The sequence below is a fragment of the Psychroflexus tropicus DSM 15496 genome (assembly GCF_000378765.1).
GTDB classification, from domain to species: domain Bacteria; phylum Bacteroidota; class Bacteroidia; order Flavobacteriales; family Flavobacteriaceae; genus Psychroflexus; species Psychroflexus tropicus.
Genome location: NZ_KB905342.1, coordinates 749313 through 864655, shown reverse-complemented (window position 1 = coordinate 864655; position 115343 = coordinate 749313). Strand labels below are relative to the sequence as shown.

General features: G+C 35.8%; 108 protein-coding genes and 4 pseudogenes (2 of these 112 cut by a window edge). 47 read left to right on the top strand and 65 right to left on the bottom strand.

Annotation, left to right across the window (positions count from 1 at the left end; all coding sequences use genetic code 11):
- Nucleotides 1-705 carry the 5' portion of a hypothetical protein gene (locus F598_RS0103960; RefSeq protein WP_019037729.1) on the bottom strand. Its footprint begins 90 nt before the window's first position, so 705 of the gene's 795 nt are visible here — the first part of the coding sequence; its start codon is at nt 703-705; its stop codon lies beyond the left edge, outside the window.
- Nucleotides 706-872: 167 nt separating this feature from the next.
- Between F598_RS0103960 and F598_RS0103955 the strand changes: the two genes are divergently transcribed.
- Nucleotides 873-1409 carry a hypothetical protein gene (locus F598_RS0103955; RefSeq protein WP_157594940.1) on the top strand — a complete coding sequence of 179 codons (537 nt, stop codon included), beginning with the start codon at nt 873-875 and terminating at the stop codon, nt 1407-1409.
- A 60-nt stretch (nt 1410-1469) separates the two neighbouring features.
- Here F598_RS0103955 and F598_RS0103950 read toward each other — a convergent pair whose 3' ends face one another.
- The 3 genes from F598_RS0103950 to F598_RS0103940 all read right to left on the bottom strand — a co-directional run bounded on the left by F598_RS0103950 (nt 1470) and on the right by F598_RS0103940 (nt 5651).
- Complete coding sequence (locus tag F598_RS0103950; protein WP_019037727.1) at nt 1470-3899, bottom strand: hypothetical protein; 2430 nt, start codon at nt 3897-3899, stop codon at nt 1470-1472.
- A complete protein-coding gene (locus tag F598_RS0103945; RefSeq protein ID WP_033408260.1) occupies nt 3896-4420 on the bottom strand; it encodes a hypothetical protein in 525 nt (174 codons plus the stop codon). The genes F598_RS0103950 and F598_RS0103945 overlap by 4 nt, the downstream gene beginning before the upstream one ends.
- A gap of 67 nt (nt 4421-4487) precedes the next feature.
- On the bottom strand, nt 4488-5651 hold the full coding sequence (locus F598_RS0103940) for a hypothetical protein (RefSeq protein WP_019037725.1): 1164 nt from the start codon (nt 5649-5651) through the stop codon (nt 4488-4490).
- A gap of 143 nt (nt 5652-5794) precedes the next feature.
- Between F598_RS0103940 and F598_RS0103935 the strand changes: the two genes are divergently transcribed.
- The 10 genes from F598_RS0103935 to F598_RS0103875 all read left to right on the top strand — a co-directional run bounded on the left by F598_RS0103935 (nt 5795) and on the right by F598_RS0103875 (nt 14270).
- Nucleotides 5795-6637: a DUF7663 domain-containing protein gene (locus F598_RS0103935; protein WP_019037724.1), complete on the top strand. Its 843-nt coding sequence runs from the start codon at nt 5795-5797 to the stop codon at nt 6635-6637.
- A gap of 3 nt (nt 6638-6640) precedes the next feature.
- Nucleotides 6641-7480, top strand: a complete 840-nt coding sequence (locus F598_RS0103930) for a hypothetical protein (RefSeq protein ID WP_019037723.1) — start codon at nt 6641-6643, stop codon at nt 7478-7480.
- A 37-nt stretch (nt 7481-7517) separates the two neighbouring features.
- Entirely contained in the window at nt 7518-7757 is a 240-nt protein-coding gene (locus F598_RS0103925; RefSeq protein ID WP_019037722.1) for a hypothetical protein, read from the top strand.
- 255 nt (nt 7758-8012) lie between these two features.
- A complete protein-coding gene (locus F598_RS0103915) occupies nt 8013-8378 on the top strand; it encodes a hypothetical protein (protein ID WP_019037720.1) in 366 nt (121 codons plus the stop codon).
- A gap of 103 nt (nt 8379-8481) precedes the next feature.
- Complete coding sequence (locus F598_RS0103910) at nt 8482-10143, top strand: ATP-binding protein (RefSeq protein WP_019037719.1); 1662 nt, start codon at nt 8482-8484, stop codon at nt 10141-10143.
- A gap of 11 nt (nt 10144-10154) precedes the next feature.
- Complete coding sequence (locus F598_RS0103905) at nt 10155-11099, top strand: helix-turn-helix transcriptional regulator (RefSeq protein WP_019037718.1); 945 nt, start codon at nt 10155-10157, stop codon at nt 11097-11099.
- A 12-nt stretch (nt 11100-11111) separates the two neighbouring features.
- Nucleotides 11112-11243 (top strand): hypothetical protein, encoded by a 132-nt coding sequence (locus F598_RS15710; RefSeq protein WP_019037717.1) that lies wholly within the window; start codon nt 11112-11114, stop codon nt 11241-11243.
- Between the two features lie 864 nt (nt 11244-12107).
- Entirely contained in the window at nt 12108-13040 is a 933-nt protein-coding gene (locus tag F598_RS14750; protein ID WP_211209318.1) for a hypothetical protein, read from the top strand.
- A gap of 187 nt (nt 13041-13227) precedes the next feature.
- Nucleotides 13228-13656 (top strand): hypothetical protein, encoded by a 429-nt coding sequence (locus F598_RS0103885; RefSeq protein WP_019037715.1) that lies wholly within the window; start codon nt 13228-13230, stop codon nt 13654-13656.
- Nucleotides 13657-13889: 233 nt separating this feature from the next.
- Nucleotides 13890-14270, top strand: a complete 381-nt coding sequence (locus tag F598_RS0103875; protein ID WP_157594939.1) for a hypothetical protein — start codon at nt 13890-13892, stop codon at nt 14268-14270.
- A 161-nt stretch (nt 14271-14431) separates the two neighbouring features.
- Here F598_RS0103875 and F598_RS0103870 read toward each other — a convergent pair whose 3' ends face one another.
- The 3 genes from F598_RS0103870 to F598_RS0103860 are packed head-to-tail and all read right to left on the bottom strand — an operon-like array spanning nt 14432 to nt 17512.
- Nucleotides 14432-16837 carry a hypothetical protein gene (locus F598_RS0103870; protein ID WP_019037712.1) on the bottom strand — a complete coding sequence of 802 codons (2406 nt, stop codon included), beginning with the start codon at nt 16835-16837 and terminating at the stop codon, nt 14432-14434.
- Nucleotides 16824-17036: a hypothetical protein gene (locus tag F598_RS0103865; protein ID WP_019037711.1), complete on the bottom strand. Its 213-nt coding sequence runs from the start codon at nt 17034-17036 to the stop codon at nt 16824-16826. Before F598_RS0103865 ends, F598_RS0103870 begins: the two co-directional genes overlap by 14 nt.
- Nucleotides 17037-17047: 11 nt before the next feature.
- The gene (locus F598_RS0103860) at nt 17048-17512 is read right to left on the bottom strand and encodes a hypothetical protein (protein ID WP_026302504.1); all 465 of its coding nucleotides are present in this window, start codon (nt 17510-17512) and stop codon (nt 17048-17050) included.
- A gap of 493 nt (nt 17513-18005) precedes the next feature.
- Between F598_RS0103860 and F598_RS0103855 the strand changes: the two genes are divergently transcribed.
- Nucleotides 18006-18974, top strand: a complete 969-nt coding sequence (locus F598_RS0103855; protein ID WP_026302503.1) for an IS110 family RNA-guided transposase — start codon at nt 18006-18008, stop codon at nt 18972-18974.
- A 131-nt stretch (nt 18975-19105) separates the two neighbouring features.
- Here the strand turns inward: F598_RS0103855 and F598_RS0103850 are convergent, their stop codons facing one another.
- From F598_RS0103850 to F598_RS0103810, 8 genes are all read right to left on the bottom strand, one after another.
- The gene (locus F598_RS0103850) at nt 19106-20002 is read right to left on the bottom strand and encodes a PDDEXK family nuclease (RefSeq protein ID WP_019037708.1); all 897 of its coding nucleotides are present in this window, start codon (nt 20000-20002) and stop codon (nt 19106-19108) included.
- 153 nt (nt 20003-20155) lie between these two features.
- The gene (locus tag F598_RS0103845; protein ID WP_019037707.1) at nt 20156-20815 is read right to left on the bottom strand and encodes a hypothetical protein; all 660 of its coding nucleotides are present in this window, start codon (nt 20813-20815) and stop codon (nt 20156-20158) included.
- A gap of 21 nt (nt 20816-20836) precedes the next feature.
- Nucleotides 20837-21181 carry a hypothetical protein gene (locus F598_RS0103840; RefSeq protein ID WP_019037706.1) on the bottom strand — a complete coding sequence of 115 codons (345 nt, stop codon included), beginning with the start codon at nt 21179-21181 and terminating at the stop codon, nt 20837-20839.
- Nucleotide 21182: 1 nt separating this feature from the next.
- Complete coding sequence (locus F598_RS0103835) at nt 21183-21932, bottom strand: hypothetical protein (protein ID WP_019037705.1); 750 nt, start codon at nt 21930-21932, stop codon at nt 21183-21185.
- Between the two features lie 177 nt (nt 21933-22109).
- The gene (locus tag F598_RS14880; RefSeq protein ID WP_019037704.1) at nt 22110-23561 is read right to left on the bottom strand and encodes an AbiJ-related protein; all 1452 of its coding nucleotides are present in this window, start codon (nt 23559-23561) and stop codon (nt 22110-22112) included.
- Between the two features lie 157 nt (nt 23562-23718).
- Complete coding sequence (locus F598_RS14745) at nt 23719-24354, bottom strand: hypothetical protein (RefSeq protein ID WP_019037703.1); 636 nt, start codon at nt 24352-24354, stop codon at nt 23719-23721.
- Nucleotides 24355-24658: 304 nt separating this feature from the next.
- Nucleotides 24659-24802: a hypothetical protein gene (locus F598_RS15265; protein WP_019037702.1), complete on the bottom strand. Its 144-nt coding sequence runs from the start codon at nt 24800-24802 to the stop codon at nt 24659-24661.
- 182 nt (nt 24803-24984) lie between these two features.
- Entirely contained in the window at nt 24985-25482 is a 498-nt protein-coding gene (locus F598_RS0103810) for a hypothetical protein (RefSeq protein ID WP_019037701.1), read from the bottom strand.
- A 236-nt stretch (nt 25483-25718) separates the two neighbouring features.
- Here F598_RS0103810 and F598_RS14875 point away from each other — a divergent pair, with 236 nt between their 5' ends.
- From F598_RS14875 to F598_RS15705, 9 genes and pseudogenes are all read left to right on the top strand, one after another.
- On the top strand, nt 25719-27314 hold the full coding sequence (locus F598_RS14875; RefSeq protein WP_019037700.1) for an RHS repeat domain-containing protein: 1596 nt from the start codon (nt 25719-25721) through the stop codon (nt 27312-27314).
- A gap of 4 nt (nt 27315-27318) precedes the next feature.
- A complete protein-coding gene (locus F598_RS0103795; RefSeq protein ID WP_019037699.1) occupies nt 27319-27672 on the top strand; it encodes a hypothetical protein in 354 nt (117 codons plus the stop codon).
- A gap of 95 nt (nt 27673-27767) precedes the next feature.
- Complete coding sequence (locus F598_RS0103790) at nt 27768-28115, top strand: hypothetical protein (RefSeq protein WP_033408257.1); 348 nt, start codon at nt 27768-27770, stop codon at nt 28113-28115.
- A 55-nt stretch (nt 28116-28170) separates the two neighbouring features.
- Nucleotides 28171-28470, top strand: coding sequence for a hypothetical protein (locus tag F598_RS0103785; RefSeq protein ID WP_019037697.1), 300 nt, complete (start codon nt 28171-28173; stop codon nt 28468-28470).
- Between the two features lie 128 nt (nt 28471-28598).
- Nucleotides 28599-29312 carry a hypothetical protein gene (locus F598_RS0103780; protein WP_019037696.1) on the top strand — a complete coding sequence of 238 codons (714 nt, stop codon included), beginning with the start codon at nt 28599-28601 and terminating at the stop codon, nt 29310-29312.
- A gap of 4 nt (nt 29313-29316) precedes the next feature.
- Nucleotides 29317-29973 carry a hypothetical protein gene (locus tag F598_RS0103775; RefSeq protein ID WP_019037695.1) on the top strand — a complete coding sequence of 219 codons (657 nt, stop codon included), beginning with the start codon at nt 29317-29319 and terminating at the stop codon, nt 29971-29973.
- Between the two features lie 672 nt (nt 29974-30645).
- A pseudogene (locus tag F598_RS0103765) lies at nt 30646-31768 on the top strand (IS3 family transposase).
- Nucleotides 31769-32295: 527 nt separating this feature from the next.
- Entirely contained in the window at nt 32296-32979 is a 684-nt protein-coding gene (locus F598_RS0103755; protein ID WP_157594938.1) for a hypothetical protein, read from the top strand.
- Between the two features lie 722 nt (nt 32980-33701).
- Nucleotides 33702-33836, top strand: coding sequence for a hypothetical protein (locus F598_RS15705; RefSeq protein WP_281163562.1), 135 nt, complete (start codon nt 33702-33704; stop codon nt 33834-33836).
- A 73-nt stretch (nt 33837-33909) separates the two neighbouring features.
- Here the strand turns inward: F598_RS15705 and F598_RS0103750 are convergent, their stop codons facing one another.
- The 4 genes from F598_RS0103750 to F598_RS0103735 all read right to left on the bottom strand — a co-directional run bounded on the left by F598_RS0103750 (nt 33910) and on the right by F598_RS0103735 (nt 39973).
- Entirely contained in the window at nt 33910-34860 is a 951-nt protein-coding gene (locus tag F598_RS0103750) for a bile acid:sodium symporter family protein (protein ID WP_019037690.1), read from the bottom strand.
- Between the two features lie 50 nt (nt 34861-34910).
- Nucleotides 34911-35765, bottom strand: a complete 855-nt coding sequence (locus tag F598_RS0103745; RefSeq protein WP_019037689.1) for a fructosamine kinase family protein — start codon at nt 35763-35765, stop codon at nt 34911-34913.
- Between the two features lie 83 nt (nt 35766-35848).
- Nucleotides 35849-36961: an NAD(P)/FAD-dependent oxidoreductase gene (locus F598_RS0103740; RefSeq protein ID WP_019037688.1), complete on the bottom strand. Its 1113-nt coding sequence runs from the start codon at nt 36959-36961 to the stop codon at nt 35849-35851.
- A 48-nt stretch (nt 36962-37009) separates the two neighbouring features.
- A complete protein-coding gene (locus tag F598_RS0103735; protein WP_019037687.1) occupies nt 37010-39973 on the bottom strand; it encodes a zinc-dependent metalloprotease in 2964 nt (987 codons plus the stop codon).
- Nucleotides 39974-40043: 70 nt separating this feature from the next.
- Here F598_RS0103735 and F598_RS0103730 point away from each other — a divergent pair, with 70 nt between their 5' ends.
- The 4 genes from F598_RS0103730 to F598_RS0103710 all read left to right on the top strand — a co-directional run bounded on the left by F598_RS0103730 (nt 40044) and on the right by F598_RS0103710 (nt 42034).
- Nucleotides 40044-40568 carry a hypothetical protein gene (locus tag F598_RS0103730; RefSeq protein ID WP_019037686.1) on the top strand — a complete coding sequence of 175 codons (525 nt, stop codon included), beginning with the start codon at nt 40044-40046 and terminating at the stop codon, nt 40566-40568.
- Nucleotides 40569-40681: 113 nt separating this feature from the next.
- On the top strand, nt 40682-40828 hold the full coding sequence (locus F598_RS15260; protein WP_019037685.1) for a hypothetical protein: 147 nt from the start codon (nt 40682-40684) through the stop codon (nt 40826-40828).
- A gap of 100 nt (nt 40829-40928) precedes the next feature.
- The gene (locus F598_RS0103720) at nt 40929-41285 is read left to right on the top strand and encodes an outer membrane beta-barrel protein (protein ID WP_019037684.1); all 357 of its coding nucleotides are present in this window, start codon (nt 40929-40931) and stop codon (nt 41283-41285) included.
- A gap of 146 nt (nt 41286-41431) precedes the next feature.
- Nucleotides 41432-42034, top strand: coding sequence for a lipoprotein signal peptidase (locus F598_RS0103710; RefSeq protein ID WP_019037682.1), 603 nt, complete (start codon nt 41432-41434; stop codon nt 42032-42034).
- On the opposite strand, the gene F598_RS0103705 is transcribed toward F598_RS0103710, so the two are convergent.
- From F598_RS0103705 to F598_RS0103695, 3 genes are read right to left on the bottom strand one after another with little or no spacing between them, the layout of a single operon-like run.
- Nucleotides 42031-42465 carry a hypothetical protein gene (locus tag F598_RS0103705; RefSeq protein WP_019037681.1) on the bottom strand — a complete coding sequence of 145 codons (435 nt, stop codon included), beginning with the start codon at nt 42463-42465 and terminating at the stop codon, nt 42031-42033. The genes F598_RS0103710 and F598_RS0103705 overlap by 4 nt on opposite strands.
- A 49-nt stretch (nt 42466-42514) precedes the next feature.
- Complete coding sequence (locus tag F598_RS0103700) at nt 42515-43336, bottom strand: ZIP family metal transporter (RefSeq protein ID WP_019037680.1); 822 nt, start codon at nt 43334-43336, stop codon at nt 42515-42517.
- 1 nt (nt 43337) lies between these two features.
- Nucleotides 43338-43991 (bottom strand): metal-dependent transcriptional regulator, encoded by a 654-nt coding sequence (locus tag F598_RS0103695; RefSeq protein WP_019037679.1) that lies wholly within the window; start codon nt 43989-43991, stop codon nt 43338-43340.
- Nucleotides 43992-44098: 107 nt separating this feature from the next.
- Between F598_RS0103695 and F598_RS0103690 the strand changes: the two genes are divergently transcribed.
- The 3 genes and pseudogenes from F598_RS0103690 (at nt 44099) to F598_RS14740 (ending at nt 47507) form a co-directional block, all read left to right on the top strand.
- Entirely contained in the window at nt 44099-46459 is a 2361-nt protein-coding gene (locus F598_RS0103690; RefSeq protein ID WP_019037678.1) for a TonB-dependent receptor, read from the top strand.
- 86 nt (nt 46460-46545) lie between these two features.
- The gene (locus F598_RS0103685) at nt 46546-47022 is read left to right on the top strand and encodes a thioredoxin family protein (RefSeq protein ID WP_019037677.1); all 477 of its coding nucleotides are present in this window, start codon (nt 46546-46548) and stop codon (nt 47020-47022) included.
- Nucleotides 47023-47114: 92 nt separating this feature from the next.
- Nucleotides 47115-47507: pseudogene (locus F598_RS14740) on the top strand (DUF2721 domain-containing protein).
- Here the strand turns inward: F598_RS14740 and F598_RS0103675 are convergent.
- Nucleotides 47504-48547, bottom strand: a complete 1044-nt coding sequence (locus tag F598_RS0103675; RefSeq protein WP_019037674.1) for a ferredoxin--NADP reductase — start codon at nt 48545-48547, stop codon at nt 47504-47506. The pseudogene F598_RS14740 and the gene F598_RS0103675 overlap by 4 nt on opposite strands.
- Before the next feature lie 138 nt (nt 48548-48685).
- On the opposite strand from F598_RS0103675, the gene F598_RS0103670 reads away from it, so the two are divergent.
- Nucleotides 48686-50221: a lytic transglycosylase domain-containing protein gene (locus tag F598_RS0103670; protein WP_019037673.1), complete on the top strand. Its 1536-nt coding sequence runs from the start codon at nt 48686-48688 to the stop codon at nt 50219-50221.
- Here F598_RS0103670 and F598_RS0103665 read toward each other — a convergent pair.
- The 4 genes from F598_RS0103665 to trmB form a co-directional block, all read right to left on the bottom strand.
- On the bottom strand, nt 50218-53622 hold the full coding sequence (locus F598_RS0103665; protein WP_019037672.1) for a hypothetical protein: 3405 nt from the start codon (nt 53620-53622) through the stop codon (nt 50218-50220). The two genes, F598_RS0103670 and F598_RS0103665, sit on opposite strands and share 4 nt — an antisense overlap.
- Before the next feature lie 225 nt (nt 53623-53847).
- Entirely contained in the window at nt 53848-54189 is a 342-nt protein-coding gene (locus F598_RS0103660; RefSeq protein ID WP_019037671.1) for an MGMT family protein, read from the bottom strand.
- A gap of 3 nt (nt 54190-54192) precedes the next feature.
- Nucleotides 54193-54816 carry a LysE family translocator gene (locus F598_RS0103655; RefSeq protein ID WP_019037670.1) on the bottom strand — a complete coding sequence of 208 codons (624 nt, stop codon included), beginning with the start codon at nt 54814-54816 and terminating at the stop codon, nt 54193-54195.
- A 3-nt stretch (nt 54817-54819) separates the two neighbouring features.
- On the bottom strand, nt 54820-55497 hold the full coding sequence (gene trmB / locus F598_RS0103650; protein ID WP_019037669.1) for a tRNA (guanosine(46)-N7)-methyltransferase TrmB: 678 nt from the start codon (nt 55495-55497) through the stop codon (nt 54820-54822).
- Between the two features lie 59 nt (nt 55498-55556).
- On the opposite strand from trmB, the gene F598_RS0103645 reads away from it, so the two are divergent.
- Nucleotides 55557-56618: a glycosyltransferase gene (locus F598_RS0103645; protein WP_026302501.1), complete on the top strand. Its 1062-nt coding sequence runs from the start codon at nt 55557-55559 to the stop codon at nt 56616-56618.
- On the opposite strand, the gene F598_RS0103640 is transcribed toward F598_RS0103645, so the two are convergent.
- From F598_RS0103640 to F598_RS14335, 4 genes are all read right to left on the bottom strand, one after another.
- Nucleotides 56575-57636 (bottom strand): sensor histidine kinase, encoded by a 1062-nt coding sequence (locus F598_RS0103640; protein ID WP_019037667.1) that lies wholly within the window; start codon nt 57634-57636, stop codon nt 56575-56577. The genes F598_RS0103645 and F598_RS0103640 overlap by 44 nt on opposite strands.
- Complete coding sequence (locus F598_RS0103635) at nt 57633-58319, bottom strand: response regulator transcription factor (protein WP_019037666.1); 687 nt, start codon at nt 58317-58319, stop codon at nt 57633-57635. The genes F598_RS0103640 and F598_RS0103635 overlap by 4 nt, the downstream gene beginning before the upstream one ends.
- A 117-nt stretch (nt 58320-58436) precedes the next feature.
- Nucleotides 58437-61274 (bottom strand): TonB-dependent receptor, encoded by a 2838-nt coding sequence (locus F598_RS0103630; protein ID WP_019037665.1) that lies wholly within the window; start codon nt 61272-61274, stop codon nt 58437-58439.
- 88 nt (nt 61275-61362) lie between these two features.
- Nucleotides 61363-62646, bottom strand: coding sequence for a hypothetical protein (locus F598_RS14335; RefSeq protein WP_019037664.1), 1284 nt, complete (start codon nt 62644-62646; stop codon nt 61363-61365).
- Nucleotides 62647-62929: 283 nt separating this feature from the next.
- Here F598_RS14335 and F598_RS0103620 point away from each other — a divergent pair, with 283 nt between their 5' ends.
- From F598_RS0103620 to F598_RS0103595, 6 genes are all read left to right on the top strand, one after another.
- Nucleotides 62930-64975: a T9SS type A sorting domain-containing protein gene (locus tag F598_RS0103620; protein WP_019037663.1), complete on the top strand. Its 2046-nt coding sequence runs from the start codon at nt 62930-62932 to the stop codon at nt 64973-64975.
- Between the two features lie 79 nt (nt 64976-65054).
- Complete coding sequence (locus F598_RS0103615; RefSeq protein ID WP_019037662.1) at nt 65055-66032, top strand: LuxE/PaaK family acyltransferase; 978 nt, start codon at nt 65055-65057, stop codon at nt 66030-66032.
- Nucleotides 66033-66168: 136 nt separating this feature from the next.
- Nucleotides 66169-67311, top strand: coding sequence for an Mrp/NBP35 family ATP-binding protein (locus F598_RS0103610; protein ID WP_019037661.1), 1143 nt, complete (start codon nt 66169-66171; stop codon nt 67309-67311).
- Nucleotides 67312-67316: 5 nt separating this feature from the next.
- Nucleotides 67317-67571 carry a NifU family protein gene (locus F598_RS0103605; protein WP_033408343.1) on the top strand — a complete coding sequence of 85 codons (255 nt, stop codon included), beginning with the start codon at nt 67317-67319 and terminating at the stop codon, nt 67569-67571.
- Nucleotides 67572-67599: 28 nt separating this feature from the next.
- A complete protein-coding gene (locus F598_RS0103600; RefSeq protein WP_019037659.1) occupies nt 67600-68661 on the top strand; it encodes an NAD(P)/FAD-dependent oxidoreductase in 1062 nt (353 codons plus the stop codon).
- A 294-nt stretch (nt 68662-68955) separates the two neighbouring features.
- Entirely contained in the window at nt 68956-69285 is a 330-nt protein-coding gene (locus tag F598_RS0103595; RefSeq protein ID WP_019037658.1) for a 2Fe-2S iron-sulfur cluster-binding protein, read from the top strand.
- A gap of 260 nt (nt 69286-69545) precedes the next feature.
- Here the strand turns inward: F598_RS0103595 and F598_RS0103590 are convergent, their stop codons facing one another.
- Together F598_RS0103590 and F598_RS15800 are read right to left on the bottom strand one after the other, a co-directional pair.
- The gene (locus F598_RS0103590; RefSeq protein ID WP_157594937.1) at nt 69546-70160 is read right to left on the bottom strand and encodes a hypothetical protein; all 615 of its coding nucleotides are present in this window, start codon (nt 70158-70160) and stop codon (nt 69546-69548) included.
- Nucleotides 70161-70185: 25 nt separating this feature from the next.
- Nucleotides 70186-70752 carry a 2Fe-2S iron-sulfur cluster-binding protein gene (locus tag F598_RS15800; protein ID WP_019037656.1) on the bottom strand — a complete coding sequence of 189 codons (567 nt, stop codon included), beginning with the start codon at nt 70750-70752 and terminating at the stop codon, nt 70186-70188.
- 551 nt (nt 70753-71303) lie between these two features.
- Here F598_RS15800 and F598_RS14735 point away from each other — a divergent pair.
- A pseudogene (locus tag F598_RS14735) lies at nt 71304-71633 on the top strand (2Fe-2S iron-sulfur cluster-binding protein).
- Nucleotides 71634-71659: 26 nt separating this feature from the next.
- Here F598_RS14735 and F598_RS0103575 read toward each other — a convergent pair.
- The 14 genes from F598_RS0103575 to rplM form a co-directional block, all read right to left on the bottom strand.
- A complete protein-coding gene (locus F598_RS0103575) occupies nt 71660-74242 on the bottom strand; it encodes a TonB-dependent receptor (protein WP_245539745.1) in 2583 nt (860 codons plus the stop codon).
- 103 nt (nt 74243-74345) lie between these two features.
- The gene (locus F598_RS14870) at nt 74346-75122 is read right to left on the bottom strand and encodes a GLPGLI family protein (RefSeq protein WP_019037653.1); all 777 of its coding nucleotides are present in this window, start codon (nt 75120-75122) and stop codon (nt 74346-74348) included.
- A 95-nt stretch (nt 75123-75217) separates the two neighbouring features.
- Nucleotides 75218-75523, bottom strand: coding sequence for a hypothetical protein (locus tag F598_RS14320; protein ID WP_157594936.1), 306 nt, complete (start codon nt 75521-75523; stop codon nt 75218-75220).
- Between the two features lie 539 nt (nt 75524-76062).
- On the bottom strand, nt 76063-76845 hold the full coding sequence (locus F598_RS0103560) for a DUF3050 domain-containing protein (RefSeq protein ID WP_019037651.1): 783 nt from the start codon (nt 76843-76845) through the stop codon (nt 76063-76065).
- An 89-nt stretch (nt 76846-76934) separates the two neighbouring features.
- The gene (locus F598_RS0103555; protein ID WP_019037650.1) at nt 76935-78113 is read right to left on the bottom strand and encodes an acyl-CoA dehydrogenase family protein; all 1179 of its coding nucleotides are present in this window, start codon (nt 78111-78113) and stop codon (nt 76935-76937) included.
- Nucleotides 78114-78199: 86 nt separating this feature from the next.
- Nucleotides 78200-78937 carry a tRNA1(Val) (adenine(37)-N6)-methyltransferase gene (locus tag F598_RS0103550; protein WP_026302498.1) on the bottom strand — a complete coding sequence of 246 codons (738 nt, stop codon included), beginning with the start codon at nt 78935-78937 and terminating at the stop codon, nt 78200-78202.
- An 81-nt stretch (nt 78938-79018) separates the two neighbouring features.
- Nucleotides 79019-81415, bottom strand: coding sequence for an efflux RND transporter permease subunit (locus tag F598_RS0103545; protein ID WP_019037648.1), 2397 nt, complete (start codon nt 81413-81415; stop codon nt 79019-79021).
- Between the two features lie 55 nt (nt 81416-81470).
- Entirely contained in the window at nt 81471-83771 is a 2301-nt protein-coding gene (locus F598_RS0103540) for a hypothetical protein (RefSeq protein ID WP_019037647.1), read from the bottom strand.
- Between the two features lie 31 nt (nt 83772-83802).
- Nucleotides 83803-84357 carry a ribosome recycling factor gene (gene frr, locus F598_RS0103535; RefSeq protein WP_019037646.1) on the bottom strand — a complete coding sequence of 185 codons (555 nt, stop codon included), beginning with the start codon at nt 84355-84357 and terminating at the stop codon, nt 83803-83805.
- Nucleotides 84358-84366: 9 nt separating this feature from the next.
- Complete coding sequence (pyrH, locus tag F598_RS0103530; RefSeq protein ID WP_019037645.1) at nt 84367-85074, bottom strand: UMP kinase; 708 nt, start codon at nt 85072-85074, stop codon at nt 84367-84369.
- Nucleotides 85075-85208: 134 nt separating this feature from the next.
- Complete coding sequence (gene tsf, locus F598_RS0103525) at nt 85209-86030, bottom strand: translation elongation factor Ts (RefSeq protein WP_019037644.1); 822 nt, start codon at nt 86028-86030, stop codon at nt 85209-85211.
- Between the two features lie 73 nt (nt 86031-86103).
- Nucleotides 86104-86949 (bottom strand): 30S ribosomal protein S2, encoded by an 846-nt coding sequence (rpsB, locus tag F598_RS0103520; RefSeq protein ID WP_019037643.1) that lies wholly within the window; start codon nt 86947-86949, stop codon nt 86104-86106.
- Between the two features lie 158 nt (nt 86950-87107).
- Nucleotides 87108-87494 (bottom strand): 30S ribosomal protein S9, encoded by a 387-nt coding sequence (gene rpsI / locus F598_RS0103515; RefSeq protein WP_019037642.1) that lies wholly within the window; start codon nt 87492-87494, stop codon nt 87108-87110.
- Nucleotides 87495-87950 (bottom strand): 50S ribosomal protein L13, encoded by a 456-nt coding sequence (gene rplM / locus F598_RS0103510; RefSeq protein WP_026302497.1) that lies wholly within the window; start codon nt 87948-87950, stop codon nt 87495-87497. It abuts the gene before it with no gap.
- Nucleotides 87951-88117: 167 nt separating this feature from the next.
- Between rplM and F598_RS0103505 the strand changes: the two genes are divergently transcribed.
- Together F598_RS0103505 and F598_RS0103500 are read left to right on the top strand one after the other, a co-directional pair.
- Entirely contained in the window at nt 88118-88639 is a 522-nt protein-coding gene (locus F598_RS0103505; RefSeq protein WP_019037640.1) for a DUF5004 domain-containing protein, read from the top strand.
- Nucleotides 88640-88697: 58 nt separating this feature from the next.
- A complete protein-coding gene (locus F598_RS0103500; protein WP_019037639.1) occupies nt 88698-89390 on the top strand; it encodes a zinc metallopeptidase in 693 nt (230 codons plus the stop codon).
- A 46-nt stretch (nt 89391-89436) separates the two neighbouring features.
- On the opposite strand, the gene F598_RS0103495 is transcribed toward F598_RS0103500, so the two are convergent.
- The 11 genes and pseudogenes from F598_RS0103495 to F598_RS15255 form a co-directional block, all read right to left on the bottom strand.
- Nucleotides 89437-90360, bottom strand: a complete 924-nt coding sequence (locus F598_RS0103495; RefSeq protein ID WP_019037638.1) for a M43 family zinc metalloprotease — start codon at nt 90358-90360, stop codon at nt 89437-89439.
- A 110-nt stretch (nt 90361-90470) separates the two neighbouring features.
- A complete protein-coding gene (locus F598_RS0103490) occupies nt 90471-92006 on the bottom strand; it encodes a carbon-nitrogen hydrolase family protein (protein ID WP_019037637.1) in 1536 nt (511 codons plus the stop codon).
- A gap of 222 nt (nt 92007-92228) precedes the next feature.
- Nucleotides 92229-93197, bottom strand: coding sequence for a deoxyhypusine synthase family protein (locus F598_RS0103485; RefSeq protein WP_019037636.1), 969 nt, complete (start codon nt 93195-93197; stop codon nt 92229-92231).
- A 122-nt stretch (nt 93198-93319) separates the two neighbouring features.
- Nucleotides 93320-94195 (bottom strand): agmatinase, encoded by an 876-nt coding sequence (speB, locus tag F598_RS0103480; protein WP_019037635.1) that lies wholly within the window; start codon nt 94193-94195, stop codon nt 93320-93322.
- Entirely contained in the window at nt 94185-95585 is a 1401-nt protein-coding gene (locus F598_RS0103475) for an arginine decarboxylase (RefSeq protein ID WP_019037634.1), read from the bottom strand. The genes speB and F598_RS0103475 overlap by 11 nt, the downstream gene beginning before the upstream one ends.
- Nucleotides 95586-95820: 235 nt before the next feature.
- Nucleotides 95821-96714 (bottom strand): MORN repeat-containing protein, encoded by an 894-nt coding sequence (locus tag F598_RS14865; protein WP_019037633.1) that lies wholly within the window; start codon nt 96712-96714, stop codon nt 95821-95823.
- Between the two features lie 12 nt (nt 96715-96726).
- Entirely contained in the window at nt 96727-97551 is an 825-nt protein-coding gene (locus F598_RS14310; RefSeq protein WP_169334099.1) for a DUF2490 domain-containing protein, read from the bottom strand.
- A 5-nt stretch (nt 97552-97556) separates the two neighbouring features.
- Nucleotides 97557-99539: a hypothetical protein gene (locus F598_RS0103460; RefSeq protein ID WP_019037631.1), complete on the bottom strand. Its 1983-nt coding sequence runs from the start codon at nt 99537-99539 to the stop codon at nt 97557-97559.
- Nucleotides 99540-99551: 12 nt separating this feature from the next.
- Nucleotides 99552-100370, bottom strand: coding sequence for a pseudouridine synthase (locus F598_RS0103455; protein WP_019037630.1), 819 nt, complete (start codon nt 100368-100370; stop codon nt 99552-99554).
- A 61-nt stretch (nt 100371-100431) separates the two neighbouring features.
- Nucleotides 100432-100893, bottom strand: a pseudogene (locus tag F598_RS0103450) (porin family protein); the annotation flags it as partial.
- Between the two features lie 15 nt (nt 100894-100908).
- Nucleotides 100909-101046: a hypothetical protein gene (locus F598_RS15255; RefSeq protein WP_019037628.1), complete on the bottom strand. Its 138-nt coding sequence runs from the start codon at nt 101044-101046 to the stop codon at nt 100909-100911.
- Between the two features lie 207 nt (nt 101047-101253).
- Between F598_RS15255 and F598_RS0103440 the strand changes: the two genes are divergently transcribed.
- Nucleotides 101254-101775 carry a DUF4304 domain-containing protein gene (locus tag F598_RS0103440; RefSeq protein WP_019037627.1) on the top strand — a complete coding sequence of 174 codons (522 nt, stop codon included), beginning with the start codon at nt 101254-101256 and terminating at the stop codon, nt 101773-101775.
- Between the two features lie 71 nt (nt 101776-101846).
- Nucleotides 101847-102842, top strand: coding sequence for a DUF4837 family protein (locus tag F598_RS0103435; protein WP_019037626.1), 996 nt, complete (start codon nt 101847-101849; stop codon nt 102840-102842).
- 81 nt (nt 102843-102923) lie between these two features.
- Here the strand turns inward: F598_RS0103435 and F598_RS0103430 are convergent, their stop codons facing one another.
- From F598_RS0103430 to F598_RS0103400, 7 genes are all read right to left on the bottom strand, one after another.
- Entirely contained in the window at nt 102924-105299 is a 2376-nt protein-coding gene (locus F598_RS0103430) for a TonB-dependent receptor (protein WP_026302496.1), read from the bottom strand.
- A 310-nt stretch (nt 105300-105609) separates the two neighbouring features.
- Complete coding sequence (gene arfB, locus F598_RS0103425; protein ID WP_019037624.1) at nt 105610-106014, bottom strand: alternative ribosome rescue aminoacyl-tRNA hydrolase ArfB; 405 nt, start codon at nt 106012-106014, stop codon at nt 105610-105612.
- Between the two features lie 2 nt (nt 106015-106016).
- A complete protein-coding gene (locus tag F598_RS0103420) occupies nt 106017-107552 on the bottom strand; it encodes a DUF4301 family protein (protein WP_019037623.1) in 1536 nt (511 codons plus the stop codon).
- Nucleotides 107553-107558: 6 nt separating this feature from the next.
- Nucleotides 107559-108113: an AAA family ATPase gene (locus tag F598_RS0103415; protein WP_019037622.1), complete on the bottom strand. Its 555-nt coding sequence runs from the start codon at nt 108111-108113 to the stop codon at nt 107559-107561.
- On the bottom strand, nt 108068-108706 hold the full coding sequence (gene pnuC / locus F598_RS0103410) for a nicotinamide riboside transporter PnuC (protein ID WP_019037621.1): 639 nt from the start codon (nt 108704-108706) through the stop codon (nt 108068-108070). The genes F598_RS0103415 and pnuC overlap by 46 nt, the downstream gene beginning before the upstream one ends.
- Nucleotides 108690-108950 carry a thiamine-binding protein gene (locus F598_RS0103405; RefSeq protein WP_019037620.1) on the bottom strand — a complete coding sequence of 87 codons (261 nt, stop codon included), beginning with the start codon at nt 108948-108950 and terminating at the stop codon, nt 108690-108692. Before F598_RS0103405 ends, pnuC begins: the two co-directional genes overlap by 17 nt.
- Before the next feature lie 90 nt (nt 108951-109040).
- Nucleotides 109041-110183 carry an acyl-CoA dehydrogenase family protein gene (locus tag F598_RS0103400; protein WP_019037619.1) on the bottom strand — a complete coding sequence of 381 codons (1143 nt, stop codon included), beginning with the start codon at nt 110181-110183 and terminating at the stop codon, nt 109041-109043.
- 181 nt (nt 110184-110364) lie between these two features.
- Between F598_RS0103400 and F598_RS0103395 the strand changes: the two genes are divergently transcribed.
- From F598_RS0103395 to F598_RS0103370, 6 genes are all read left to right on the top strand, one after another.
- Entirely contained in the window at nt 110365-111417 is a 1053-nt protein-coding gene (locus tag F598_RS0103395) for an anhydro-N-acetylmuramic acid kinase (protein ID WP_019037618.1), read from the top strand.
- 88 nt (nt 111418-111505) lie between these two features.
- Nucleotides 111506-112732: a Glu/Leu/Phe/Val dehydrogenase dimerization domain-containing protein gene (locus F598_RS0103390; RefSeq protein WP_019037617.1), complete on the top strand. Its 1227-nt coding sequence runs from the start codon at nt 111506-111508 to the stop codon at nt 112730-112732.
- A 74-nt stretch (nt 112733-112806) separates the two neighbouring features.
- Nucleotides 112807-113496, top strand: coding sequence for a MotA/TolQ/ExbB proton channel family protein (locus F598_RS0103385; protein ID WP_019037616.1), 690 nt, complete (start codon nt 112807-112809; stop codon nt 113494-113496).
- A 2-nt stretch (nt 113497-113498) separates the two neighbouring features.
- Nucleotides 113499-113891, top strand: coding sequence for an ExbD/TolR family protein (locus F598_RS0103380; RefSeq protein ID WP_019037615.1), 393 nt, complete (start codon nt 113499-113501; stop codon nt 113889-113891).
- 3 nt (nt 113892-113894) lie between these two features.
- The gene (locus F598_RS0103375; protein WP_026302495.1) at nt 113895-114782 is read left to right on the top strand and encodes a hypothetical protein; all 888 of its coding nucleotides are present in this window, start codon (nt 113895-113897) and stop codon (nt 114780-114782) included.
- A gap of 3 nt (nt 114783-114785) precedes the next feature.
- Nucleotides 114786-115343, top strand: partial view of a bifunctional folylpolyglutamate synthase/dihydrofolate synthase gene (locus tag F598_RS0103370; RefSeq protein WP_019037613.1) — the beginning only. Its footprint extends 663 nt past the window's final position; only the first 558 of its 1221 coding nucleotides appear in the window; its start codon is at nt 114786-114788; its stop codon lies off the right edge, out of view.

Below are 115343 nucleotides of genomic sequence, written 5' to 3'. Positions count from 1 at the left end.
ATTGAAAAGCTGCCTTTCCAAATTATGGACAGTAATTTCAGAATCAATCTTATTTATAACTTTGTACATATCGGATAAATAGTTTAAATAATCAGAGTATGTAGGTTGTTTCTCTATGCCATAAACTAATTCGTTAATTAACCTGTCTAGAATTGGTAATTGTCTTGCAGAATCATTGTCTTTTCCTTGTAGATCATGTGACCAGAAAGAAAAATGCTTTGATGCAAAAGCAATGTTTATTTGTTTCATTTTTTTCAAAGCATTAATTGCTTTTTCAGGGTTCCCATTTCTTACCATTTGTACACTCTCTTTGTATGCTTGTAGATCAAAATTAGAATTAAATGATCCCATAGTATAAATATTTCTTCCTGTGTTTCCTCCCCATAATTGAATAGAATGAAAAATCTCCATCAATAGTTTATCATCTCTTTCTTGTAGATATAAGTTTACATTTTCAACAATAGAATTAAATAGAAAATTAATTATTTCGTTTTGCTCTATATCTAGATATCCATTTGGTAATATATTATTAATTGTATTTTCAAAACCCTTCTTTTTTAGGTTTGTTATCATTGCTTTTGTTGTATACTTTCTTCTATCAAGATTTGGTTTTAATGATGCATAATTTAATTTTGGTATGGCAAATTTTTTTTGTTTTAGCATAACAATTGATTTATATTTTTGGTAGACTTTTAATTTAGCCATTTTTTATTTATACCAAAACTAAAAAATAAGTACGTCAAAACATGTCAGTTGATTTTTTTATTAAAGACGTCTTTTGTCGTTACTTAGTCTTAAATTTGTGGTCTTCAAAATAGCATAATTCATAATTCTAACCGCAGCAAAGTCTGCTGCACTAAAATTATGTTCTTATGTTTCTTAAAAGGGTAAAAACTCAACGCTACGTTTATCACCTCACAAGAAGTTGTTTCCGACACAGTATTATGAAAAATGGACTTATAGGAAGTCCTTCCAGTCGTTATAAATATTTGAAAAATCCTGTTTTTGCTCATAATAGACCTATACCTAGAAAAGAGTGGTATCCTTTTGTAATTGATTCCTGGGATTGGACTTTTGAAGATAAATTTACACTTATAGAAATGAATAGCTATGATTATTTAAAATTTCAAAGTCTTAGTAAAGGTTATGAAGTGTGGGAAATTGATACTTTCAAGTTAAAAAATAGATCTTGGTATATAGACCAGGTGGCAAGTGATGATTTTTTGGATGGCATCAATTATCCGTATTATGTGATGAGTGAAGGTCATATTCCTGTTCATGCTTTAAAATTATATCAATTCCATGAGGAACATTATTTTAAAAAAGGGATTGGTGTAGCTCACGTTGGTTCAGATTTTAGAATTGTAAATCCCTTAGAGTTAAAAAATAATGATCAGGTAGCTTGTTAAAGATGCGTAGATGGATTTAGAATTTTAAATTTCTGGATCCATCTACTCTTACTCGCTAAATTACAATATTTCTGAAGTGGTTTTTTCGGGGAAATAAGATGATATTTCAGGACCAATCTGTTCTGCTAATTCCTTTAAATACTTTATATCTAGATGAAAAGAAGTTAGATAGGCTCCAACTTTTGCATTAGCCTTCATCAGATCGCCAACAAACTGCATATCTACCTTATACGAATCTGGTAGATTAATAAAATTTGAGGGGTCATCTTCAATGGCCTCAACTAATAAATTTCTGTAATTTGGATAGGACTCTTCTAGGCATAAGGCTACACTTACATCTCTAGATAAAGCAAAATCAATGATCTCATTATTTTGTTTAATATTCTCAGGTAAATTCTTAAACAAATGGGTTGAAATGCAAAGGAGTTGTTTAACAAAATTCAAGTCTTTTCGCAGTCTCTTGGAGGAGTTTGAATAGACACTAACGACATCGGCAGATAAAGCTGCGCTCAGAGCAAATTCAAAATTATCTTTAAGTTCGTAGGGCAATATCTCGTAAAAATCAGGATTCAGTTTCAAGAGTTTTAAGGCGTATTTAGGATTCGACAATTTAGCCATGTCTATATCCTTCAGGTCATCAATCAGTTGTTTTGAAGGATCGATTGTAGCCAGCTCTTTGCTTGTTTCTTTGGTCTCAATCAACTCAGGGATTTGATGCTTAAGATCATAAATTCGTGTTTCCAGAAAATCGATAACCTTCAATTTCTCATTCTCAAGCAATTCCAGAAAATCATCAGGTTGAGCTTCAAATACAATTTCACCGTTTTGATCAATAAGCAACCAGTTTCCAATCCCTTCAATCTCTGGCGTGGAATACCCATAAAAATTATACTCTTCCATATAATCAATATCGTGAGACACCTCATCAAGGAGTTTTATAGGTAAACTATGCTGAGCGGCTGAATATGGATATAAACATTCAAACTGATAAGGATTTATTTTTCTTTTTTTATCGGATTTTCGAATTGGTATCGAAGCATCTAACTCTACCCATGTTCCCTTTCGTTCTCTATACTCAGGCTTGAGGTCATAAACCAATGCATGATCTCCTAAAAATGGTCCAGCATATGCATATTGGCAATCTATAACTAATTCCATGTGTTCATGCGAGCGCGCATAACCCCATAACCCATTTTGACAAACAGACACATACTCTTCACCAAGATGTCTGATGTGAGTATAACAATTTGGAGAAGTCTCTGTTTCATAATAGAAATAAAGTGTGTTGTTAAACAAGAGTTGTTTTTCTTTAGGATTGGCTTCTAGTGCGTAATTGTCCTGCTTTTCTAAGTTAGAAAAAACAACGTGTTTCAATTTTGAAGTTGCATCATAACGCTTGAGTGTAGAATTAGTTTCGTGTTCTATCAGGTAATAGCCGTTTTCATAAATTTGGATAGTCTCTGGTGTTGATTCCAGAAATATACCCGATCTTGTATATAGATCATAATGAGAGAATCCAAAGCGTTTAAATAGGATCAGCTCATCACTGCTGTCCATTATAGTTTCGAACAAAACAGGGAGATAGTGTTTTCCTTCGGTTGTCTTTAAAGTGCGATACGTTTCAGCCTGGATGCCTAGAGACTTTAAGATTCCATCTATCTTTTCTGAACTCATTAGTTTAAAATCGTGATCTCGTGTACCAAAAATTTTGGTTCTTAAGCGTTCAGCCTCGACTTCATTTTCCTGAAAACAAAGTGTGTTCAAAATTTTAATTTTATCCTCTCGTGCTGACTCTAGGTTTACCAATTCTAGAGGGGCATCGAGTGATGGCTGAAATTCTAACAGACCGTAAATGTCGCAATCCTTAAAATCTCCTTTTAATCGATTGATATGAGGTATCGCTTCTAAAGGAAAATTATACCTATGATAAAGTTTTTCAAAAAACTCGGTCTCTCTTTTTGATAACATAACGTTGGAAATCAACGATTGCATGAATTCATCCAGATCAAAGTTGAGAAAATTGTTTTTGACGCCTCTCAAATAGCGTTCTAGCATTTGATAAGTGAAGTCCAAAGATCTTAAAGCATAAACATGTCTAATGTTCAGTTTTTCATGCGTATATCTCAAAGATTCAATTAGGTATTGCTTACACGGATTTATCGTCATCTGATCTTCAAAAAGCCTTAACAAATATCTATTATCTTCAGTCCACTCTAAAACTTCAGTTCTCATCACGACTTGCTTCAAATAAAAATTGAGCTTACTACTAAGGCGTGGCTTATAATTTGGAATCGTACTACCATGAGTTTGCAAATTTTCCCAATAATCTAGTAAAATTTTTAGATCAATGCCTTCAAGCATCAAATAGTCTATAAAGCTCACCAGATCCAAAGGGATGGATATAGGCAGCTGGGTATAAGTATTCCAATGAATATAAAAAGAAGTATCTACCTGCTTGTCATAAATTTTAAAGATAGCTTGGTTTTTCATAGGCTGACCTGATTTAGTTTTAAAATTTCTAATTCGATTGGATGAAGGTTTTCCATACCGAGGTTATTTAATTTGTCGATGATATTCTGCACAGTTGTGTGCTCTTTGATGAAATTTTCATAAAGTTCTTTTTGATTTTGGTCTAGAGGCCAATCGTCTTTTAATTCTTGATTGAATTCTTTCCAAAACTCAAGACTTAAAAACTCTCCATTTAAGAGAAAATCGTTAACTTTTTTTACTATAATATCCATTGCTGATAATGAAGATTTGGAAAAAAAACATTTTAATTCTCCAATAACTGTAATGTCGGTATAAAGCAAAAATGTGAGGTGTGTTTCTTCATCTGTATGAATAAAAAGAAAGGTTTCAAAATCTTTTCCAACATTATGGGGTAGTGCGCTAAGATCCAACTCATCATCAAAATCTACCCCTTTATTTTGATCTCTATATTTAGGTGGTATTTTTAGTACGAAAGCATAAAAAAACTTTGGTAATGCTGAGGCTGTGTTCTGATTTTCCATAAGGTTTAATTTTTCAACAAAGCTATACCTCATAAATCAGTCGAAGGTATTTTTGCAATATTGCAAACTAACGGACTTCTAGTTTTCCAGATAATAGGTCTTCAATTACTCCCATGCCACCAATCTTATCTCTTGAAAGCTCAACATTGAGTTTTACATTCCAACGCTCATACTTCACGATGAACTCCTCTGAACGTTGCTCATAATCTAAAGGAAATTTGCTTTTTAATATAGTTTTAAAAGGCTTATTTGTCCTGGTTTTGACATAAGATAGATTTTGTTGATCTCCACACAGATTCTCAATTTTATGCTTTGCCTCAGTTCTGTCAGAAGATTTTAATTTAGTGTAAAGGTCAAGCCAAACCTCAATGTAATTTTCATAATCTCTTGTATTTAGATTACTTGTGATGTTGATACCGTCTGCAAAAAGCAAAATTAAAAAGTAAAAAGACTTATCTAGAGGAGCCAATTCCACCTCTTGATTGATTCCAGCTATGAATACTTTAGGCTTTAATTGTTCCTTTCTGATAAGTAATTTATGTTTTTTAGGATTTAATTTAATCCTCAAACCTAAACTAATTAATTTATCCGATAAATATTTGAATGTGTCGGAGTCTATGCTATCAATATCATCTAAAGCATCAGCAATTTCTTTTGGTGTTAGTTTTCCTGATGAATAATTTTTTTGTGGTTCTGCCGCAAGTCCTGGGGAGAAAATTTCGTTACCAATCTCATTCAGAGTCTCCATCAAAAAACCAGATTGTCTGTCATCATCTAATTCTTCAAAGTCACGAGTATAAACATATTTGATTTGTATACCGAGAGGGTGAGAAGAAATCCACAATAGACCTCCACCTGCAACATCGATGTCGAAAGCTTGCTTTATCAAATCGTAAAAGAATCGATTGTATTTCTTTTCATCTGAAAATTCCTTCGTCAAAACTTGAAATTCCTTTTGGTGTTCTTTACTGAATTTATTGAGAAAGGAGTTGGGTACTTTTAGATTGGAGTAATCTAGACCTTCATCTGGAACAACCATCGATGTCCTAATGCTTTCAAAGCCTTTAGTATCTTCAACAAGAGACTTGATGTCTTTTATATCACCAAAATACTGATGCTTAGGTTCGATAAGGTATAGCGTATTCATCAAATAAGGAAGCAGACGGTAAAAAGGACTGGAGGTCGTAACAATATAATAGGAAGATACATAGATTGGAAAATAATACGCCATAAAGTTTTTGCCTAAAAATAAAACTTTCAATTCAACTACTAAGAAATTTCAAGAATATTGGCCTACCCAATTTGCAATATTGCAAAAACCCCAGATGAACGAAGTACCGCTTTAATTTTGCAGTCTCATCAAAACTCATACTAATGAACTCACAAAAACTATTTGTTAAAAACGTCCCCGAACTGGAATGTTTGTCTGAAACCCCCAAAGTGTTTTGGTATGCCAGTGCAGGAAGAGACTTTAGAGGGCCTGTCTTTTTCACTAACCATCATATACATCGTATGTCATCTCCGGGATTTAAAAAACCAGAGCTATTCATATTCACTTCCATAGGACCAGAGATCCATGAGTTGAAAAATGATATCAGAAATTATGCTAGAGTCGTTTATAATGACAATATAACCAAAGTCAAAGTCAGGAAATATAAAGAACTTGACATCTTGCCGCATTTCCGTTTTAAAATCGATTACAATCACGTATCGGATATTATGGTTGAAAGGTATCCCCCTGGACGTAAAGGCATATATTTTGAACTTGAAATCATCGGAAACGATTACAATGAAATTCAAAAGGTCCTTTACTTCGAAAAGGAAAACATAGATACGTTTAAAAAGCTAGTATTGCAACATCGCTTATTTGATGTTCAGTATTTATGTGCAACGAGAGAAGGTTGCGGGTTTGGGGGATGTTGTAAATCTATAGTCGATTACATCTATAAAGACCATGCGCCTTACTTTTTTAGTCATAAAGGTTTTAAGCCAGAATTTAATATTCTTTTCAATGACTTTAGCAGGACACTTTTCAAACAAGAAATGGATAGAGTCGATACCGCCTCTTATTACGAAAACTTCTTTCATTACATTCCTGAAAAAGGTAGATATTTTCAAAATCAAACCATATTCAGACTCTTTTATAGAGGTGATCCATTGAAAAATCATAAGATCGAAGTAACCAAATTAATTTTTAACCCAAAATCATACATATAGCCTATGACCAATCCATTAGTATGTTTAGTGTTTTTAGTATTTCAATTAAGTATCGCTCAACAAGGAGATCTGCGGCTAGTAAAAGAAGAATTAATAACCACAGAATTTAGCCTCCGAAAGGATGAGCAAAAGCTTGATTTTCACCTTAAAGTGTTAGAGAACTCTTGGTTTCATCGTAATGCTTATACTGTGTCTGGTTGGTATACAAATTCTTCACTAACCGATCAGAAAATAGCCTTAATCGGCTATTACTCCTATCCGCAATTGACGCTTTACCATTTCAAGAATCAAACAGATAGCTCCGATGTTTTAAACTTTAAAACCTCTATAAATAGCTATGAAGAAGAGGCAAGTTATTATCAGAATTACACTGGCTATCAGGAAAAATTCAGTTTGACTAAAAGCAAAGCGACACATCATCATAATGAAATTTCTGCAGAACTGTCAATTCCTAAAGTAGATCTTGATTTCAGAACTGTCAATTGGTATTTATGTAGCGAAAGCTCCAGTATCAAGTTAAATGTAGATGAAAACTGGTGGACAGATTTGAAACTTATAGCGAGCTCTGGGCAAAAGGCTATCATTAAATTTCACTCCCCTTCCCGTCTCGATACTCAGGCAAGTTGTGGAGCAGGTTCTGAGATCGGTTTCTATACATACAATCTCACTACTCATGAAATTTCAAATGAGTTCTATATCGAAAGCTGTAATGCATCCATTGCATTGCTTGAAGAAACTGAAATTGGTCATACGGTGAATTATCAATGCTATGATGATAATACTGGATCTGGTTTTCAGATTAAAATCTTCAAAGATTCAGCTGACATTGAACGATTAGATTAATCAGTTTACATTTTTTAATAACCTTAAATACTCACTTATGAATTTTAAAGATTTGCTTTACAGATGGGCCTGGAAAGCCTTTTTCATGATATGGTATTTTAATCTAACAATCGCCATCTACAATTTGCTTTATCAGGAATTGATACGTCAAGAGTTTTCTGCTTTAGCTCATGTCCTGGATATTATTTTTATGGTTTGGCTTATTCGTGAGCTTATGATTAAAGTCGTCATCAGACCAATGAGAAGACTTTTCAGATACATTTATGATGTTTTATAAAAAAGCTTCCCGTCCTTCTAAACGAGCCTTTTGGACGACTGAAGCATCTTCACCATCAAAAAAGCAAAGAGATTACTTGCCTGCAAGAGACATGACAGGCAGGCTTTTACCGTCGGAATGATAACTCAATAACCGTCATGCGTCAGACAGATGACCTAAAAACACCACTTTGCAATATTGCAAAGCCCCAACTCTAGGCTCATTACTGTTTACTTTTGTACCCTAATCATTTTATTAATCATAAAACCAAAGCTCATGATCATCTGTATAGACCTAATAGAATTCGAAGATATTTTTAATGCTTTAAAGGAAAGTGCTGACGATGAAATCAGGAATGCTTTAAAGGGGTTTACAGAAATGGAGATTGAAAAAATTTGGTTTATCAAAGAAAATGATAAACCCACTCCAATAGCTATCAAGCTAAAAAATGAAAAGATCAACTACCTAAAAATGGATGAGTATTTATTGAGGATGGACACCTACTCTACTGCATCAAATTCTGATTCTAGAGAGCCAACAGCTGTAGAAAAATTTATTGACGTCTTTGAAGTTCTAACGGCTACAAAAGGTGAATTTTTAAAAAGAAACGAATTGAAGAAAATTCATCGATTTTGGAATTAGTGCCATTCAAAATTGTAAATGATTTCGAAATAAAACCTTTTATAAAAACTAGCGCCATTATTTGGCGTAGGCTCAACTTAATTTTATAATCAAGACAACGCTAATGATCGCAGACCTAAAAACCACAATGCTGGATAGCATTTCTTTTGTATTTGAAAAGTCAAAAAAGTGTGGACTCCCTCCAGAACTATTTCAGGAACTGGATTCAGAACTAACAGTGATTGCCAATTATTTTCATGTCTCAAAACCACAGGCGTTTTTTATAGCCCTGGTGTTTTCCATGAACTATGGCGGAAGCCGAGTGGATTTCGGCATTTTATCTAATTATCTGGACTGCGACGCTATAAAAATTTTGAAATATTGTTCTGAGTTTGACCAGTTGTACGATAAAGGTATTTTAATAAAAGAAAAACAATCCTATCGTTTAAAGCTAGCTCGTGCCAGTGATATCTACACGATTAATGAGAAAGCTTCAGAAGCCATTTTAAAGGGGGAACCTCTTCCCTACCTCAAAAAAGATAGCATAGACACGGTCATACAATTTCTGGAACGTATGGACCATCTAAGTTTGGGTCGTAACGGTGATGAGCAGGAGAGTAAACAACTCCAGGAGCTCACTGAAAAGATGCTGAAAGACTATGCTCATTTTCCTTTGGTTGGAAAGATCAACGCTATGGAACTATCAAGCATAGATGCATATATATTGATGTACCTCATCTGGAGAACAGTAAAAGGCTATGATCAAGTTTTGATAGATACTGCACTGAGTAAAATCATGGTAAGCGCTTCAGATAAGATCTATTATACAGAGAGAGTAATGACTGGCCAGAACAAGCTCATAAAAAACAGTCTGGTGGAAGTGATCAAAGGACCTTTTCAAAACATGAATGAACTCAAACTCACAGAAAAAGCTGATGATCTGATCGAAGCCAGCGGCATCAAACTTTTTAGAAATCGGGAAAGCTCTAAGAATATACTCGACCCAAAGGACATTGCATCTCGGCAGCTCATCTTTAACGAAGACGAAATGAAACAGCTCTCTATGCTCAAGGACTTACTGGAAGATAGCAAATTCAAAAGCATACAAAACCGACTCGAGCAGAAGAACCTCTCTAAAGGTATTGTTACCTTACTGCACGGTACGCCAGGCACGGGAAAGACCGAAATCGTCAAGCAAATGGCAAAAGACACCAACCGCCAACTGATCAAAGTAGACATTAGTGCTTCCAAATCCTCCTGGTTTGGAGAAAGTGAACGCCTTATCAAGCAGATCTTTAAAAATTACACCAGGCAACTGGATGCCGCCAAGCGAGCGCCAATTCTCTTTTTTAACGAGGCCGATGCCATTTTATCTAAACGAAAAAACAATAGCTCCTCCAATGTAGCTCAAACCGAAAACGCTATTCAAAACATTATTCTGGAAGAATTAGAAAATTTTGAAGGAATCCTTATCGCGACAACCAATCTAGTACACAACCTCGATAAGGCTTTTGAACGGCGTTTTCTTTTTAAGGTCAAATTTAATAAACCCACCCCAAGGATAAGAGCTAAAATCTGGAAGTCCAAGTTCCCGAATTTAAGCGACACTGATTGCAATTACCTGGCCCAGCATTTCATGTTTACGGGCGGGCAGATCGATAATATCTTACGCATGAGCGAAATTCAGGAAATTCTTCATAGAAAGGTTCCCTCATTACAAAATCTCTTAGTATTTTGCTCGGAAGAATCTATTGTGGAAGCCAAAACTAAAATTGGTTTTAGCTAAATCTCATCCCTATGTCCAAAAGAGAATCGATTGCACGTTATACCCTGATCATCAAAAAATTGAGGAAGCATCCTGCCAGTTTTGAACAAATTGCCGATTACCTGGCTTTGGAATCGGAACTGCAGGACTATAACTTCAACATCTCCAAACGCACCTTTCAGCGGGACATCAAGGACATTCTATCCCTGTATAATATCGAGATCGAATACGATTTTTCCAATAAAGTTTATAAGATAGGTTATGACGAGAATCCCGATGTGAACGAGCGCATTCTGGAGGCTTTTGACACCTTTAACGCGCTAAACCTCAGCGACCGCTTGTCCAATGCCATTCATTTTGAAAAGCGCCGACCGCTGGGCACCGAGAACCTCTACGGACTATTACATGCCATTAAGAACAAACTCCAGGTAGAGTTTACCTATGAGAACTTTTGGGAGCCCGATATCTCTGAGCGGGAAACCGAGCCCTACGGACTCAAGGAATTTAGAAACCGCTGGTATTTACTGGCGAAAGATTTAAGAGACGAGCAGGTGAAAAGTTTTGGACTAGACCGCTTAACCGATTTGGATATTACCCAGACCCAATTTAGCCTGGCCGAAGATTTTGATGTGGAAGCGCATTACCAACATTGCTTTGGGATTGTGGCGCCTAACCAGCAAGCTCCAGAGGAAGTGATCTTATCTTTTACGCCTCATCAGGGCCAGTATGTGAAATCATTGCCACTACACCTCTCACAGGAAATACTGGAAGATAACGAATACGAACTGCGTATCCAGCTCAAGGTCTATATCACTCACGACTTTCTCATGGAACTCCTCGCCCACGGCGATACCCTAAAAGTGATACAGCCCCAATCTTTGGAAGACGAGCTTAAGTCCATCTACCGAGATGCCTTAAAGCGGTATGGTGAAGACAAGGTAAGCGAAAGTCGGTTTAAGGTTGATAATTTGAATTGAAGAATACTATCAATGGAAACTATTAAAAATGCAATTGAAGAAACTTGTAACATTATTGATGAAAATTTAAATGATAAAGATTTTGTCATGTCCTCCGAAAAGTCTCTAGTTTTTCATTTTGCCTGGGAGTTATCAATAAGATAATCAGAGCAAATTAAGTTTATTGATTTTGAAACTGATTTATATGCAAATTTTAAGGATAAATTCATTGACTTATACTTCAAGTTTCAAATTAATGACGAATTAAAACGAGTTGATTTGGAGTTTAAATTTTCCCAAAAAAAAAAGTAATTCTGGACAAACTCAAGAAAGACCATAGATGATTAACGAATTAAAGAGACTGAGCTGGTTAGTTAAGAATGATAAAATTGATGTTGTTATAGATGTTCAGCCTTGTTAAGGGTTTAGCATAGCATGAAATATTGGAAGAAAATTTATTGAATACCCGAGAGTCAAAAAGAAGAAATCCATATTTACATCTTTTATATAACAAAGAATCATTTGAAGAACCCATTGTGAAATATCAAAATGAAAAAACTTCCTACTTTGAAAAAAGAATATATTCCGTAGTTATAGCAAATCATATTAAACCATTTATAGAGTCCTAAGAAGATGAAGCATACGACCCAGACAATGGTCTATTATTAAGTCCTACTATTGAATACTTTGGAACTTTCAAAGCTCAGTCTGATGGTTCAAAAAAAGATTTTCTTGTTAAGATGACTTGTTATAAAGCAGAATTTTATGATACGTTAACACAGTCAAGTGAAATAGAAGAAATTAGATGATTAAATTTTAAAGATTTAAATATTATATCTGAAGTCGATAAAAAAATATTTAAGTTTCTTAAGAAGAATGGAGAACTGGCTTAAAGGATTCATATTAATCCAATATGAATTTAAAGTTTCAATGCTATCAATTTTAAATAGAATTGCAATATTGCAAAACCCACTTTAACGTAAAGTAGTTCAATAACTTTACCCCACATAATAAACAAAATTAAAAAGCATGTGGTTTGAAAAATTAATGGGTTTTAAGGAAAATAGAGTACAGGACGTTCAAGGTCAAATGAAGATGGAGGGGCAACAGCTCAAGTCTAAAGTCAATGGGCGGTCATTTCAAGCCGGTGCTTTAGAGCTGGCAAGCCTGGGCGAGTTGAGACAACGTGTTCAAGCTACGCCTCTAGTAGAAGGAGAGTTAAATGTCCAAAACCTGGAAGGAGATGCTCAGCTGCTTCATCTCTTACATAAGGAAGCGGTATTTCAAGCCGCATCGCAATTCAATCTTCTGGAAATGCCGGGTCCAGAGGTCACGCCAGAAGCGGGTATTGCTCACTATAAGCAGGACCACACTCAAGGACCTGCTTGTGCCATTGCTTGTGGCGCGGGAACCGTCTATAGACACTACCTAGTGCCGATAGACGGACAGATTGGTCAAAGTCGAGAGAAGCAGATTAATACCTTGGAAGAAGTTATTAATAAGCTTAATTTACCCGAGCTGGAGTCCTGGCAAATGACCAATGGTTATGCTTTATTCAATGAACCTCAGCTCAAAGCCATCGACTCCAAACTAAGGCAGCTCAAACCCGCAGAACGCGAAGCCTTAAAAGACCAACTCAAGATCGGGATGCAGTGGAATACGGAGGTAACTCTAAGTAGTGCTGGACATTTGGTCTCTCAGGCCTACTGCTCGGCTTTGCCAGTAGCCTATTCGGAAGTGGAACCCAGATATTGGAAGGCCTTTGCCAAGCTTATTTTGGAAGCCGCTTACGAGACGACTTTACACGCTGCTGTGCTTAACTTACATGAAACAGGTTGCAAAGAGGTATTTCTCACTCATTGGGTGGTGGCGCCTTCGGGAACGACATGCAGTGGATCGCAGAGGCCATACGCCAAACGCTTCAGCAATTTAAAACCACACCCCTGGACGTGTATATCTTGAGTTACGGTAGAATGCATCCTGTAGTTTGGGAGGTCATAGATGAATTTAATGGCACCAACACCAGAGTGGTTTAGTGATTAATTGGCTATTCGCTTCCTCCCTTAAGGGAGGATTGAGGTGGGTGTTTGCTCTACATAAATAAGTTAATTACTTCATTAATTAGAACTCTCGCAATAATATAAAAACTATGAAATTCAGAGACCCTATTCTGCTTCACAAAAATTCCAAAGTATATCAGGACAAGCAAGAACACAAGCGCCTGCATGATTACGAGATCAAGTTTTTAAAACAAGTACAGCCTAGATCGGTTTTAAATCTTGGAGACCAAAAACTGGAAGCTTTGGAGAGTCACTTAAAAGATAAGAACATCGTTGTGCAAAGCAAGAGCTCGAATTTTCGTTTAAATGAGAGTCAGCAGCACATCGACCTAAAGATTAAAAAACTCAAGAAGCTCATTGGGGTCATTCATTTTTCGTCATCGATAGACACCTTCACTATTCTCGGTGATGCGCTTAGAAGTATTCAAGGTCTGGGAGCACATCAGCAATTGTGGAAGCTCTTCAAAAACGCTTTACCCCCTGTCGGGCATATCTTTTTCTCCACTCATCATGCCTAGAGTTCGTAAAGTCAAAACAGTCCCCACATTGCCCCAACTTTATGCTAACTCGACCTCAGCGAATGCACATCTGGAAAGAAGAAGGTTTAGAAATCCTTGCTCATAAAGAAGATGATGAGATCGGCATCATGAACAGTTCGTTTTATATATTATAGCCAAAAGTTTAAGAGCGACAGGTAATGTCTGATTTACCACTTATAGTTAACAAATTAAAAACCACTAACATTAAACTTATGAGAGACCCAAGAGCCTTTAAAAAAGACCTCAGCATCCTTAATGCTGAGGGTGATATTTTAAGATTATATACCCACCACTCGGGCGAGCTGTATTTCGCCTCACGACTCACCAACCATAGTGGCAAAGTGTTTTATCCTGTCACAGTAGCCTTAATAAAGGATTATCTGCAATCCAAATTACTGCTTAGGGACCTGTTTATAAAAAGCGATACGGAAGACGTCAAAGTCTTGCTGAGAGGAGATGTAACGACCACCAGCAAAGAAGCGGTCTTAGAGCACATCGATTGCCTGGAAGATAGTTATCAATACATCGCTCCTGATATGAAGAAAAAGGAATTTGAAGAAAGGTTTCTGGGTCTGCAAGCTAAAAAAAAATGAAATTAACCTCTAAACTTTTTTGTCTGGCACTGAAATAGGTTGACCATTTTTTTGGTTTTTCTATTTTCTTTTAGCGTTGGCTGAGACATACTCTTTTATAGTTTTGGTGGCGCGTTGGCTTGTGGAACTGTAAATGTTTATGGCTAGTTGCGTTGGCTATTCTATTGTTTCCAATCATAAATCAGATTTTCACAACCGCACCTGATTTTCTTCTTAACTGGGTCGTAAAGTTTCGTGGAAATGAACTTTCCGCATTCTTTACAGTAAAAACTGCGAATCATTTTCTTCACATCTTCCCAAATCGCATCCAAGTCCTCAATACTTGCTTGAAAGTCATTATCGTGAGATGTAGTATTTCCAACAAACATTGGCATTCCTTTTATTTTTGGAATATTGGCAGTTTCCTTTAATTCCTTGCTTGCTTTTAATTTACTTTGAACTGCATCAAGGAGTTCTGGAGCCATTCTTTTTTCGTTAACGGTATTATCCCGATACGCGACTTTTGCTTCTAATTCAAACGCCACTTTTTTCATTACCTTTTCTGTGTAAACTCGTATATCATTTCCTAACCCATCCGTGTTCCTATCCTCCAGTTTTTTTAAAATACGTTCCTTTATGTCAACAATTCCTTTTTCGATTCCTGTTCCACTGTCTTGTGACCACTTGAAATTTCTTAAAAGCCAACCTTTGCTTTTAACTTCGCTGGAAACGAGTTCAAAAAACTCTTTTTCGTGTGTTAAGACTATCGTTTGGTAACCGCCAAATTTTTCTGTCAAAAGTTGAGCAAATCGATAACGATGAGACCTATCAAAGCTTGAAATCACATCATCCAAAACAAAAAATTTGTTTCTTTTGTTGAATGCCTTGACTGAAGCCAAAAAGAAAGATAATCCCAAACAATTTATATGGCTTTCACTAAGGTAAGCCTCTGGCGGTACTTTACGAACATCGAAGAATTTATAGTCAATTGTAATTCCAACAAGTTCTTCCTTTTTTGTTAGAGGAATAAGCCTTATATCTTCAACCTTTTCCTTTGGGTTCATCGTCGTGTAATAATCATTTATTTCTTTTGAAAACATAGAAAGAAAAATATTTAATGACTCCTCCTGTTTTCTTATAAAGTCATCATACAGTAACTCAAATGTCACTTGTTGTTTTCTTAAAACTGATTCTTCCTTATTCAAACTGAGATATTCCTTATAAGCATTTGCAGTCTGTAACAATTTGGTGTGTATCGTAAATTTTATATTGGACGCCTTACTTTCTTTGAGCTTTTTTATTTGTGATGCAAGAGATTCCAGCAATTCTTTCAATTCTTTTTCTTGAAGGTTTACTTTTTGAGGCTCTTTGATTTTTTCGGTTATTTCTTTACCTAATTCAGTAATTATTGAATTGAGAAGAGTTTTAAAAGAAGTTAATTTTTCTTTGAGCTTATCAAACTTTTTATCTTCTAAAGATTTGTCCTTCAATATCACCTCAAGGGAATTTACTTTGAATTGGATAACTTCCTTAAGCACTTTGGCCTGCTCATCAATTGAGTTTTTTTCTTCTGCAAGTTGTTCAAGTTCATCAATTCGAGCATTCAATTCTTGAATAAGTTGAACTTTACTTTTTTCTTGTAAGCAAAGAGGGCAGTAGTCATGCTCCACAACATCCTTGGACAATACGGATTTACCTTCCTTTAAAAGTGCCAATAACTGTAAGCTTTTTATTTTTTCAGGTTCTTTCTGTAAATTTTGAAATGCAGTATAAAAATTACTGTACTCTGTATTGATTGTATTTGATATTTCTTTTAATTCTGAAACAACCTCTTTCACGCGGACGTAAAAATTAATCTCATCGCTTAACTTCGAATCTTCTTTACTCGAAATTTCTTTTATGACTTCATTGATGTCTTTACGGGACTTAACAACAATTTTAAGTTTAAGTGGCTTTATTAAATCATTGACACCATCAAATAATTGTTCGTCTGAATAAGCGTTACGACCTAAATTTTCCAAAATGGTTTCCTGTCTCGCACTTTTACGACCTTCGTAGTCAGAGGATTTAATGGTCCGCTTTATTCTGCCAAAATTTCTCTTTAAAATTGTTCTGATTTTCGCAACCTCAGAAAAACCAATAATCTCTTGAAGTTTATTTAATTTCTCGGTCTTAGTGGCAATAATGAATTCAACTAAATCTCTATAACGTAATATTAGATTTTCGGAAGTAGAATCTACGATGTATTCTTTAAAATAATCTGTAGTATTCGATATATAGATTTTTTTAGAGCCATCTATGGATTTTTTTGCATCTAAGTCTTTATCATCAAAATTTAGATTTACATAGCCATCTTCATCATCAGAAATAAAAATGTTCCTCAATGCGTCTCTTCCACGGCCACTAATTTCCTCGGTCGATAAATGAGCAATATGATTATTGTAAAACCATTCAAATGAATCTGTAAGTGAACTTTTTCCTGTGCCATTATCGCCATAAATCAAAATGGATTTTTTATTAAGATTTAGGTTTAGTTTTTCTTTCACACCTCTAAGCCCATTTATTTCCAAGTTTTTAATTTTTGTCATCGGTGTCTTCTTTAGGGGTTTTCAGGGCAGAAATTTTCAATTCATCCAATTCATTTTGAATATTTGTATCAGTCAACTTATCATCGCTATAGAGTTTTACAAGCATTTCAACAGTTTTCTCGTCAACGCCTTCTATGTTCAATATTTCTGAAAAGAATTCATCAATCACTTCTTTTCCACTTTTAATTTTCTGTTCCATAATATTTTCCGTTATTCAAAGTTTTTCCAATCTATTTCAAAATTGGCTTTTAAATGTTTATTCATTATATCAAGACCAGATTTGTTGTTGCATATTGGGTAAACACCATATTTTTCCACAAAGTCCAGAATAAAATAGCTTTCAAGGTCTTCAACTCGGTAGTTCCAAAATTTCCTTAACATCGCAAAATTTATATACGTAAAGTATAATTGGTCTATTTTTCTGTAGTTGAACAATCCCAAGTTTTTGCTTTTACCCTCAAAATGCCCACTTAACCTACTGCCCATACTGTTAGTTCGCTTTTCGCTCATCCCGATGTAGAGCAAACGAGATTTCTTAAATGGGTATTGGATTTTGGTATTTGCGGAAAAAATGAAATATAAGCCTGTCAAGCCCATTAATGACTTTGTATTCTGTAAATTGAAAGTCTTAGGTTGGTCGAAGAATATTTTTAGTTCAGTTGGTTGTTCATTCATTTATGATTGCAATATACTTTTATTTGAAGTTATCAATTTACGGATTTCCTCAAATTTAGCATTGGCAGAAATAGCTCTTTTATTTTTTGTGCGTTGGCTGGCGTTTTGGAAAAAATAAATGTGCTGTTTTTGCGGTGGCTTTTTGATGGCTCAGCATTACAGGTAACACGTTTAGTATAAGAATAGTAGCCGATTGCGTGACACTTTCCTGTCAAGTTACAAGAAAACTGAAGCGGGCTACAACCCTTGAATATACTACTATCTCGGCTATTATTTTTATACATCTTAAGTTTGATTCTCATTAAATCGTTATCTAAATCAGAAAGAACAAAAGAGAGGATTAAGGTTATGATATACATTGAAGCTCAGACTTCGTCAACATTGATAATCCCCTCTCTTTTACTATCTCAACCACGTTCAGTTCTGTGAGACCTGGATCTCGTTTTTAAGTTGTTGTGAGTAGGATAGTATGCTCTTTCATAAATCAATTCTTATGAATAAATATAAAGAAACTTATGGAGTTGACATCAGTAAAGATGTTTTTGATGTCTATGGTAGCCTTAGCGGTCACCATCAGTTTAACAATGATGAGTATGGTTTTAAAAAGTTTCTTAAAGTACTATCAAAGAACTCATTAGTTGCTATGGAGGCTACCGGTTATTATCATTACCGGCTTGCACAGTTTCTCTACAAAAATACAGTAGTAGTATCAGTCATCAATCCTTTGTCGATCAAGCGGTTCATACAGATGAAGCTGGCTAAGGTAAAGACGGACAAGAGTGATGCTAAGGCAATATGTGAGTATGCAAAGACCAACAAGATCCCTATTTATAATGCGCTTACCGAAGTACAGAGTGAATGCCTGCAGCTGTTCAGACTGTTGGACACTTATTTGAAGCAGCGAACTGCGGTGAAGGACAAGATCCATGGAGAAGAAGCTCTGGGGGTTCCTTCAAAGTTCGTTTACAGGTCTTTGAAGCGCCAAAGAAAACAGCTTGACAAGGAAGTTAAAGCCATAGAGGAAAAGATTCTATCCTTAGTAAAAAAAGACCAAGAGCAGCAGCTCACACTTCTTACTTCAGTACCAGGCATAGGACAGAAAACAGCCCTATTCCTGATTGTAATTACCGATGGCTTCTCTAAATTTGAAACGGCCTCACAGCTTTGTAGCTATGTGGGGATCACTCCCACTACAAGAGAGTCTGGCAGCAGCGTAAGAGGTAAGGCGCGAATCAGTAAGGTAGGAAACAGAAAGCTGCGAAATTTGTTGTTTCTATGTGCCTTTAATGCCTGTAAGCATAATAAGGGATGCAGAGAAATTTACGAGCGAATCGTAAACAAGGGAAAGAGCAAAAAGTTAGCACTGATTGCAGTGGCCAACAAGCTACTAAAACAATGCTTTGCTATAGCTAAATCAGGACTACCGTATGATGAAACATACGTGTCTATATTGCAGAAGTAAATAGCACACAATGAAAGGAACAAAAAAAGCTCATAGAATCCATAAATGAAATCTGTGAGCCTAGAATAATAATGTCTAAAATTAATGAAGAAAAGAGTTGTTTTTTACCTCAGTTCTTTGTTGGCATTTCGTTATTTATTTTCAATTCGATAGTCGTTATCCATATTGTTTACGTGATTTACAAAATGAGTAATATTTCCAAGCCCCCATTGGTTGCTTGTCGCAATAATTGAGTCCGATAATTTAATCAGCTCATCAGATTTCAAATAATGTCTTTTATGTCCTGTTCTGTCAAAAATTTCCTGAGCATTTTCCTTCGTATCAAAAACGCCAATACTACCTTGTAAACTCTGCGGAAATTTCTTTTCTAATTCAGCGTATGAAATTGTCGGGTTTTCTTCTACGAAAGTTCTAACTACTTTATTTACTAATCTTGCTTTGTTGTATATCTCTCCTTTAAATTCAAATTTTGAAAAGTCTCTGCTTGTGTAGTTGTATTTGAAAAAAGTGTCTGTAATTACAAAAATCTCATTTTTTATACTTCTAAATCTTCTGAGAATCATTCCTGCAATAGGTATTCCACTTGCTGTGGAATAACCATCTTGCAGTTTTCGTTGCAATTCAGGTGAAATAGATGAACCAACCAAAACACCTATCCAATTTGGTTCATTTTCAACTTCAGACCAAAATTCAGGATGTTTTGTTAAAATCTGATGCCTTTCATTCAAGTAGTCTTCGAGTTGAAGTAAGGATTGGTCATTTATCTCATTTATCTTCAATTCAATTAGGGCGAGATAGTCAAGTCCGTATTTGGCTAAAATATCAATTCTACCATCTCGATTAGAAGTTTTTCTTCCACTTTTTAATGCAATTTCAGCGTCCAAAACAGTAACGTCAGCAAAGTTTTCTGTATCAAGTTTTAGAATATCTTCATTCTCCATTAAATAGGCTTCCATTGCTAATTCTTTTAGAAATGGATAACTTTTTAATTCGATATTGTTTGCTGTTATCTGTCGGAATATTTCCATCTATCGATTTTGTTTCATAATGAATGCCAACGGTCTTTGCTATAAGCAGTTTGGGATTTTTAGTCTAATTTTTTCGGATAAGCACTGACCTTTATTTTTATATTATTTTTTTGTATAAGCACCTAAAAACCAATTGCTTATAGCCGATGCTCTCTACAGTTTTGATTCGTCAATCATACTGAATTCAGCTATTTGATCAGGGATTTTTTTTTCTAAAAATGCACGCCATTTCTTCCAACTATAATAGCTACTTGTGTGCTTTATAAAGTAAAATTCAATTTCATTATTTTCTCTTAAAATTTTAGCATAACGAGGATATGAATTTCCTATTTTATCTAATCTTTTAAATTTAATTGTTTTAAAATCTACTCTTTCTTTTTTAAATTCAGAAAAATAATGTGATGGACTTGTTCCAATAAAAATACAAATGTCAGGTTTTATTTCTTTTATTACATAAAAGAATGAATTCCAACCAATTAAAAAATCTTTACTTCTTGGTCTCTCCTTATTTGTTTCCATTGGTCTTTGTATAAAATTATAAAATGCTAAATAATCCCAAAGATTTTCACCTTTAAAATTATCAGAACCAACTAATGTTCTATGTAAATTTTGAAAAAACTTCGTTGACCAATACTCTTTTTTAATTGCCATCTCTTTTATAACAATTTTCGTGAAATTGATTTTGTTTATTTTCTTAATTGATTTTTCTGATCCATTATGAAAATGACTTTCACCAACAATCAATATTTTTTTTTGTGAAATACCAATTTCAAAGTTCTTACCAATAAAAGGTTCCCATTTTAGATCGTTCATTTAAATTAAATTGTTACAACATTATGAAAATATAATATGATTTCTTTTAGTTTTATTATAGTCTATTATTTTCTGCCTTATTTCTTTAAGTTTGCCTTTCGGTAAATATTTTGCGCTCACTGAACCGCCTATAGCTTTTATCCAAATATTTGCACCAAACAAATGTTCATTAACTACAATCTTTCTTATAAACCTGAAAGCTATTGTGCTTGTATCAGTTCCTATAAAGTATAAATTTCTTTTGCTAATAGTTATTATTTCTTGCTCAAAATCAACTTCAATATGCCAAGGACTTAAAATATTAATTATCTCACCGTTCACTATTAAAGTTAATAAGTTTGATTTTGTCTTAATTACTTCTTTCATTTTAATAATCGTTGATGTTATCAGCCGTTACTATCTCTGGTTTTGGATATTTTTTTGAGAATGCAAAATCACTTATTTTACTTAATATATAGTATCCTAAAAGAGTAATCCCTGCTGTAATTGCTAAAACGATTAAAATTTCTTTAAATCCTTGTTTTGTTGTAAGAAAATAGGATAAATCTATATCACCTAAAAAATAAAAGAAGTTAGTGTATTGTTCTACAAAGTAAGAGTTAAAAAGCAAGATAAAAGTTATAAACCAAATTATAATTGAGTACGAAATTGCAAAATATTTACTGTATGAATTTCTCATCTTATTCCACCTATTAATGGGTAAATACTTATAGTTTTTAAAATCATTAAAATTATTACTAAGGTAATTTTTAGCTTCTCTTATTGTAGCATTTATTTCTTTTCCTGCATTACTTCTACTTGAAAAAGAACCGTCTTTATTTTTAGTGATATTTAATCTTTCTCCTTTTAATTTTGCGTGATTAATATTATTGTCAGCTATAGTTATATTTTTTTGAAACCTAAGAAATTCATCTTTTTCTTCACTTTCTAACCAAAAATCTGAAATATTTTTATATTTTTTTCTAAATCTTCTGAACTTGAAATAATGTATCAGTGTTATAAAGCCTAAAATTATTGGAACTAATGGTAATAATGCAATCATTACTACAATTAGGATAATATAAAGACAACCCTTTGGGTCACTATCAAATACTTTGTTATTGTTTTTTTTCGCCATATTAATTTATTTAGGAATGTTATCAGTTTAAATTGTAGAGAACGGCCCGGCTAAGAAACGTAGGGCTCTCGAAGCGATTACTTGTCCACCGAAACCGAACTATGCTAAGTGAACGAACCTATCTGAAAGCCTTGTCTGCCCTATGTTTTCTTAGCCATTGTTAGCCATCGTTTTTCATTATTTTTTATTAAAGTAAAAGTCCGCTGTTAATGAAGTCGATTCCCACGGAATCTGTTCATCATTAGATTTTTCCATAACAGCTTTCCTTACTTTCTGAAATAGTTGATTTACTGAGATATTGACACCTTTAATTTCTCTTACTAAACACCCCGTATATAATCCGTTCTCGCCATCTCCATCGGATGCAGTTTTACCTGGTGATGTTGAATAACCAATTAAAGAGCCTTTTGGTGCTTCCATGACAGCAAGTCCACGCTGTGCCGCAGAACGTCCCCAACTCCTTTCAAATGGATTGTTTCGACAGGCATCAAGAATTATGAGATTTACTTCTGTTTTTGACGTTTCCATGTGAGACAAGACTCTATCTACTCGAACACAATCATATTCAACAGTTCTTTCGTTTTTCAAGTTGGCGTCAACTGGGATTAAGTAGTTTAGACCCTGAACTTGAACTCCATGTCCTGCGAAATAGAAAAGTCCAACATCGTATTTTTCTAACTCTGTTCCGAAATTGTCAATTTCAATCTTCATTTCTTTCAGACTTGGGTTTTCAACGTGCATTACGTCAAAACCAAGTTCTGAAAGATTCTTTTTCATGTCGTTCGCATCATTCAATGGATTTGAAAGGTGACCTGCAAACTCATATTCATTACAGCCAATGACCAATGCTATTTTTCTAAGTTTCTGAACCGCTTCATCTTTTTTGGACTCTATTATGTCTGGAGATCGGAATCCAAATATTGGTTTTCCTGCAATCTTTGATTTTTCATATACTTCTAATCCAATCGGCACCAAGTGCTTGTTGTAAATCTCAATAAGTTGATTTATTCCTTCTTCATCAGTCCTAGATACTGGATTGATTGAAAGAAGCAGGAATTTCATCAGAATATCTTCATCGCAATGAAGTAGGTTAAACCTTCTATCTGTAAATACCCAATCATCTTCCCAATCATAGTTCATTATTCTATGCTTGTGGATATCGTCATAGGCATTGTTAAATCTCGAATCTGTAGAAGGTAGCTTGGATAAATTAAAAATTCGATTTAAAAAATCAGGCTCTTCTAAACGACCTGACCAAGAGATATTATTTAATGTGATTTCATCAAAGATTGCTTGTCTTGTAACAATCGATATTTTGTTTTTCATTTCTGTGTCTTCGTCAATTTTCGGTTGCCAACTTATCTGCCGAATATGCATACCAAAAGCTGTTGCAACTTCCATGGTTTGTTCTTCAATGGTCTTTACTTCAGCTTTAAATTCGTTTTCGAGATTCTTGTAGTATTTACCTGGAACACCTATTTGAGCGTCCATTAGTTCTGTCATTCGGTCACTTCCACCAAGTTCAAAAAGGGTGTCAACATAAACTAAATCGACAGAGCAAACAGAAATTAAGTCTGCTGCTCTTTTTTCGTCAATGTCTCTCAACCATTTTAGGAGTTCTGCTTGCATTTTTAATGATGGCTAACTAGTTATATGTATATAAAATTACACGTTTATCTGAATATATTACGGGATAAACGCATATTTCAATAGCTTTTTATCAGATAAGCCTTTCAATGATAGCTAACAACCGTGGATCATTAATCCGTTCATGTATGTTTCTAAGTTATTCCTGGAGTTTAATTTTCAAAGATTCATATTCAGTTTTTTTATGCTTTGATAAGTAACTAATGATTTCATTGCTGTAGGCACTACTAGATTCTGTTGACTTTAAAATTTGCCGTTCTGATGTTTTATAAAAACCTATATGTTTCCCTTTTTTTATGATGGTAAGACTGATGATTAACCTCATATTTTTAATCATCACTATAATCAACCTTGGATCATCTAACTTTAATAAATAAGAAGCAAACATAATATATTGAAGCTGCCTCGAATCTTTGTGGGCTTTGAACTGCTTCATAAATTCATAATCCTGTTTTTTCACTTGATAATCCTTCATGAATAGACGCAGTATTTCATCATCAAAATCTGAATATCTATGACTAAGTTCGTCTAAGCGTATGCTTAAATAATGCTTAACATAGCAAATGAACAAAGTAAGTTCCTCCTTTTGTTCATTGCAATCAACATTTATACTACTATTATTCAGAAAATGATTGACTAGACCTATTTCGCCATTAAACATGAGATCAATTAATGGAGTTTTTGAATCTAGGAAGTGATTCAGATTAAATTTTGACTCTAGGTACTTTTGCTCTTTTAGGTCAAAACTAAAATTCTTGATGAATTTAATGGTCATAAGGCTTACAGGAAAGCTTTAGTTCTAGATTTTGAACATATCTATCGACTAAAAATTGTCTCCATTTAAGCAAAGTGATGAGGATTAAAAATTTATCTCTTAAATATTTTAGTTCTTAACTTTTTAAAGCTGGTTTTCAAAAAGTTCGAATCAATAAATAATAGCTTATGGATGTAGGCCAGAAAAAAGCCTACAAAACCCATAAAAAACCACGAATGTTATAAATTTTACCATATTGAAATATTTTACACATTGTTCAAAAAGACTTAAATCCTATTACAAGCAATTTGAAAATATTGATTTATTAAATTGAATTTGAAATAGAGTCGACGTGATTGTAAATTAAACTCTCCTTAAACTCAACCTTTTTTCCATCGTAATACATATCAGCAGGTTTTGTCATTAATGGTTTTCGACTTGAAGCGGTGTATTTTTTATCTTTGGTCATTATTTCTAGTTTTAGGATTGATAATTTGTTCAAAATAAGTCCATTTTATGTATCGTTTTAGATACATCTTCTAAAGTTACACATAGTGCTTATTATTCCTACCAAAAAGGGTTCATTAATTTGCTTAATTTAGATTACAATCATAATTGAAACAAAATTGATTTTTCTAACTTCTGTTTTAATCATTTTTTATTCCTAAAATCGACTTCGCAAAGCTTACTCAAAGAGAATTGATTTTCTTCCATTGTTACAGTATGAGTAAATTCAAGATCATCGTCTGCATATACGTTGATTCTATAAAGATCAACTTTTTCAGTAAAATCCAGGTTTCTTGTTATACCTATCCCAAACTCTGGACTATTTATACTTTCATTCGGTGAGTACTCATAAGAATTTGCAAGGCTATCATAGACCCATGTAAAGCTCCTGATTGTTGATTCGCTTAGCAGTTCATAGTTTTCTGGTGTAGGATTAATGACATCATTATTACTATCTGTTACAACAGTAAGATTGACGACCAAATTATCAAATTTCTGTAAACTATCATTTATGCTTTCCATTTCGATTCTTAGCACCCGATTGTCTTGTTGTAATTGGTTTTCTGAATCCTCATCACTTGAACATGATTGGAGAAATAAGAAAGTAAGTAATAATGTGGCTGTTTTAAGTATTGTTTTCATAAGTATTGGTTTAATTTAAGTTGTTGATTAATCTTTTTTAACTTCAATTTCATCTGTTACTAAGGCACTCTTTAAATAGACTTTGTAAGCCTTACGTTTGATTCGGAAATCTGCAACTATTTCATCTAATCCGTACAAGTTCTCATGGTAAATCTATAACGCTTAACCAAAATGGCACTAATCACTATTCAAACAATTCGTTACAAGAGATTACCTATAATGCGTTTAAATCTCCTGTGCAAATTGCTGTGCCTGGAAAAGAACGTATCAATTATCAATACAATGGAGATGAACAAAGAAGTATTTCTTACTATGGTAATGATGAAAGTGATATAGCCGATAGATCTCACCAAAAGTTTTATAGTGCTATTGCACCTATTGAAATCACCTGGGATGTAGACAATGATGAAGTTAAAATTCATACGTATATTGGAGGAGACCAATATTCTTCCTCCATAGTGTATGAAAAAACATCTACCGAAGAACAGATGCTTTTCTTACATAGGGATTATCTAGGTAGTATTCTTGCCATAACCGATGAGGAGGGCGATGTTATAGAACGCCGACATTTTGGAGCCTGGGGAAGCTTAGAAAAGCTAGTTAAAAATGGAAATGAAGTCGATCTCTATGACTCTAGTACTGATAAGACTTTATTATTAGACCGAGGCTATACAGGACACGAACACCTCTATGGCGTAAGTCTTATCCACATGAATGGTCGTCTCTATGACCCTATGTTAAGGCGCTTCTTAGCTCCAGATAACCATATCCAAGATCCTTACAATACCCAAAATTTCAATAGATACGGATACGTCTATAATAATCCTTTGATTTACAGTGATCTGAGCGGGGAGTTTATTGTAGCTGCTCTTATTGGAGCTGCTATAGCTGTTGTTACAAATGGAATAAATAATTCGATTAACGGACAAGGCTTTTTTGAAGGAGCAGGGAAAGCTGCTATATTTGGAGCCATAAGCGGAGCCTTAAGTTTTGGGATAGGACAAGTTGCAACAACAATTTCTAATAGTGTAGGCACAGGAGCCGCTGCAGCCTTTCAGGCTGGGGCTCACAGTGTTGTTGGAGGCACAATGGCAGAACTTCAAGGGGGCAGTTTTCAATCTGGCGCTTTCGCTGGCGGAATAAGCTCTATAGTAGGCGGTTTGGCAGGTAGTGTTTCTAAAAACTGGGGATCTGTAGGAAGAGCAATTGCGGGAACAGGAGCCGGTGCAGTCTCAGGTGGCATTGGAAGCGAAATTGCTGGTGGTAATTTTTGGGATGGTTTTAGGCAAGGAGCTATAACGGCTGGATTAAATCATGGGGTTCATGATGGGTGGTTTGGAGCAAATGTTGCTGCAGCTGCCATGGCTCAACAATTAAGGCATCTATTTGGTCCTGATGCTATATCTTATGTTGCTTCTCTAAACGCAAGTTCGCTTATTAATGTAGGTGCGGAAAAGGGAAAACTGTTAGTTTTGAGAGGCAATGACAAAGGAATACACCCTTTAAATGAAATATCTGCTGGTCTCGGAGGTTTAGATGTTTCTATAACTGGTGAAATGACAAATCTATACTACTCGGGTTCTGAAAATGATATTTCTGCAAATACTTTTTATGGAGCTAGGTGGGAGGCAAATGCTGCTATTGATTTCGGACTTTCAGCTGGAATTAATGCTATTTATTCTAAAGTAGGTCAAAATTTCGTTGTAGGCTTCGGTCCCACGATAGGGTTTGGTTATTCTGCAACAATTTTATCTGGTAATATTAACTGGGGTGCTTCTGGTGCAAACCTTAAAACAATCAGAAATGCAATTAACACAGGCTTAAATCGATAATTCTATGAAAAAATTAATTTTAGGCTATGTGCTTTTTGCTATAGTTTTATTCTCAATTTTAATCTTTTTTGATATTAAAGAAAAAAATGAGTTTTGGAGTGACCAGATTCAAATCACTAGGTCAATTGAAATTAATGAAAAAGTTTTAAATACAAGGTATGAGAAAGGTTTACTATCTTTTAACGGTAAATATTATATTGTAGAAGCTCATCTAAAACAGGCTGAAATACAACTTATTGACATAACAGATTTAAAACACCCCTATCGTTTAAAAAAAGAAGCTGAAAACGACAAGATTAAAATAGTTCTTGATGATCAAACACTAACTCTCGAGCTATTAGATCTTATAGAAGATTAATCATGAAATTGCTGTGAAAATATTAATTCATAATGAAATTATTTAAAAACCGAAGTGGTTAAAAAAAGTATACCTTAGTCACTATTCTACCAATTATGTTTGTGGTAATGTTTTATGGTATTTTTAACGAATCAACAAAGTATGACCATTTAGAAATTATAGTAAAATCCTCCAATGTTAATATCAATGTGAAAAAAGCAGAGGTAGATAGAACTGCTGTTATTATTAACGATACTTTAATTATTCCTTCATATACAAGATTAGCTAATCAAGATAAGAATAGTTACCGTTCAAGGCAAAATATCTCAGAGATGAAGTTCAATATTTCTAAAATATCTGCGCCTTACTTAATAAATAAAGACAGTAATTCCTGGATTATAAATTTGTTAAATTTAATGATACTCTCTTATTTAAGCTTCCAGATCCCGATGAAAGAGATTTAAGTGATCCAACCTTCAAAGATTTATATGAATAAATTTTTGTAAATAAAAAGACTCAATGAAACGTTTAAAGTTTATAGGAGGTGCAAAACTAGGTGGAGTAAATTACACCTGGCCATTAGTTAAGTTAGAAATATCACAAACTCATCTTATTTTGAAAACTATATTCCTGACTAAGTACAAGTTTTTAAGAAAAGATATTGATACAATTGAAAATGTTTCTTGGCTACCGATTGTAGCCGAAGGAATCCGAATTCGGCATCATTTAAAAAAATATCCAAATCAAATAATATTCTGGACGTTTACACCAAAAAAACTAATAGATCAGTTGAAACTAGATAATTATGTAAATTCATAATTTCTGTAATTTTTAAGACTATCAATTTTTTTTAAAAACCAAATATCCCCTTAAAGTTTGCAACATCTTCTGTTGGTTTAAGTGCTGGATTTACTTCAGGTTTTTGATGCGGTTTTACTGGAGGATTCGTGTGCGCAGCTGGAAGTGCTTGGGCAAATGGTGCCAGTTTTGGAGATGGACTATTGGCTGGCTTAGCTGGAGGTGGCTCTGGAGCAATAGCTGGAGGACTTCTAGGAGGAATTACAGGTGGCATTAGAGCTACAAAAAATGGTCGATATTTCTGGAGTGGTAAACACAAGCCTATCAAATCTGTGAATTTTTTAAAGTCCAATGGTGTAGTTGCTATCAATAATAATGTTACCTTAGAAACTACTAATATTAATGAGATTAAATTGAGTACGTTTACTGAGTCAACTAATCAGAAATTGAAAAATTCTTACTCGATTATTTCAAAAACAGGGCGTGAACTTAATCCAAATAATTATGTCCTTAAAAACGAAAAGTTAAGAAGATCTATAAAAAAATTGTATGATGGTCTTTTTGATGATTTAGGACATGAGAATTTCGATTTTCAAGTGACAGGTGGTGATCGCTTTATCAAGGATGGAGCTGCATATTCATCTAGTAATAATAAGTTAATTCCTAATTCGGGAATTAATGGAGCGCACATGACTGAAAAAGGAGCAAGGGCAGTTGATTTGAGAATTAACCTATCAGCTAGTAGAGTTGAACCTATTGCGAAAGGTGTTAATCTATTTTATCAAAAAGGTTATTATCCAATAGATTACTCTGATGGTCATCATCATTTACAGCTTTTAAATTATAAATCAAATTGGTACTAAGGCTATGAAAGCATATAATATTTTTAAGGTTTTTTTTATTTTACTATTAATAACTTTAATATTTGGATTTTCAGATTCCGACAATTATCACAAAAATCAAAAAATCCCAGATTATATTCATCAACTTGCTAGTGAGCAAAATTTAGAGGTTGTAAATAATGACATGTTACCGTATATTAATCCTTATGGAAGTTTTGGGAGCAATTTTATAAAAGGGATTATATACACTAATAATAAAGTTTATAATGAAAGAGGGAATTGGCACCTAAAATCTTTTAACTATATCATTTTTTTATGCAGAAAGCTGAAAGGGAATGAAAAAAAAATTGAAGCTGAATTCAATGATTATGAATATTTTTTAGTTTTCGCTGAAAATGATAGTGTTAAATTAAATAGTTCTTCTGATGAAAACGAAAGTTATACAGTGTCAAATGTTTTAAAAACAGACATTCCTGTTGGAATTCATCTTTTACAAGGAAATATTGACTTAGAATTATTAGATTTTGAAACTATTAATAGCAGTGAGAAAATTAAAATTAGTAAAGGCACTAAGTTGAAAGATTCTTGGACTCAGCCTATCATAATACCATTTGAAAAGGGAAGACAAATTATTACTTATTTTAAAAATAAGTGGTTAATTAATACAACAGAAGATTGGTAAATAGATTGCAAAAGCTTTAACTAATTTTATTATGAGATTTAAACTAATGTTTTTATCTATTATTCTTAGTCAAGTTTAATCACAATAAACGCGCAGTCATTTAATTCGAATGAATTTTATAAAGCTGTAGAATACATAGATGCTCTAAAACAAAATAAAGATAAAGGGACTAATAACTTCAATCGCTATCACTTAGCAGATCTAGATAATGACAATACTTTTGAAATAATAGAAATTGTCAACAGAATTGAAAATGATTTACCAGGTTTTCTACCTCATGATATATCAGAAGCTTTTAATTATTTTAATGTTTATGAACTTAGGAATAACGGTTATGTAGATGCTAATAATAAATTTGATTACTACACGAAGAAAAATGTTTACACCTACAAAGCATAGTTATTATTGATTGAAAGTTTAGAAAAAGCAGATCCAGATTTAAAAGAATTTATCGAATCAAATCAACATCTTTTTATAAATGAATTAAAGTGGCTAATCAAGCGTACCGAAGATTAACTAGATGAAAATTATAAAATTTTTAATTCTAATCTTTGAAATTATCGACTGCGATATGTAGGCTTCCCCCTTTTGACCACCTCCCTTTAAATTGGACAATTTAAAACTAGAGAAACGTGGGTAAATAAATGTTTAACTTTAAACAAGTATTTGCTTATGAAACGATCAAAGAATTCTGAATCGCAGATCCTATTTACGATCAAACAGGTGGAGACGGGAACCTGAATCCAAAAGGTATGCCGTAAGATAGGTATATCGGAGGCTACATTCTATAATTGGAAGAAGAAATATGGAGGGCTTGGCGTATCTGAACTACGTAGATTTAAGAATCTTCAGGAAGAAAACTCGCAGTTAAAGAAACTCGTAGCCGACTTGAGTTTAGACAAACAAATCTTACAGGATGTCTTGAAAAAAAGTTTTGAGGCCGTCCCGAAAGCGTGGGATGGTCTGTAAGATCAGGATGGAATACAATATCTCAATCCAACGTTGCTGCAAGCTTATATTACTGCATGAGAGTGTTTTTTATTATGATTCAAAGGGACGTAATGATGAATTATTGCGCATGCGAATGAATGAGATAGCTTCTGTACGTGTCAGATATGGCTTCTGGCGTATTTATATTCTTTTAAGAAGAGAAGGCTTTATGGACAATCACAAGCGAATGTATAGAGTTTACTGCGAAGAAGGTTTAAACCTGAGAAGTAAGCGTCCTAAACGCAACCGTTCTGCGGCACATAGGCAGCCAACAGAGGGTAGTGCCTCTAGTTTAAACGAGTGTTGGAGTATGGATTTTGTCTCTGATCAGCTATATAACGGGAACCGTTTCAGGGCCTTAACTGTAGTGGATAACTTTAGTCGAAAATGCTTAGCTATACATGCTGGAAAGTCGCTTAAAGGAAGTGGTGTGGTTCAAGTTATGGAAACAATTACTTTTGTAGGCCAAGTGCTCCCAAAACGTATAAAAGTAGATAATGGGAGTGAATTTATTAGTAAAATACTAGATAAATGGGCTTATGAAAACAATGTGGAATTAGACTTTTCAAGACCAGGTAAACCCACTTATAATCCGTTTATCGAAAGCTTCAATGGTTCTTTTAGGGATGAATGTCTAAATGCTAATTGGTTCTTTTCTTTGGAGGATGCACAAGAAAAGTTCGATATTTGGAGAAAGGATTATAATGGTTTTAGACCGCATAGCTCGTTGGGGGACATGTCCCCCAACGAGTATATTGAAATAAATAAAAATGCCCCTGATTCTCTAGTTTTGACTGGTACCTAAATATGGGAGGAGGTCAATGCCCCTGATTCTCTAGTTTTGACTGGTACCTAAATATGGGAGGAGGTCAAAAGTTAGTAAATTCGAATTATTAACTGTCCTATTTATGGGGAAGCCTACAACACGAATTAGTTCATGTGTCCCAAATTTCTAAGCTTGCAGGTCAGTCAATTAATTTGATACAAAACCAAACTTTCGCTAACATGATGGAATTTCATGCTTATAATTTTAGAGGGACCTATCGTTTCCCAGCGAATGAAATAAGAAACTATATGAAGACATATCCTAATTGGTATGGTGAATTATCTCATCAAAAATTTAATTGGACTTTTAAAGCCAATACATTTAAGAATATATTTAATTAATTCATTATGAAAATATTTATAGTTATATTTTTTTTACACTTTATATCAAACAGTCAAAATTTGTATCATGAATTATCTATAGAATGGAGGAATAATAAAGACTCAATAATTTATGAAAATGTATCAGTATCCCCGTATCTTAGGATTGTCATTAAAAACCTTGGTATGGATAGTATTTACCTGAGAAATAAATTTTTCATAGAAGATGAAATACCATCAGTTAGCTATTTTTCATTACCATTTCCCGAAATTTTGACAAGAAAAGAATTAATTAGTCTTAAAGACAGTTATAGGGATGATGCTCAAAATTATTTTGTGACTTTGAGCATGAATGAAATTATAAACAAAACATCATTTACTTTATTTGATGTTTCTAGCTATAAAAAATATTTAAATGAAAATGAAATTATAGGATATCCTTATCGTTCAGCGGAATTACATAATTTATACATTTTGTATGATTTACAAAAATTTTATAAAGAACATAATTTTAATAAGCAATCACCTGTATTTTCTTTAAAAAGCACAGAGACTATTAATAAAGAGATAGTCAGAGAAGATATTCTTAAAATGCAAACTCAGACAATTACTACAGCTCGTAATGAAAGAAAGAAAAGCATTAAAAAAATCTTTTATCAAAGTGATGATTTCATTTTTTTAAATCCAGGTGAACAAAAAATTTTTTCATATAATTTAACACCATTTGAAATTTTGGGCGGTAGATATACTTTCTTGATTAATGATTTAGTTAAAAAAACGAGTGATGAAGATAAATTACCAAAATATATCAATGGCTATAAATTAATTAAGGATGTAATTACCTCTAATATGATAACTATTGATTTTTAAAAAATCAATGGGGTATGAGATTTGTTTAAATTTTATGAATGTATTAAGTACAATTAAATATAAATAAATATCAACAGAAATGATACTTTATTAAATAAATTTTTAAAATATAGAAAAATTTGTTTTACACTCCTACAGAATTTTTAATAGATTCTTTTGGAGTTTAATTAAATATTTAATCTTCAAAAAATAGAATAAATATAGTTCTAACATACAAATCAAATAGTTTGATTTAAAGTTTGATTTCAGTTATGGTTTTTAAGGTCTGATAAGATTTATAACTAGATAACTCTTAATTATAAAAATGGTAACAGAAAATATTGACCTCCTCCTTTTAAATTGTACAGTTTAAAACTCGAGAAAAAGGAGCTACTGAAGATTCTAATAATATGAGAATATATTATTTGATTGAAAATATAATTCATAAACACTTTAGATGTGACAAAAAACACATTTTTAAATAAAATAAAATCAATAAAAATTCTGTTCAATAATTTAACTATATTTATGGCGTTAAAGATGATCAATTCGTATGAATTTTTACGTTCTTTTTAGCTTAGTGAAGGATTCGGTGAATATATCCAAGATATAAAATATTAGATCTCATCGTCACAGTGCTCAGGAAGCCACAAAGGCTCCTGCCACCCCGACCAATAGAATCCAATCACACAAGTTGTGGTTGGATTTTTTGTTTTAGAGCGTTAAATCTACAAGATTTAAAAGTGAAAAAGACAAAAAGACATACAGGCGATAGCCTGGATTGGATAATCTTGAGCAACATCCCCATATTCAGGATGACCGACTGGAAAGGAGGTAATCCTGCCACCCCCGACCAAGAAAAGCCAATAATCTTTTGATTATTGGCTTTTTTTATTTGTGAACGTTTAAAGCCTTGCTTTAGTGAGAAAAGCCTTCAAATTCGTTCACAAATCATCTGCTCAATTTCCCAGCGATCACACTTATTACTAAAATCTGAAAGGCATGAAACAACATCAGCGGTAAAAGCATGATCCCCAAGGCTAAGGATTCTGGTAAAAGTACTTTTGAAAATACTGTTCCATGAACCAGGGATTTTTTGGTCCCGCAAAATTGAGCGGTGATCTGATCTGCTGTATTAAAATTGAGCAGTCGGGAGAAGTATCCAGTAGTGCTATACATAATAAAAAACAAAACAATAACTGCCATGCTGATAAACGCTAAATCCAGAGCCTTCACTGTCGTAAAAAGTCCCTGATCAAAGGATTCTGCGAAGCTTTTATAAATGATGAGAAGAATGATAGACTTATCAAATAAAGTTAGCTGTGTAGCGTACTTTCTGGAGTACTTCCCAAGATACCGCTGCAAGAAAAGACCGAGAATCACGGGTAGCAAAATTTGTAAAAGCAACTTTACATACACTTCAGATAAACTAAAATTTGCTGTGGATGTTTTCAGAAAAATACCCATCCAGATGGGGGTAATCACTATTCCAATAAGACCCGAGATACTAGCATTAAAAATCGCAGCTGGTACATTTCCCTTAGCTAGTGAGACCATAACTACCGAAGAGGACACGGTAGAAGGCAGTGCTGCAAGGAATAAAAATGCCAGCCAAAACAATTCATTTGACTCTCCTTCAACAAAAGGATAAATAAGGAGAACTATGATAGGGAAAAGTAGAAATGTGGATCCCTGCACTAATAAATGCAGCTTCCAGTTTTTTAAGCCATATAACAATTGAGCTGTACTTAATTTTAACCCGTAAAAAAAGAAAATCAAAGAAATGCCCAGGCTTCCGATCCAATTGAGTACTACTCCACTCTCTCCACTACCTAAGTATGGGAAAAAGTAAGCCAAAGCAATAATTACTATGATGGCTAAAACAAATTTGTCAATCTTCATAGATAATTAATATCGATGATCAAAATTAAGTAATATTCATTCCCTTTTCTTTAGAGATACCTATTTATAATGTCTTGCGCTTGTCTATAGTAACCTCCTCCAAATAGATTAACATGAACCAGAACATAGTAAAGCTGCCATAAGGGAATTCGATTCTTCATGTTTGACTGTAATGGGAAGGACTCATGGTATGCTTGAAATAATTTATCATCGAACCCACCAAAGAGTTTCATCATGGCGAGGTCCATTTCTCTAGGCGCATAGGCCACAGCAGGATCGATCAGGCAAGGCTGGTTTTTAGAATTGATTAAATAATTCCCCGACCATAAGTCTCCGTGGATTAGGGCTGGAGATTCTTCTGGAATAAGAGGTTTTATGGTTTTGAAAAAAGCATCCAAAGGCTCAAAATCATAGCCCAGCTGTTGTGCCTTTTGAAATTGTGGTTTTAAACGCTGCTGAATCAAAAAGTCAGCAGCCGTTTGCTCAGGTTCATTAAATTGAGGTAGGCTCCCAATAAAATTGTTCTCCTTAAATCCAAAAGTGGACTGAGACATTTTGTGCAGATCGGCCAGTTGATGACCAAAGTCTTCCCAAAAACCTTCTTTCTTTATACCTGATCGTTTGTACTCTATGAGTAGGTAGGTTTGAGTATCAAATTCACCATAGCCAAAAACCTTAGGAACATCTATGGTTTTAGAAGTAGTTAATTCCTTCAGGCCGTTGGCTTCTTTTTGAAATAAATCAGGATAGAGCTCTGCCTCATTAAGTTTTAAAACATAAGATAGATGTTGAGACTTTAAGCGGAAAACCGAATTGATATCACCTCCAGTAAGTATCTCAGATAAGATAAATTTAGCACCAAACCTTGCTTCTAAATGAGCTTGAAAATCTAAGTCTATATGCATTACTTCATTTTTTATTGACTTCAAAAAACTAGATGATTGAGTGATGTCTTAGTAGCTCTAAATTATTTTAGAACCAAATAGCCTTAATCTACAAGTTGAGCAAGTCGTTGCCCTACCAAACTTCCCAAAGCAACTCCCATTCCTCCTAAACCCACACCGCAAAACACTGTAGAATCTATTTGTTTTAGAATCGGCTTTTTTTGAGAGTGTAGTCCTAAAATGCCACTCCAACTGTATTCTATGTCGACGTCGACCTCGGGCAGAATTGTTTTTTTAAGTAAGTCCTCCAAAGCCTTTTGAATAAGAGGGGTTGATCTCAATTCAGTAGTAGTTTCTCCTTTAGAATCCAGATGACGTCCTCCCCCTAGAAGAATTCGGTTGTCAATATTTCTAAAATAATAATAGCCTTGTTCCAAATGAAACGTGCCTTTTATTTTTAGATTCTGTATTGGCTTTGTAATCAAGACTTGATTTCTAGCTGGCATAACTTCAGAAACCCCTAACTCACTAGCAAATCCATTAGTGGCTATAAGCAGATGAGTAGAAGAAAAGGTAAAGGCATTGGTTTCTATCTTGACAGAATCACAACACTGGATATAATTTATAACATGAATTTGATTCAGTATACTGATGCCACAAGCATGAACCTCATGAAGTAAAGCTTTCATCATGTTACCAGTATGGATCTGACCTTCAAAAGCATTAAACCCTAATTGTTCTTTTACATTTCCAAAACCAAAACGATTGGGAACAAAGCTAAAAACCTTATCCTTAAAAATGGGTTGTAACAGCGAATTCAGGTATTCAATTTTTGTAAGGCAATGCTCATAAAGGTCTCCTTGCTGTGGAAACAGCTCGTGTCCGCCAAAAGGCTGAAAATTGATAGCTTTATCTCCAAGCAAACATCGTAGTTGACGCAAACCTTCAGCCCTTATCTTTACCAGCTCAACAACCTCTTCCTCAGAATGTGATTTTAAATCAGATAGCAACTCACTCATACTGCCAAAACAGGCAAAACCTGCGTTTTTAGTACTCGCCCCTTGGGGTAAAGCGCCTTTTTCTAAAATAAGAATGTTGGCTTTAGGAAAGCGTTGTTTAAGGTGTAAAGCACAGGTAAGCCCAACAATGCCACTTCCTACTATAGTATAATCAATATTAGCTAGCCAAGATTTATATTCCCAGTAGGATAAGTTCATGCTATAAATAAAAACATTTATGAAATAATAGTATAATTAAAAATTGTTTTATTCCAATATTATCTTTTTAGTGATTGAGCTTGAGCCATTTCCTACTTCTAAAATATATACACCAGGAGAAAGATGCTGCAAATTTAAAGTTTGACTAAATTGACCAACACTCTCATAGTTTTTTTGAATTAATAGCTTTCCGCCGATATCAAAAATATTGATTTTGAATCCTGTACTTGAATATAATTTTAGTTGTACAGTAAGCTCACCTTGACTAGGGTTTGGGAAAACTGAAAAATCATTAAAGGTAAACTTGCTTTGACTTAGAGTGGATTCAACATTAATCGTGTAATCTTCAACTTCTGCATCATGTCCATTTTCACAAGACTGGGGAAAATCGTTTTGATTACTCGGAGTATATTTTGTAGTCACTCGCATTAACGTGTTGCCTAAAACAGCATCGGCTGGAACTGTAAAATCTAAAGGAGAATTTGCTGTAGGTTGATTCAGTAAATTTACAGATCTTCCCAGGTCATATTGTTCCCCTGGATCATCAAAACTACAATTTTGATTCCAATCTATCCAAACATAGGTGATGATCTGATAGTTTCCATCAGAATTTGCATTTATAGTTAGTTCGTAGTTTTGATCGACAACCAAATCCGCACTAATATCTGTGAAGTCACTGTACCCAGAAGGCTTGCCTGTGTCTAAGTTACTCAAAATATCGATCTCACCATCATTGATAATAACTCCTGTTGTACTTGTTTCAAAATTCATATTACCAACTGAATCACAAGCTCCATCTATAATTGTTAAAGTCACCTCTATAGATTTTGTGATAGATGCAGAAGTTGCAATTACTTCTAAAGTATAGATATCAGGCACTACACTTAATAAATTAGAAACTAGAAGACTAAAAGAACCATCAGCATTCAAACTAGATGGAGTAAACTCGAATTGGGCATTGTTAGGTCCAACAGCAGTAAATGATGTAGATTCTGAAAAACCATTGGAGGTGGCGTAATTAAAATCGAATACGACTCCATCCAAATTACAAATATTTTCTTCAGAGTTAATTGCAGTTACACTAAAATCTGGTGTCGAATCTAAATTAAACGGTTCTGAAACCGTATAAAAAATATGGTCTGCGGCTTCTATTAGCAATCTTGCATCTGAGGTTGCACTTATATTTGGTAATGTTATTTCAGCAGAACCAGAATTGGGAACATTAATAGCGAGCTCTGTAGAAAAATCTATTCCATCCTCAGAGAAATAAATATTTACAGCCTCGCAATTAATGGGAGCAATATTACTATCACCAACAGTCCAGTTGACAGTTTGTGTAGAGCCTGGCGCCCATGTAGGAGGAGTTTGAACGGTAAAAGGAACTGTCTCTACAGTAGTGACCACCATTTCATCAGAACTTGTATTTCCCGCCAAAATAGAGTTATCCCGCACTGTTAATACAAAACTCATACTTCTTGCTATCGAGGGTACCACCTCCCAGGTAGATGCTAACGAGCCAGACAATACCGTACTAAAGGAAGGCATAAAACGGTCTGGGGACGTAGAAGGTGATAGAGATCTGAATGCTGGGCCTACAGTTGAAGAAGACTGTGGAGGCATTGGTGCTGGAGTTCTATCATTTTGCTCCCAGGTGTAAGTTAGAAAATCATCTTCGTTGCTATCTGTTGCATTGCCTTTTAAAATAAATGGAGTTGATTTTGGGATGAAATAATCAGGGCCTGCATCAGCTACAGGAGCTGCATTTGCCGTTTGTGACAATTCTCCACAATTACTACTATTCCCTTGAGAGATATTAAACCACATTTCCTTAATATTCTCTCCGTGGAAATAATCATCACTATTAGACTGCACATTAGGTGAACAGATTCCAGCATAGCCCATAATCGTAGAGGCACTTCCAGGCTCAACCGAAACAGCAGAGCGATTGCAATTATTGTTTTGAGTGTGATTTGCACCATATTGATGACCCATTTCGTGGGCTACGTAATCAATATCAAAGGTGTCACCAACCGGAGCTGGTTGCCCTGTAACTCCTCCAGCTTTAATACCTGTACACGGTGAATTGAGATATGCTACACCTCCACCTCCAGTACTAAATACATGGCCAATATCATAATTATTAAATCCTATATTATCATCACATACCTCTTGGTTTTGACCTAGCATTGCTCCTCCATTTCCATTTGAAAACGGGTCTGAACTGGGGTTTGGCCCCAAAAAAATGATACTCTCATTAGGCACCATTACCATGGTCACCCCCAAATCGCGCTCATAAACTGCATTAACACGTGTCATCGTCGTATTCATTGCTGCTATCACACCTTCGAGAGTTCCTCCATGAAATTGTGCATATTCTACCGTGCAAGCCAGAGCTAACCTATAGGTTCTCAATTGCCCGTCATTTGCATTTTTCAAATCAGGAAAGTCGCTCTCTAGATTATTATTTTTATTAGAAGGAGGTTCGGTAAGACATTGAAAAGACCCTTCATTTTTGTCTTCCTCGGAATTGATGAAGCTAATGTAACTTGTAGACGAATAAGGTTCAATGAATACTGTTTTTCCTGCCGACAGCAATGTTGAACTTAGTCCTTTTTCTTTAGAGAAGCTAAACCTCAAGATGAAGGAAGCATCCTCGACTCCTCTACCAATATAAGATCTCGAAGAAGGAAATTGGTCCTGAAGCTCTGGTGTCATTACAGAAGCTTCCATAATCTTAAATGATTGAAAGTCTCCATTAGGCATAGGAAAATCTAAAATTGAATTTGAGCTTTTTCCCTCATCTCGACTTGGAACGCTTCTTAGAAAAGCTTGTAAGCGTTCTGCATCAAGCTCATAGAAAGAACTGATTTGAGGTACATTTTTATAAAATATGAGACTATCCTGATTGACCTGTTGTTTATCCACAAGCTCCCAAAATGCATTCCGATTTTGAGATAGGCTTATGTTTGTGACTAATAAAAAGATAACAGACCAAAAATGATAATTCTTCATGATTTTTATATAATTTGTTTAAACTTAATGAATTTATATATTATAGCTATTGATCTGACAAACAATTGAAATGAAATTCAAACCATTGATATCCATCATCCTATTCATAGCACTTTCTGCATGCAAATCAAATCAATCTTCGGTAAATGAAAAACATGAGACAGGTTTTAGCATTTCAGGATGTCCCGAAGGAGGTAACTGTACATTTGAGGAAATGACCGATTCTGCCCTAGTATTGAAAACAGATGGTATAGGAAAACTCTATCCTAATGTTCAAAAAGGAACAAAAACCGTTTTGAAATTTGAGTATCTCCGAGATGAAGACCCTAGAATAGCCGATGATGGATACAGAGAGGTGATTTTTATAGAGTTTGATCCTAGTATTGAGACCCTTCAATTACAAGATCAAAAATTAAAGCAAGCTAAAGCATTATTCGGCAGACTTTGCTTTTGTGGAAATCAAGCTGGATACTTCCTTGTTGAAAAAGGAAATTTAAATGTGAGCACCAATAATGGTAAAACTGTAAACTACAGTTTAGATTTTGAAATTTCTAACCTCCCTCAACAGATTAGAAGCTTTTCAATAACTAATTGATCGATTGTTAAGAGATCATGCAGCTTAAGTTATCAAATCATTAAGCTTCTCCAGCTTTTCATTTTATACGCAACCTTTGATTCATTTAATATCTGATAAATAAACAAAACCTTATGAAATCACTTCTTTCATCCATCATTCTTTTACTTATAATGACTGCATTTGCTTTTGCACAAGATAGTCAGGAATCTATTTTCAGTTTCGGTCTTAAATCTGGAGTGAGTGATTACAGTTTTTCATCGGACAGAGTTAATGCTTAGTCAAATTTCTCATTTTATGCTGGAGGGTATGCCAATCACAGTATAACTAATTCCTCAAGTTTTCAAATCGAACTTCTATTGGAAAATTATAGTATAAACGATGAAAGATTTTTTTTTTAATTCAGAAACTGATCTCTTACAATTAAGCCTTCCTGTATTTATGAAATTTGAAGCTAAACCAAATCTCTTTTTCAATCTTGGAGGATTTATAGGCTATAACGTCGATGTGAGCTCCGAAATCAATGGTAGATCTACCAATGATCTTATAAAAAATTGGGAGGCTGGTTTACTAGCAGGGGTTGAATATCACATTTATAAAGGAATTTTCGTAGAGCTTCGTTACAATTACGGTTTAACCAACCTCCAGAACAGCCCTGAAAATGTTGGAGATATCATAGAGGATTTAGCCGAAATTAAAACCAGAGCTTTATTTTTTGGGGTTGGATTTCAGTTTTAACTCAGAGATAAAGATGCTTAACTCAAGAGGCTACTTTCTGTATTTATTAAAAGAACAAACTGACTTTTCTATCATTTCAGTTAAAGCAATCGAAATGAAATCCCAATTCAATAAAAAAACTATTTTTGTGCTTTCAATTTAAACTTATGTCTTTAAAAAAAGCTTCTCTACTTATACTTCTGGTACTAATTATTGATCAGGTTTCAAAAATCTATATCAAGACCAATTTCATGCTCGGTGAAGAAGTGGACGTTCTGGGTTGGTTTCGTATTCTTTTTGTAGAAAACGACGGTATGGCCTGGGGCGCGAAGATACCAGGATCTTACGGAAAGATTTTATTGACCTCCTTCAGAATTGTTGCCATTGGTTTAATTAGCTACTGGCTGTGGGATAGTATTAAAAAGAAATCACCTAAAATATTAATCATCTCAGTCTCCTTAATTTTAGCGGGAGCTATTGGGAACATCATTGATTCTGTATTTTACGGGGTCATCTTCGATTCCAGTTTAGGAAACATAGCCACTCTTTTCGCTGAAGAACCTTATGGCGAATTACTGAAAGGAAAGGTAGTGGATATGCTCTATTTCCCTCTTTACAATGATGTTTTGCCAGAATGGATTCCGATTTGGGGTGGAGAACGTTTCGTGTTTTTTGAACCTGTGTTCAATGTGGCCGACACGGCCATCAGTACCGGTTTTGGGCTCTTAGTCGTCTTTAACAAAAAAGCCTTTCCAAAAAAAGAGGACTAAAGATTTTTAGGCTGAATTTTGAGCAACAATTTATAAGCCCTGATATCATCATTTGAAGTTACAGGATAGGGCGCCAAATTTTTCAAATAGACTACATGATCTGAGGTTGAAAGTATTTCCATGTGAAAACCCATTGCCGGAATAGTTATAAGTTCTGATTTAGATTCTGTTCCATCAAAAATTTCAATTATAACCTTAGCCTCTCCTGGCCAGACACAGGTGACTTTCTCTGGACATCTGCCATCGCTCGAAACACCTTTGAACGAAAGTTGATATTCATCAATCTTCAAGATTTCCATGACCTTAAGTTTAGTGATAATTTCAGGAACCTTAGCCTTTTCTGATGAAGCATTTGCTTTGTCTCCAGATGTTTGAGCCGATAGGCTTAAAGATAAAATTGACATGCCGATTGCGATGATGTAGGATTTCACTATTAGTATTGATTTTGATTTTGGCTAAAAGTAGTAGAAATAAATCAAATTACCCCAGACCAACATCCAGAGTCATCATGACTACAAAACCTCCAATGAAGCCTAAAGTGGCTAAATCGATGTTACGATCCTGCTGAGACTCGGGCACCACCTCTTCGATCACGACAAAGATCATGGCCCCTGCGGCAAAGCAAAGGGCGTAAGGCAAAATCGGTTCGAACGTAAGCACTGCCCAGGCACCAAGCACAGCGGCAAAAGGCTCCACAATAGCCGATAAATGGCCGTAATTAAAACTCTTCCAGCGTGAAAGACCAAGACCTCTTAGCGGCATAGCTACGGCAAAGCCTTCAGGGAAATTTTGCAAACCAATACCAATCGCTAAGGCTACAGCTCCGCCAATACTTGCTCCTTCTAGTCCAGCAGCGGCTCCTCCAAATAGAACACCAACAGCCAGACCCTCTGGTATATTATGAAGCGTAATAGCAAGAGTTAGCAATGTTGATTTATGCCACTTGGTTTTTACGCCCTCTTTTCGGCTTTCTTTAAAGTTGATATGAAGGTGAGGTAAAACCTTATCTAACCCGAAAATGAAAAGCGCCCCCAATAAAAATCCAACTACTGCAGGAATTACTTTTATAAAGCCTTCTCCTTCACTCATTTCAATTCCAGGAGCCAATAAGCTCCAAAAGCTTGCTGCTACCATTACACCACCTGTAAATCCTAGCATGGTGTCAAAAAGCTTTCTGTTCATCGTTTTAAAGAAAAACACCAAAGAAGCTCCTAGCCCCGTCACCAACCAGGTGAAAGTGGTCGCAAGAAGTGCTGCAACTACTGGATCGAGTTCTTCGAAATAGCGTAGTAAATTTTCCATATTATGGTTTTATATAAATATTTACGGTAACTAAAGGCGAAACATTAAGTCTCTCCCCTCGCACCTTAATTTGCATTGAGCCGTCAAACTCTTCTTTATCCAAAACTTTAATCGTTTCACCTAAAGCGATATTATTCTTATCGAGGTATTTCAAAAATTTTGATGAGGTATCTTTCACACCGACTAAGGTTCCAGTTTCTCCTTTCTTAAGATTAGAGAGTAAGGTCTTGTTGGACACTTGAAAATTTCCTTCTGCATCTGGTATAGGATCTCCATGAGGATCTCGCTGGGGATAATCCAGGAATTTATCCAATTCTGAAATAAGCTTATCTGACTTGATGTGTTCGAGTTCTTCTGCTACATCATGAACTTCATCCCAGGAAAAGTTAAGCTTTTCTACCAAAAACACCTCCCATAACCTGTGTTTTCTTACGATTTGTAAAGCAGTTTGACGTCCAGACTCAGAGAGGTAAACCCCCTGGTATTTTACATATATAACTAAATCCTTATCCGATAACTTCTTAAGCATATCGGTCACTGAAGAAGCTTTAGTCTGCAATTCTTCGGCCAGAGCATTAGTGCTTACACCTTCAGTTGTGTGTTTCTGTAGGTGAAAAATCGCCTTGAGGTAATTTTCTTCAGATAAGGAAAACATGATCGTATTTTAAGTTGAACAAAAGTAAGTTTTTTATTTAAAATTATAAAATATTTAGTTTTGAATATTATTATTTTTAGTTTTGCCTAAAATTATATTCAGATCAAATGAAATCATTTTATATATCCTTATTGTTACTGACTTTAAACACATTTACTTTTGCTCAGAATCACAAGGCTTTTATTTATGGAACTGTTACCACAGCAGAGCGCCCTGTGGCTTTTACTTCTATTTTTATCGAGGATAGTCCTGAAGGCACAACGGCAGATTTAGATGGTAAATTTAAATTGGAAGTGACTCCAGGAGCTAAGACAGTTATCGCTAAAATGCAGGGTTTTCGTGTCATAAAGAAGGAGGTGAATTTAGAAGAAGGGGAACGTCTTGAAGTTAATTTTACTTTGGTAGAAGATGCGCTCGGACTCGATGAAGTGGTAGTGAGCGCTACCCGAAACCGAGTAGAACGAAAAACAACGCCAGTAGTGGTCTCTTCAATTAAACCAAGGATATTGAACGCCACCCAGTCGCTAAGCGTTGCTGATGGGCTTAATTATTCGCCTGGCGTAAGAATAGAAACCAACTGCCAAAATTGTGGATTTACTCAAGTTCGCCTTAACGGTTTAGATGGCGCCTACTCGCAAATTTTACTCGACAGCCGACCAATATTTACATCACTCCTGGGCGTTTATGGTCTGGAACAAATACCAACCAACATTATAGATCGTGTAGAGGTTGTAAGAAGCGGAGGTTCTGCACTTTATGGATCCAATGCGATTGCAGGAACAGTCAATATCATTACCAAAGACCCCGTTATCAACACCTGGGAGGTAGGTAGTAATCTTGCTATCATTGATGGAGATGCTCTAGATCGAAACGTGACCTTCAACACTTCCAGTGTGGCCGATGATCTTAAGTCTGGTGTCACCATTTATGGAACATACAGAAATAGAGAATCCTATGATGCCAACGATGATGGATTTACAGAAATCGTTGAACTAAGGAATACGACTGTGGGTGGAAATGCTTTCTTTAAACCCAACGAACGTAGCAGAATTTCTTTAAATTTAAATGCGATAAGAGAATATAGACGAGGAGGTGATCGACTTGACCTCGCCCCGCAATTTACCGATATCACGGAAGAATTGGATCACGATACCTTTATCGGCGGACTCGATTACGAAATCAATAGCAAAGATTTTACAAACAAATTTCAAGTTTACACCTCTGCTTCCTACACCAACAGAGATAGTTACTACGGCGGTTTGGGTGGCGCAAGAACCAGACAAGACAGTATTGTCGCTAATAATGCTTTTGGAAACACACAGGATCTAGCCTGGGTGAATGGAGCCCAATACACTAAAAATTTCAAAAACAATGATGTGTTTACTGCTGGAGCAGAATACAATATTACCACCACTGAAGATAACATCCCTGGCTATAATAGACTAATCGATCAAAGTGTAAATTCTGCAGGTGCCTACGCTCAGTATGAATGGAAGCCAACCGATCGGTTTACAGCTTTGGTGGGTTCACGTTTAGACAATGTAACCGTTGATGGTGATTATACCATCGGAGGCATCAGACGTAATGTTGACGTAAGTCAGACCGCTCTTTCTCCCCGATTAACACTGTCTTATTTACTCACAGAAGAATTAAGGCTACGTGGTGGTTACGCTCGGGGTTTTAGAGCTCCGCAGGCCTTCAATGAAGACTTGCACATTTCGAGTGTGGGTGGTGAGCAGCAGTTTGTCATCTTATCTGATGAGCTTGATTCTGAATTTTCTAACGCCTTTACAGGATCTATCAATTATTCCAAAACTCAAAATTTACTTCAACTCGACTTTCTCCTTGAAGGATTCTACACGGCTCTGGAAGATCCGTTCACCATTGTGAGTACCGGAGCAGTCTTGCCTAATGGTTCTATTCTAGAAGAAGTGAGAAATGGAGAAAGCTCCAATGTCTTTGGAACAAATTTTGAATTTGGAGTCTCTCCTAATCCAGAATGGAGATTTCAGTTGGGAGGCACACTCCAAAAAACAGAATTTGAGAACCCTCAAGTTCTTTTTGAAAGCCTAGGTGCTCCAGGAGAGTCTGATATTGTCATTGATGAATTTGTGCGCGTTCCCGATCTTTACGGCTACCTTAACGCTACCTGGTTGCCTAGCGAGAAATTTAATGTTGATCTCACTGGGACCTATACAGGGGAAATGGTGGTGCCTCTTGTAATTAGCGACACAGGCTTTCTTCAATTAAATAATGTTGATCCCTTTTTGGACTTGAATCTTAAACTCGAAACCCACTATGATTTTAATGATGACTTCATGGTAACCCTATCTGGAGGAGTAAGAAATATGTTTAACAGTTTTCAAGATGATTTTGATACGGGAGCAGGACGAGATTCAGATTATGTTTATGGTCCTAACCTGCCCAGAACGTTTTTTATCGGTATCAAATTTGGTAAATTTCATTAAACTAATTTAGTAAGCTAGCCGAAGATTGTATCTTAGTAAAGCCTAATTCAAAATCCATAAACCATTACGACCTTCGGCTTTTATTTATGATAAAATCGACTTTCATATATTTCTGTATTTTTTTAGTACTTGGATTACAGTCCTATGCTCAGGAAAAAAACCAAGTCAAGTGGTTGAGCTTTGAGCAGTTGGAAGATTCACTTATGAAACAACCTAAAAAAGTGTTTATAGATTTTTACGCTGAGTGGTGTGTCTATTGCAAAAAAATGGATCAAGCCGCTTTTGAAGATCCTGAAATCATAAGACTCCTCAATCAAAACTTTTACGCCGTAAAAATGGATGTGGAAACAAAAGATACTATACGTTTTGGTGGTAAAACTTTTTTTAACCAGCAACTAGGCAAAACGCGAACACCTACGCACCAGATTCCTTTGCTTTTGGCTTCTCGAGAACAACAGCCCTTTTCTTTACCGGCAATTATCCTCTTAAATGAAAACTTTGAGATAGAAGCCAGGTATTTTAGATACCTTTCACCTGTAGCACTTAGAGCGATTTTGAATTAAGATTAATTCTGATCAAATTCGTTCATCAACCAATAGGAATGAAGATAAAAATTGAATCCTCATCACCGTAATTCATTATAAATTTAAAATTTATGGAGGTATCACTCACTACCCCTGCATTACTTTTTCCCGCCATATCACTGTTATTATTGGCCTATACTAACCGGTTTTTAACCATTGCTGGACTCATAAGGAATTTACATCGTAAGTACCAGTAAGAGCCAGATACCAATATTAAAGCACAGATTTCTAATTTGAAAAAGAGAGTGACTTTAATTAAAAACATGCGATTCTTCGGTATCGTTTCACTCTTACTTTGTGTGGTAAGTATGTTTGCGATTTACGAAACCTGGCAAACCTTAGGTAGCATTATTTTTGGAGTGTCTTTGGTTTTATTAATGGTCTCTCTAATATTATCTATTATCGAGATTCAAATCAGTGTTAAGTCCCTGAATATTCAACTGAAGAATATTGAAAACGATTAGATATCATCGTAATCCACCACCACTTTAGCTGACGTTGGTTGTGCCTGGCAGGTTAAGACCAGGCCTTCTTCTAATTCATCATCGGTAAGAATTTGATTCTTTCGCATTTCGGCAGTTCCTTCTGTAATTTTAGCAACACAGGAGCTGCAAATACCGCCTTGGCAAGAATAAGGCGCATCAATATCTTCTGCTAGGACCGCATCCAAGATCACGTCGTTTTGATCCATAGACAATTCAAACTCTTCATCGTCAACGATGACTGTAAGCTTGGTTTTTCCATCTGTAGAAGCTTCTACTTCGCCTTCTTCCTTAGAAAAAAATAATTCATACTTTACCTTATCTTCAGCAATACCAGCATCCTTGAGTGTCTGCTTTACGGTATCTATCATAGCTTCGGGACCACAGATGTAATATTCAGAAAAATCAAAACCATCATATTTATTCTTGATGACATAATTGACTGTGCCTTTATCGATTCTTCCAAACTTAGCATCGTCTTCTTGTGTTTCAGAATAAATGAATTCAATAAAAAATCGCTCTGGAAAATCCTTCTGCAAACTCAATAGTTCCTGTAGAAATATGGTTTGTTCCGGAGATTTATTTCCATACGCTAAGACAAACTTAGCAGAATCTGACTGTGAAAGGACAGTGCTTATCATCGACATAACTGGGGTGATACCACTACCAGCTGCAAAGGCTACAAAGGTTTTATTATCAAAACTTTCAGGCAAAATGAATTTACCTTCTGCAGGATGTACCTGGAGATCATCTCCTTCTTTCAATTCTGAGTTGGCGTAATTGGAAAATTTTCCATCAGGAATGGCCTTTACGACTATTCCTAAGGATTCACCCTCTTGTGATGAAATAGAATAGGAACGTCTCACATCTTCACCATTAATATTGGTTTCTAAGCTTAAGTATTGTCCGGCTTTAAAGCTGTATTCTGAAGCTAATTCAGAAGGTACCTTAAAAATGATATTGACCGCTTTGTCGGTTTGTCTATTGATCTTTTGAACAGAAAGAGTATGAAATTCAGCCATAGATTTTAAATTTGTGCTAAAAATACAATCCTATCAGAATTAGCATTCAGATTGAACAATATTTTAATGCGGATTTAAGTTTTAATCTATAATTACACTTTTTCAAAGTACATTTGAATTCTCTAAATTTTTCAATTTATGACTTTCAATTCTTTTTGTTATACCTTACTTTTTATGGGTTGCATTAGCATTTCAACTGCACAAAGCCCAGCTGAAACACCTCAAAACCATAGCACTAATAAGATTGAATTTCATAAAGTTGTGGGTGACTCCCTAGAATTGATCCTGGAGGATTATGTAAGATCTATGGAATTGGATTCGGTATGGAGAACTCAGCTTGCAGATCAGATGTATTCCAAACATATGGAAACGGTCATTAAAGACAGTTTATCCGCGGAAAGGGTGGTAACAGAACTTCCTACGGAGTTACTCAAGGAAAGATTGGCTATTTTGAACTCAAAGACACCTTTTAATATTGAGTATAACGAAAGTTTAGAAAGCGTCATCGGCTATTTCCTAAAACGTGAAAAACAAGGCACTGAACGTTTGATGGGCTTAAGTAAATTTTACTTTCCCATGTTTGAAGCGACTTTTGACAAATACGATATTCCTTTGGAGATGAAATATCTAGCTCTAGTTGAATCTGCCTTAAACCCAAGAGCGAAATCCAGAGTAGGTGCTACTGGGTTATGGCAATTCATGTATCCTACTGGAAAAATGTATGATTTGGACGTGAGTAGCTATGTAGACGAGCGTATGGACCCGGTGGCATCTACTGAAGCGGCTGCAAAATATCTAAAAGCGCTTTACACTATGTTTGATGACTGGGATCTGGCTTTAGCGGCCTATAATTCTGGACCTGGAAATGTTTCTAAAGCGATAAGACGAAGCGGAGGAGAGACTAACTACTGGAAATTGAGAAGATATTTACCAAGGGAAACGGCAGGTTATGTTCCATCTTTCCAGGCTATGTTATATCTATATGAATATGCCGAGGAACATAACTTTCAACCTCAACAACCTAGGTCGACCTATTACGGTACAGACACTATAAAAGTAAAGCAGCTCATCACGTTAGATCACATTGCTGAGGTCACACAAACCAACAAAGAGCTTTTAGAGTTTTTAAATCCTAGTTACAAACTCGGTATTATTCCTTTTGAAAAGGATAAGTCCTATTACATTAGACTACCTTATGCCAAATCAGGACTATTTGTAGCCAATGAAGATGAGATTTATGGTTACGCTGAAGATCAAATTGCAAATGCTGAAGAACCTCTTCCTAAGTATTATAAAGCTTCCGACAAAATCAACTATTACGTGAAATCTGGTGATTACTTAGGTCGTATTGCTGAGAAATTTGGAGTAAGGATAAGCCAGCTAAGAGGATGGAACAATTTGAGAAGTAATAACCTAAAAATAGGTCAACGTTTAACCGTATATCCAAGAAAAGCTACTGCTGTAGTGGAATCTTCACCTCGTAAGAAATCGAAGAGCAGCGCAAAGACCAATACTGCACAAGACGTAGATTTCTATAGAGTAAAACCAGGAGATTCATTATGGACCATATCCAGAAAATTTCCAGGTCTCACGATTGAAGATATTAAATCACTCAATGATTTAAAAAATAATCAGCTTCAACCGGGGATGAAACTAAAGGTTTCTAAAGGTTAGAAAAAAGCTCTTAGCTGAACACTTCCTGTATGTACGGCATTTAAGTTTTCGCTTTTTCGTCCGAAATAGGTCAAATTTAAATCCAAAAAGTCTGTGATCTTCTTTTGTAAAAAAAGGGACCAGGTAAAATTTTCATTGGGAAGTAAACCTTCCAGCATTTGATAGGCTACAGGGGAAAAAGTGCTGCCTTCAAACTCATTTTGAATGAAATTGACTTCACCATTGATGCTGTACTTTTGAGCATTATTAAGGGTGAAAGAAAGCCCAAACGTCTGTTGGTTTAAAGCTTCCTGCTCTCCTATCTGGTTTTCTTTTTCAGCTAGTTCATAAAATACGTCAAAGCGTTTATCACCCAGCAGATAAGAAAGTTTAGGGTTAAATAAAAAACCCTCAATATTAAAATTTCTATTTTCAAATCGATCTGAAAAGCTTTCGGCAGTATTCAAATTTTGAGTGATCGTAGCCAGCCAGCTTTCCTGAAATTTATGAAGTAACTTCAGTTCGTGTAACAAGCTCGAGTTTTCCTGTAGCCCCAGTAAGCTTAAGTTTCTAGTGGTATTATTTGTGAAATTATAGGATGTCGTCCAGCGCTGCTTACCCCGATTAAAAAATAAGATATTTCTAAAACTTGTATTCTCTCCAAGTACATCATCATCATTTCCCCCAAAAGGATTCAGATTTAGTCGATTTCCATCTTTAGCCAATTGCCGATCTAATACCAGTGAGGTTTGATTATAAAACTTAGAAGCTATTTTTTTAATTCCAGATTCATTTTGCCATCTATTAAAGTTGAGTGTCATTTGCTGGCTGAATCGAGTTTGATTGGTCCTCACAAAAGTTTGATTAGGAAGCAAGATTCTTACAAACTGACCTTCATCCTGAAATTGAGCAATTTCGAATTCATTTAATTCCTGAACTCCATTTTGGTTGTAATCTATCCAGGTAAATTGACCTTGTCCTGGCTCAACCTCCACATAAGTAAATTCTTGCTGGGCTATACTCCCACTATTGGTTTCATAAGTCGTTGTAGAATTAATTAAGCGGTCAAACAGATTTTGAGAATAGGTGACTCTGGAGTTTAAATTTTGTTCGTTATTTCTTTCATTTTCTTCAAATTCTAAATTCCTAAGGTTAGCAAATAATCGTAACTTGGAATCTTTTGTATTGATAAGCTGTGATCGAACAAAATAATTATTAGACCTATTAACACGTTGAAGCCTGTTGTCTCTTAAACTATCGTTTTGTCGGTATCGGTATCCAATTTCAACATAAACATTGGTAGAATCTCCAGTTCCAGAGAAAACTTCATAACTCGAAAATCGTTGAGTATTTTGGGTAAATTCATCGGTCTCTACCAATTTTTCCTGGTTATCTTCCATATCGAACCTCAAGCCAGACCAGAGCTTGTCAAAATCATAAATACCAGAGAAATTGGCTCTTGCAAATTTTGAGGACAGTAAGGGAGAATCACTGTCAAGATAACTTGCATTTGCGTCAATTTTAAACTTATCCTGAACTTGCCTCACACTAACCACATGTTTTTGTCCTTCAAAATCATTGGTGTAGGCTAAGCGCTGAAATCGATACTGAGCGAGGCTTTTAAGATTGGACCTAAAATCTAAACCCGTGTCTAGAAATAACTGATCACCTGAGGGATTAAATAAGTTCCAATCTCTGGTAAACTCAACATTGTACAACCTTTCCACACTAGTGTAGGAATCTTCTATAAAATTGAAATTTGCGTAAACATCAAGTTGCTGTGTTTCTTTTGAAGCATAAAGGGTTTGGTTCGCAGATAATTGTGTTGCCAGCCCTCTATTATCTCCCTGGTCTAAAGAGGAAAAAAGATTATCATCATTATTACTGGCGGCTACTTCAAATTGGACTGTTGTCTTTTCAGAAGGAGAGTAAACGCCGTTCAACATGGCAATTTGTAATTTGGTTGGAGCAAATAACCTTATAACGGGTTCAAAATTACCTTGAGGAATGCCATCCACGGGTGAAACGTATTCATAAATATTAGCGATAGCGTCTCGGCTAGAAAGAATATAATTCCCTTGATTAGGACCTAAATTAGAAAATCTCACGTTAAAAAGTTCTGCTTCAGGATCATTGGAAAATACAAAGATTTCTCTGCCATCAATAAATTCCTTTTCATATAAAATTCTATTTTCAGAAAATTCTGCAGGTACAGCACTTGGAGCAAACATGTTTTCTTGATTATCCCCTGCCTCTTCCAGGACATCGACTTGTTCATCTGTAAGACTTTGTTGAAGTGGTTGATTTTTCAGGTCATTTTCATTATAAAGAAACCCATTAAGTTGAAGAGATTCCGATCGGTATCTTGAACCAGAGGTCGCTACAATTCTAGAGTAGTTTCTGTCAGATACTTGATACTCTACCACAATTCTCATTTCTGAAGTGATAGGGAAAGTAGAATTAAAAATTAGTTCTCCAGCATTATAGTCAATGAGGTAATCTTCGTTCTCACCACGAGTTAGTTGTCTACCGTTTACAAATACAGCCTCACTTCCAGAAACAATTAAAACAAAGAGTTCGCCATTTTGCCCTACGAGTTTATAAGGTCCTTGATTGCCTTCCTGAGCTGTCAGCTCACTCCTAGTAAATACACCTCTCACCAAAGCTCCGGCTGCATAGATCTCAGCCTGTCGCTCTTCATTTCCAACATCTGCAGACAAAAGTAAGCCCTGTACACGTTTGGTGTAAGAGGCAAAAAAAGATTCATTTTCTATAAGATCGATATCACCTGCTCTAATTCTCCATTTCTCTGACTCCAATTCAATAAAAATTTGATCGAACTCATCTAATTGCTGAGTGTAACCTCCAGATTGTGTTGGGGCATTATCATCTTGTATAGAGGCTCTTAAAGTCACTTTATCAGACAATTTACCAGAAATCTGCAAGTCAAGCTCAGACCTTACCACCGCATTTTGATTATTTCCTACACTTATTGCTCTAGAGATACTTCCACTGGTATTCAAACCAGCAAAAGGCACAAAATTACTAGGCTGACGCTTCTGCTGAAGCTCGTATAAGTTTTCCACCTGACTGTCTGTATCGATAATTAATTTATCATCGAGGGCCTGATAAGTTTTAGTAAGAAACTCTGGGTATTTTTGATAGGTCACAATAAGGCTATCTCTCCCTGATTTCAATTCTGCGAAGGGTATGAGCTGTGAAGTTGCATAATCTATCTGATAAGAATCAGAAGTAATTTCAACACTGTCGGTGCTTTGTAATTTAAATTGAAATGGGCTGATGCTTACCTTTTCGAGTTGAATAGTGTCCTGAATTGCTACTGTTTTGTTAACTATACCAGATTGAGCCTTAAGTTGAAGGGCGACAACGCATAAAATAACAAGAAGGAGATAAGGCCTCATGTGTGTAAAACTAAAGCTTTACAGAAATATTTTAAAGGAAAGTGAAAAAAGTCCTAGAAGAGATAAAAGTTTATAAAAACACAAAGCCTCGGTTATGAATCCGAGGCTTTGCTAATTAACCAATCTATTATGAAAAACTTCATCCTGAGACAAATATAGAAGAATTGTTTACATTTCACATCATTTCAAGGGCCTAAAGACGCTAAAGTTTTATTAAAGTTGGTGTTAAAGTTTAAAACCCTGACTCACAGGGGGCTCCCAAAAGATAGTTTTAAAATTTTGAATTTGGTCATTTTTAATCACTAAGCCTTCTTCTTCCAAAAGCCGCTGCATAGTATCCTGACCTGGGAAATGGTGTTTACCGGTTAGAACACCATTTCTATTCACGACCCGATGAGCGGGTAAATCGCGGTCTAATTTTACGCAAGCATTCATAGCATAGCCCACGGTTCTGGAACTCTTTGCTGCACCTATGGCTTTTGCAATAGCCCCATAACTGGTTACTCTTCCCTCTGGAATTTGTTCCACCACTTTATAAACTCTATCAAAAAAATCTGAATTTGACATAACTTAGGTTTTGGAGAGTCGCACCCAGGTGATAATAATGAGTATGAGCATTAAAACAGCCATGAAATAGTTGGAATATTTTTTAAACACTTCTGTTTTTCCATCTATTTTCATAATGAATACGATGTAAAGATACAAGGTCGTTAAGGTTCCCAGCGCAGCACTTAAGGCAAAGATGATATCATTATACAAAGTGAATTTTACGTCGAAATTGTTACTCAGCAATGTACCGATTAACACGAAGTAAGGAATTGGAAAAATATTTAAGGCGGAAACTAAAATACCCGTAAAAAAGCTCTTGGTTCCTGCACGCTTTTTAAGATTTTGCTGAGTCTTCTTTTTGTTGGCCGATAGGAGAAAGTAAATGAACATCAAAATAAGGATAACAATTCCAGTTTGCAGGAACATATCCTTAACATAAGGATTTGAAAAAATATATTTTGAAATAAGGATGGCGACCAGAGCTTGAAAAAGAACGACCAATGAAGCTCCAAAGGCCATTAAAACGCCATTACGCCTCCCTTTTTCTAAACAGGCTTTAGCCACACTCATATTCACAAGTCCGGGAGGGACCACACCAACAAAAGCAGCAAAGTAAGTAAGTAAATAAACTTGTAGCTCTTCCAAATTTTAGTCCTTAAGTCTGAATTTCAAATAGGTAATCGATTTTTTTTGATCCAGATATTGCTGTTCGTAAAAGGTCTGAATACCAACTACCTCCTCTGGAGCCTCATGATTTACATAAATATCATGATGGGCGTAAATAATATCATGTCCTAAGCCTTCAAGTATGCCTAAGGTGTAACCATGCATAAATTCGCTATCCGTTTTTAAATGAATAAGCCCTCCAGGAGTTAAGATCCGTTTGTACTTATCCAGAAACTTAGGATTTGTCATTCTATGTTTTGTTCGCTTCCATTTAATTTGAGGGTCTGGAAATGTGATCCAGATTTCATCGACTTCTCCTGGGGCAAATATCTGATCTACCAGCTCTATTTGTGTTCTCAGAAAACCTGCATTGGGCATATCATCTTCCAGAGCCGTTTTGGCTCCTCTCCAAAACCGAGCTCCTTTAATGTCTATTCCTAAATAATTACAGTCTGGATTTCGTTTAGCGAGGCCAACCGTATATTCGCCCTTACCACAGCCAAGCTCTAAAACTAGAGGATTATCATTTTTGAAAAAATCCTGTTTCCAACGGCCTTTATACGGATAGGTTTGATCAACAATTTCAGATCGAGTAGGCTGAACTACATTATCAAAAATTTCGTTGTCTTTGAATCGCTTTAATTTGTTTTTACTCCCCACTTTTACTGAAAATTTCGTGTAAAATTAACTAAATTTACGGATAAGCAAAACTTACCTAATTGGCATTACCAACTCACGTTCTCGTCTCACCACTCAACTGGGGTTTAGGCCATGCTAGCAGGTGTGTGCCTGTTATAGCCCATTGTTTAAAACTTGGATGTAAAGTCAGTATAGCTTCGGATGGCAATGCATTAAGTCTTTTGAAAGATGAGTTCCCAACGCTGAGTACACTGGAATTAAACTCCAGCACGGTAAGTTATTCAAAATCTGGCTTGTTTTTTTATTTAAAATTGGTGCTTCAAGGTTTCGGATTACAAAAGCGGGCACTTAAAGATGAACAACTTGTAGAGGATTACGTCCAAAAACATGGAGTAGACCTCATCATTTCTGACCATAGATTTGGAGCCTTTTCACCTTCAGTAAAGTCGGTTATCATCTGTCATCAACTTCAGTTCAAGGCTGGATTGTTTTCATTCACTTCTTCTTATTTTAATGCCAAGCAACTCAATCGATTTGCAGAAGTTTGGGTACCTGATACACTCAATGAACAAAATCTCAGCGGAGTATTAAGCAAGTCTAGTCAGGTTAAAGTTCCTGTGATCAAGGTTGGTATTTTAAGTCGATTTAAAAAGGAGGAAAAAGACAAAACTATAGACTATCTGGCGATCATCTCAGGCCCTGAGCCTTTAAGAACTCAATTGGAAAACCAATTGATTCGCCTTTTCAAAACACTCGGTTCTAAGTCCTGCGTATTGATAAGAGGTGTTTACGAAAAAGACAGCCTTGAAAGCACACCAAACCTTAAGATATACAATCATTTAAAATCAGAAGAGCTTAATTCTCTGATCAATCAATCTCGACTAGTGATCTGCAGGTCTGGTTATTCCTCAGTGATGGATTTAGCTTGCCTGGGTAAAAAAGCCTTTTTTATCCCTACTCCTCATCAGGGAGAACAGATTTATCTAGCAAAGCGCCTGGAGCAGATGAAGATTGCCCCTTTCTGTCCTCAGAAAGATTTTACAAATAAGGACCTTAGAAAAAGTGAATTATATTCAGGTTTTAAATCTAGTAAGTTCACTAGGTTTCCTCCACCTCAATATCCTGAGCTTTTGGAAGTGTAAAAGCAAATTCACTTCCAATTCCAAATACACTATCTACCGAAATTTGTTCATTATGGGCCTCTATGATGTGTTTTACAATAGAAAGACCTAATCCAGAGCCCCCTTCTCTCCTGGAGCCTGTTTTATCTACTCTAAAGAAACGCTCAAATAATCTTGGGATATGCTCCTTCTCAATGCCTTCACCATTATCGGTGACTCGAAGCATGATTTTAGAATCCTTCAACTCTTCGAAGCTTATTTCAGAGGTTCCGCCTTTTTTGCCGTATTTAATGGAGTTTACAATCAAGTTGGTAACTACTTGCTGTATTCTTTCCTTATCGCCATCGACGTAAATCGGCGGATAGTCCTTATCAAAACTCAGGCTGATTTCTTTTTTAGCAGATTTCATCTCCAGAAGATCAAAAACACTTTCTACCAGCTCCACCAAGTCAAAACTTTCAATATACAAGTTGAGATCACCAGTTTCCAACTTGGTGATCATATCCAGATCTTTAACAATGTAAATCAATCTATCCACACCCTTGCTGGCTCTATTAAGGTATTTTTTTCTTACTTTTTTATCTTTAATAGCACCATCTAAAAGGGTGAGAATATAACCTTGCACAGTAAATAAAGGGGTTTTCAATTCATGAGAAACATTACCGATAAATTCTTTTCTGTAATTCTCTCTTACTTTTAAGGATTCAATTTCCAGTTTTTTACCTTTTGCAAAACGCTCGACTTCCTCGGTTAAGGTCTTCATATCGGAGGTTGTTCTTTGACCTGTTAAGCTGGATTGGTCTAAAATAGAAACACTATCGTAGATGGACTTCACCCTTTTGTAAATAAAAAATTCTATTCTCAGTTGAATGATGAAAAAAGAAAACACAAAACAGATCAGCGCAAAAACCAAAATGGAAGGCAAATTGACTTCGAGTTGTATGTATTCATAAAGGGCAATAAGACCCGTTAGTAAAATTGTGATATAAGTAGACGTCTTGAGGGCAAACTTATAGGATCTTTTAAACTTAGTACTCATTCATGTACAAACTTATAACCGACACCTTTAACGGTCTTAAACTTAGCGTCGCCTAATTTTTCTCTTAATTTTCGAATGTGGACATCAATAGTCCTCCCTCCTACAACTACTTCATTCCCCCAAACCGTATTGAGGATATCATCTCTTTTAAAGACTTTATTGGGCTCAGAAGTAAGTAAAGATAATAATTCAAATTCTTTTCGAGGCAAGTTCATTTCTGTCCCGTGATTGTAAATTTTATACTCATCACGATTGATGATGATGTCACCAATCTCTACAATATTTTTTTCTGGTGAGTTCGCCTTAAACCGTCTTAATAAAGCTTTTACTTTACTCATTAAGACTTTAGGCTTAACTGGCTTTGTAATATAATCATCTGCTCCAGCATCAAATCCAGCTACCTGAGAATAATCTTCACCTCTAGCGGTTAAAAATGTAATGATCGTATTTTCCAGGCCTTTGGTTTCTCTGATTTTTTCACAGGCTTCAATACCGTCCATCTCGGGCATCATCACATCCAAAATTACGAGATGAGGGTTTTTCTTCTTGGCTTTTTTTACCCCCTCAGCTCCATTCTCTGCAGTGATCACTTTATAACCTTCGGCGCTCAAATTATAATTTAAAATCTCTAAGATATCTGGATCATCATCCACAACGAGAATAGTGATGTCTGATTTTTTCATGAAGTTTTAGTTTTGATAATGACAAATTTAGGGAATTGAATATTAGCTAAAAGTTAAGAATAGATACAAAAAAAGCTGCTCTAGTCAGAACAGCTTTTTGGCTAATATCAAAACTATTTAAAAACTATAGGAGTAGCCTAAAGAAATCTGCTGACCAGGATCTCTTCGGGAATAAATTCTGGAATCTGCCTGAAAAGAGTTATAATTAGTTTCAATAACATCGTTTAATAAGTTACTGAATCCAAAATTGATAGAGGACTGCTTATCTTCTCCAAAAGCTTTAGAGATTCTAAAATTTAGATTGTGAAAGGGTTGAGTGAAAGCATCAGGAACATTACGAATACCTACCACCTCTAAAGTTTCACCCTGTACATTATAGAACAGACCACCTTGCCAGCCCTTCTCATTGTCATCATATCGTAATCCTATATTGATAAGGTATGGAGACTGCCCCTGCAAATCTCTTTCGTCGTCGATGGTTTCGCCATCTCTTGCTGCAAGTTGTCTAGATTCAAATTCTTGCTGAGACATTTTAACAACTGACTCAATCACAGAAAAATTGGCATTGACACTAAACTTGCTAAGGTCTTCTGAAAGGAAACCAAAGTTTTTTCTGATTTCAAGTTCAACACCATACACATCAGCTGAATTTACATTTTGGGGTTGTAAATTGTTTGGAGCTTCCGGGAAGGCAACCAGCTCTATAGGATCTGTGAATTTTTTATAAAATGCACTTACAGCAAAAAGCTGACCGTTGTCTCCGTAGCGTTCATATCTAAAATCAAAGTTACTAATATATGAGGGTTGAATGTCAATGTTACCGATAAACGTAATATCACTTAGCGGGTCAAAAATTTGAGCAATGGAAGCTTCCTTAAAAGATGGTCTTGCTGTTGTCTCATAATATGAAGCTCTTAAGTTGGTATTATCATTCACAGCATAGATAAAGTTAGCCGAAGGGAATAAATCTGCTTTATCCAGAATTTGCTCATCATTAAGATCTAATGTGCCCTGGTTATTTACACCAGTGTAATTCAATTGATAATTTTCAAACCTTAAGCCTATTACACTTTTCAGCTTTTCTGAGATTTTGAATTCTTCTGAAGCATAAACTGCAGCAACTGTAGAGTTTGACTCAAAATTGTTAGCAGGTTCAAAATTACCCTGGATATAGGTTCCACTATTAGTAGATGAACGCCAGATATTTTCATCCAGTAAAAGGTTGTCTGCGTCACCATCAATAGAAATTGCAGAACTCCCTTTGATAAGCATATTGTAGTTATTAATTCTAAAGTCACGTGCTTTATAGGTATATGCTGAACCAAACTTCAGATTTGCACTTTTACCCAACACCTCATGCTTTTTAGTAAAATCTATTTTACCAGCAAGGTTAATTTCCTCCAAATCTCTCCACAAACGCTGTGGTGCACCAGCTGTACTAGGACGAATAGAAAACTGGTTTTCTCCAATTACTTCAAAAGGTGTTACCCTTACATCTTTATCCTTAATATTAGAGAAACTTGGGGACAATGCCCAATCTATCTCCCAGGATGCGTCTTCGTTAACGTGAGAACCATTAAGATTCAAGTTAGTGATAGATTTTTGGGTATATTCAATATTATCCCTTACGACTTCGATATCATCCTGAATAAAAGTAAATGTTCTAAATTTAGCTGCTCTTGACTCTCCATTTTGAAGATGCAGCACATTAAAACTGTATTTAGATTTTTCGGTTTTATAAGATAAACCTGCAAGACCACTGAGCAATACATTGTTGGAACCTAAATCCCCAGTTTGTGTTCTGTTGGGTGTTAATTCTGTTTCAGAAAGTGAAATAGGTTTGAAAAAGAAGTTTTGTTCTAAATCTGCAAAGTACTCTGTGGTATTTCTGTAAGAAACATTAGCTAGATAGCCTATTTTATTGCCTTTCTCCCCCACATCGTAGCTATTGCCCGCAGAAAAACTAAAATTGAAGTTTGCAGGGCTTGTGGTTCGATCTGCTGCCAATTTCTTATCAAAAGCTTGAGTTATGGTAGTAATGCTCAATCCATCGCTATTCAGTCCATTTCCAACGGGAGAAGGAATTTCTAAGTTTTCTGCCAAGGGCAGGTTTCTATCCCCATAATCATAGCCTAAAAAATCTGTTGGGGAAGAGCTACCCTCTAAGTAGTTTGAATTTAAATGCATGTCAAAATTATAGGCTCCACCTGCACTTAAACTGTAGGTTTCTCTTGACGGAAAGTCTTTAGTAACTATATCTACTACTCCTCCTGTGAAATCTGCTGGCATATCTGCAGTTGCAGTTTTAGAAACAATAATATTTTCAATAATATTAGAAGGTATAACATCCATCTGGAGCGTATTTCTATCTGGGTCTAAGCCAGGAATATCCATACCATTCAAAATAGATTTCGTGTAACGATCGCCAAGACCTCTTACAAATACATATTTCCCTCCCTGTACAGAAACGCCTGGTATATTTTTTACTGCAGCAGCGACATTACTAGCTCCAGTTCTCTTCATGCCTTCAAGTGAAAGCCCGTCAGAAACTTTTACCGATTTTCTTTGTAAATTTAGTACAGAAGCTTCCGTATTTCTTCTTGCCGTTGTTGTTATAACAACTTCCTGTAGACTTGCTGCTGCAGAGTTTAGTGTAACGTCAACACGTGTTGTTTCATTTTCTTTGATTACCACTTCTGTAATCTCCTTCACTTGATAGCCTACAAAAGAAAAAGTAACTGTATAGACCCCAGGCTCCAGGCTAATAGAATACAGTCCATCAAAATCGGATGTACTCCCTTTACTCGTTCCAAGAACTGTCACATTTGCAAAAGGTAAAACATCATCTAATTCACCATCTAAAATTTTACCTTCAATTTTGCCATTTTGTGCAGTTAGTGTCTGGAATCCTAATCCTAAAACTCCTAATAAAAAAAACTTCAAATACTTATTCATAAAAATCAACTTACTATTTATAATACTAGTATTGCCCGGTCATAAAACCAGGCAATACCATTCTTTTTAATTTAATTATTTCGTCAACCTAAAACCCTAAAGTAGATGCTGCTTCTGAGACCCAGGTCCATCCAAAAACAGACAAATTAGCCCCCGTATTAGCTGAATTTGTATCTTCAACAACAGTTACAAAACCGTTTGTTCCTTTAGCATCATCTTGAAACGAAGTCAACCCAGAAGCATCTGTAAATAAAGTAGCAACATCTGTTACACCAGCAGGAAGTACAATTTCAATGTTTGAAAACATCAACTGTTCTGCGTTGTAATTGTCTGCCACCCCTTGATTGTCTTGCAAGGTAAAGTCTGAAGTTTCAAGACCTCCTACTAATAAGATATTATTATTAATACCCATGGCACTAGATCGGAATTGAGCAAATTCTCTATTACCTGAGTTCGCGTTTGTCTCTGAATCGTCTGAGAAAATAGTCACATTCTCAAGTGTATACATACCATTTAAAGAACCTTCTGGCCCGTCGATTTCTAAACCATGGTCTGATACATTATTCATGACGATAGCGACATTGCTTATTGTACCACTGTAAGCCTGATCTATGTCAACGGAATCATCACCAACTCCCCATACAATTATGTTTGAAGCATCTACAGTTCCTCCAAAAAACTCAACACCATCGTCTAGGTTAGCAATAACTTCTATATGATTGATTGTAGTACCTGCTCCAACTCCACCAAGAGTCAAACCATTGATTTCATTTCCCTCACCAATATTAGCACCACCATGACGAATAGAGATATATTCTATATTACCAGAACTATCGTTTGAATCACTACCTCCATAGAGTCCAAAACCTGAATTCGCTGGAATACCCTCAATTAACTCCTCAGTAGCATCACCTTCAAAAGAACTTGGTGCATTTCCTAAAACGATCACACCTCCCCAGAGTCCCCTGTCATTTACAGTCAAATTAGGGCTTACTGTTTGTCCGGCTTGTATGTTATCTAAAATAGATGTAAAAATAATTGGTTCTTGTGCAGTTCCATTAGCATTTAGCGTAGCATCTCTATCAATGATTAGTGCAGAAGCCTGAGTCTGAACACCTTCAGCCCCTTTTATTATAGTTCCTGGTTCGATGGTTAAGGTAGCACCTCCATCTACAACAACTTTTCCATCTAAAACATATACAGTATTCTTAGTCCACGTTTGATCTTCCTGAATAGTGCCAGAAACTACAAACGTTTCTCCTTCACCGGGATTACCACCTTCTGCTGGACCAGTAAGTACATCATCATCACTAGTACATGAAACTAGAAATAGTGATGTCAGTAAAATTGTAGATAAAATTAATTTTTTCATTTTAGTATGTTTAAAGTTTTTAAGATGAAGCAAACTTACATGCAGAATCAAGCTTCGATGTTATGTAGCCGTTAACAAAAGATTACAGGTGGATTAATAGATTGAGAGAAGTTTAATCCAGGCTTAACATTCAGAAAAATTCCAAAAATCATAATCTTAGGTAATGCCTATCCTTCTGGGAAAAAGAAGTTTATGTTAAGGTTAAGACACTGATATCGAACTCAAAGACTTAACAGAATTCAAAGTTTTCTCTTATTTTTGAATAAACTTTAAATAATTTATTATGAAAAAAATTACATTGTTGTTATCCTTATTGATAACTGTATTGACTTACGCTCAATCTCCTATTATTACAGGCTATATTGACTCTACTTGCCCTGGAGCTGATGGGAGAACCTTGGAGATTTATGTCGACGGCACCGTTGACTTTACAGATTGGAATATTGTAAGACAGTCCAATGGCGGAGGGTTTACCACCACTATTGATATTTCTGGCTTAGGAAGTGTTACTGATGATTTTGTGTATGTAACTAACGATGAGAACATCTTACTTCAAGAGTTTGGAATTTCGACCAATTTTATAGTGAGTGGATCTATCAACGGAAATGGAAATGATGGATTTCAACTTAATGATCCAACAGATGCCATCATCGACAGGTTTGGCGAAGACGGTGTAGACGGATCGGGAACTGCTTGGGATCATTTGGATAGCTATGCCTACAGGCTAAATGGTTCAACACCAAATGGAGGAAACTTCAACCCAGCGAATTGGGCATTTGGAGGTCCCAATCTTCTTGATGGTGAGGGACTTTGTAACGCAGGTACAGTGTTTAGCACACTAGTCCCTTTTGGAACTTACAGCCCTACAGGAGGAGGAACTGCTTCAATCGTTACAGGAGCAGATGTCGCTAATTTATTTTATTTTGAGGGTAACTTTGATCCAACGAATGCTGAGGGTTCCTTTACAGTTCAAGGATTGAATTTAACTGAGGATATTACTGTAACAGCCCCAACAAATTTTGAAGTATCACTTACTTCTGAAGGTAGTTTTTCAAATGCTATCAATTTGGCAGAAACCGATGGAGAAGTTCCTTCAACGGAAGTTTTCGTGAGGTTGCAGTCAGGTTTATCTGCTGGAGATTTTAATGGAGAAGTTACTGCCAGTTCTAGTGGAGTAACAGAAGTTATAAATGTGTCGGGAGAAGTCTTAGCCGCAACACCTCAACTAGACGTACAAACTGGTGATATTTCAGGGTTAAATTATGATCTTGGAGAAGGCCCTTCTACAGAAGTAAGCTTTATAGTTGAAGGTCAATTCTTAATCGATAATATTAATATTACTGTGCCTTCTGAGTTTGAAGTCTCTTTAACATCTGGTACAGGCTTCTCCAATAATATTGAAATTCTCCAAACCGGCGGAAATGCCTCTGAAACTGTTTTTGTAAGACTTGCTTCTGGACTTGCTGAAGGCCCTTATTCTGGAACTTTGGAGGTGTCATCTGTAAGTGCAGATACAGAAACTAGAACATTGAGCGGTAACGTTTTTGGTGAGGTAACTAACGATATGATCATCACTGGAGTGTTTGACGGACCCTTATCTGGAGGAACTCCTAAAGTCATCGAAATTTATGTGGTTAGAGATATTTCAGACATGAGTACGTTTGGCGTTGGAAGTGCTAACAATGGTGATGGCACAGACGGAGAGGAATTTACTTTTCCAGAAACAACTGCCACAGCTGGAGATTTTATTTATATTTCCTCAGAGGCTCCAAACTTCAACACCTTTTTCGGCTTTGATTCTGATTATGTTTCAAGTGTTGCAAATAACAACGGTGACGATGCCATTGAACTATTTCAAAACGGAACTATTATCGATACTTTTGGAGATATTAATGTGGATGGTTCTGGAGAATCCTGGGATTACCTTGATGGTTGGGCTTATAGAAATAATAACACAGGGCCTGATGGGACTGCTTTTGTTGTTGGTAATTGGACGTTCAGCGGTATAAACGAAAATGATGATGACACCTCACAAGCTTCTGCTACAAATCCATGGCCAATCGGCACCTATACTACCACTCTAAATACAAATATCTTTGATATTACAAGCTTCAAATTATTTCCAAATCCTGTATCTAACGGAGTTATATATATAGAAAGTTCAATAGAGGGAGAATTTGAAATCGATTTATACAACATGTTAGGTCAACGCGTCCTTAACACACATACTTCAAAACGTATAGATGTCTCAAATCTCAATGCAGGAGTCTATTTATTAAAAATCAAACAAGGCTCTTCTTCACTAACCAAAAAGGTGATTATTGAATAAATTCATCTTCATTCTTTTTAGTTCTTAGCACCCTTTTATAAGGGTGCTTTTTTATTACTTTTGAAATTGAATGAAAACTATGAATACCAAGCCTTCATTAGAAATAAAATCAGACATAAACTTTTTAAAAAAGGCTTTGTCTTTATTTCATGAGCAATATGATTCCAATCTGGTTTACCGGCAATTTTGTGACCATCTGAAAATTAAAAAAGCTGATGTTAAGACCATAAAGGACATTCCCTTTTTACCCATTGAATTTTTTAAAACGCATGAGGTAAAGAAAGGAAAATTCTCACCTCAGGTTACTTTTTTAAGCAGTGGGACGACCGGTCAAAAGCAAAGTAAACATCATGTTAGGGATTTATCTATCTACATTGATAGCTTTACAAAAACATTTACTGAGTTCTACGGTCCAGTAGAAGACTATGTTATTCTTGGCTTACTCCCTTCGTATCTTGAACGAGAAGGCTCATCTTTGATTTATATGGTCGATCATTTTATAAAAAAAAGTGAATTTTCTGAGAGTGGTTTTTACTTAGACGATCTGGAACAACTCTCCAAAACTTTAAAAAAATTAGATCAATCTGGCCATAAGATACTGCTCATAGGCGTTTCTTTTGCATTATTAGATTTAATAGAAAAAGAATCCTTTGAGTTAAGAAACACAATAATTATGGAAACCGGTGGAATGAAGGGCAGACGAAAGGAGATGATTCGCGAAGAACTTCATAAAATTCTTGCAAAAGGGTTCGGGGTAAATCGTATACATAGCGAATATGGAATGACAGAACTGCTGTCCCAGGCCTATTCAAAAGGTCATAGCAGGTTTGAATGCCCCTCTCACATGAAAATTCTAATTAGAGATACCGAGGATCCATTAACTTATCTTGAACACGGTAAAACTGGTGGAATAAATGTCATCGACTTGGCTAATGTAGACTCCTGTCCATTTATTGCAACACAAGATTTAGGAAAGCAAATCAATTCTAAAGAATTTGAAATCCTGGGGAGATTTGACCAAAGTGATATTAGAGGGTGTAATTTACTTGTGTTATAAAGTTGATAGTCAACCCCCTCTGAAGTCGTTAATTTATCCCTAAGAATACCTGTAAAACGTATTCAATTACAAGCAAATAGCGGATTAACTTGTATATTTGCATTTAGATTAAATCTTAATAGAATCAGATTCATTTATGAAACTCAATAAAGACGAGATAAAAAAAGCCTTAGAAACGATAAGCGTAGCTGGAGAAGGCCAAAACATGGTAGAAAGCGGAGCTTTACAAAATATAGTTACGTTTGGCGATGAAGTTGTCGTTGATTTAAAACTTTCAACTCCAGCCTTGCACATTAAAAAACGGGCCGAAGTAGATGTCATGAAAGCCATCCACGAGCACGTTTATAATAAAGCAAAAGTTGAGGTAAAAATAACAGTAGAAGCTCCACAAAATAAGAGCAACGTAAATGAAATAAAAGGAAAACCCATTCCTGGTATTCAAAACATTATTGCAGTGGCCTCTGGAAAGGGTGGTGTAGGAAAATCTACTGTGACCGCCAATCTTGCTGTTTCCTTATCTAAAATGGGATTTAAAGTCGGATTGCTGGATGCAGACATTTACGGTCCATCTGGCCCTATCATGTTTGACGTTGCTAATGAAAAACCACTTTCAGTAAAAAAAGACGGTAAGTCCAAAATGAAGCCTATCGAGAATTACGGGGTTAAACTGCTATCTATTGGGTTTTTCACTAAGCCCGATCAGGCTGTAATTTGGAGAGGACCTATGGCTGCTAAGGCACTCAACCAAATGATATTTGATGCCGATTGGGGTGAGCTAGACTTTCTTTTGGTAGATTTACCTCCAGGTACTGGTGATATCCATCTTTCTATTATGCAGTCTATGCCTATTACAGGTTCGGTGATTGTAAGTACACCTCAAAATGTAGCTTTAGCTGATGCTAAAAAAGCGGTATCTATGTTCCAACAGGAAAGTATCAACGTTCCCGTATTAGGAATTTGTGAAAATATGGCTTACTTTACTCCTGCTGAGTTACCAGATCATAAATATTATATTTTTGGAGAGAAGGGAGCAAAATACCTATCTGAAGATATTGGAGTCCCTTTTTTAGGCGAAATCCCTTTGGTACAAAGTTTAAGAGAATCTGGTGATGTAGGTAGACCAGCAGCATTACAGGAAGGTACACCATTAAGTGACTCCTTTACCGAGTTAACGCGTAACACCGTCCAGCAAGTGGTAAGCAGAAATAAAAATCTACCGCCTACAGAAGCTATCAAAATTACAACCATGGCTGGCTGTAGCGCTGTAAAAAACAAATAACTATGATGACAGGACAAGAATTAAGACAAACCGTAGAAGTCGCTCTTGATGAAATCCGCCCCTTTTTGAAAAGCGATGGTGGTGACATCGAGCTCATTTCGATTGAAGACGATTCTATAGTCAAAGTTCAACTCATGGGTACCTGTGTAGACTGCACAGTCAACCAAATGACTTTGAAATCTGGCGTAGAAATGACTATCAAAAAACACGCCCCTCAAATTAAGGAAGTCATAAATATTAAAGCAGATCAACTCGCATAAAAAGACCTTAAAATTAATAGATTTTGATATGATCAAAACTGATATTCTGATTATTGGAGCAGGACCTACAGGACTTTTCGCTGTATTTGAAGCAGGATTATTAAAACTAAAGTGTCATATTATAGACGCCCTTCCTCAACCAGGCGGGCAATTATCCGAATTGTATCCAAAAAAACCCATCTACGACATTCCAGGCTTTCCAGAAGTAAAAGCTGGACAACTAGTTGATAATTTGATGGAACAAATTAGATCCTTTCAACCGGGATTTACACTCGGAGAAAAAGCTCAGCATATTGAAAAACAGGAAGATGGCAGTTTCATTGTGACCACAGATCAGGGAACTAAACACCACGCCCCTATTGTTGCTATTGCTGGTGGTCTGGGAAGCTTTGTTCCAAGAAAACCCCCAATTCCTAATATTGGAAATTTTGAAGACAAAGGAGTGAATTATATGGTTAAAGATCCAGAACAATTCAGAGATAAATCGGTGGTTATCGCTGGTGGTGGTGACTCAGCTCTCGATTGGAGTATATTCTTAGCCGATGTAGCTTCAGACGTGACACTGGTCCATAGAAGAAATGAATTTAGAGGAGCACTAGAGTCTGTAGATCGAGTAAAAGAACTCAAAGATATGGGTAAGATTAAATTGATTACCCCTGCAGAAATTGTGGATGTACACGGTGATGGTCAACTTGAATCGGTTTCGGTTAGAAAAAATAACAATCCAGAAGAGGATTATACCTTAGAAACTGACTACTTTATTCCATTATTTGGTTTATCGCCAAAACTCGGACCTATTGCAGACTGGGGTTTAGAAATTGAAAAAAATGCCATTAAAGTCGATAATACTTTAGATTACCAGACCAACATTCCTGGCATCTATGCCATTGGCGATGTGAATACGTATCCTGGTAAATTAAAATTAATTCTTTGTGGATTTCATGAAGCAACTTTGATGTGCCAAAGCGCCTTTGCAAAAATCCATCCTGGAAAACGCAACGTTTTAAAATATACTACCGTTGGTGGTGTTGCTGGTTTTGATGGAACTAAAAAAGAAGCGCCAAAGTCTGTAATTAGAAGTATCGATTAAAGTTGGTCCTAAATATATTTAACGCCTTGCTTCAATAATGAAGCAAGGCGTTTTTTGATTAGTAGAATTAGTCATAGTCAATGGTAGAGGGCCTTTATTCTTATAAAATAATTTTAAGACCTCACAGGTTTTAAAACCTGTGAGGTCTTAAAATGTAAAAAGTTTGAAAATTTAAACTTTTGGCTGATTAAAGTATTTATTAGCAGACTTATAAACTTCATTTAAAACTGACTGAGGTCAGCCGTAAATCCCTTCCGATTCTATAGTTTTGCCACTTTGAATATCGCTACCATAATGGATGTAAAAATTACAATTATAGATCGGGAAGGTACTGCTCATGAAGTAGATGCCCCTACAGATATGGCTATGAACCTGATGGAAGTGATTCGTTCTTACGAACTCGCTCCTGAGGGCACTATTGGAATTTGCGGTGGAATGGCGATGTGCGCCTCCTGCCAGTGTTACGTCCAGTCGGATACCGAACTCCAAGAGAAAGAGGATGAAGAAGAAGCTATGCTGGCAGAAGCCTTTTACGTCCAGGACAACAGCCGCTTGAGCTGCCAGATTCCAATAACAGAAGATTTAGAAGGCCTCGTGGTTGAATTGGCGCCAAGTGAGGAGTAGTGAGTAGTCGGTAGTCAAAATAAAAATATCTGGGTGAATTAAAGAGGAATCTCAGGAAAGTTTATAGCCGCATTTTTTCCAATCACAGAATCTTTTGTTCCTAAATGTACGATATTTTAACTTCGCATCATAACCAATAATTAAGGTTTTACAGCCAGGCGAAGTTTGCAGCTTCACATCATTAAATTATCATGACAATAAGCTTCAATATGACAAACTTCGAAGAGATAAATATTCATTTACAAGATGCTTGCGATTATTTAGTGTGAGTGTATACTTTTATTTTTGACATATTTTTTATACAATTTTATTCTCCTAGGATTATTCTTATATAGAGTTTTTAATAATTGTTTATTGTCAAAAGTAAATGTATCTGTTTTTAAATAGGCTTTAAGTTTATCTGTTAACATCATTAAAAAAAAATCTTTTAAAATATCTTTTTTCTCGTCATATAAATAATTCATAAATTCATAAGGATGATTGATTCCAAAGCCATTAGAAATTTTTTTTGCATTTTCAGGGGTTTCCCAAATATGAAACCCAACTTTCTCCCATGAATATAAAATTCTATGAAAAGCTATATTAACTGCGTTATCGTCTTTTAATTCATATAATAATACTACCATCAAAGAATCATTATAATTTTTGACTTCTTTAATTCTTTTATCAATAATCGTTTGAAATTTATTGCTTGAAATAGTTATCTTGAAAGTAGAATCTAGATATTCATACTTTCTATTTATATAGTTGATTTTTTTTAAAGAATCAATTTTCGCCTTATTTTTAATAATATATCTTCTGATTGAATCACTTATTAAAATATTTTCTTCTTTTTTTATTTGAGAATATGACATTACTTGTACAAGTAATGTCATAATAATTACCACTCCTTTCATTTTACTAAAACATCGTATCTTCTTGATGAGTAAGCATGGTACACCTTGATTTAGGGTAAGCAACACAGAGCAAAACATAGCCAGCTTCAAGTAAATCTTCATCTAAGAAAGACTGTTCTGATTGGTCAACTGGTACGCCACTCATCTGCAAAGCAGCACAAGTACTACTTGCACCAGCTCTGTCTGAATATGGTAAATCAATACCTTGTTGTTCTGCAACATCTAAAATAGTTTCATCATCTTTTACATGTATTGTAAGTTTATCAAGGTATTCAGGGGATATTAATTTAACTTTATAACTAACCTTCGCTATTGAGTTAGATTCGGAGTTTATCCTCTTATTATATAATTGTTGTCTTTTCTCTTCAACAATTTCTAAATAATTTTCTAAGCTTCCATATCGGTTAAGAATTGTCTCTTTGGCTTTTATACTAAATGGTTCTTTCATTTCAAAAATAGCTTCAATATCTTTGAATGTTAATGCCTCATCTATATTAACTTCATTTTTTTCACAGGAAATCAAACTATAAGCTAAAAAGCAAAAAACTGGAATTATCTTTAAATTTTTCATTTTAATAAGATTTAAAAAATTGATTTGGCAGTTTATCATCATACCGAATATTTTATACTTCTTGCATAAGAAGTTGCTCATCTCATGAAAACCCATACATTTGCAATTCGCAGTGAAGTGTATGTATTCATGCCTCTACGGGAGAAGCTTCTGCCTGGCAGGAGCTTTCTCTTTTTTTAAATCTTATAGCTATCTCATTGGCACAACGTTTTTGTTTAACTAAAGATAACTTTAATATTTCTTTCACAATTACGGTTTCACCGTAAACTTGGTGCGGTTAAACCGTAAAGTTTTGGCAGTTATCTAAAGACTACACATCAATAATTCATTTATTATCAGATGTTTATAATAAAACTTTTTACAAACTAAATTTTTAGTTACAAAGTAAGAATTGTTAACTTTAAAAATTTTGAAAAACACACAAAACCTCACAGTGCCCAAAGCTTTGGGACATTTGAGGTCTATGGTTTAACTATCATTTAAAACTGGTTACAATCACCTGAAAATCAGTTTGGATTAAATAAATTTATCATTTGAATATTGCTAAAACAATGGATGTAAAAATCACCATTATAGATCGAGAAGGCACTGCTCACCACGTAGATGCGCAAACAGATATGGCTATGAACCTGATGGAAGTGATTCGTTCTTACGAACTCGCTCCTGAGGGCACTATTGGAATTTGCGGTGGAATGGCGATGTGCGCCTCTTGCTAGTGTTACATCCAGTCGGACACCGAACTTCCCGAAAAAGAAGACGACGAGGAAGCCATGCTGGCAGAAGCTTTTAATGTCCAGGACAACAGTCGGTTGAGCTGCCAAATTCCCATTACAGAAGACTTAGAAGGGCTTGTAGTGGAGCTGGCGCCGAGTGAGGAGTAGTCGGTAGTTAAAATATTTTATTTTGTTTAAAAATTCCAGGTTAAATTCAATAAAAAATATCTTGGCAGCAAATTACTTCTAAAAATTGTTGTTGATATGTCAGACGTCTGTACTTGCTCAAAATTATTTTCGTTTGTAATATTCCGCATTGTGAAACTCGCTCCCCATTTTTTGCTTTTTGGTCTATGTCTTATAGTTGCATCTAAAAAGAAAAATTGCTCATCCGATTGTTCTGTGTTTGGCAAGTAATAGTCCGATGAAATGATAAAGAACCATTTTTTGCTTGGTTTAAAAATGACTTTAAAAGTATTTTGCCAAGATTTATTAATAAAAGCAGATTGATTTTCGCTTTTTGATTCCGAATATTGATAAGTAAACGTATTCTCAAAATTTACAGGCATTTCAAAAGCGGTTTTCCAAAAGAATGAATTGCTTAAAAATTGATTTTGGTTTTGCCTTAAATCTGAATTGTTTACAATATTTCTGAAATTTGAAAGCGAGTAATTACTCGTTAATTTAAGTGTAGATTCTGTAAATGGGATATATTTTGAAATTTGCATATTCATATTCCAATTGCTGTTATCTTGAGGTAAAAAGAAATATTCTATTTGAGTAGTAGTTTCTGTTATACTCTGATTAGTAAAAAAGTTACCTGTTGACTTTTGGTAACTTACATTTGTATTAAGTTGAAATTGATTATACAAGTCATTATTGAAATATAACAGGCTGTATCTTTGACTGTTTTGTAACTCTAAACGTGGTAAATTGCTTATAGACGTTCTGTTGTTAATTAACACCTGATTTAAGAAAAAAAACTGCTCGGCATTTGTATTTTGGTTATAGCCCAAATTTCCTGATAAAAAGGAAACTGAATTCAATTTATACTTTAGATTTAAAGCAGGTTCAAAAATGAAATCATCTTGATTTAGCTCTTCATTTATTATGTTTTGCTCTAAATTCTGATTTAAAACCCTAACGGAATAGGACGGCGATATTTGCCATTTACCTCGATTAAAATTGTAAACTCCTGTGTTAAAAATATTACTTTGGGTGTAATCAAAATTGTTTTCTGAAATGTTTTCTTCTGAATTAAAGAGTCTTGAAAGGAATGGTGAGTAATTAAAATTTGAACCTAAAGTAAAAGTATATTTATCTCTTTTGCCTGAACCTAGATACGTAGCTTTTCCTTCCAAAAATGTTCTTTTAAACTCACTTTCTTGTGTATCCATTAAAGCATCTTCATCAAAAAGCGAAGGTGTTATCGAGAAAGTTTGTGGCAAATCATTAAAAGAATGAAACAATGAAAGTTGCAATGCCTTTTTATCGGAAAGCTTTTTTGTCCACAATAAATCTTGCTTAAAATAAAAATCTTCGGTGTTTAAAAATGTATTAAACTCATTGGTTTGGTTTTGAATTATAGTTGTAGGTGTTTCTATGTTCTCTTGACGTAGTCTTAGATTATATTCTAATAAAGAAGTTTTTGAAGTATTATATTTTATTTCCAAATCGCCACGATATTGTTGTGGTTTTTTGGTGATGAAAGTATTGTCTGTTGTCGTGAAAATATCATTATTTATCTGAAAATCATTTTGAAATAGTTGATTTGTGGTTATTCTATCTTGCAAATAATACAAATTTGTTTTAACATTTAACTTAGGGCTAATTTTAAAAATAGCATTGTAATTCCCAAAAAACTGATTGTTTATATTTGCTCTTCTGTCTTCTAATAAATTTGAAAAACGAGTTTCGGGTATTATTTTTTCAGCGAAATAGTTTTGTTCTTTCTGCTGTTCAACATTAAAACTAAACCCAAAATAATCAAAAGGTGTTTGATTAACACCAACATTATTGTAAGATAAGGTTGCAAAAGATTTATAGGTTTTAGTTATTCCTAAAATATTCGAACCTAAATTTAAAGCTAATTCGTCATTATCAAACCAACCAGTACTAATGTCTAAATTGCCCGAAACATCCAATTTCCCTTTTTTCAATTTTAAGTTTAATGAAACCTTACCACCTTGTTCTATTCCTTTTAAAAGCGGGTTTTCAGCATAATTATCTATGGCTTCAACTTGATCTACTATATCCAAATTTATATTTTTTGTACCCAGAGTATAGTTAAATCCAAATAAATTATCACCATCTAATGTAACAGTTTCAATAGATTTTCCCTTGTATTTTATCTCACCCGATTGCTCATTGACTTCAACACCAGGTAATTTTTTTATGACATCTTGTACTTTTTGTTCGCTTCCGTCTAAATATTCGGAAACATTGAAAGAGACAGTATCTTTAACAATTCTAAAGGGTTTTTTTTTAGCTACTACGATTATGTCATCAAGTTTTACAGGAGGTTTCTCTTCTAATATCACCTGTAAGGAATATATAGTATCAGTTTCAATTGTTTGAATAATTTTTGAAGTATCAAAATAACCATAACTCTTAAATTTGATAACTATATTTTGGTAAGTATCTGCTAATTTTATTTTTCCTTTTCCATTTTCTAGTTCAAAAAATTCCTTAATTCTTGAGCTATCAGATAATTCCCTAGTTGTAATTATAACAGAATTTATATTATTTCCATAACTATCAGTTACTGAGACATCCAATGTTTGAGAATAAACAGTATTTAGATTAACAATTAGTAAATTTAGTAACAAAAAAATTATATAATATGAATACAATCTCTTGCCATTAACATATCCATATAAACTAAAATTCAAGCAATATCCCATCAGTTTGCACCTTTTCTGAAAAAATCTCTAAATGATTATCTACACTGAAATGTAAGGTAAATCCACTATCACCGTCTGCTTCTACTTCAGATTTTAAACTTTTTACATATCGGTCTAAAAACGAATTAAAATCTAATACAAATTCGTCCCAAGTCTGAAACTTCTTTTTTTTGTTCTTCTTTAAATAATTAGTAAATTCTAATGGTATGTTTTGTTTGTGTTTTTCTATACTATAACATTCCATATTATAATTTTCTTTATTGCTTTTGGCAACAACTTTAAGGATCATACCAGGTAAACCGCCAAACTTCCATGGTCCATTACTAATGGCTATTTCATCGCTATAAAAAACTTCATATTCTCTGCCATGAAAAATTGTTTTAGCTTTCTTACAGTCATAGCCTAATATTTTTTTGGTTTCATTATCCACTAACGTCCATGTCATATTGTGCAAAGAATCTTTTACAAAAAAATGAGCACCTAATACATCATATTCACTGATTACTTCTTTAGATTTAAGGTTTTTAAATAAGACTTTTCTTTTATAATCTTCATCGGGTATGTATGTAGGATTAAATGCTGATTGTTTTGGGTCACTCATTTCTTTCCACAATGCAATATTTCCACCTAAAATTAAGTCGTAGTCCGAGGTTAAAAAGTTTTTTTGAACTTGAAAATGGAAAACTAAATTTTCATCTTGAGCATATGTAATACACGAAAATAAAAAGGATATTACTAATATTATTTGTTTCATAATATATGAATAATTAAATTAAACTTAAGAATTAAATAATTGATAAACATCATCTTACTATTTCTAGCAAGATGATGTTTTGCATTTAAATAAGATTACTGTAATTCTCTTGTTAACCTTCTCGCTTCTCTGCAGGCTCTGCCAACATTACCGTCTCTACGACATACAGTTGCGCTACCACCATTTCTAGTAACAGTACAGCACGCCCAGTCACCTTCTGTTTTTTCAGATAGTTTAGTAATTGTCAACTCAACTATCTTAATAGTCGTGTTCTGGTTCAATTTTGTAACCTTGCCTGTTTCTGCAAAAGTAAAGGTTCCTACTAGCACAAACGCTAGTGCAAAAAATAAATTTTTCATTTTAATAAGATTTAAAAAATTGATTTGGCAGTTTATCGTCATACCGGATATTTTATACTTCTTGCATAAGAAGTTGCTCGTCTCATGAAAACCCATACATTTGCAATTCACAGTGAAGTGTATGTATTCATGCCTTTACGGGAGAAGCTTCTGCCTGGCAGGAGCTTTCTCTTTTTTTAATCTTATAGCTATCTCATTCGCATATGATTTTTGTTTATATAAAGATAGCTTTAATATTTCCTTCACAATTACGGTTTGACCGTACAATTGTTACGGGAAAACCGTAAATTTTTGGTGTTCATTTACAAACTACACCTCTTCTAGTTGTTTTATTATCAGATTTTTATGTAAAAAAAAACTTTCTAGAAACTAAATTATTAGTTACAAAGTAAGAATTATTAACTTTAAAAATTTTGAAAAACACACAAAACCTCGCAGTCCTTAAAGATTAAGGACCGTGAAATCTAAATTTCACTTTGCAGTGTGTATATCTTAAACAATTCAACAAACTTCGGAGAGCAGGTGAGTAAAAGTTTTCCCTCCTTTGGAGAGAATTAAAGGGAGGCCAGGATGGGCTTCTTTTAAGCTATCGCTTTATAATACTCGATTTCCTTTGCTATCCCATTCCATAAGCCCAGACGCTTTTCTAGAGCCTTTCGGGAACAAGTTTCCACTTCTTTCCATTTTTGCTTATCATCTGCACATAAAGCAGCGATTAATTCTAAAGCCATAGGGCCATGTTCGTCCTCATCCAGCTCGATGTGACGGTCAAAATAATATTTAAATAGGCTCAAGTCTTCCTCTGGAAAATTCTGCTGAATCTCTCCAATAATAGACGTGAACATATCGGGAATGAGTTCCTCACGCCCAAAGGTAAAACAAGCGGCAATTTCATGTGCCTTTCCCTTTTTTATAGTATTAAAAGTGAAGATTAAAAACGCTTTGACAGACTCCGGTAAATTACTGCTTGCTATCACTAAAAACACGTCGGTTCCATGCAGAATCTGATCTACAAAGTCCTGGACAGGTGTTGTGGATGCTCCAGCTTTTTCCATGGCATCCAAATACATTTCAAAATGACTTTGTCTTTGCCCTTCTGCATTAATATCAGTCTCTTCAGCTAGAACAATCTCATTGATAAGATAGCGATGTTTAGGATTTCCCACAGGCACCCATGGTGTGTTTGTGCAGGTCAATTGGATTTGAAGTGACTTCAGCAATGACATAAAATCCCAGACAGCAAAAACATGATGTTTCATAAAGATTTGTAAATCCTGAGGGGATTCTACGCTTTTATAAAGTTCATGGTCTATAAGTTGTGATCTTAAGTCTTTTAGATTGTTTTTGAGCTCCTCTACCTGCATCTTCTTTTTTTTTGCAAAAATAAAAAGTCCATCTGAATTTAAAACAAATGGACTCTTATAATTTAATCTATTATTTTGAAAATCTAACTTTATTTAAAAGCTGAAAGGCCTGTAATATCTGAACCAGTGATCAAGAGGTGAATATCGTGGGTGCCCTCATAAGTAATTACACTCTCCAGGTTCATCATATGACGCATGATACTATAATCACCAGTAATACCCATGCCTCCTAGGACTTGTCTGGCCTCACGAGCTATATTGATTGCCATTTCTACGTTATTTCGCTTAGCCATAGAGATTTGAGCAGAAGTTGCTTTTCCTTCATTCTTCAACTGACCTAAACGTAGAGCCAAAAGCTGAGCTTTGGTGATTTCTGTAATCATCTCTGCCAGCTTCTTCTGTTGCAATTGGTAGCCCGCAATAGGTTTTCCAAATTGAATGCGTTCTTTGGCATAACGAAGAGCTGTATCGTAGCAATCCATCGCAGCACCTATAGCTCCCCAGGCAATGCCATAACGGGCAGAATCTAAACAAGATAATGGCGCTCCAAGCCCGCTTTTACCGGGTAAAAGGTTTTCTTTAGGCACTTTGACGTCCTGAAAAATCAATTCTCCCGTAGCAGAAGCTCTTAACGACCATTTATTATGCGTTTCTGGAGTAGTAAAGCCTTCCATACCACGCTCTACAATTAACCCGTGTATTCTGCCTTCTTCATTTTTGGCCCAAACCACAGCGACATCACAAAACGGGGAATTAGAAATCCACATCTTTGCCCCATTCAGCAAATAATGATCGCCCATATCTTTAAAGTTCGTGGTCATCCCGCTAGGATTAGAACCATGATCGGGCTCAGTAAGGCCAAAAGACCCCATAAACTCTCCTGTGGCTAACTTAGGAAGGAATTTTTTACGTTGCTCCTCAGTACCGTAAGCGTGGATAGGAAACATCACTAGAGAGGATTGCACAGAGGCCGTGGAACGCACACCACTATCGCCTCGCTCTATTTCCTGCATAATCAATCCGTAGGAGATTTGGTCTAAGCCTGCGCCTCCATATTCCTCTGGAATATAAGGGCCAAAAGCACCAATGCCTGCTAATCCTTTGATAATTGACTTTGGGAATTCGGCTTTTTGTGCAGCCTCTTCTATGATTGGGCTCACATCACGTTTTACCCAGTCTCTGGCCGCCTGACGGATCATCTGGTGCTCTTCGCTTAGTAAATCGTCTATATTATAATAATCTGGAGCTTGAAAGGTGTCTTGTTTCATAATCTAAATTCTTATACACAAATTTAACGATTACTAGTCTGAACTCTTATGAAGCTTTGTTATTATTTTATTTAAATCCTAAAAAATCACATCTTTAAATAGAAATCTTTCACTAAATCTTTGTAATCCTGAGTGTATTCGTGCCTGGAGTGCTCAATTATCAATTCTTCAGTTAGAATAGTGTTTTTCTTATTTCTGCTAAATTTGATAAGCGTTCGCTTTACCGGAGAAGTGGGCTGACCTTTCACATTTAGGATATTTGATGGGTAGAGCTGGTAGGCGTTAGCCATTGAAATGAACTTTTCCTGCTCAGAAACTGGAAGGATTACACTGAAGCTGCCGTGCCGAGATAACAAGATTGAAACGCCTTCTAATAAGTCTTTAAAACTCAGATGCTCTTGAAATCTGGCTTTTTCTCGTGCTTTAGAAGTTGTCTTTGAGTCGGGTTCTTCAGTAAAATAAGGAGGATTAGAAATGATTAAATCATAAGTTTCCTCGACTTCAGTGTAAAATTCCTGAAAACTGGCATGGTAGCAAAACAAGCGGTCGCTCCAGGGACTATGTTCAAAATTGGTCACACACTCTTCAAAAGCATCGGGATCTAATTCAACGGCGTCGATAGTTTCTGCTGCTGAACGCTGAGCCATTTGAAGGGCTAAAATCCCTGTTCCGGCTCCAACATCCAATATGGAATTAAGGTTATCTTCAATGGGAGTCCAGGCGCCAAGCAGCACAGCATCAGTTCCTATCTTCATTGCCGATTTGGAGTGAGAAACCTCAAATTCTTTAAATCGGAAGACTTTTATTGACTTCAAATTTTTCATTATATATTCAGATCACACAATCCCTAGATTTCGGGACTGTGAAGTCTAGTAATTCCATAAAATTTTATCACTTCAAACAATCTACACAATCTCATTCGCATCATCATCTTCATCGATAATTTTCATCTGTGGTTCCTTCATCGTTTTTTGGTTAGCAATACTTCGCTCCAAAGAGAGTAGTAGAGACGGAAGCAATAACAAATTAGCCAACATTGCAAAGAGCAGCGTTGCAGAGACCAATCCACCTAAAGCAACAGTTCCTCCGAAACTCGAAATCATAAAGACTGAAAAACCAAAGAAAAGTACAATGGAAGTATAAAACATACTCACCGTCGTTTCTCTCAAGGCTGGATATACTGAGCGTTTGATCTTCCAGTGATTGGCCTTCAATTCCTGTCTGTATTTGGCCAGAAAGTGGATGGTATCATCGACGCTAATTCCAAAAGCAATACTAAAAACCAGAATGGTTGATGGCTTGATAGGCACCCCCAAAAAGCCCATCATTCCGGCCGTCATTAGCAAGGGCAGCAAGTTTGGAATAAGAGAAATCAAAATCATTCTAAACGAACGAAACATCCAGGCCATAAATAGAGCAATAAGAATAATAGCTAGCGTTAGAGATAACAGTAAGTTATCTACAAGGTAGTAAGTCCCTTTTTGGTACACCAGGGCTTTACCAGTCATGGTGACTTCAAAACGATCTTCTGGAAAAATCTTATTGATTTCTGGCAGAAGTCTAGCTTCTATTCTGGAAATTTCCTCAGTCGTCACATCCTTCATAAACATGGTCATCCTGGCAAATTGTCCAGTGGAATCGACGTAAGATGAAATTCCGTTATTCATACTCTCCATACTTTTTATATAGGGAGACATAAACGTTTGTTCCTGAGAAGTAGGCAGCTGATAATACTTTGGATTATTATTGTAAAACGCCTGTTTGGCGTATTTAGCTAAATTCACAACAGACAAGGGAGTGGATAATTCTTCAATCTCATTGATCTCAGCTTTCAAAGCATCCATTTTCTTAAGCGTAGATAATTTAGTAACTCCATTAGGTCTTTTGGTATCTATCATGATTTCCAATGGCAGCACCCCATCAAATTTTTCTTCAAAAAACTTAATGTCTTTAAAGAAATCTGTGCTTTTAGGCATGTCCTCTAGTAAACTCCCGGATACTTTAATGTTATAAATTCCTATGATACTCAGTCCTAAAACACCAACTGCTGTAAAGTAAATAGTCACTCTACGGTGCTTTACCATCTTAACGATCCATTCTACAAAGCCTTCAATCCATTGCTTACCGAGATGCCTGAGGTGCTTATCATTGGGTAAAGGCATGTAGCTGTAAATGATTGGAATGAGCAATAAGCTAAGGATAAAAATGGCGATGATATTAATGGATGCCAGAATACCAAACTCTTTAAGAAGCTCACTTTGAGTAAATATAAAGGTGGCAAAACCAGAAGCTGTGGTCACGTTGGTCATCAACGTTGCATTCCCAATTTTGGTAATCACCCGCTGTAATGATTTGGCCTGATTACCGTGTTTTTTGATCTCGTGCTGATACTTGTTGATAAGGAAAATACAGTTTGGTATTCCAATAATAATGATCAGTGGGGGAATAACAGCCGTTAATACGGTAATTTCAAAACCGAGTAAACCTATAAAACCAAAAGCCCACATTACTCCTATGATCACGGTAAGCATAGAGATAAGTGTAGCCCTAAAGGACCTAAAGAAAAAGAAGAAAATAAAAGAGGTCACCAATAGAGCCGAGAGCACAAACCATTGAATTTCATCTATTATATTTTGAGAATTTAAAGTCCTTATGTAAGGCATCCCAGACACGTGAATTTTCAGGCTATTTTTGGACTTGAAGTCTTCTATTAAAGGAACAAATTTCTCCATCACGAAGATCTTTCTTCCCTTAGCATTCACAATACTGTCTTTCATGTAAGCGACAGTCTGAACGGTCTTATTCTCAGAATTAAAAATCAACCCATCATAAAACGGATAGTCGGTAAATAGGTCTTTACTGTAAGACTTTATTTGCTCTTGAGACAGAGAGTCCTTTTTGAGAATAGGCTGCATCTCAAACCGTTTAGGATTTTCTCGTTTCTCGAGTTGCTGGAGGTTGTGAATACCAATGACCGATTTAATCTCAGGAAAACTTGCTAACGTATCGGCTAAATTCGCCCAGGCCTCAAAATTGTCTTCAGTAAAGAGTTGATCATCGTCTGTAGCTAGCATGATCACGTTACCATCAGATCCAAATTTTTCTTCAAAGGCAGCATATTGCTGGTTGATAGGTGCATCGTCTGGAAGTAGATTAGCTTCTGTAAACGAAAACTTCATGTGCTGCCATTGGAACCCTAACAAAACAGTGATTCCTGTAAGAATGATGAGGATTAGAATTCTATTTCTAAGAATTCTGCTTGCAATAAAATTCCAAAATCCTGAGCTAAAAACTTTGTACATGAAGTGTTATATAAAGTGCAAATGTAAAAAATCAAAAGCTGAAAGCTGTTTATTCTTAAAGCTTTAAATAAAAAGTGAATTTAAAGGATATATTATCTTCTAGTTGGGGCAAGTGATAAGCCCCATAGCGGTAAGCAAAACTAAGTCCAAAGCCAAAAAACAGCTTATTAAATTCGAGTCCTGCTTCATTGTAACCTTTGGAAAGAGTGTTAAATTGAATATTTTGATGTTGTTCGGGGTTCTCAAAATCACCAATGGCATGTCTTGAGATCAATACCAATTCTGGCTGTAAGGTATTGGTTATTCTAAAGGGTGCAAATTTGTGTTTAAGATGCAGCGTAGCGAGTTTGGTACTAAAAAATTCATTGAAATACATCGTCTCAAAACTTTTGACCCCAGCTACTGAGAATCTTTTGAAAATACTCTCCTTGTTTGGGCTATTAGGAAAGGCATGAAAGCTATGCATTAGAGGTATATCCCCAAATCCCAAATCTCCTCCCAACTCGATAGAAGATATGCTTCCCCAGCTATGATTGAAGTCATAATCAAGTTTAGCACTTAATTTTGTAAAACTAAAATCTCCCTCCAAAGGCCCTTCAAAACTTTGACTCAATTGAGCCGAAATGACTGGCGAGAACGCATTGTTAACGTAAATTCGTTTCCCTATTTTGGAATAGCTATAATTTGGAGTCCATCTAAGTCCAAAAGTGGCAGTGGCTAAATTATAATTTGTGAACGCTTCTCCGTCTTTTAAAAAAGCATAATCCCGTGTTTGTGAAATACTACTTCTATCAACTTTAAATTCAGTAATAAGCTGTGGCGAAAAATTATGCTGCAAACTCAGGCCATATTTTTCATACTTGTAAAAAAAGGTGATGTTGACCAGCCTGGGTTCAAAGAGTGTATACACCCGTTGATCTGTAAGGTAATTATTCATGCCTACTTCCTCAATGTCGTTATCATAGAAAGCATTGAGCCATGTAGCAGAATCGGAGTCTAAAAGTAGACCCGTATTAAAGCCGTATTTGAAGTTACCGTCTTGGGTCCCGTAGGCGGTAAACGCCCCCAATCGATAGCGTTCAGAAAAGGCCTGGTTGGTCTCTAAACCTAATCCCAACCTCAAGCCTTCGTAGTTGTTGGCCTTGATTAGACGCGTAAGATCCACATCTACAATTCCAATAGGAAAATAACCAGCATCAAAGGCTGAAATACGTTTTACCTTCTTTTTAATATTGTTATTCTCAACGTACTTCTGAATATCTAAATCGTTTGATCGGTCATCTTTTATAAAAGCATAATCAAATTGAGACCAGTATTTCTCTGGAATTGTTTCATCTTCATCTTCATAGATTTTGCTGAGCGATCTTAAAAAGGGACGGATAGAATCACCTGCTGTAATATCATAATTCACCAGATGATAATCAAGCTCTGCAGTTTCATCTGGATTTTTCTTTTGGATCCTGCCAAATTGCAAGCCTGCTCCGAAAAAGGATAACTTTACACCCCCGCTTCCTGGTTTCAACTTTAACTTAGTTTCCATTGGAAGACCAGAATCAAGATCAAAATCTGTAATCAAATTCAGCTTAAAATCTGCATCAAGAGTAGCTTGTATTCTTTTGAATTTTGAAGTGTTTTTATCTAAAAGTAAAATCCCTTCAAAAGATCTTTGAAAACCATCAAGTAACGGCTCAAAACTAATCACCTCAAACTCTTGTGTTTCGTAAATTTTATAAAACTGGTAGTTAATTGCATTCAATTGATTAAAAGGAGACACAAATTTTATATCAAAAATTTCAATAAAGGTTTGAAACCAATTGAATGAAAACATATCTCGATTAATGGCTTTTGGAGCAATTCCATCCAGGCCTTTTATAGACACAGCTTTATATTTCTGCTGTAGTCCACCTTCCCGTGTTAGTTTGGACTCCATATCTTTCCTGAGTACAAATCTGGTCTCAGAATTAATGATTTCAGTTTTGCTTAAAGACTTAAAGTTAAAATTAGAAGAAAGAACCTGTTGGTTTGCAATCTCATCGATCATATCATCTGGAACCTGTTCTGAAAGCTCAGAATCTAGCGCTTCCATTTTAATGACTGAGGATTCTTTCGGGTTTTTTAATAGCTTATGATGTCTTGAAACCACAAATTTGATGTTCTCGTTCTCCTGAAGGGTAATGGAGAAATTCCCATCAAGGTCAGAAAAAAAATAACGCTGTTGATTAGTGATCAAAACAGCGTTAGCTATAGGTTGATATTCATCAGAAGCTGAAATAATTCTGCCTTCTAAAGTATTTTGAGCATGAAGACTCAACACAGAAAGGAAAAATAAAAAAAATAAGGTGTGCTGAATTTTCAAATGCAGGAATTATAAGCTTAAAAACCGATTCTTAAACGGTCATGATTTCTTTTTCTTTATTAGCGTATACTTTATCAATCTCCTCGATAAAAGAATCAGTAAGTTTTTGAATTTCTTCTTCTGTGTCTTTTTGAACATCTTCTGGAAGATCTGCTTTTTTAATCTCATTCATAGCCGATCTTCTATCATTTCTTACGCCAATTTTAGCTTCTTCAGCTTCAGCCTTAGCTTGTTTAGACAACTGTATACGTCTTTCCTCTGTAAGTGGAGGGACGTTGATAATGACATTGTCCCCGTTATTCTGCGGATTAAAACCAAGATTGGCATTCATAATACCTTTCTCAATCTCTTTTATCATTCCTTTTTCAAAAGGTTGAATAGTAAGTGTTCTTGCGTCTGGAGTATTGACGTTACTTACCTGGTTGAGCGGTGTCATAGTTCCATAATACTCTACCATCACAGAGGACAGCATTGATGGATTCGCTTTACCAGCTCTAATGTTGACGAGCTGTTTCTTTAGGTGCTTAATTGCCTGTTCCATCGACTCTTTGGCACTATCTATTATAAATTCAATTTCTTCGTTCATATCTATATTCTATAAATTAACTTTTGTTCCAATATTTTCACCAGAGATAATTTTTAGCAGATTTCCCGGTGTATTCATATCAAAAACTATAATGGGTAAACGATTTTCCTGACTGAGTGTAAAAGCAGTCGTATCCATAACCTTTAACCCTTTTTTGAGCACATCATCAAAACTGATAAAATCAAATTTTGTGGCATCGTTATTTCGTTCTGGATCCGAAGTGTAGATTCCATCTACGCGTGTGCCTTTTAAGATTACATCAGCTTCCATCTCTATAGCTCTCAAAACAGCTGCAGAATCTGTTGTAAAGTAGGGATTACCTGTTCCGCCTCCAAAGATGACTACCCTACCCTTTTCCAAATGCCTAATCGCTTTTCTTCTGATGAAAGGTTCTGCTACTTCATTAATTTTGATGGCAGACTGCAGTCGGGTTTGCATCCCATTATCCTCACAAGAACTTTGTAGAGCAAGTCCATTAATGACAGTGGCTAGCATTCCCATATGATCGCCCTGAACCCTATCCATACCTTTACTGGCTCCAGAAATACCTCTAAAGATATTTCCTCCACCTATCACAATAGCAACTTGCACTCCTTGGTCTACAATGGTTTTTATTTCTTTTGCGTAATCGTCTAGTCGCTTAGGATCAATTCCATATTGACGATCACCCATAAGTGCTTCACCAGAGAGTTTGAGTAAAATTCGCTTGTATTGCATAATTTTTCGAATAGAGTTTTGCAAATATAAGGATTATCTTATACCAAAAAATGACATATTGAATTCAATTTTTTTACAAAAAAAAGCCCTACAGATGAGTCTATAGGGCTTTGGTAAGGGTTTGCATTTGAAAATTATCCTAAAGCAACTCTTTCAAAGGCAACGATTTCAACATCACCCAAAGTTTTAACGTGTTGGGCAACTGAAATTTTACTGTCTTTTATAAATGCCTGGTTAACAAGCGTGTTATCTTTAAAGAAACGCTGAATTTTACCTTTAGCAATTTTATCTAACATTTCTTCAGGCTTACCTTCCTGTCTTAATTGATCTTTTGCAATCTCAATTTCTTTATCGATCGTAGATTGATCAACACCTTCTTCATTTAAAGCAACAGGATTCATAGCAGCAGCCTGCATAGAAACTTCTTTTGCAACTTCTTCTGCTCCGTCTACAGATTTAGATAAACCTGTAAGGACAGCTATTTTGTTACCAGCATGAATGTAAGATCCTACGAAAGGTGCTTTTAAAATTCTAAAGTCACCTATTTCAATTTTCTCTCCAATAACACCAGTCTGCTCTGTCAACTTTTCTCCAACGGTGATACCATTATAGTCAAGTTGAAGTAACTCTTCTTTAGATTCTACGCCTAAAGCCAATTGAGCAAAGTCATTAGCCATTTTTGTAAAAGAATCATTTTTTGCAACGAAATCTGTTTCGCAGTTTAAGGAAATAATAGCTCCTTTGGAAGCGTCGTCATTAACAACTGCAATAGCTGCACCTTCAGAGGATTCTCTATCGGCTCTTTTGGCAGCAACTTTTTGACCTTTTTTCCTTAGTATTTCGATAGCTTTATCAAAGTCTCCTTCGCTTTCTACAAGAGCCTTTTTACAATCCATCATACCAGCACCAGTGCTTTTTCTTAATTTATTGACTTCAGCAGCCGTAATTTTTGCCATGATTATTATATTTTGTGTTAACTTAAAAATCGCTTAAGCAATACTTAAGCGATTTGAGTTTATTAAATCTATATTATTCTGAAGCTTTATTTTCTTCTCCAGCTGGCTTTGAAGGTTCAGCTTTATCAGCAGGAACTTCTTCTACAACAGGAACTTCTTTTTTAGGTTCAGCTTTTTTGGTTTCTTTCTTAGCTTTTGCTGGTTTAGCATCCGCATTTTCTTTTCCCTCTTTACGATCTTTAAGACCTTCAAGAATACAGTCTGTCATATAAGACATTACTTTATGTATAGACTTGGAAGCATCATCATTTGCTGGGATAGCATAATCCACATCTCTAGGATTGGAGTTGGTATCTACCATTGCAAACACAGGAATGTTTAATTTTTGTGCTTCTTTTACGGCGATGTGCTCACGCAAAGTATCGACTACAAATACTGCAGCTGGGAGTCTTGACATGTCAGCAATAGAACCTAAGTTTTTCTCAAGCTTAGCTCTCATCCTGTCAACCTGCAGTCTTTCTTTTTTAGAAAGAGAATTGAAGGTTCCGTCTTTTTTCATACGGTCTACAGCTGCCATTTTCTTAACAGATTTTCTGATGGTAACAAAATTAGTCAACATCCCTCCAGGCCATCTTTCAGTAATGTAAGGCATTTGAGCTCTTTGAGATTCTTGAGCTACAATTTCTTTTGCTTGTTTTTTTGTAGCGACAAAAAGGATTTTTCTGCCACTTGCTGCTATTTTGGAAAGCGCTGCTCCAGCTTCTTCCATTTTAGCAACAGTTTTGTAAAGGTTGATAATGTGAATTCCATTACGCTCCATGTATACATAAGGAGCCATATTTGGATTCCATCGTCTGGTAAGGTGTCCAAAGTGGACGCCTGCGTCAAGTAATTCCTTGACCTCTATTTGATTTGCCATTTTTGTTTTAGTTTACGTTCTTCTGTTGGGATAGCAATAAATAAGTAGCAGGTTTTCTGGTCTTATTCATTTAGATGCTAAACTAACTTCCACATGATGCGGAATAACAACAAAAAATTGAACTATTAATAATTTCAATTGTTGAATGAAATTCTCGATTAACGTTTTGAGAATTGGAATTTCTTTCTTGCTTTTTTCTGACCGAATTTCTTACGCTCAACCATTCTAGGATCTCTTGTCAATAATCCTTCTGGCTTAAGAGTTGCTCTATTTTCTGGGTCAAGCTCGCACATTGCTCTAGATAAGGCCAGTCTGATAGCTTCTGCCTGTCCAGTGATACCACCACCAAACACGTTTATATTGATATCAAATCTGTCTTCATTACCAGTCAAAGCTAAGGCTTGGTTAACTTTGTAAAGCAAAGGACCAGTGGTAAAATATTCGTTAGCTTTTTTCTTGTTAACGGTAATTTCACCTTTTCCCTCAGAAAGATAAACTCTAGCTACGGCAGTTTTTCTACGGCCAATTTTGTGAATTGTCTCCATTTACACTAGTTCGTTTATATTAATTTCTTTTGGTTGTTGAGCATCCATATTGTGCTCAGATCCTGTAAAGACACGTAGATTTCTAAATAAATCTGAACCTAATTTGTTTTTAGGCAACATCCCTTTTACAGATTTTTCTACAAGACGCTCCGGGCTCTTGTCAAATACTTCTTGAGCCGTTAAACTTCTTTGTCCACCAGGATATCCAGTATGTCGGATATATTCTTTTGAGTCCCATTTTTTACCGGTCAAATTGACTTTTTCTGCGTTAACAATAATAACATTGTCTCCACAATCAACATGAGGGCTAAAGCTAGGCTTGTACTTACCTCTCAAAAGTTTGGCAACAATAGAAGCTACACGTCCAAGTGATTGTCCGTCGGCATCAACAACAACCCATTGCTTATCTGCAGTAGCTTTGTTGGTCGAAACCGTTTTGTAACTTAATGTATCCACACTTAAATTTTTAATAATTAAACATTCCTTTTTATTCTCAATCTCTTGAAAATAAGGGTGCAAATTTACGATTATAAATTTATATAGCAAGCTATGCTTAGAAATATTTTGTTAAGCCAATTCATAGTCCGACACTTAAATCTTACATTAGCAAAAATTATTGATTTATGAAACTAATTAACTACTATCTAGTCCTTGTTTTTTCAATTTTATTTTTGTCATGTGATGATGACGACAACAGTACTCAAACGTTATCTCAAAACGACATTCAGGGTGAATGGTTTTTATCTGAACTTAACGCAAGTCAGCCCGTGGACCTCAACAATGATGGTATAAGTACTATTAATTTGACCCAGGAAACAGACTGCTTTGATGAAATGACCATCAATTTTGAAAATGATACTTATGAATTTACATATCCTAAAATTGAATTCACTGGAGAAAATGACCAATCTTTAGTTTGTAACAACGCTCTAAATGTGGGAACATATATTTTGGAAAATGGAGAGCTAACTGCAACCACAATGATCGACGGGTCAACCTCTACTGAAAGTGTTATGATTGAACTAAATAATAATCAGTTGAAGTTTACCATCACTAGTACACAGGTGAATGAATATCTTGACCTTAGCACTACAGACAATGAAAATGCAGATTTAGAATTTCTTGAATTCATCTTCGTTAAATAAACCTGACAATTTAAATTTTGGCCAATTATTTGATGTATATTTTTGAAAAAATTAAATAATGACAGGATATTATATTTTAATAGGCGCCATACTACTCGTAAGTTGGTATGTCAGCAATAAGTTGAAAAGTAAGTTTAAAAAGTACTCTAAAATTCAACTTCAAAATGGAATGACTGGAGCTGAAATTGCTAGAAAAATGCTAGAAGATCATCACATTCATGATGTAAAAGTCATTTCTACACCTGGTCAACTCACAGATCACTATCACCCTACAAAAAAAACAGTTAACCTAAGTGAAAGTGTATACAATCAACGAAACGCAGCAGCGGCAGCAGTTGCAGCTCATGAAGTTGGTCATGCCGTGCAGCATGCCAAAGCCTATTCCTGGCTTGAGATGCGGAGCCAGCTCGTACCCATCGTAAGCGTCGCCTCACAATGGAGCCAATGGGTCATTTTTGGTGGGCTTATCTTGATGACAATGGTTTCTGTAGGAGTAGGACAGATGGTACTTCTAGCCGGAATTATCATGTTTGGTTTAGGTACCTTGTTTAGCTTTATCACTTTACCTGTAGAATACGATGCCAGCAACAGAGCACTGGCCTGGATGAAAGACCATGCTATTGTCAATCAGGAAGAATATAAAATGTCTGAAGATTCATTGAAATGGGCTGCCAGAACTTATGTAGTAGCTGCTATTGGTTCATTGGCTACTTTACTGTACTTCTTGAGTATTTATTTAGGAAGGGATTAAACTCATAAATCTATTTGATTTGCAGCCATTGCTGAATCAATGGCTGCTATTTTTTTTTCACGAAGTTCATCTTTCCTTTTTCTTTAGAATTTCGAATAAATTCTCTTAGTCTAATCCCTTGACCTATTGTAAACACAGACCTACAAGAATGTTGAGTGTATGCCATAAAGTTCCTTACGTCCAATTCTGTTAGTTGATACATTTCCCCCTTGCAATTTTTTAATTTTCCTTCATATTCACAGTTGTCATTTATCAAATGAAACTTACCATACAATTTTGGCGTAGCATTGGTGTCTGTAACTCTATCTCCTGCACATTTGGCATTGTAATCTGGGTTATTTTCATCTCTTGTGACATGCTCACAATTTACAGCTGTTGCACCCGTATGCGTATGCAAGAGGCCCAAAATATGACCGACTTCGTGTGGTAAAATACCCGTGTTATAGTTAAGCATGTTGACCGACAACTGATTTGGTGACCATTTACCGCCTCTTAAGTTATTATTGTTGTTAGTAAACCTATAGGGAACATAAATGTTTAAATCCTTCTGAGTTACTCGATAGTTTTTTTTGATATGCTTGTTGAACTTATAATAATCTGTCCAGTAGATTTCAGAATCATTGATTTGTTTAATATCCTTAAATTCAAAACAAATATTCATGGTTTCAAATGCTGAATTTAAGAGCCGAATAGCTTCAGTAGCTTTTGCATTGGTTAGCGCATTGTCGTGGCTCCCATCGGATCGATTAATTCCCCAAAATACAACTGGAATAATCAATTCAGGAAAACTTTGTAGATCTTTGGGATCGGTAGAGTAGCTAAAATTAGGGTTTGGATTACATTGGTATTGATTAGGCTCGATGCTATTTGCATCAAATAAACAGAAACCTATCTCCTCTTCTGGTGAATTCGAAATATCTACAGCGAAAGTCAAAACTAAAAGACTGACCAATTTAAAGATATCTTGCATTTTTTATCAATGAATGTGATTAAATATAAACATTTTAGATTTTATATATAAGCTGAGAATTATCTGGATTTATACTATCACACGAAGAAAGTAAGTAAGTGAGATATCAATTATTTACGTCCAAGACTATACAAATCTTCTCGAATATCTTTTAAATTTTTCACACTACCAAAATTATGCAACTCTCTCAACGCTAGTAGATCTACATCAGCAATCAAAATCATTTCTGTGTTTGGGGTGGTTTGTGCTTTTATACCATCACTAGGAAATGCAAAATCAGAAGGGGTAAATACAGCTGACTGAGCATACTGAATATCCATATTATGAACTTTTGGAAGATTCCCAACACTACCGGCAATAGCCACATAACATTCGTTCTCCACTGCCCGGGCCTGAGCACATAGTTTGACTCTGGAAAACCCATTTTGAGTATCGGTGAGAAAAGGCACAAATAATATATCCATGCCTTCTTTAGCCAAAATTCTGGAGAGTTCAGGAAATTCCACATCATAGCAAATCAAAATACCTATTTTACCGCAGTCTGTGTCGAAAACCTTAAAGTCACTTCCGCGTTGCATTCCCCACACACGAGCTTCATCTGGAGTGACATGAATTTTCTCATAACGCTCTATATTTCCGTCGCGTTTACAGAGGTAGCCTACATTGTAAAGCTTTCCATCAATCACATCTGGCATGCTCCCCGAGATGATATTAATGTTATAAGCAATAGACAGCTCTGCCATCTTATGTTTGATAGGTTCTGTATACTTAGCTAGTTCACGAATAGCTTCAGGCTCGCTCATATGATTGTATTTAGACATCAACGGCGCATTAAAAAACTCAGGAAACAAGGCAAAATCAGATCGGTAGCCAGACAATGACTCCACAAAATATTCAACCTGGTGAAGCAATTCTTCTAAGCTGCTGTAGGAACGCATTTGCCATTGCACAAGTCCGAGTCTAACTTCACTTTTTTGATTGGTGGGCGCTTTAGTCTCCTTTTCATAATAAATATTATCCCATTGCATCAAAACCGCATACTCTTTAGAATCCTTATCGCTATCTAAATAATTTGATAAAATCCTAACCGGTCTAAAATCATTAGACAGTTGAAAGTTCAAAACCGGGTCATCAATTTCCTTGGCGCGTACCTTTTGTATATATTGCTTTGGAGTAAATTGGTTAGACACCTTATGGTAATTAGGGATTCGCCCTCCAAATACTATCCCTTTCAAATTTAATTGCTCGGTTAATTCCTTTCTATAATCGTATAAACGTCGCCCGAGCTTCAAGCCTCGGTATTCCTTTTTAATAATCACATCAATACCATACAGCATATCTCCATCCTCAGTGTGATTTTTAAATTTCACATCTCCGGCAATATCGTCGTAAGTATGCTGGTCTGCCAGTTTGTTGTAATCTACGATTATAGAAAACGCACATCCTGCTAAATCCCCATTGACCAAAATCACCACCTGACCTTCCGGGAAAATATCGATTAAACTCTTCAATTCATCCTTTCGCCAGTAAACATCTGGAGCATCCCCGTAGATTTCCACAAACACTTCTTTGAGGGCTTCAAAATCCTTTAGAGAAAGGTATTTCAATTCAATTTGTTCAATTTTTGGCAAGTTTTCGGTTGACATGAAAAAGTCTAATTTAGTTATGAAAATGAAGTCTAGTTCGTGTTAAATTCAGAATAGAAAAGAGGTGCCATTTTTTCTACTGAACTTATACAAAGTTAACTATAATGGATTTAGAAAATAAGCTCCCAAGAATTCTCCTAACTTAAGAGTTTTGACTAAAGCTAGGATGATTTCTGAAGGGTATATAATTAAGTTTCAAAACTTATGAACTCAATGTGATAGTTACATTTCTAACAAATAGGCGAAAATGAGTGGAGCCACAATGGTCGCATCGCTTTCAATAATGTATTTTGGTGTATCGATGTCCAGTTTCCCCCAGGTGATTTTCTCGTTAGGAACGGCTCCAGAGTAGGATCCATAGCTCGTCGTAGAGTCTGAAATTTGGCAAAAGTAATTCCAAAACGGGGTGTCGGTGCGCTCCATATCCTGATAAAGCATTGGGACCACACATATAGGGAAATCTCCTGCAATTCCTCCACCAATTTGGAAAAAGCCAATCCCTTCTTTGGAGTTGTCCGTATACCAATCGGCTAAAAACGTCATGTATTCAATTCCAGACTTGACGGTGGAAGCTTTAAGTTCACCTTTCATCACATAGCTTGCAAAAATATTTCCCATAGTACTATCTTCCCATCCAGGAACTACAATCGGTAAGTTCTTTTCTGCTGCAGCATACATCCATGAATCTTTCAAATCGATTTCATAGTATTCTTCCAGCACACCAGAAAGTAGTAATTTGTACATGTACTCATGAGGAAAATAACGTTCACCTTTAGCTTCAGCATCTTTCCAGATTTTAACGATATGCTTTTGTAAACGCCTAAACGCTTCTTCCTCTGGGATACAGGTGTCGGTCACTCGATTAAGCCCTTTTTCAAGAAGTTTCCATTCATCCTGAGGAGTTAAATCCCTATATTCTGGAACACGTTTATAATGCGAATGAGCTACCAGGTTCATGACATCTTCTTCCAAATTGGCTCCCGTACAGGATACGATATGCACTTTATCTTTTCGGATAATTTCAGCAAAAATCTTTCCGAGCTCAGCCGTGCTCATAGCGCCGGCTAGAGACACCAGCATTTTGGAACCTCCTTCTAGCTGGTTTTCATAAGCTTTAGCAGCATCAACCAGACTCGCTGCATTAAAGTGTAAATAGTATTTTTCTATAAAATCTGAAATGGGTTTACTCATTGTTCTGTGTTTTTTAATTTAATTGTAAAAAGAGTCAAGAGTTAGATATCTTAGATCATGACTCACCGTTTCTGTTTATCATTTTACCTTTCTTCTACAATCTTATGTCTTATCTCTGATACCTAGTCCTCCTCTTCTTCAGAAGCATTTTCGTATTTGAACTTATAGCTTAACATCTTATAGTAGAGTTTGGCTGCAAGAAAATCTGAAGACTTGTCGATTTCATTTGGACAGAGTTCAACGATGTCAAATCCCACGACGTTTTTCTTTTTGAATATTTCTTTTAAAAACTCCAGGGTTTCATACCAAAATAAGCCCCCTGGTTCCGGAGTTCCTGTTGATGGCAAAATAGAAGGATCAAAAGCATCGAGATCTATGGTGATAAATACATTGGGAGTCATCTGCCCAATAGCATCCTCCTGCCAGTCATCGTACAAATCGTGAGCAAAATAGACTCGGTTTTCGTCCATATGCTCTAATTCAGACTCATCCATAGACCGAATACCGACCTGAATTAAGTTTCCTTTTTTACTGGCTTCATGAACCGCACAGGCATGATTGCAGGAGCTTCCTTCATAGGATGGCCTTAAATCGGCATGGGCATCTATCTGCACCACTGTTAATTCAGGAAATTGTTCATGGAAAGCTCTTATTGTTCCAATAGAAACCGAATGTTCTCCTCCAAAAATGGTAACAAATTTTTCTTGTTTGAGATAATTCTTGGTCGTCTTATGAACGGCTTCTACCATTTTTTCTGGAGAGGAGTTTTCAGACACTGGTGGGGCTAAATAGATACCTTGTTTATAAACTTCAGTTCGGGTTTCTATGTCGTACAACTCCATGTTTTCTGAAGCTTCCAGAAACGCCTGTGGGCCTTTATCTGCTCCTTTTTGCCATGAGCTCGTTCCGTCATAAGGAACTGGAATTAAGACGACTTTCGCCTCGTCGATACGAGCATACTTATCAGGAATTCCTGCGTAATTTTTGTTAGATGCCATGATAACCTAGAATTTTTAATAAATCTTCACTTTTTTGTTGTTCGCTAAATAGTTCAGTTGAAAGACTCCCATCGTCGTTCTTTTGTATTAATATATGCTTAGGACTTGGAATTAAGCAATGCTGTAATCCACCAAAACCCCCTATAGTTTCCTGATAAGCCCCCGTATTGAAAAATCCAATATAAAGCGGATCTTCTTTTTCGTATTTGGGTAGATAAATCGCGTTCATATGCTGCTCAGAATTGTAATAATCATCACTATCACAAGTCATCCCTCCAAGAAGAACCCGCTCGTATTTATCCTGCCACCTGTTGAGTGCTAACATAATAAACCGCTTGCTTATCGCCCAGGAATCGGGCAAAGTGGTTATAAACGAAGAGTTGATCATATTCCACTTTTCACGATCATTTTGTTGTTTTTGATATAAAACTTCATAGATAGCACCACCACTTTCTCCAACAGTGAAGCTCCCAAATTCAGTAAAAATATGTGGTACCGATACGTCTTCTTCTTCGCAGGTTAGTTTAATCTGATTGATCACCTCATCGATCATATACTGGTAATCATATTCAAATGCCAGAGAATTTTTAATTGGGAATCCTCCACCAATGTTCAGACTATCAAGGCTTGGACACACTTTTTTTAGACGGGTATACACTCTTAAACACTTCTGCAACTCGTTCCAATAATAAGCATTATCTCTAATGCCAGTATTGATAAAAAAATGAAGCATCTTTAACTCGACCTGATCATTATTTTTGATTTGATCCTCGTAAAATGGGATAATATTTTTGTATCCTATCCCTAACCTGGAAGTATAAAATTCAAATTTAGGCTCTTCTTCAGAAGCGATTCGTATCCCTACTTTAAAATCTTTTTTAATCTCTTTAGATAGCAAAGCAATTTCCTCATAATTATCTATGACGGGAATGCATTTCTCATGCCCTCCGTTAATCAGATTGGCAATATTAGATACATATTGATCTCTTTTAAACCCATTACAAACCACATAAGTATCCTTGGTGATTTTACCCTGGTCTTTCAAACGATTTACTATATCAATATCAAAGGCAGATGATGTTTCAATATGAATATCATTCTTTAAAGCTTCATCCAAAACATGCTTAAAATGGGAGCTTTTTGTACAGTAACAATAATTATAATCTCCTTTATAATTTTGTTTTGTAATAGCTTCATTAAACCATTCTTTGGTCCTCTTTATATTATCAGAAATTTTAGGGAGGTAAGTGAATTTAAGTGGCGCTCCATAAGTTCTAACCAGCTCCATCAAGTCTATATTATGGAAATGGAGTTCATCATTTTTTAGAGAAAATTCATCTTGTGGAAAATCATAAGTTTGACTGATAAGATCAATATACTTTGTATTCATTTATAAGCTATTATTTGCTTTAAAGTTAAGTAAAAAAAGTAGGTTTCGAGGGAATAGACACATCTTAATGTAGAAATAACAGCATTAATTGTGATAGATATAGCATGGCTTGTAGAGACTTCATTTAAGAAGCGAAATATATTTATTTCTATACAAATGAAATCTATTTCAGCTGAACAAAAAAGCCTTGAAATGTTAAAATTCAAGGCTTTTTAATTCGTATTATCCGTTCTTATTATTGAATGGGTTTATCATTTTTCCACTGTCCCGAAAAGCTCTCATTCCCATCTATATCATACAATGTACCCTTACCGCTTCGTAGGCCATTTTCAAATTCACCTTCATAGCGCTCTCCGGTTTTATAATAAAAAGTACCTTCTCCAGAGCGTTCTCCCATTTCAAAATCACCTTCATATCTGGCGCCGTCAGACCACTTATATTCGCCTTCTCCGTCAGGCTTATTACTTGTCCATTCTCCTCTATAAATAGAACCATTAGACCAAACGCCTATTCCACTGCCATTGGCCATATCATTTCTGGTTTCCCCAATATAATGAACTAAAATACTTTTGTCTGACTTAAAGCTTATCACTTTAAGCGTCTCCTTTCGGTTTAGTTTTCTTTTTACTTCTTCAAGTTTGTCACTTAGACTGTCAGACTTGCTTTCAAAACGATTGGAGACCGTCTTCATCCGTTGTTGCAAAGAATCCATTCGACTATATAGAGAATCCTGAACTTTGATTGATTTATCTAATTCTGCTCTAAGCTTATCTTTTGTGAGTTCGTTCTCGGTTTTAGACTCTAACACCTTCTCAATTTGCCTTATCCTCTCTTCCACTCTATTGTTGAGACTAAAATCAGAAGAATTAAGCTCCTTAAGCCTATCCAAAGCCGTTTTCGGCTGCTTATCTACAAGCCAAAGATCATCGATTAGAATAAGCTCCTTTAATTTTTCATTTTCAGATTCGGAAGCTTCATATTTTGATAAGGAAACACTGCCGTTCTTTTGGTAAGCCTTTAAATTGGTGTCTAGAACATAAACAATAACAAGCAGGCTAATAAGGCCAACTAGCGTGAGCATGAAAAATAGCCTGTAGCGTTTTTTATATTTTTTTTCTTTGGAACTCATAGGAATTGTTTGCTATTGATAGAAGCTAGTATCTGGAATTTTATCGTCAAATTTTCTCAAATCCAGGTTGATATACACATTAAATTTAAAAATCCATCTCTGTCTGTAAACTCCACCAAAATCTCCGCTCTGACCAGTTGTATACATCATATTGGCAGAATAACTCATTCTTGGTGAAGCGATATAGCCAATCCCAGGATACAGCCTTAGATCTTCAATAGGATTATCGACAATGCCCTTACCGCTTTGTAAAATTAATTCAACATCAGGATTGAAATAAAAGGCGCCTGGTTGAAGTTTAGGTTTATTAAGAGGAATTTTCATCATAAATTTATACCGCCATCTATTGTTGAATACGTATTCTGATCCCTTTTTGAATTTTTTCTTCCATCTATGTTCAATTCGTATTCTGTGATAAACTCTAAGGTGTTCGAATGGCATCATCCACAAGTATTCATGCCATATTCTAGGTTCTAGTCTTATATCTTCAAATTCATCCCCAGTTTGATCACCAAAATCTACCCGTAATACGCCCCCAAATGTAACTTTGAATTTTTTGTTAGGAATATATTTTATACCATGCCTGTTGTAGATTTGAGCAATATCGCCTATAAAATTTATATTTTCATTTTCGCGAAACCTAAAATGAACTTCTCCATGCCAAAACCATTTATCACTAATCCTAAAGTTAGCGTAGTTATTAAACCAGGTAAGCGTTTCAGGCTCTGCTAAGATCGATTCGTCTGGGAATTCAGTGGTTCCTTCCTGTGCATGTGCATGATAAGTCACCATCAGAATCACAAATAACCTTAAGATGATAGAGGTTGTCAATTTCATAGACATCAATATTGTGATTGTAATTCCAACAGGGAAAGAATACGTTGTGGATCGTTTTCTCTTCTTAGATCTTTTTCAATACCTCTTGTATCTTGGTTACTCAAATCAAGCATTTTCTGGTAGGCTTTATTCATCTCATTCATCGCTAACCCTAAGTCATTACAATTAAAATTGTTTTCGAGTTTATTTAATAAGTAAGGCTGAAGAATATCCACAAATGCTTGATACAGGCTTTCTTTTATCCTTTCAGACATATCCACCATGACGTAAGGGTTAAAAGTGGTTCTGGTGTATACATCGTCAAGTTTATTATCCTTTGCCATTAACTTTCCTAAAAAGTCATGAAACTTAATCATACTTTCAAAACAAGAGAGTACACTTTCAATTCTGTCTTTTTTATTTTCTAGATTATAAGCTCCATATGTATTAAAGGTATTTTCAGACAGATCCAATACCAGATCCTGAAAACGTTCATGATAAAGATTAAAATTTTCATTATCCGGATTTCCAAAAAGTTCTTCTACCTGCTCCTTTCTTGATACGAGCTTTTCTTCATCTCTGGACAGCGATCGTTCAGCTTCCATATTTTGAAAAATAGTCTTAGCCTCTTCATTTAGAGTTTTTACATCCTTTTCAATCGCATCAAGGAGAGTATATGCCTTATTCAAATTAAAATTATTTTTTTCTGGTTGCTTTGGAAATGCATGAGTTTTGGTAATTAACTCAGATTGAAATTCATAAGTCAATTCAACTGGAAAGCGCAATTCAGGCCAGATTTGGTCAAAGACTTTTGTTCTGTCGATATATTCAAAAGCATCAGAACCAATCACATCTACCATGGTTTTAAGCTGACTAAGATCATTACTATATACATTATATACCAACTCTATTTGGTTAAGCTTTTCATTCATGGGCTTGCCAAGTTTCAACTTAGGATTCTCCTTGAACTTCTGAAGAGTGGATTCTATGTTATCAAAACTGGTCTCGATCTTTTCAATTATAACCTTTTCCTGTGAAGAAAAATCATATTTCCTCACTTTAAACTTGCCCAATCCAATGGGGTCACTTCCTCTTAAGCTTTGCCATATATTATGTTCAGATCGAAATGATAGAGAAGAAAGACTACGAGTGATAAAATCATCTGTAGACTCACTTTGTTTCTTTGCAGTAAATAATATTGAAGACGATATCGATTCTATAACTTCCAGCTTAGCCAGCTTTAAAATATCAAAGTACCCCTCTTGCAGGCCAATATCTACCCAATTTTCTTCTTTGTCAACGCTCGTGTCCAAATTTGTATACTCCAGATTAAAGACTTTGCCTTTATATTCTAATTCGTATGATTTTAAAATACCTGCTTCATAGGTTCTCACTTCTTTGATGGGCTGATCTGAAGTTTTATGAGTAATTTCCCACTCACCATGGAAATAACCGTCAGCATTGAAATATCCACTCAAATCAATTGCAGGAGACTTAGATTCAATGCGGCCAGAAATGGTATTGGCTTTGAAAGTAGAACGAACCGTGAGTAAAGTGTCTTCAACTTTTGAATCGTTGTATCGCTGGCTTTTAACGATCCATTTTCCACTGGCTTTCCCGTTCTGGAACTGCCCATTAACTTGTAGTTCTATTCCGGATGCGAGATTTCCAATTTTGAAATCTTCAACATATTTTAGGTCTTTTGGGTTCAACCTTTTGTATGCATAACTCCAATCTCCCTCTTTTATATTAGAAATATACACCCCTTCGTAGGTTATAGCTTCGTAAGCAAATGATTCAAGATGGGATGTAAAAACGGATTGATAAAAAAACTTACCGTCAAATACATCTTCTCCTTTTAAAGTATCGTATTCATATTCAACTTGTCCATTTATGCTGTCATTAATGACCAATGAATCTGTCTTTAACTGTCTTTGTTGAGCTAAACCAATTAAGGAAGTGCTCAACAAAGATATCAGGACAATAGAGTGTAATAGGTGCTTAATCATTGATGTCGCGATTTAAACCATACCCAGATTGATAACTTCTTGCTTACTCAATACACGGTAATGACCTCTAGGTAAATTTTTCTTATCCAGATTAGCATAAACTACCCTGTCTAGTTTTTCAATCTCATAACCAAGTTTCTTGAAGATACGTTGTACAATATGAGCACGCTGACTTCTCAATTCCAAACCGATAATGTTTTTTGGTCTGTTATCTACATAAGCAACTTCTTCTATTTTTACTTTAGAACCTTCTATAAAAGGACCGTCTTTTATCACTTCAAGGTCTGTTTCTTTAAGAGGTTTTGTGAGCTCGACTTGATAGATTTGTCTCACTCCATTCTTATGGCCAGATAGCTTCTTTGCTAGCGTCCCATCATTCGTAAATAGGATGAGTCCCATAGAACTTGTATCCAGCTTTCCCACTGGAGCAAGTTTTGACCTCGAAGCATTTTGAACCAAATCTAAAGCCGTCAATTTCCCCTTATCATAACTTCCAGTGACATAAAAGCCCTTAGGTTTATTGAGTAACACATAAGATTTAGGCTCTGGATTAATCAAGCGCCCATCAAATTTGACTTCGTCGTCTAGCTGCACGTGATGTCCCATTTCTGTAACCACTTTCCCATTTACGGTTACATTACCAGACTTGATATAAATATCTGCATCTCTTCTAGAACATACACCAGAATTAGAGACGTATTTATTAAGACGCATTCCTGCTTTTGGATTTTTAATTTGCTTATCTACCTTAGACTGGGCGACTTCCTTTTTACTGAATTTATTTCTAGTTCCTTTCTTCTTGGGATCTTTATGTTTATGTTGATCTTTCATTTTCAAAATTTGCGCAAAGATACTGTTTTTAAAGCAGTTGATAATTTATTTTACTAAAGCTTTATTTGAATAAATAGCCGAAATGCAATTGAAAAACAGCATTTCTTAATTCTGCAGATTCATAATCTATGCTCTTATTAATAGAGTTGAAGCCAAAAGTGTATCGTAATCCAAAAATAAATCCCCACTCGGTCTTATAGCTCGCTCCAAGACCTAAGGAAACATCAAGCGTTTCGAAATCATTGGTTATATCTCTCACTAGAGGAGATTCCACTTGTTTAGATTTGTACTTCGCATTCATCAGATAGCCTAGCTGAGGACCTAATTCTAATGCCAAGCCTTGCTTAAGGTAATATTTAATAAAAAGTGGAAGATTGATATAATCCAGATTCAACCTATTATCAAAAGGCGATCCTTCATTATAACCTCTATTTGTAGATCCTTGTCTGGAATAACTAACATCAGTATATAAAGCCAAGGAGGAATTTAATTTAAATTCGGCCATAAAACCTCCGGTAAATGAAGCCCTGACAGACTTTTAATTTTCTGCTCCATTTAATTCTGAAACCGCCAAACCAAACCTAGGACCAAATTCAAAAGCAGGTTTTTGGATGTCTTGGCTCATTGACTTACAACCAAACCATATTATAGCTAATAGAAAAATAAACTTTGTCATAACTTCTTAAAACGCAAAAGTAAAGATTAAGCTTTAGTTATCCAGGTTAAGAAACTGATAACTTTGGTAGGGTAATCATAATCTTAGTTGTTTTATTAACACTCATAGATCTAAAATTTACGGTTTTCCCGTACTATGTTTACGGTCAAACCGTAAAGCAAAGTCAATCTATGCTTGTATTTTTGGATATATAAAATACCTAGAGCTATGAAAGCAATAAAAATGTTAATCAAAATGGAGGCGGAAGTTTTAAAGCCTCTAATGCTTAAAGTTGGATTTCACAACGATGATGATATATGGTGGAAATCTACAGCAGATTTTTCCCTAGTCTTGACCTTACAAAAATACTGGTGGTCTTCAGAAGATAAAGTAGATTTTAGAATCAACCTAGGCTTGATGATCCCACCCATTCAAAAAAACTCTTCAGAGCGTCCAGAAATCACAGAACTAGCTGTATGCGTTTCTCAGGATTGCTACCTCCCAGAAGAACTACAATTTCATAAATTTAAAAATAGCATAGGTTACTGTATTAAAACCGGAGATAATTTCGAGCAATTTATCGATATGATAAAGCGAGATTTTGAAGATTATATGATCCCTCAACTCATACAGCAAAAATCATTGGAAGACTGTGTTGACTTTTATAAAGATGTCCCTTTCTGGAACCAGAGACTCGATAGATTTATACAAGAGCATAAATTTAAGGTGATGAATAATTTGGCTAGCTAGTCAACTTCTTTTTAATAAATGTATTTTTGGAATGGTATTGGATGGTTGCTTTCTAACAAAAAACATCAAAAATGCATTCACTTTTACATCGTTTTACAAAAGTCAGTCTCTCTTTTTTCCTCTTATTATCAATCATAGCCTGCAATGACGGCAATGATTCAGCTTACAAGGCAGAATCTTCTGGAAACCTTAATCAGCTTAATATTGTCATTTCTAATGAAGAGTGGCAAGGTGAAGTTGGTGAAACCATACGAGATATCTTTGCAGAAGACGTTTCAGGACTCCCACAACAAGAGCCCAAATATGCCTTAAATCAGATCCCACCTGAAGCTTTCTCTGGATTTGCTAGAAAAAACAGAACATTTCTGAAAATTGAAAATGCTGAAAGACCTGCTCATAAAATTCTTATTGATTCATTTGCGAAGCCACAGGTTGGTATCGCGATTGCAGGACCAGATAGCCAAAGCATTATAAATGAACTTTCTTCTAATAAGGAAGCTTTTCTTAACCGACTGGAGACGACTGAGCTTAAAGAAAAAAGGAGACGAATGCGTAAGGCTCCCAACAAAACAGAAGTTTTAAAGAAATCTCTAGGCTTTACAATGCTCTTTCCTTCGGCATATAGATATGCTAAACAGAAAGAAAATTTCTTCTGGATGAGAAAAGACATCAAAAACGGAAGCATGGAACTACTTGCTTATGAAGTCCCAATGTCAACTATTGAAAGCGGAGGAGATATTATTGCCAACGTCATTAAAATGAGAGATTCTGTTGGAGAACGACACATCCCTGGTCCCAATGAAGATACTCATATGATCACAGAAGAAGCCTATGCACCTTACCTATTTGAAACTGAAATCGATGGCAAATTTGCTTACGAAATCAAAGGCACCTGGGAAGTGAAAGGATTTTTTATGGCTGGACCTTTCGTGACTTACGCTATAAAAGATGAAAAGAATGACAGGTATCTTATTTTAGAAGGCTTTGTATTTAAACCTTCTTCTTCCAAACGCCAACAAATGTTTGAAATTGAAGCGATTTTAAAATCAGCTGAATTCACAGACTGATTATTTTATGCTTACCTATAAAATAGAAAAGACCTCGTTTATCGAGGTCTTTTCATTTGGATAAAATATAACAACAATAGATTAAAATTTCAAAGTTGCCCCTACCAAAAAATTAATTCCAGCCTGTGGGTAAAACCCTGCACCCTGACCAGTCTGTGTTTGTCCCTGTTCATTCTCAAAATCGAAGGTGAAAAAATACCCGTTAGATTCATATTCCACATCAAATACATTATTAACTAGTCCTGTAAACACTATGGATTTAAACAGAGGAACTTCATTCCACTCGTAAACGATATTTAAGTCGTTAGTAAAGAAGCTGTCTAAGAGTGAAACCTCGCTGTCTATATTGCCCATATATTGCTCACCAACGTATTTGGAAATAAAGTTAACCTGGAAGTCTTGAAAAGGATGAAAAATCAGTTGATTAGCGGCAATAATCTCTGGAGAATAAGAAATATTAGTCTCGCCTAAATTTTGGACCTCACCGTTCAAATTAGCTCTGAAGTCAACATTTTTATTACGGCTGAGGGTCAGGTTAGGACGAAGAGAAAACAGTTGATTTAATCTTAAGTCTGCTTCAATTTCTAACCCCAAACGATAACTTTCTCCACTGGTTTCTCTGATTGGAGCCCCTACGTCATCTAAAGCTCCTGTCAAGACCATCTGGTCTTTATAGAGCATCGCATATAAATTTGTATTTATTGAAGATGGTCCAAAATCCAATCTCCAACCCAACTCAAAATCATCCAGAATCTCAGGATTGGTAATACCATTTTCAAAGTCAGTTCTTCTTGGTTCTCGCTGTGCTCTGCCATAAGAGGCGTAAAGCTGATTCTCCTCATTCACTCTAAAAGTTGCTCCTGCTTTGGGGTTGAAAAAATTAAATTGTTCATCAACCAATAGATTCACCTTATCCGAAGTTAAGCCAGAGGTTTCGTAATGAACAAATCTACCCTGCAAGTCACCGAATAGACTAAATTGATCATTGATCTTTATGGTGGCTTTACTAAAAACAGTAAATTCTTGCTTGGTCCCGGTTCCAAAATAGTAATTATCACGTATTTCAGAATTACCGGCAAAGCGCGACCAGATCACCTCACCAAAATGATCGTTGGTATAATAGCTGTAAAACAATCCTGACGTAAAATCCACCTGACTATCGCTATAGCTGCTAGTGGCGTTAACAACATAATAATCGTTATCCAGCCATCGTCTTCTGATTAAATCGCTTTCTTCTATGGTTTCCCCTCCAATGGAAACAGGATCGATTTCATGAAAGGAAAGATCTGCATCTTCTTCATACTGCTCGAAATACCCCCTACCATAAGTATAGTTTAGACTCAGGTTGGTCGACCAATTTGGAGTTAATTTTTGATTCCAGTGCAATTGATAGTGGTCTTGCTTGTAGTTATCTACTTCATTATCATAAAACTGAGTATTACCATTCTCATCGGTATATTGACCCGATGGATTAAAAGTTCTATCGTTTTCTAAAGTTTCCCGATCAATACCATTCCACGCCTGATAGGTGATATTATTCCCCCCAAAAGTAAGTGCTTTAATGTAAGTACCTCCATCCTGAAAGGTTCCCTGAAGGAAATAAGACTTCAGATCTGAGAAGGCCCTATCGATATAACCATCAGATTTGATCTGTGAAAGCCGACCAGTAAATGTAAAATTATCTTCTAAAAGACCAGTCCCAAACTCTACAGTATGTCTTCGAGTACCAAAGGACCCGAATGAATTGGTAAGTTCAGCATTGGCCTTATCATTTTTAGCCTCTGTGAGAATATTTAAGCTTGCACCAAAAGCACCAGACCCATTGGTAGAGGTCCCTACACCACGCTGAAGCTGAATATTTTCTGTAGAAGAGGCGAAATCTGGCAAATTCACCCAAAAGGTGCCCTGACTCTCCTGATCATTGTATGGAATTCCGTTTAAAGTCACATTGACTCTCGAAGCATCGCTCCCTCTCACTCTTATGGACGTATATCCAATCCCGTTTCCTGCATCGGTTGTGGAAACAACGGAAGGTAAAACGTTCAATAAGATAGGAATATCCTGGCCCAGATTTCGTTCTTCAATTTCAGCTTTACTGAAATTGGAATGCGTAATGGGTGAATCTGCATCTACCCTAAAGGCCTGAACTAAAACTTCATCGAGAGATTCTTCAGCTTTGAACATATCAACGTCTAAAGTTAAATTTTGATACAATTTTATATCAAATTCCCTTTGGTTACCATACTTAAAGACCAAGGTATATTCTCCTGATGGCAACATCAACTGATAGTTCCCACTATCATCGGTTACAGTGCCAGAGTTTGTAGATTTGGCATACACACTCACCCCTGAGAGTGGGTTGCCTTGATCGGTGACTTTTCCCTCAACTTTTAGGTTTTGAGAGTAAGATTGCCATCCCCAGAGGATGGTACATAAAAGAAATAATTTGGTTTTCATTCGTAAAAATGGTTTACGAATAAAAGGGGCCATTATTCAAAAGTTAAACATAAAAAAAACCTGATGACCACTTTGGTATCAGGAGTATAAGCAATGCATGACAAGAATTTGTCATTTTCCCTTGGCAACATTACTTGCCCAGGTTCATTGGGTATGATCTCAGTCCTGCTGTCGCAAAACACCCCTTTGAGATTTCGCGCAAATCTAGGAATTAGAATTGAATCAGCCCTTGAAATTCATAATTAAAATAAAGTTTTAAGTTGTCAGATCAAAACTCACTGTAAAAATCAAAAGTATACTGATGTAAATATTAAAGCTTTGGTTTCTTCCTCAACTGCTTTTTATCCGACTGTTGCTTTTTCTTTTGGAGTCGTTTTAGTTTAGAAGATCTTGAAGGCTTTGTTTTTATTCGCTTTTTTGGTTTTTGAAGAGCTTTTTGAATAAGCTTTATGAAGGATTCTTTAACTATCTTTTTATTTTGATGCTGACTTCTGGATTTAGTAACGCTAAGTTTTAAAATGCTATCAGAATTAATTCTATTAGCGAGCTGGTTTAAAATTCTCTGCTTTTCTTGAGAATTGATACACGAGGATTCAGACACATCCCAGGTCAAAATAACTTTAGACTCCGTTTTATTAACGTGTTGTCCTCCCGGACCTCCACTTAAGGCGGATTGAAACTGAACTTCCCCTAAAATAGATTCAATGGATGCCATACTTATTCTGGTTGATGACCTGGTTTTAAAAGATCCATTACTGTTTTAACCGGATTAAAAGTATGGACGGGCACTTCTACAAAAACAGTGTTCCAAAAGGCCATACCACCATTCCACAGGCCTGGAAGCTCTAGAGCTTTAATCGGTTCTCCGCCAACAAATTTGTGAGCAATAAAGCCTTTGTTTTGATCGACGAAATCCTGCAAATCAAAAGTTTTTCCCTTGTAATCTCTAAGACTACATACAATATCAACTGGATTAAAATGCGTAGAAGCTTGCATTTTTTCTTTTTGATCTTCTTGTTTTAAATCGATTTGAGATTTTTCAACAATTTGAAGAGAGATACTATCATCTTCATTTTTGATCCAAAAAGGCCCTCCTCCTGGTGCTCCCTCATTAATCACCATACCACAAACCCGAATCGGGCGGTTTAAATAATGAATGATCTCCTGCTTGTCTTTAAACTGGACATGGATATTCAGCTGATTTCTTAAAAAAGCTTTGACTTCTTCGAGAAATGCATCACTTAAATCATCAGACTCAAGTCGGTTCAAATAATCGAAAGCTTTTTCTTGAAGTTGCAACAGTAATCCTGCTAAAATGGCTTTGTATTTATGAGTAGGTTTGCGTTGTTCATCCTCTGAATCTCGATGAGCGACATTATCAATATTCTTAATAAAAACGAGATCCTCTTTTAAGGCATTCAGGTTTTGAATTAAGGCTCCATGACCCGCTGGCCTAAAGAGAATAACATCATTTTGATCTCTAAAAAGCTCATCCTTAGCATTCAAACATACTGTATCTGTAGAGGGATGCTGAAACGAAAACTCAACTTCAAACCTGACCCCAGTATTATTTTCAATATCTGGCAGAACATCTTTCAGTTTATTTTCAAATTTTGAAAGGTGGTCTTCAGAAATGGTGAAGTGGAGTTTGGCAACATTATCCTTTTCAATGTATTTGGCAGCTTCATAAAAATGCTCTTCAAACGCAGTTAATTTCCCATCATCGTATTTATGAAATGGTATTAAGCCTTTAGGTAAATCTGCCATTTGAAAGCCATTTTTAGATAGCATCTGTTTGGTGAGTTGAAGAGCTGTGTCACCTTCAGATAAATTATTCAAGTCAACGCCCTTTCCTTCAATAGATAATTTCAAATCTTCAAAAAACGGAAGTTGATCTACAGACTCAAACAAGGGAGCTAGTGACTGAAAATCCTCCTTTTCTAAAAAGGAATGAAGACTTTCTCCAGACTTAGGGAATTCATCCATAAACTGATGAAGCAACCGAAACATCCTGGAGGCAGCTCCGCTGGCGGGGACAAATTTAACAGGAACCAAATCGGAATCTGAGTATAGACGATATAGATTGTCTTCCTCTTCTGCAGAGAGCTGCAATATACCATCTCCTACTGTTGCAGGTCGAACGACTTCTAAGGTTGGGAATCCCTTTTCAAAATACTTTAAGTCTTGCTTTACTTTGTCGACTGTAAGGCCGTATGCTTCTATTTGAGTTATGTCTTTAGGATGAAATTGCATAATAAATTATAGCGTTTTTATAATAGATGTGGCTTTTTGTAAACGTTGCTTTAAATTTCCTTTTAAAGTAGTGTAAGGTAATTGCCTTTGAATAAGTGCATTTTCAAAGATACTAAACATTTTAAGTCTTTCATTCGGCTTATCTCTTAAATCATCGGGAACCCAAGGTGTATCGATATAGGTTAAAAAAAAATGAGCGTATTGATGCTCCCTAACGCAATGCTCTAAAACCTCACTTTTAAAGTCTTTATAGTAAACCTGAGCATAAGTTAAAGTTTGAAGCACACAGGTGTCACAAAACAGGTATTGATTTGCTTCAAAAGCTTTCTCATTTTCCAGTTGAATCTGACCCTTAGCAATAGGGATTAGGTCTGAGGGAGCGCATATTTCTGCAACATCATCATATTTCTTTTGCAGATAGTCTCTGGCATACTCTGGCACCCACTCTGTATTGTAGTGATCTGCAAGAGCAGCAGCAAGTGTAGATTTTCCGGTAGATTCGGGTCCAAATAATACTATTCTAGTAAGCTGGTCTTGGGTTTGTTTAAGTGCTTCTTCCATGCTATAAATCCATAAACGGCAATAATAGTAAAAAGAATATATTGAAATGAAGTAAACGTAAGCCCTTTATAATAATACAAAGGAATGGAGATCAAATCCCCTACGATCCAGTAAATCCAGTTCTCCAACCGTTTTTTAGCCATCAACCACATTCCCACAAAGAAGATGCCGGTGGTCAAGACATCCATATAAGTCACCCAACCGTCCCACTTATCGAAAGTTTCGTAAACGATACATACAAAAATACAGGTGGCTGTAAAAATTAAAATCGACTGTAAGTTTTCTTTTTTAGAGGATCTTTCAATAGGGACAAAATGAGAGTCATCTACTTTCCTGGTCCATACGTACCAACCGTAAATGCTCATGATAAAATAATAGGCATTGATCATCATGTCCCCTAGCAGACTGTATTGATACAAAATATAGACAAAAATCGAAGTACTAATAATTCCTGTAGGGAAGACCAAAATATTGTCTTTTTTAGAAAACAACACACTTAAAAACCCAAACACAATCGCTATAACCTCAAGGACGACAAAATGAGTTGGAGTATTCTGGTATTCTGCAAATAACCAATCAAAAATGAGGTTCATAGTCGCTTCTATCAGATTTTACGAGTTTCATATGTATTAGCCCACGCTCCATGGCTTCAAAAGCAATCTCTACCTCATCTTTCAAAATCTGCATCACTGTATCGTATTCGCCATAAACCTGTGTGCTTAAAGGATTTTCTATCACTGTTAAACCAGAATGACGCAGAGCTTTTATAAAATTAATGATGATGGGTTCAAAATCATCCTGAATGGGAGTTAAGGTTAATTCAACTGAAATTTTCATAGTTAAGTATTAAAGGCGCAAGATTATCATTTTAAACTAAAAAAGGCCAGCGTTCCTGCTGACCTTTTAAAAAAAATTATTTTGAATCAGTTAATCTGCCAGAATACTTCTGGAGATCACAATTTTTTGGATTTCTGATGTTCCTTCATAAATTTGGGTAATCTTCGCGTCCCTCATCAAACGCTCTACATGATATTCTTTCACGTATCCATTACCACCATGGACTTGCACTGCTTCTACAGTTACATCCATTGCTACTTTTGAGGCGTAGAGTTTAGCCATTGCACCAGATAAGTCGTAGTTTTCACCATTATCCTTATCCCAGGCTGCTTTCATCACCATATGTCTAGCCGCCTCAATGCTAGTGTGCATATCAGCTAATTTAAAAGCAATGGCCTGATGATTTTTGATTTCGGTTCCAAAAGCTTTTCTGATTTTAGAATAGTCTTTGGCCATTTCATAGGCACCAGCAGCAATTCCTAAAGCTTGGGCTGCGATACCTATTCGTCCTCCAGAAAGGGTTTTCATAGCGAATTTAAAGCCGAATCCATCTTCACCAATACGGTTTTCTTTAGGCACTTTTACATCATTAAAAGTCAAGGAATGCGTATCACTTCCACGGATTCCCATTTTTTGTTCTTTAGGGCCAACTTCAAAGCCTTCCATGCCTTTTTCAAGAATAAACGCGTTGATTCCTCTGTGCTTTTTATCTTTATCGGTATGAGCAATCACTAAGTAAATGTCTGCAGAACCTCCGTTAGTGATCCAGTTTTTAGTTCCATTAATCACATAATGATCTCCATGGTCTATAGCAGTTGTCTTTTGTGAGGTTGCATCACTACCAGCTTCTGGTTCACTCAAACAAAAGGCACCTATTTTTTCTCCTGTGGTTAATTGAGTTAAGTATTTTTTCTTTTGTTCTTCAGTACCGTAAGTATCCAATCCCCAGCATACCAAAGAATTATTTACTGAAACTACCACTGAAGCCGAAGCGTCGATTTTTGATAATTCCTCCATAGCTAACACGTAAGAAACGGTGTCCATTCCACCACCACCATACTCTGGTGACGCCATCATCCCCATAAAGCCTAGCTCGCCTAATTTTTTGATTTGCTCTTTAGGAAATTCTTGCTTCTCATCTCTTTCAATGACTCCTGGTTTCAATTCATTATTAGCGAAATCTCTAGCCGCCTGGCGTATCATTTCATGTTCTTCAGTTAACTTAAAATCCATAGGGTTACTGTTTCAGTTTTATTAAAAATTTGCCACAAATATAAGATTAACTTGAAGAATTTTCAACGTAACCTTTTATAAATTAAGATTAATGTAAAAGCTGTGTAGGCTCAACTTTTAAAATAGGATTTATAAATTAATTGAAGAGTTTAAATTAGTTTTGAGGTTTAAATATCTACTTATGGAAGTCTATTCAGTTATCGGGGTGATGTCAGGTACTTCTCTGGATGGGTTGGATCTCGTGTATTGCAGCATCAAGGCTGGAGTATCTTTTTCTTTTGAAATTCATACCGCTTTAACTTATGAATATACGAACGAATGGAAGCATCAACTAGCCAATGCTCACACATTGCCTTTGGAACGCATCAAAGCGATAGATGTTAACTATACTCAAATTCTGTCTGAATTCATCAACCGATTTATCGATGAACACCAAATTACCAACCTGGACTTTATCGCTTCTCACGGTCATACGGTTTTGCATCAACCTGAAAAGAAGCTCACCTATCAAATAGGAAACCTTCCAGAGCTTGCAAAGTTAACGGGATGTAATGTGATTTGTGACTTTAGAGTTCAGGATGTTGAACTGGGAGGCCAGGGTGCGCCATTGGTTCCTATAGGTGATCGCTTACTTTTTAGCGAATATGATGCTTGTGTTAATTTAGGTGGGTTTGCAAATATCTCCTACGAAAGCAATGGCAAGCGTCTTGCCTTTGACATCTGTCCGGTGAATAAAGTTCTGAATCGATATGCCGAACTTTTGGGGCAAGACTACGATGAAGGTGGTCGTATCGCCAAGGCTTCAGTGGTCAATTCAAAGCTTTTATCTGAGCTGAATACCCTTCAGTATTATTCTTCACCAGGGCCAAAATCTTTAGGCATCGAATGGCTGGAAGCTGAATTTCTTCCCCTACTGGATCAATCTGGATTAAAATCAGAAGAGATTATGGCGACCTGTACTCAGCATTTTGCCCATCAAATTGCAATAGCACTCCAGGGTAAAAAGAAGGTACTTTTTACTGGCGGCGGAAGCTTTAACTCTTATTTGATGCAATTGATTACCGAACAAAGCTCAACAGAACTGATCATTCCCAATCCTGAAGTCGTCAATTATAAGGAGGCTCTCATCTTTGCGCTTTTAGGTGTCCTAAGAGAAAGAAATGAAATCAATGTCCTGGCTTCGGTGACAGGGGCTAGTCATGACCATAGTTCTGGCGAAGTGTTTCTGCCTTAATATAGGTTTAAGAATAATTGAAGCTTCTACAAAGCAACTGTAGATGAATCTCTATATTTGCGCTCAAACAGAAAAGTATAGGATTCTCATGAAAGAATTATTGACAAAATACGAAGATAAAGCCCCAGAAATTGTATTCCATTGGAAGGACTCCGAAACAGAAGCAGAAGGCTGGGCAGTGATCAATTCCTTGCGCGGAGGTGCTGCCGGTGGTGGAACCAGAATGCGTAAAGGCCTTAATGAAAATGAAGTCTTATCGCTGGCTAAAACCATGGAAATTAAGTTTACCGTTTCTGGTCCGGCTATAGGCGGAGCTAAATCTGGAATTAATTTTGACCCCAAAGATCCAAGAAAACAAGCTGTGCTAGAGCGTTGGTATAAAGCCGTGTCTCCCCTTTTGAAAAGCTACTATGGGACTGGTGGAGACCTTAACGTTGATGAGATTAATGAAGTGATTCCTATTACTGAAAGCTGTGGAGTGTGGCATCCACAGGAAGGTGTATTTAACGGCCACTTTCAGCCTACAGAAGCCGATAAAATTAATAGAATTGGACAACTGAGACATGGAGTAATCAAGGTGATCGAAAACACAGATTATACGCCAGATGTCTTGAGGAAATTTACGGTAGCTGACATGTGTACAGGTTTTGGAGTAGCGGAGTCGATAAGGCATTATTACAATGTTTACGGTGGAGACGTAAAAGGCAAAAAAGCAATTATACAGGGCTTTGGAAACGTCGGTTCTGCTGCGGCATTTTATCTAGCTAAAATGGGAGTGAAAATCATTGGTATTTTAGATATTGGTGGTGGATTGATAAATGAAGATGGTTTTAGTTTCGAAGAGATTAAAGAATTGTTCCTTACCAAAGAAGGCAATAGCTTAAAAAGTACAGACATGCTATCCTTTGAGGAAGCCAATGCTCAATTCTGGAATTTAGGAGCTGAAATTTTGGCGCCTTGTGCCGCTTCAAGATTAATCCAAAAAGACCAAATCGATAGTTTGGTAGAGCATGGACTGGAAGTTATTTCCAGTGGGGCCAACGTTCCCTTCGCCGATAAGGAGATCTTTTTTGGACCTATCATGGAATATGCAGATGAGAAAGTAAGTCTTATTCCAGATTTTATTGCCAATTGTGGTATGGCAAGAGTTTTCGCCTATTTTATGGAACGTAAGGTGATGATGACCGATGAAGCTATTTTTAATGATATTTCCATCACGATTAAGAACGCGATCCAAAAAACTTATGAAAATAACAACGATAAGAAACACATCAGTAGTGTAGCTTATGAAATTGCCTTAAAAGAATTATTGTAGCCTTATAATTCCTTAGAGGTGATGAAATTAATTGTTTACATTAGCGTTAATATATCAATCTTATTCTATTTCTTATGTCAATACCATTTGTTCAAGAATCCCCTGAGGTAGCAGAGGAACTTGTTGAAGAAAAAACTCTTTCCATCATTGATCTCATTTTTAGCGGAGGTCCCGGAGGTACTATTATCATCATCATTTTGGCTGTTCTTCTGTTCTTTGCCATTTATATTTACTTTGAACGCATTTTTGCGATCAAGGCCGCGTCCAAAACAGATAAAAATTTTATGAATCAAATTAAGGACAGTGTCACTTCTGGTAATATTGAGTCGGCAAAAATCCGTTGTGCACAGGAAAATTCTCCGGTAGCTAGATTGACTGAAAAAGGCATCTCCAGAATTGGTTCTCCTCTCGAAGATATTAATACAGCTATAGAAAACGCTGGTCGACTCGAAGTCTATAAACTTGAAAAAAATGTGAGTGTTTTAGCTACAATTGCAGGAGCAGCCCCTATGATAGGCTTTCTGGGCACCGTCATTGGAATGGTTTTGGCTTTTCATGAATTGGCCACCAGCAGTGGACAAGCTGAAATGGGATCTCTGGCTGAAGGTATTTATACAGCTATGACGACCACAGTGGCAGGGCTTATTGTAGGTATTATCGCTTATATTGGTTATAACCATGTGGTAGTAAGGACGGATAAAGTGGTCCACCAGATGGAAGCCACTGCGGTAGATTTCTTGGATTTATTGAATGAACCTAGTTAATTATGAATTTACGAGGTAGAAATAAAGTAAGTGCGACCTTCAGCATGTCTTCTATGACAGATATTGTATTTCTGTTATTGATCTTTTTTATGTTGACCTCTCCCGTCATCACACCTGAAGCTCTGGATTTGATTTTACCTAAAGCCAAAGGAAAAACGACTTCACAACAAAATGTAGCCGTGAGTATAACTGAGGATTTAGAGTTTTATGTGAATGATGAAAAAGTCAGTTCAGGTCAGGTAGAAGGTCGACTTAATAGCATGCTTAACGGATTGGAAGAGCCTACCATTATTTTAAGAGCTGCAGAAGGTGTGCCGATTGAAAATGCAGTGCAAATTATGGACATTGCCAACAGGAATAAATATAAAATCGTATTGGCCGTAAAACCTAATTAAGTCGTGAGCCTATTCAAAACCAAACACGAGAAAAAGTCTTTTCTGATTACGTCAGGGATTTATATCCTGTTTATTCTGTTGATGTTTTTTTTCGGTTTAAAATACCTGGATCCACCAGAGGAAAGAGGTATTGCGATTAATTTTGGTACAACTGATGTTGGTTCTGGCAATATTCAGCCCGATGCCCCCATAAAATCTGCTCCGCAACCTACCAGCACTCCTCCTCCACCTGAGGAGGTCCAAGAAGAAGCTGCTTCAGAAGACATCCAGGAAGATGTAGTCACTCAGGATACCGAAGAGGCTCCAGTGATCGAAAATAAAGAAGAGGTAGTGAAAGAGGTTAAAGAATCACCTGAACCTCCCAAAGAGGAAGTTCAAGAGAAAGTAGAAGAAACTCAGCCCGAGCCTACTCCGGAACCCGAACCTGAGCCTGTACCAGAGAAAAAACCTGAGAAATCCGTCACCGATGCCATGCAGAATCTGATGAATGGGCCGGAAAGTGATGGCAATGCAGAAGGAGGAGAAGGCAACGATAATACAGCTGGCGACAAAGGAGATCCTGAGGGAGATCCCAATGCTAAAAACTATTACGGTACGGGCAAAGGCTTAGATGGTGATGGTAACTACAGGCTAGGTGGCAGAAAAGCCTTGTCTAAAAAGAAATTTGTCCAGGAATGCGATGAGTCTGGAGAAGTGGTGGTGAGGATTGAAGTCAATCGTAATGGCGATGTGGTGAAAGCTACTCCTGGTGCAAAAGGCACAACCAACTCGAGCTCCTGTCTGATGGAACCGGCCAAACGTGCCGCTTTAGCCACCAAATTTAATAGTGATTCTAAAGCTCCTTTTACCCAAATTGGTTTCATTACCTACGTGTTTAAATTATCAGAATAAGAAATGACCTACATTGAAACGCTGCAATGGATGTTTGAGCAACTCCCAATGTATCAGCGGCAAGGCAAAACCGCCTTCAAAAAAGACCTAACGAATACCATCGCACTTGCTCAGCAGCTTGGACATCCCGAACAACAATTTAAAAGCATCCATGTGGCAGGTACCAACGGTAAAGGCTCTGTAAGCCATATGCTTGCTTCAATTCTCCAGTCTTCAGGCTATAAAGTAGGCTTGTATACTTCGCCGCATCTTAAAGATTTTAGAGAGCGAATCAAAATCAATGGTGAGCAAATTCAAAAAGAAAAGGTGGTTGAATTCATCTCAACCCACAAAGAATTTTTGGAGCGAAATAGACTGTCTTTTTTTGAGATGACCGTAGGTATGGCTTTTGATTATTTTTCCAAAGAACAAGTAGATATAGCCGTTATAGAAGTTGGATTAGGCGGGCGCCTGGATTCTACCAATATTATCACTCCGCTTTTGTCTGTGATAACCAACATTGGTTTAGACCACACAGAATTTCTAGGCCACACCTTAGAGTTAATCGCAGGAGAGAAATCG

Coding starts and splice junctions, on each gene's coding strand:
- F598_RS0103610 (WP_019037661.1), top strand. CDS start 66,169: ATGAAACTCAATAAAGACGAGATAAAAAAAGCCTTAGAAACGATAAGC.
- pyrH (WP_019037645.1), bottom strand. CDS start 85,074: ATGCAATACAAGCGAATTTTACTCAAACTCTCTGGTGAAGCACTTATG.
- F598_RS0103600 (WP_019037659.1), top strand. CDS start 67,600: ATGATCAAAACTGATATTCTGATTATTGGAGCAGGACCTACAGGACTT.
- F598_RS0103635 (WP_019037666.1), bottom strand. CDS start 58,319: ATGAAAAAATCAGACATCACTATTCTCGTTGTGGATGATGATCCAGAT.
- F598_RS0103630 (WP_019037665.1), bottom strand. CDS start 61,274: ATGAATAAGTATTTGAAGTTTTTTTTATTAGGAGTTTTAGGATTAGGA.
- F598_RS14335 (WP_019037664.1), bottom strand. CDS start 62,646: ATGAAAAAATTAATTTTATCTACAATTTTACTGACATCACTATTTCTA.
- F598_RS0103865 (WP_019037711.1), bottom strand. CDS start 17,036: ATGGAACAGAAAATTAAAAGTGGAAAAGAAGTGATTGATGAATTCTTT.
- F598_RS0103670 (WP_019037673.1), top strand. CDS start 48,686: ATGACTTTCAATTCTTTTTGTTATACCTTACTTTTTATGGGTTGCATT.
- F598_RS0103455 (WP_019037630.1), bottom strand. CDS start 100,370: ATGAAAGATCAACATAAACATAAAGATCCCAAGAAGAAAGGAACTAGA.
- F598_RS0103590 (WP_157594937.1), bottom strand. CDS start 70,160: ATGACATTACTTGTACAAGTAATGTCATATTCTCAAATAAAAAAAGAA.
- F598_RS0103380 (WP_019037615.1), top strand. CDS start 113,499: ATGAATTTACGAGGTAGAAATAAAGTAAGTGCGACCTTCAGCATGTCT.
- F598_RS0103940 (WP_019037725.1), bottom strand. CDS start 5,651: ATGGCGTATTATTTTCCAATCTATGTATCTTCCTATTATATTGTTACG.
- F598_RS0103385 (WP_019037616.1), top strand. CDS start 112,807: ATGTCAATACCATTTGTTCAAGAATCCCCTGAGGTAGCAGAGGAACTT.
- F598_RS0103390 (WP_019037617.1), top strand. CDS start 111,506: ATGAAAGAATTATTGACAAAATACGAAGATAAAGCCCCAGAAATTGTA.
- F598_RS0103440 (WP_019037627.1), top strand. CDS start 101,254: ATGAAAGCAATAAAAATGTTAATCAAAATGGAGGCGGAAGTTTTAAAG.
- F598_RS0103860 (WP_026302504.1), bottom strand. CDS start 17,512: ATGAATGAACAACCAACTGAACTAAAAATATTCTTCGACCAACCTAAG.
- F598_RS0103685 (WP_019037677.1), top strand. CDS start 46,546: ATGATAAAATCGACTTTCATATATTTCTGTATTTTTTTAGTACTTGGA.
- F598_RS0103505 (WP_019037640.1), top strand. CDS start 88,118: ATGAAACTAATTAACTACTATCTAGTCCTTGTTTTTTCAATTTTATTT.
- F598_RS0103615 (WP_019037662.1), top strand. CDS start 65,055: ATGAATACCAAGCCTTCATTAGAAATAAAATCAGACATAAACTTTTTA.
- F598_RS0103875 (WP_157594939.1), top strand. CDS start 13,890: ATGAGAGACCCAAGAGCCTTTAAAAAAGACCTCAGCATCCTTAATGCT.
- F598_RS0103500 (WP_019037639.1), top strand. CDS start 88,698: ATGACAGGATATTATATTTTAATAGGCGCCATACTACTCGTAAGTTGG.
- F598_RS0103955 (WP_157594940.1), top strand. CDS start 873: ATGTTTCTTAAAAGGGTAAAAACTCAACGCTACGTTTATCACCTCACA.
- F598_RS0103775 (WP_019037695.1), top strand. CDS start 29,317: ATGAAAGCATATAATATTTTTAAGGTTTTTTTTATTTTACTATTAATA.
- F598_RS0103835 (WP_019037705.1), bottom strand. CDS start 21,932: ATGGCGAAAAAAAACAATAACAAAGTATTTGATAGTGACCCAAAGGGT.
- F598_RS0103785 (WP_019037697.1), top strand. CDS start 28,171: ATGAAACGTTTAAAGTTTATAGGAGGTGCAAAACTAGGTGGAGTAAAT.
- F598_RS0103750 (WP_019037690.1), bottom strand. CDS start 34,860: ATGAAGATTGACAAATTTGTTTTAGCCATCATAGTAATTATTGCTTTG.
- frr (WP_019037646.1), bottom strand. CDS start 84,357: ATGAACGAAGAAATTGAATTTATAATAGATAGTGCCAAAGAGTCGATG.
- F598_RS0103560 (WP_019037651.1), bottom strand. CDS start 76,845: ATGCAGGTAGAGGAGCTCAAAAACAATCTAAAAGACTTAAGATCACAA.
- pnuC (WP_019037621.1), bottom strand. CDS start 108,706: ATGAACCTCATTTTTGATTGGTTATTTGCAGAATACCAGAATACTCCA.
- F598_RS0103795 (WP_019037699.1), top strand. CDS start 27,319: ATGAAAAAATTAATTTTAGGCTATGTGCTTTTTGCTATAGTTTTATTC.
- F598_RS0103845 (WP_019037707.1), bottom strand. CDS start 20,815: ATGAACGATCTAAAATGGGAACCTTTTATTGGTAAGAACTTTGAAATT.
- F598_RS0103925 (WP_019037722.1), top strand. CDS start 7,518: ATGAATTTTAAAGATTTGCTTTACAGATGGGCCTGGAAAGCCTTTTTC.
- F598_RS0103740 (WP_019037688.1), bottom strand. CDS start 36,961: ATGAACTTATCCTACTGGGAATATAAATCTTGGCTAGCTAATATTGAT.
- F598_RS14870 (WP_019037653.1), bottom strand. CDS start 75,122: ATGAAACAAATAATATTAGTAATATCCTTTTTATTTTCGTGTATTACA.
- F598_RS0103660 (WP_019037671.1), bottom strand. CDS start 54,189: ATGTCAAATTCAGATTTTTTTGATAGAGTTTATAAAGTGGTGGAACAA.
- F598_RS14310 (WP_169334099.1), bottom strand. CDS start 97,551: ATGAAATTGACAACCTCTATCATCTTAAGGTTATTTGTGATTCTGATG.
- F598_RS14880 (WP_019037704.1), bottom strand. CDS start 23,561: ATGCAAGCAGAACTCCTAAAATGGTTGAGAGACATTGACGAAAAAAGA.
- F598_RS15260 (WP_019037685.1), top strand. CDS start 40,682: ATGAAATCACTTCTTTCATCCATCATTCTTTTACTTATAATGACTGCA.
- F598_RS0103695 (WP_019037679.1), bottom strand. CDS start 43,991: ATGTTTTCCTTATCTGAAGAAAATTACCTCAAGGCGATTTTTCACCTA.
- F598_RS15265 (WP_019037702.1), bottom strand. CDS start 24,802: ATGACCAAAGATAAAAAATACACCGCTTCAAGTCGAAAACCATTAATG.
- F598_RS0103720 (WP_019037684.1), top strand. CDS start 40,929: ATGAAAGATTTTTTTTTTAATTCAGAAACTGATCTCTTACAATTAAGC.
- F598_RS0103840 (WP_019037706.1), bottom strand. CDS start 21,181: ATGAAAGAAGTAATTAAGACAAAATCAAACTTATTAACTTTAATAGTG.
- F598_RS0103620 (WP_019037663.1), top strand. CDS start 62,930: ATGAAAAAAATTACATTGTTGTTATCCTTATTGATAACTGTATTGACT.
- F598_RS14745 (WP_019037703.1), bottom strand. CDS start 24,354: ATGACCATTAAATTCATCAAGAATTTTAGTTTTGACCTAAAAGAGCAA.
- F598_RS14750 (WP_211209318.1), top strand. CDS start 12,108: ATGTGGTTTGAAAAATTAATGGGTTTTAAGGAAAATAGAGTACAGGAC.
- F598_RS0103595 (WP_019037658.1), top strand. CDS start 68,956: ATGGATGTAAAAATTACAATTATAGATCGGGAAGGTACTGCTCATGAA.
- F598_RS0103710 (WP_019037682.1), top strand. CDS start 41,432: ATGTCTTTAAAAAAAGCTTCTCTACTTATACTTCTGGTACTAATTATT.
- F598_RS0103885 (WP_019037715.1), top strand. CDS start 13,228: ATGAAATTCAGAGACCCTATTCTGCTTCACAAAAATTCCAAAGTATAT.
- F598_RS0103545 (WP_019037648.1), bottom strand. CDS start 81,415: ATGTACAAAGTTTTTAGCTCAGGATTTTGGAATTTTATTGCAAGCAGA.
- F598_RS0103915 (WP_019037720.1), top strand. CDS start 8,013: ATGATCATCTGTATAGACCTAATAGAATTCGAAGATATTTTTAATGCT.
- F598_RS0103850 (WP_019037708.1), bottom strand. CDS start 20,002: ATGGAAATATTCCGACAGATAACAGCAAACAATATCGAATTAAAAAGT.
- F598_RS0103395 (WP_019037618.1), top strand. CDS start 110,365: ATGGAAGTCTATTCAGTTATCGGGGTGATGTCAGGTACTTCTCTGGAT.
- F598_RS14320 (WP_157594936.1), bottom strand. CDS start 75,523: ATGACGATAAACTGCCAAATCAATTTTTTAAATCTTATTAAAATGAAA.
- speB (WP_019037635.1), bottom strand. CDS start 94,195: ATGGCATCTAACAAAAATTACGCAGGAATTCCTGATAAGTATGCTCGT.
- F598_RS0103700 (WP_019037680.1), bottom strand. CDS start 43,336: ATGGAAAATTTACTACGCTATTTCGAAGAACTCGATCCAGTAGTTGCA.
- F598_RS0103550 (WP_026302498.1), bottom strand. CDS start 78,937: ATGAAAAATTTGAAGTCAATAAAAGTCTTCCGATTTAAAGAATTTGAG.
- F598_RS0103665 (WP_019037672.1), bottom strand. CDS start 53,622: ATGAGGCCTTATCTCCTTCTTGTTATTTTATGCGTTGTCGCCCTTCAA.
- F598_RS0103935 (WP_019037724.1), top strand. CDS start 5,795: ATGAACTCACAAAAACTATTTGTTAAAAACGTCCCCGAACTGGAATGT.
- F598_RS0103870 (WP_019037712.1), bottom strand. CDS start 16,837: ATGACAAAAATTAAAAACTTGGAAATAAATGGGCTTAGAGGTGTGAAA.
- arfB (WP_019037624.1), bottom strand. CDS start 106,014: ATGGCATCCATTGAATCTATTTTAGGGGAAGTTCAGTTTCAATCCGCC.
- tsf (WP_019037644.1), bottom strand. CDS start 86,030: ATGGCAAAAATTACGGCTGCTGAAGTCAATAAATTAAGAAAAAGCACT.
- rpsB (WP_019037643.1), bottom strand. CDS start 86,949: ATGGCAAATCAAATAGAGGTCAAGGAATTACTTGACGCAGGCGTCCAC.
- F598_RS0103420 (WP_019037623.1), bottom strand. CDS start 107,552: ATGCAATTTCATCCTAAAGACATAACTCAAATAGAAGCATACGGCCTT.
- F598_RS0103905 (WP_019037718.1), top strand. CDS start 10,155: ATGTCCAAAAGAGAATCGATTGCACGTTATACCCTGATCATCAAAAAA.
- F598_RS0103490 (WP_019037637.1), bottom strand. CDS start 92,006: ATGTCAACCGAAAACTTGCCAAAAATTGAACAAATTGAATTGAAATAC.
- F598_RS0103405 (WP_019037620.1), bottom strand. CDS start 108,950: ATGAAAATTTCAGTTGAATTAACCTTAACTCCCATTCAGGATGATTTT.
- F598_RS0103690 (WP_019037678.1), top strand. CDS start 44,099: ATGAAATCATTTTATATATCCTTATTGTTACTGACTTTAAACACATTT.
- F598_RS0103910 (WP_019037719.1), top strand. CDS start 8,482: ATGATCGCAGACCTAAAAACCACAATGCTGGATAGCATTTCTTTTGTA.
- F598_RS0103790 (WP_033408257.1), top strand. CDS start 27,768: ATGTTTGTGGTAATGTTTTATGGTATTTTTAACGAATCAACAAAGTAT.
- F598_RS0103945 (WP_033408260.1), bottom strand. CDS start 4,420: ATGGAAAATCAGAACACAGCCTCAGCATTACCAAAGTTTTTTTATGCT.
- F598_RS0103810 (WP_019037701.1), bottom strand. CDS start 25,482: ATGAAAACAATACTTAAAACAGCCACATTATTACTTACTTTCTTATTT.
- F598_RS0103435 (WP_019037626.1), top strand. CDS start 101,847: ATGCATTCACTTTTACATCGTTTTACAAAAGTCAGTCTCTCTTTTTTC.
- F598_RS0103745 (WP_019037689.1), bottom strand. CDS start 35,765: ATGCATATAGACTTAGATTTTCAAGCTCATTTAGAAGCAAGGTTTGGT.
- F598_RS0103675 (WP_019037674.1), bottom strand. CDS start 48,547: ATGGCTGAATTTCATACTCTTTCTGTTCAAAAGATCAATAGACAAACC.
- F598_RS0103415 (WP_019037622.1), bottom strand. CDS start 108,113: ATGGAAGAAGCACTTAAACAAACCCAAGACCAGCTTACTAGAATAGTA.
- F598_RS0103855 (WP_026302503.1), top strand. CDS start 18,006: ATGAATAAATATAAAGAAACTTATGGAGTTGACATCAGTAAAGATGTT.
- F598_RS0103605 (WP_033408343.1), top strand. CDS start 67,317: ATGACAGGACAAGAATTAAGACAAACCGTAGAAGTCGCTCTTGATGAA.
- F598_RS0103930 (WP_019037723.1), top strand. CDS start 6,641: ATGACCAATCCATTAGTATGTTTAGTGTTTTTAGTATTTCAATTAAGT.
- F598_RS0103485 (WP_019037636.1), bottom strand. CDS start 93,197: ATGAGTAAACCCATTTCAGATTTTATAGAAAAATACTATTTACACTTT.
- F598_RS0103735 (WP_019037687.1), bottom strand. CDS start 39,973: ATGAAGAATTATCATTTTTGGTCTGTTATCTTTTTATTAGTCACAAAC.
- F598_RS15800 (WP_019037656.1), bottom strand. CDS start 70,752: ATGAAAAATTTAAAGATAATTCCAGTTTTTTGCTTTTTAGCTTATAGT.
- F598_RS0103730 (WP_019037686.1), top strand. CDS start 40,044: ATGAAATTCAAACCATTGATATCCATCATCCTATTCATAGCACTTTCT.
- F598_RS0103555 (WP_019037650.1), bottom strand. CDS start 78,113: ATGAAACAAGACACCTTTCAAGCTCCAGATTATTATAATATAGACGAT.
- F598_RS0103430 (WP_026302496.1), bottom strand. CDS start 105,299: ATGAAAACCAAATTATTTCTTTTATGTACCATCCTCTGGGGATGGCAA.
- F598_RS14865 (WP_019037633.1), bottom strand. CDS start 96,714: ATGAGTTCCAAAGAAAAAAAATATAAAAAACGCTACAGGCTATTTTTC.
- F598_RS0103950 (WP_019037727.1), bottom strand. CDS start 3,899: ATGAAAAACCAAGCTATCTTTAAAATTTATGACAAGCAGGTAGATACT.
- F598_RS0103460 (WP_019037631.1), bottom strand. CDS start 99,539: ATGATTAAGCACCTATTACACTCTATTGTCCTGATATCTTTGTTGAGC.
- F598_RS15710 (WP_019037717.1), top strand. CDS start 11,112: ATGGAAACTATTAAAAATGCAATTGAAGAAACTTGTAACATTATTGAT.
- F598_RS0103475 (WP_019037634.1), bottom strand. CDS start 95,585: ATGAATACAAAGTATATTGATCTTATCAGTCAAACTTATGATTTTCCA.
- F598_RS0103640 (WP_019037667.1), bottom strand. CDS start 57,636: ATGAGTACTAAGTTTAAAAGATCCTATAAGTTTGCCCTCAAGACGTCT.
- F598_RS15255 (WP_019037628.1), bottom strand. CDS start 101,046: ATGACAAAGTTTATTTTTCTATTAGCTATAATATGGTTTGGTTGTAAG.
- rpsI (WP_019037642.1), bottom strand. CDS start 87,494: ATGGAGACAATTCACAAAATTGGCCGTAGAAAAACTGCCGTAGCTAGA.
- F598_RS0103755 (WP_157594938.1), top strand. CDS start 32,296: ATGGATAGTATTTACCTGAGAAATAAATTTTTCATAGAAGATGAAATA.
- F598_RS0103495 (WP_019037638.1), bottom strand. CDS start 90,360: ATGCAAGATATCTTTAAATTGGTCAGTCTTTTAGTTTTGACTTTCGCT.
- F598_RS0103400 (WP_019037619.1), bottom strand. CDS start 110,183: ATGGATTTTAAGTTAACTGAAGAACATGAAATGATACGCCAGGCGGCT.